This window comes from Paraburkholderia sp. BR10954, from assembly GCF_040965775.1.
In the GTDB taxonomy this organism is placed as follows: domain Bacteria; phylum Pseudomonadota; class Gammaproteobacteria; order Burkholderiales; family Burkholderiaceae; genus Paraburkholderia; species Paraburkholderia youngii.
Genome location: NZ_JBFRCK010000023.1, coordinates 55,555 through 144,555, shown reverse-complemented (window position 1 = coordinate 144,555; position 89,001 = coordinate 55,555). Strand labels below are relative to the sequence as shown.

At 63.0% G+C, this 89,001-nt stretch carries 71 protein-coding genes, 1 rRNA gene and 1 pseudogene (1 of these 73 only partly in view); 56 read left to right on the top strand and 17 right to left on the bottom strand.

Annotation, left to right across the window (positions count from 1 at the left end; all coding sequences use genetic code 11):
- Nucleotides 1–102: ribosomal RNA gene (rrf, locus tag AB4Y34_RS27530) — 5S ribosomal RNA — on the top strand; the annotation flags it as partial.
- 73 nt (nucleotides 103–175) lie between these two features.
- Here the strand turns inward: rrf and AB4Y34_RS27525 are convergent.
- From AB4Y34_RS27525 to AB4Y34_RS27515, 3 genes are read right to left on the bottom strand one after another with little or no spacing between them, the layout of a single operon-like run.
- On the bottom strand, nucleotides 176–1,372 hold the full coding sequence (locus tag AB4Y34_RS27525; protein ID WP_176381564.1) for a lipocalin-like domain-containing protein: 1,197 nt from the start codon (nucleotides 1,370–1,372) through the stop codon (nucleotides 176–178).
- Entirely contained in the window at nucleotides 1,372–3,951 is a 2,580-nt protein-coding gene (locus AB4Y34_RS27520; RefSeq protein ID WP_368717804.1) for an FtsX-like permease family protein, read from the bottom strand. The genes AB4Y34_RS27525 and AB4Y34_RS27520 overlap by 1 nt, the downstream gene beginning before the upstream one ends.
- Entirely contained in the window at nucleotides 3,941–4,675 is a 735-nt protein-coding gene (locus tag AB4Y34_RS27515) for an ABC transporter ATP-binding protein (protein ID WP_184228599.1), read from the bottom strand. Before AB4Y34_RS27515 ends, AB4Y34_RS27520 begins: the two co-directional genes overlap by 11 nt.
- Nucleotides 4,676–5,355: 680 nt before the next feature.
- Between AB4Y34_RS27515 and AB4Y34_RS27510 the strand changes: the two genes are divergently transcribed.
- The 8 genes from AB4Y34_RS27510 (at nucleotide 5,356) to AB4Y34_RS27475 (ending at nucleotide 18,274) form a co-directional block, all read left to right on the top strand.
- A complete protein-coding gene (locus tag AB4Y34_RS27510) occupies nucleotides 5,356–6,912 on the top strand; it encodes an NADH-quinone oxidoreductase subunit M (RefSeq protein WP_368717803.1) in 1,557 nt (518 codons plus the stop codon).
- 388 nt (nucleotides 6,913–7,300) lie between these two features.
- On the top strand, nucleotides 7,301–8,194 hold the full coding sequence (gene cyoA / locus AB4Y34_RS27505) for a ubiquinol oxidase subunit II (protein WP_176369838.1): 894 nt from the start codon (nucleotides 7,301–7,303) through the stop codon (nucleotides 8,192–8,194).
- Nucleotides 8,195–8,197: 3 nt separating this feature from the next.
- Nucleotides 8,198–10,219, top strand: a complete 2,022-nt coding sequence (gene cyoB / locus AB4Y34_RS27500; RefSeq protein ID WP_176381353.1) for a cytochrome o ubiquinol oxidase subunit I — start codon at nucleotides 8,198–8,200, stop codon at nucleotides 10,217–10,219.
- Nucleotides 10,219–10,824: a cytochrome o ubiquinol oxidase subunit III gene (cyoC, locus tag AB4Y34_RS27495; protein WP_176381355.1), complete on the top strand. Its 606-nt coding sequence runs from the start codon at nucleotides 10,219–10,221 to the stop codon at nucleotides 10,822–10,824. Before cyoB ends, cyoC begins: the two co-directional genes overlap by 1 nt.
- On the top strand, nucleotides 10,825–11,166 hold the full coding sequence (cyoD, locus tag AB4Y34_RS27490) for a cytochrome o ubiquinol oxidase subunit IV (RefSeq protein WP_368596298.1): 342 nt from the start codon (nucleotides 10,825–10,827) through the stop codon (nucleotides 11,164–11,166). It abuts the gene before it with no gap.
- A 663-nt stretch (nucleotides 11,167–11,829) separates the two neighbouring features.
- Entirely contained in the window at nucleotides 11,830–14,016 is a 2,187-nt protein-coding gene (locus AB4Y34_RS27485) for a rhamnan synthesis F family protein (protein WP_368717802.1), read from the top strand.
- Between the two features lie 4 nt (nucleotides 14,017–14,020).
- Nucleotides 14,021–15,682, top strand: coding sequence for a glycosyltransferase (locus tag AB4Y34_RS27480; RefSeq protein WP_176381361.1), 1,662 nt, complete (start codon nucleotides 14,021–14,023; stop codon nucleotides 15,680–15,682).
- Between the two features lie 339 nt (nucleotides 15,683–16,021).
- Nucleotides 16,022–18,274, top strand: coding sequence for a glycosyltransferase family 4 protein (locus AB4Y34_RS27475; RefSeq protein WP_255208907.1), 2,253 nt, complete (start codon nucleotides 16,022–16,024; stop codon nucleotides 18,272–18,274).
- Between the two features lie 48 nt (nucleotides 18,275–18,322).
- Here the strand turns inward: AB4Y34_RS27475 and AB4Y34_RS27470 are convergent, their stop codons facing one another.
- Nucleotides 18,323–19,540 carry a chondroitin 4-O-sulfotransferase gene (locus tag AB4Y34_RS27470; RefSeq protein ID WP_368717801.1) on the bottom strand — a complete coding sequence of 406 codons (1,218 nt, stop codon included), beginning with the start codon at nucleotides 19,538–19,540 and terminating at the stop codon, nucleotides 18,323–18,325.
- Nucleotides 19,541–19,884: 344 nt separating this feature from the next.
- Between AB4Y34_RS27470 and AB4Y34_RS27465 the strand changes: the two genes are divergently transcribed.
- The 6 genes from AB4Y34_RS27465 to AB4Y34_RS27440 all read left to right on the top strand — a co-directional run bounded on the left by AB4Y34_RS27465 (nucleotide 19,885) and on the right by AB4Y34_RS27440 (nucleotide 28,295).
- Nucleotides 19,885–21,315, top strand: a complete 1,431-nt coding sequence (locus AB4Y34_RS27465) for a mannose-1-phosphate guanylyltransferase/mannose-6-phosphate isomerase (protein WP_368717800.1) — start codon at nucleotides 19,885–19,887, stop codon at nucleotides 21,313–21,315.
- Between the two features lie 375 nt (nucleotides 21,316–21,690).
- A complete protein-coding gene (locus tag AB4Y34_RS27460; protein ID WP_368717799.1) occupies nucleotides 21,691–24,033 on the top strand; it encodes a type VI secretion system Vgr family protein in 2,343 nt (780 codons plus the stop codon).
- A 24-nt stretch (nucleotides 24,034–24,057) separates the two neighbouring features.
- Nucleotides 24,058–26,835 (top strand): pesticin C-terminus-like muramidase, encoded by a 2,778-nt coding sequence (locus AB4Y34_RS27455; RefSeq protein ID WP_176381372.1) that lies wholly within the window; start codon nucleotides 24,058–24,060, stop codon nucleotides 26,833–26,835.
- Between the two features lie 4 nt (nucleotides 26,836–26,839).
- A complete protein-coding gene (locus AB4Y34_RS27450) occupies nucleotides 26,840–27,415 on the top strand; it encodes a lysozyme inhibitor LprI family protein (RefSeq protein ID WP_176381374.1) in 576 nt (191 codons plus the stop codon).
- 17 nt (nucleotides 27,416–27,432) lie between these two features.
- Nucleotides 27,433–27,738 carry a PAAR domain-containing protein gene (locus tag AB4Y34_RS27445; protein ID WP_368717798.1) on the top strand — a complete coding sequence of 102 codons (306 nt, stop codon included), beginning with the start codon at nucleotides 27,433–27,435 and terminating at the stop codon, nucleotides 27,736–27,738.
- A gap of 164 nt (nucleotides 27,739–27,902) precedes the next feature.
- Nucleotides 27,903–28,295, top strand: a complete 393-nt coding sequence (locus tag AB4Y34_RS27440; RefSeq protein ID WP_368717797.1) for a carboxymuconolactone decarboxylase family protein — start codon at nucleotides 27,903–27,905, stop codon at nucleotides 28,293–28,295.
- A gap of 95 nt (nucleotides 28,296–28,390) precedes the next feature.
- On the opposite strand, the gene AB4Y34_RS27435 is transcribed toward AB4Y34_RS27440, so the two are convergent.
- Both AB4Y34_RS27435 and AB4Y34_RS27430 read right to left on the bottom strand, forming a co-directional pair.
- Entirely contained in the window at nucleotides 28,391–28,645 is a 255-nt protein-coding gene (locus AB4Y34_RS27435) for a hypothetical protein (RefSeq protein WP_176381378.1), read from the bottom strand.
- Between the two features lie 209 nt (nucleotides 28,646–28,854).
- Nucleotides 28,855–29,541: an HAD family phosphatase gene (locus tag AB4Y34_RS27430; protein ID WP_176125312.1), complete on the bottom strand. Its 687-nt coding sequence runs from the start codon at nucleotides 29,539–29,541 to the stop codon at nucleotides 28,855–28,857.
- A 209-nt stretch (nucleotides 29,542–29,750) separates the two neighbouring features.
- Here AB4Y34_RS27430 and AB4Y34_RS27425 point away from each other — a divergent pair, with 209 nt between their 5' ends.
- The 6 genes and pseudogenes from AB4Y34_RS27425 (at nucleotide 29,751) to AB4Y34_RS27400 (ending at nucleotide 34,580) form a co-directional block, all read left to right on the top strand.
- Complete coding sequence (locus tag AB4Y34_RS27425) at nucleotides 29,751–30,068, top strand: YXWGXW repeat-containing protein (protein ID WP_368717796.1); 318 nt, start codon at nucleotides 29,751–29,753, stop codon at nucleotides 30,066–30,068.
- Nucleotides 30,069–30,306: 238 nt separating this feature from the next.
- Nucleotides 30,307–30,903: pseudogene (locus tag AB4Y34_RS27420) on the top strand (RNA polymerase sigma factor); the annotation flags it as partial.
- A complete protein-coding gene (locus tag AB4Y34_RS27415) occupies nucleotides 30,900–31,316 on the top strand; it encodes a hypothetical protein (protein WP_368717795.1) in 417 nt (138 codons plus the stop codon). The pseudogene AB4Y34_RS27420 and the gene AB4Y34_RS27415, both read left to right, overlap by 4 nt.
- Nucleotides 31,313–31,822: a periplasmic heavy metal sensor gene (locus tag AB4Y34_RS27410; RefSeq protein WP_368717794.1), complete on the top strand. Its 510-nt coding sequence runs from the start codon at nucleotides 31,313–31,315 to the stop codon at nucleotides 31,820–31,822. The genes AB4Y34_RS27415 and AB4Y34_RS27410 overlap by 4 nt, the downstream gene beginning before the upstream one ends.
- Nucleotides 31,823–31,905: 83 nt before the next feature.
- Nucleotides 31,906–33,426: a DUF1800 family protein gene (locus AB4Y34_RS27405; RefSeq protein ID WP_368717793.1), complete on the top strand. Its 1,521-nt coding sequence runs from the start codon at nucleotides 31,906–31,908 to the stop codon at nucleotides 33,424–33,426.
- A gap of 5 nt (nucleotides 33,427–33,431) precedes the next feature.
- Nucleotides 33,432–34,580 (top strand): DUF1501 domain-containing protein, encoded by a 1,149-nt coding sequence (locus tag AB4Y34_RS27400; protein WP_368717792.1) that lies wholly within the window; start codon nucleotides 33,432–33,434, stop codon nucleotides 34,578–34,580.
- 117 nt (nucleotides 34,581–34,697) lie between these two features.
- Here the strand turns inward: AB4Y34_RS27400 and AB4Y34_RS27395 are convergent, their stop codons facing one another.
- Together AB4Y34_RS27395 and AB4Y34_RS27390 are read right to left on the bottom strand one after the other, a co-directional pair.
- Entirely contained in the window at nucleotides 34,698–35,243 is a 546-nt protein-coding gene (locus tag AB4Y34_RS27395) for a flavin reductase (RefSeq protein WP_368717791.1), read from the bottom strand.
- A 48-nt stretch (nucleotides 35,244–35,291) separates the two neighbouring features.
- Nucleotides 35,292–36,686: an LLM class flavin-dependent oxidoreductase gene (locus tag AB4Y34_RS27390; RefSeq protein WP_368717790.1), complete on the bottom strand. Its 1,395-nt coding sequence runs from the start codon at nucleotides 36,684–36,686 to the stop codon at nucleotides 35,292–35,294.
- Between the two features lie 185 nt (nucleotides 36,687–36,871).
- On the opposite strand from AB4Y34_RS27390, the gene AB4Y34_RS27385 reads away from it, so the two are divergent.
- Entirely contained in the window at nucleotides 36,872–37,441 is a 570-nt protein-coding gene (locus AB4Y34_RS27385; protein WP_176381399.1) for an XRE family transcriptional regulator, read from the top strand.
- Between the two features lie 123 nt (nucleotides 37,442–37,564).
- On the opposite strand, the gene AB4Y34_RS27380 is transcribed toward AB4Y34_RS27385, so the two are convergent.
- On the bottom strand, nucleotides 37,565–37,936 hold the full coding sequence (locus AB4Y34_RS27380) for a BON domain-containing protein (protein ID WP_176381402.1): 372 nt from the start codon (nucleotides 37,934–37,936) through the stop codon (nucleotides 37,565–37,567).
- A 408-nt stretch (nucleotides 37,937–38,344) separates the two neighbouring features.
- On the opposite strand from AB4Y34_RS27380, the gene AB4Y34_RS27375 reads away from it, so the two are divergent.
- Together AB4Y34_RS27375 and AB4Y34_RS27370 are read left to right on the top strand one after the other, a co-directional pair.
- A complete protein-coding gene (locus tag AB4Y34_RS27375) occupies nucleotides 38,345–38,656 on the top strand; it encodes a DUF4148 domain-containing protein (protein ID WP_176105883.1) in 312 nt (103 codons plus the stop codon).
- 101 nt (nucleotides 38,657–38,757) lie between these two features.
- Complete coding sequence (locus AB4Y34_RS27370; protein WP_368717789.1) at nucleotides 38,758–39,885, top strand: VIT1/CCC1 transporter family protein; 1,128 nt, start codon at nucleotides 38,758–38,760, stop codon at nucleotides 39,883–39,885.
- A 5-nt stretch (nucleotides 39,886–39,890) separates the two neighbouring features.
- Here the strand turns inward: AB4Y34_RS27370 and AB4Y34_RS27365 are convergent, their stop codons facing one another.
- A complete protein-coding gene (locus tag AB4Y34_RS27365) occupies nucleotides 39,891–40,046 on the bottom strand; it encodes a hypothetical protein (RefSeq protein WP_368717788.1) in 156 nt (51 codons plus the stop codon).
- A 100-nt stretch (nucleotides 40,047–40,146) separates the two neighbouring features.
- On the opposite strand from AB4Y34_RS27365, the gene AB4Y34_RS27360 reads away from it, so the two are divergent.
- The 3 genes from AB4Y34_RS27360 to AB4Y34_RS27350 are packed head-to-tail and all read left to right on the top strand — an operon-like array spanning nucleotide 40,147 to nucleotide 43,233.
- Entirely contained in the window at nucleotides 40,147–41,322 is a 1,176-nt protein-coding gene (locus tag AB4Y34_RS27360; RefSeq protein ID WP_176125326.1) for a glycine betaine/L-proline ABC transporter ATP-binding protein, read from the top strand.
- Nucleotides 41,315–42,217, top strand: coding sequence for a choline ABC transporter permease subunit (choW, locus tag AB4Y34_RS27355; RefSeq protein WP_176381408.1), 903 nt, complete (start codon nucleotides 41,315–41,317; stop codon nucleotides 42,215–42,217). The genes AB4Y34_RS27360 and choW overlap by 8 nt, the downstream gene beginning before the upstream one ends.
- Before the next feature lie 20 nt (nucleotides 42,218–42,237).
- On the top strand, nucleotides 42,238–43,233 hold the full coding sequence (locus AB4Y34_RS27350; RefSeq protein ID WP_368717787.1) for a GlxA family transcriptional regulator: 996 nt from the start codon (nucleotides 42,238–42,240) through the stop codon (nucleotides 43,231–43,233).
- Between the two features lie 16 nt (nucleotides 43,234–43,249).
- Here AB4Y34_RS27350 and AB4Y34_RS27345 read toward each other — a convergent pair whose 3' ends face one another.
- A complete protein-coding gene (locus AB4Y34_RS27345; RefSeq protein WP_368717786.1) occupies nucleotides 43,250–44,332 on the bottom strand; it encodes a GlxA family transcriptional regulator in 1,083 nt (360 codons plus the stop codon).
- A 326-nt stretch (nucleotides 44,333–44,658) separates the two neighbouring features.
- Here AB4Y34_RS27345 and AB4Y34_RS27340 point away from each other — a divergent pair, with 326 nt between their 5' ends.
- From AB4Y34_RS27340 to AB4Y34_RS27310, 7 genes are all read left to right on the top strand, one after another.
- Nucleotides 44,659–46,053 (top strand): L-serine ammonia-lyase, encoded by a 1,395-nt coding sequence (locus AB4Y34_RS27340; RefSeq protein ID WP_368717785.1) that lies wholly within the window; start codon nucleotides 44,659–44,661, stop codon nucleotides 46,051–46,053.
- A 44-nt stretch (nucleotides 46,054–46,097) separates the two neighbouring features.
- Nucleotides 46,098–47,342: a sarcosine oxidase subunit beta family protein gene (locus AB4Y34_RS27335; RefSeq protein WP_013091654.1), complete on the top strand. Its 1,245-nt coding sequence runs from the start codon at nucleotides 46,098–46,100 to the stop codon at nucleotides 47,340–47,342.
- A gap of 17 nt (nucleotides 47,343–47,359) precedes the next feature.
- The gene (locus tag AB4Y34_RS27330; protein WP_368717784.1) at nucleotides 47,360–47,689 is read left to right on the top strand and encodes a sarcosine oxidase subunit delta; all 330 of its coding nucleotides are present in this window, start codon (nucleotides 47,360–47,362) and stop codon (nucleotides 47,687–47,689) included.
- A complete protein-coding gene (locus tag AB4Y34_RS27325) occupies nucleotides 47,686–50,688 on the top strand; it encodes a sarcosine oxidase subunit alpha family protein (RefSeq protein WP_368717783.1) in 3,003 nt (1,000 codons plus the stop codon). The genes AB4Y34_RS27330 and AB4Y34_RS27325 overlap by 4 nt, the downstream gene beginning before the upstream one ends.
- A complete protein-coding gene (locus tag AB4Y34_RS27320; protein ID WP_368717782.1) occupies nucleotides 50,678–51,334 on the top strand; it encodes a sarcosine oxidase subunit gamma in 657 nt (218 codons plus the stop codon). The genes AB4Y34_RS27325 and AB4Y34_RS27320 overlap by 11 nt, the downstream gene beginning before the upstream one ends.
- Before the next feature lie 92 nt (nucleotides 51,335–51,426).
- A complete protein-coding gene (locus AB4Y34_RS27315) occupies nucleotides 51,427–51,690 on the top strand; it encodes a hypothetical protein (RefSeq protein WP_018438003.1) in 264 nt (87 codons plus the stop codon).
- 164 nt (nucleotides 51,691–51,854) lie between these two features.
- The gene (locus AB4Y34_RS27310; RefSeq protein ID WP_368717781.1) at nucleotides 51,855–53,273 is read left to right on the top strand and encodes an MFS transporter; all 1,419 of its coding nucleotides are present in this window, start codon (nucleotides 51,855–51,857) and stop codon (nucleotides 53,271–53,273) included.
- Nucleotides 53,274–53,332: 59 nt separating this feature from the next.
- On the opposite strand, the gene ampC is transcribed toward AB4Y34_RS27310, so the two are convergent.
- Nucleotides 53,333–54,514, bottom strand: a complete 1,182-nt coding sequence (gene ampC, locus AB4Y34_RS27305; RefSeq protein WP_368717780.1) for a class C beta-lactamase — start codon at nucleotides 54,512–54,514, stop codon at nucleotides 53,333–53,335.
- Nucleotides 54,515–54,792: 278 nt separating this feature from the next.
- Here ampC and fdhA point away from each other — a divergent pair, with 278 nt between their 5' ends.
- The gene (fdhA, locus tag AB4Y34_RS27300; RefSeq protein ID WP_176381424.1) at nucleotides 54,793–55,992 is read left to right on the top strand and encodes a formaldehyde dehydrogenase, glutathione-independent; all 1,200 of its coding nucleotides are present in this window, start codon (nucleotides 54,793–54,795) and stop codon (nucleotides 55,990–55,992) included.
- A gap of 113 nt (nucleotides 55,993–56,105) precedes the next feature.
- Here fdhA and AB4Y34_RS27295 read toward each other — a convergent pair whose 3' ends face one another.
- Complete coding sequence (locus tag AB4Y34_RS27295; RefSeq protein ID WP_368717779.1) at nucleotides 56,106–57,101, bottom strand: GlxA family transcriptional regulator; 996 nt, start codon at nucleotides 57,099–57,101, stop codon at nucleotides 56,106–56,108.
- Nucleotides 57,102–57,519: 418 nt separating this feature from the next.
- Between AB4Y34_RS27295 and AB4Y34_RS27290 the strand changes: the two genes are divergently transcribed.
- The 10 genes from AB4Y34_RS27290 to AB4Y34_RS27245 all read left to right on the top strand — a co-directional run bounded on the left by AB4Y34_RS27290 (nucleotide 57,520) and on the right by AB4Y34_RS27245 (nucleotide 69,975).
- Nucleotides 57,520–58,794, top strand: coding sequence for a serine hydroxymethyltransferase (locus AB4Y34_RS27290; protein ID WP_176381428.1), 1,275 nt, complete (start codon nucleotides 57,520–57,522; stop codon nucleotides 58,792–58,794).
- Between the two features lie 18 nt (nucleotides 58,795–58,812).
- The gene (locus tag AB4Y34_RS27285; RefSeq protein WP_368717778.1) at nucleotides 58,813–59,784 is read left to right on the top strand and encodes a dipeptidase; all 972 of its coding nucleotides are present in this window, start codon (nucleotides 58,813–58,815) and stop codon (nucleotides 59,782–59,784) included.
- Between the two features lie 34 nt (nucleotides 59,785–59,818).
- Nucleotides 59,819–60,358, top strand: coding sequence for a DUF5943 domain-containing protein (locus tag AB4Y34_RS27280; RefSeq protein ID WP_176381432.1), 540 nt, complete (start codon nucleotides 59,819–59,821; stop codon nucleotides 60,356–60,358).
- A 25-nt stretch (nucleotides 60,359–60,383) separates the two neighbouring features.
- Nucleotides 60,384–62,447 (top strand): NADH:flavin oxidoreductase, encoded by a 2,064-nt coding sequence (locus AB4Y34_RS27275; RefSeq protein ID WP_176381434.1) that lies wholly within the window; start codon nucleotides 60,384–60,386, stop codon nucleotides 62,445–62,447.
- A gap of 2 nt (nucleotides 62,448–62,449) precedes the next feature.
- The gene (locus AB4Y34_RS27270; protein WP_368717777.1) at nucleotides 62,450–64,375 is read left to right on the top strand and encodes a (Fe-S)-binding protein; all 1,926 of its coding nucleotides are present in this window, start codon (nucleotides 62,450–62,452) and stop codon (nucleotides 64,373–64,375) included.
- 7 nt (nucleotides 64,376–64,382) lie between these two features.
- Nucleotides 64,383–65,570, top strand: coding sequence for an electron transfer flavoprotein subunit alpha/FixB family protein (locus tag AB4Y34_RS27265; protein WP_368717808.1), 1,188 nt, complete (start codon nucleotides 64,383–64,385; stop codon nucleotides 65,568–65,570).
- Complete coding sequence (locus AB4Y34_RS27260) at nucleotides 65,567–66,346, top strand: electron transfer flavoprotein subunit beta/FixA family protein (protein ID WP_368717776.1); 780 nt, start codon at nucleotides 65,567–65,569, stop codon at nucleotides 66,344–66,346. The genes AB4Y34_RS27265 and AB4Y34_RS27260 overlap by 4 nt, the downstream gene beginning before the upstream one ends.
- A gap of 73 nt (nucleotides 66,347–66,419) precedes the next feature.
- The gene (locus AB4Y34_RS27255) at nucleotides 66,420–67,706 is read left to right on the top strand and encodes an SRPBCC family protein (protein ID WP_368717775.1); all 1,287 of its coding nucleotides are present in this window, start codon (nucleotides 66,420–66,422) and stop codon (nucleotides 67,704–67,706) included.
- 34 nt (nucleotides 67,707–67,740) lie between these two features.
- The gene (locus tag AB4Y34_RS27250) at nucleotides 67,741–68,934 is read left to right on the top strand and encodes a 2Fe-2S iron-sulfur cluster-binding protein (protein ID WP_368717774.1); all 1,194 of its coding nucleotides are present in this window, start codon (nucleotides 67,741–67,743) and stop codon (nucleotides 68,932–68,934) included.
- A 183-nt stretch (nucleotides 68,935–69,117) separates the two neighbouring features.
- Nucleotides 69,118–69,975 carry a glycine betaine ABC transporter substrate-binding protein gene (locus AB4Y34_RS27245; RefSeq protein ID WP_368717773.1) on the top strand — a complete coding sequence of 286 codons (858 nt, stop codon included), beginning with the start codon at nucleotides 69,118–69,120 and terminating at the stop codon, nucleotides 69,973–69,975.
- Between the two features lie 56 nt (nucleotides 69,976–70,031).
- Here AB4Y34_RS27245 and purU read toward each other — a convergent pair whose 3' ends face one another.
- Both purU and AB4Y34_RS27235 read right to left on the bottom strand, forming a co-directional pair.
- On the bottom strand, nucleotides 70,032–70,907 hold the full coding sequence (gene purU, locus AB4Y34_RS27240; RefSeq protein ID WP_368717772.1) for a formyltetrahydrofolate deformylase: 876 nt from the start codon (nucleotides 70,905–70,907) through the stop codon (nucleotides 70,032–70,034).
- A gap of 136 nt (nucleotides 70,908–71,043) precedes the next feature.
- Entirely contained in the window at nucleotides 71,044–71,958 is a 915-nt protein-coding gene (locus tag AB4Y34_RS27235; RefSeq protein ID WP_176381450.1) for a LysR family transcriptional regulator, read from the bottom strand.
- Nucleotides 71,959–72,067: 109 nt separating this feature from the next.
- Between AB4Y34_RS27235 and AB4Y34_RS27230 the strand changes: the two genes are divergently transcribed.
- Together AB4Y34_RS27230 and AB4Y34_RS27225 are read left to right on the top strand one after the other, a co-directional pair.
- Nucleotides 72,068–72,709 carry a glutathione S-transferase family protein gene (locus tag AB4Y34_RS27230; protein WP_368717771.1) on the top strand — a complete coding sequence of 214 codons (642 nt, stop codon included), beginning with the start codon at nucleotides 72,068–72,070 and terminating at the stop codon, nucleotides 72,707–72,709.
- Between the two features lie 43 nt (nucleotides 72,710–72,752).
- Nucleotides 72,753–73,736, top strand: coding sequence for a pyridoxamine 5'-phosphate oxidase family protein (locus AB4Y34_RS27225; RefSeq protein ID WP_368717770.1), 984 nt, complete (start codon nucleotides 72,753–72,755; stop codon nucleotides 73,734–73,736).
- 43 nt (nucleotides 73,737–73,779) lie between these two features.
- Here the strand turns inward: AB4Y34_RS27225 and AB4Y34_RS27220 are convergent, their stop codons facing one another.
- On the bottom strand, nucleotides 73,780–74,184 hold the full coding sequence (locus AB4Y34_RS27220; protein ID WP_176381456.1) for a helix-turn-helix domain-containing protein: 405 nt from the start codon (nucleotides 74,182–74,184) through the stop codon (nucleotides 73,780–73,782).
- 703 nt (nucleotides 74,185–74,887) lie between these two features.
- Here AB4Y34_RS27220 and AB4Y34_RS27215 point away from each other — a divergent pair.
- The 6 genes from AB4Y34_RS27215 to AB4Y34_RS27190 all read left to right on the top strand — a co-directional run bounded on the left by AB4Y34_RS27215 (nucleotide 74,888) and on the right by AB4Y34_RS27190 (nucleotide 84,688).
- Nucleotides 74,888–75,310: a hypothetical protein gene (locus AB4Y34_RS27215; protein WP_176381458.1), complete on the top strand. Its 423-nt coding sequence runs from the start codon at nucleotides 74,888–74,890 to the stop codon at nucleotides 75,308–75,310.
- A 717-nt stretch (nucleotides 75,311–76,027) separates the two neighbouring features.
- Nucleotides 76,028–76,687 (top strand): hypothetical protein, encoded by a 660-nt coding sequence (locus AB4Y34_RS27210; protein ID WP_255208910.1) that lies wholly within the window; start codon nucleotides 76,028–76,030, stop codon nucleotides 76,685–76,687.
- Nucleotides 76,688–76,947: 260 nt separating this feature from the next.
- Nucleotides 76,948–78,414: an amino acid permease gene (locus AB4Y34_RS27205; RefSeq protein WP_368717769.1), complete on the top strand. Its 1,467-nt coding sequence runs from the start codon at nucleotides 76,948–76,950 to the stop codon at nucleotides 78,412–78,414.
- Between the two features lie 343 nt (nucleotides 78,415–78,757).
- A complete protein-coding gene (locus AB4Y34_RS27200; protein WP_368717768.1) occupies nucleotides 78,758–79,981 on the top strand; it encodes an efflux RND transporter periplasmic adaptor subunit in 1,224 nt (407 codons plus the stop codon).
- Nucleotides 79,982–79,992: 11 nt separating this feature from the next.
- Nucleotides 79,993–83,190 carry a multidrug efflux RND transporter permease subunit gene (locus AB4Y34_RS27195; RefSeq protein WP_368717767.1) on the top strand — a complete coding sequence of 1,066 codons (3,198 nt, stop codon included), beginning with the start codon at nucleotides 79,993–79,995 and terminating at the stop codon, nucleotides 83,188–83,190.
- Nucleotides 83,183–84,688 carry an efflux transporter outer membrane subunit gene (locus AB4Y34_RS27190; protein ID WP_368717766.1) on the top strand — a complete coding sequence of 502 codons (1,506 nt, stop codon included), beginning with the start codon at nucleotides 83,183–83,185 and terminating at the stop codon, nucleotides 84,686–84,688. The genes AB4Y34_RS27195 and AB4Y34_RS27190 overlap by 8 nt, the downstream gene beginning before the upstream one ends.
- A gap of 63 nt (nucleotides 84,689–84,751) precedes the next feature.
- On the opposite strand, the gene AB4Y34_RS27185 is transcribed toward AB4Y34_RS27190, so the two are convergent.
- Nucleotides 84,752–86,170 carry a Do family serine endopeptidase gene (locus tag AB4Y34_RS27185; RefSeq protein WP_176381470.1) on the bottom strand — a complete coding sequence of 473 codons (1,419 nt, stop codon included), beginning with the start codon at nucleotides 86,168–86,170 and terminating at the stop codon, nucleotides 84,752–84,754.
- Between the two features lie 329 nt (nucleotides 86,171–86,499).
- On the opposite strand from AB4Y34_RS27185, the gene AB4Y34_RS27180 reads away from it, so the two are divergent.
- The 3 genes from AB4Y34_RS27180 to AB4Y34_RS27170 form a co-directional block, all read left to right on the top strand.
- The gene (locus AB4Y34_RS27180) at nucleotides 86,500–87,021 is read left to right on the top strand and encodes a 2,4'-dihydroxyacetophenone dioxygenase family protein (RefSeq protein WP_176381472.1); all 522 of its coding nucleotides are present in this window, start codon (nucleotides 86,500–86,502) and stop codon (nucleotides 87,019–87,021) included.
- A gap of 88 nt (nucleotides 87,022–87,109) precedes the next feature.
- Nucleotides 87,110–88,411: an MFS transporter gene (locus tag AB4Y34_RS27175; RefSeq protein WP_368717765.1), complete on the top strand. Its 1,302-nt coding sequence runs from the start codon at nucleotides 87,110–87,112 to the stop codon at nucleotides 88,409–88,411.
- 13 nt (nucleotides 88,412–88,424) lie between these two features.
- On the top strand, nucleotides 88,425–89,001 hold the 5' portion of the coding sequence (locus AB4Y34_RS27170; RefSeq protein WP_176381477.1) for an SDR family NAD(P)-dependent oxidoreductase. Its footprint extends 152 nt past the window's final position; the window shows 577 of its 729 coding nt (coding positions 1–577); it begins with the start codon at nucleotides 88,425–88,427; its stop codon lies off the right edge, out of view.

Sequence of the window (89,001 nt, the reverse complement as noted above, 5' to 3'; positions counted from 1 at the left end):
AGCGAGTCGGTCCCACCCCTTCCCATCCCGAACAGGACCGTGAAACGACTCCACGCCGATGATAGTGCGGATTGCCCGTGTGAAAGTAGGTAATCGTCAGGCTCCCCCAAAAGCCAGAAACCCCACCCGCAGCGGTGGGGTTTTTGCGTTTACGCGGTCAATTCCGCGCGCTTCACTACTTTCCGATCCGCAGCGCATCCGCATAACCCGTCAGTTCCAGATAGGCCCGTCCTACATCGGCATTCTGTTGGCTCACTCGCACCGCGCCTTCCCAATACACCGCGCCGGTCGACTGTCTCGAATCGAGTTCCTGATCGTCCACCAGCGGATCGAGTTGCCATGTCAGCGTTCCGGTTCTAACCGTCATCGAGACTGGGTACAAAGTATTTGTGTGCGGCGACCGCCACATGCGATGCGGGGTGAACGAAACTTCGCCGGGGCCGAAGTTGGCTACCTGTCCATCGCGTCTGCGAAGCGTCGCGTGGGCCCATGTTGCATGTCCATCGCGGCTACGGATCTTGAATGCCATGAGCGCCGACCCGTCCGTCAAATTGGCGCCGAGCCAATCCCATCCGACCGCATTGGCGTCGAGCAATGTGCTCGACCATTCGTGATCGAGCCATGCGGTGCCCGTCACGGCAGCATTGCGCGTCGAATCGTTTGCACCCGCGGCCGGGCGCACCACAGTGCCCGTCACGCTGAGTTGCGGTTCGCTGTAGTAATAGCTTGCCTGTTCGGGACGCGGTCCTTTGCGCGAGTAGCCGCGCTCGCCCTGAATCAGCGGTGGCTGCGTTGGCGTGAGTTGGAGGTGTAGCGAGAATCCGCTTGCGTCGGCGGTGACGTCGTAGTGACCGTCCGCGGCGCGAATCATTTTCCATGCGTCGAGTTTGACGTTGGTGTTGTCGGGCTTCGCGTAGGAAAGCCCGAGACCTTGCCGGGCGATGCGTTGATCGTGAACGAGGTGGCCGATGGCCGGATCGCTCAGCGCAGCGTGCGCAATGATCAGTTGCGAGGGGGCGAAGGCGCTGGGGTCGGTGGCATCGTGACCAGTCGCCGAACGGAAGAACGTGATCTGGAATCCGAGCGGTTGGTGGTCGGGTGTCGTGAGCCAGCCCGTCGCGTACCACCATTCGGTGCGGAATTCCGGATGGGCACCGGTGTCGCGCGGAAACGAGATCAGATGTTCTGGCGTGACTACCGCGAAGGCGGCCGGCGCGGATGCAGAGGAGTCGCTGCTAGCGGCAAAAGAGGGCGACGCAGCGGCTATGCCAACGCAAAGTAGGCTCCGAAAAGTTCGATGAGGGTATGGGAGTGAAGATTTGCTGGTGCTCCAAAGCAATCGCATCCCCCACGCACGCCGCACAACTCGCATCACCAGTCCTCCTTCACCGCGCGCACGGCATCCACCGAGACCGCAGCCCGTCCCGCTACCACCGCCGTCGTGCACGACAGCACTAGCATCACCAACGCGACCGTGCCCAGCACGAACCACGGCACATGCAGCGACATGCTCCAGTGAAACGACTGCGGATTGACGACGAACACGAGAATCAGGCTGATCGCGAAACCAAGCGCGAAACCCAGCGCAATTCCGGATGCGGTGAGCAGGCCGCCCTCCGATGCGAGGATCGCAAAAATCTGCGCGCGCGTCACGCCGACGTGGCGCAACATCCCGAACTCGCGGGCGCGCGCGAGCGTCTGCGCGGAAAACGTCGCGGCGACACCGAACAAGCCGATCACGATGGCCACCGCCTCGAGCAGATACGTGACCGCGAAACTGCGATCGAAGATGACCAGCGTGTGCGCACGGATCTCCCCCGGTTGCGACAAATCGAGCGAAGCGCCGAACGGCAACGCCTTCAAACTTGCGACGACGCGTTCGACACTCACGCCCGGCTGGACAGTCACCGCGACATCGGTTGCGGTGGAGTCGCCGGTGAGCCGCCGATAATCGTCAAGCCGTATCTGAATCGCGCCGCTCTGCCGCGCATAGTCGCGCCAGACGCCGGCGACGACGAACATCTGACCATGCTCGCCGAGCGGCAACCGCACGTGTTGACCTGACTGATACCCATACAGGTCGACCATTGCTTCCGAAACCCAAATAGGTATGTCTCCGGTGCGAAGCGCGGACGGCGACAGCACCGCGCCGGTCATCTGCAGGGTCGCACCCGGATCGGCCGCATCGATCTCGCGGGCGAGCAGCGCGACGTCCGGGCGGGCGGGATCGAGCGTCAGATGCGTGATGCGCGAAAACGCAGCGTGGCGGATGCCGGGGACCGTCGCGATGCGCGTCTGTTGGTCGGGCCGCAAGCCGCCACTGTCACCGCTATTGCCGCCGGAGGTTACGCGCACATAGAGATCCGCGGACAGCAGATGCGTGATCCAGTCGTCGACGGATACGCGGAAACTGGCCACCATGATCGCCATCGCGACGATCAGCGCGAAGCTCGACAGCACGCCGCTCATCGCGATCGAGGCCTGCCCCGGCGCATTCGCGAGACGCGCAATCGCGAGCGTAGTCGTCGCGCCCGCGCGGCGTCGCGCGCCGCGCACACGGCTCGCCGCACCAAAAATCAGCGCGGTCACGCGCGGCATTAGTGCGATGCCGCCGACGAGCAGCAACGCGACCGCCAGATAACCAGCAATCGGCGCATCGAACCACGGCGGCACGCGCGTCAGCGCGGCGGCCGCCAGCAAACAGCCGAACGCCGGCCACGGCGTCGCGAGCCGCACCAGCGCGGTTTCCTCGGCGCCGGCCTTGAGTGCCGCGGCAGGCCGTGCGCGTGCCGCGTCGATGGCGGGCGCGACGCTGCCCAACACCGACACCGCGACCCCGAGCGCGAGAAACACCGCGCTCGCGAGCGGCTCGAAACCGACTCGCGGTTGCACACCCGGAAAATAGCCGCCGCCAAGATCGCTGCCGAAAAAGCGCAGCGCACCGCTTGCCATCGCGTAGCCGAGCGCAAGTCCAAACAACGAACCGAGTAGCCCGAGCAGCGCGCCTTCGAGCAGAATCTGCCGCAATAGCTGAGCTCGCGTGAGGCCGAGCACGCGTAGCATTGCGAACTGCGAGCGGCGTCGCACGACACCGAGCGCCTGCGTCGAAAACACGAGGAACGCGCCTGTGAACAGCGCGACGAGCGCGAGCACGTTCATGTTGATCCGGTAAGCACGCGACAGACGATCGGTGCGGCTCTCAGTGTCGCGCGTCTCGGCGACTACCCACGCGCCGCCGAGCCGCTGTTGCAGATCGCGTTTGAAGCGTTGCCGATCGACGCCGCGCTCGAGTTGCACGTCGACGCGCGACAGCTTGCCCACCTTGCCGAACCGCCATTGCGCGGCGGCGATGTCCATCACTGCGAGCCGTTGACCCGGCCGCGTGCGCACGAGCCCGCCCGCGACGCGCAACTGCAGATCCGAGGTGCCGACCCGCAGCGTCACGTCGTCGCCGGTCTTGACGTTCAGCCATTGCTGCGCGGCCGTCGACAGAAATATCGCATCGGAGGCGAGCGTGTCGAACGGGCGCTCAGGCGAGGGTACGCCGATCAGATCGGGCGTGATCCGGCTCGCCTTGAAGACGTCGATGCCGAGAACGGGCAGTGCACCGTTGCGGCCGGGCACCGCGACGTCGAGCGCGAGCACGGGACTCGCTAGCGCCACGCCCGGCTCGTGGGCCAGCTGCGGATAAAGGGACTCGTCGACGAAAGGCTGCGCGCCGCGCACTTGCAGATCCGCTTCCCCGGACAGACTGCGCGCGGCCGCGGAGAATTCATTGAAGGCCGCGCTGTTGATCAATTGCACCGCGTAGCCGAGCGCGACGCCGAGCGCGATCGTCGCGATTGCGACGAGTGCGCGTCCGCGATGGCTGCGCCATTCCGCGGCCAGTAGCCAGCGTGCGAGAACGCGATAGCCGGGCGCGCGCGGCAGTGGCTGAAGGTCAGCTGCCATCGTCGGTCGAGCGGGCCGCGGCGTGCGCGACGTTCGCGGCTTTATCGCGCGCGGCATGCAAGCCGCCATCGCTCAGAATCAGTACGCGGTCGGCCACGGCTGCCGCGGCTTCCGAATGCGTGACCATGATCGTCGCCGCGCCGGTCGCCTTGCTTTGCGCGCGGAACAGGCCGAGCACGTCGTGCGCGGTGGCGGGATCGAGATTGCCGGTGGGTTCATCGGCGAGAAGCAGCGTTGGACGATGCACGAGCGCGCGTGCAATGGCTACGCGCTGCAATTCGCCACCGGAGAGATCGCGCGGAAAGTCGTCGCCGCGTCCGCCGAGGCCAACCGCCGCGAGCATGTCGAGCGCGGCGGCCGTCGGCAGATCGTTGAGCAGCAGTGGCAGCGCGACGTTCTGCGCGAGCGTCAGATGCGGCAGCACATGAAACGCCTGGAATACGAAGCCGAGCTTCTGGCGGCGCAGACGCGTCGCGGCGTTATCGTCGAGTTGCTCGACCGGGCGTCCGTCGATCAGCACACTGCCGCTATCGGCGCGGTCGAGTCCGGCGATCAGGTTGAGCAACGTCGACTTGCCAACGCCCGAGTCGCCCATGATCGCGACGAACTCTCCCGCAGCGAGCGTGAAGTCGAGCTGCGCGAGCACGATGCGGCCGGTGCCGTACCGCTTGCTGAGGCCGCGGCATTCGAGTGCGGGTACGACGTCGTCGTCACGAAGCGCCATGCGAGGAGGTCCGGGAAAGGGGCCGGGCGAGGGGCGCCGGCCAAGCGAAATGAGTGTGCCTCGCCGCGCGAATTTCCGCAGCAGCTACCAGGCGAAACGCTGTTTTTCGTAAGGCAAATGGAAGATTGGCGCGCCTCGGTGGCACAGTTTTAGCGCATCTTGCTCCGATGCGCTCGGCCTCGTTGCCCCTGTTCGCCGGTCGATTCAGACAGCCGGGACAAAAAAATTTTTTGTCGTCGACAACGCAAATCTTGTTCAAATGCGGGTGTCGCCGCCGGCCGAAAAGGACGGTCCAGCAGGATCCGTTCCAGCCGATCCGGCCACACAAACAGGCGATGCCTAAAAGCGGCCAACCTCCGGCTAATTGCCGACTTTTGCTGCCAAATTATCAAGAGTCTGCGGGGCCTTTGTAATAAAGTGAAAACGCACATTTTGATCCGTTTTGCAAGCGTCCAAGTCGCAACAATCTAATCCGAAGGGATTTATTCGCTGCTGCGATGCAAAATTATTCTTATCTTGGTAATCTCCCACCCTCGGTCGGTCGGCTGCGGGTAAACGTGTAGCGGGAAACCCCTCCACGCGTCAATTTCAGCGCACTCCAACTTTCATTTCAATTTCAATGCCTGCTGTTTTTGGCGGCATTGACGCAGCGTTTTGTACTTCAAGTTTTGACAGAGCACATGCCATTGCCTCTCCTAAGTCTTCTCATCTGGATCCCCATCGTCGCCGGCTTCGTGGTTCTGCGCGCCGGGTCCGACGCGGCGCGTAATCGTACGCGCTGGCTCGCGCTGATCGGCGCGGTGGCGGGCTTCTTGCCGGTGATTCCGGTCGTGGCGAATTTCCGCAACGACGTGACCTCGATGCAGTTCGTCGAGAACGTCCGCTGGTCGCCGACGTTCGATATCGCATGGCATGTGGGAATCGACGGGATTTCGCTGTGGCTCGTCGCGCTGACCGCGCTGACGACGATCATCATCGTGATCGCGTCGTGGGAGTCGATCACTCAGCGTACCGCGCAGTACTACGGCGCTTTCCTGATGCTGTCGGGTTTCATGCAGGGCGTGTTCGCGTCGCTCGACGGCATGATGTTCTTCATCGCATTCGAGGCGACGCTGATCCCCCTGTATCTGCTGATCGGCACGTACGGTCACAAGAACCGCACTTATGCGGCGGTGAAGTTCTTCTTCGTGTCGTTCCTCGGCTCGCTGATGATGCTGATGTCGCTGCTATATCTGTATAGCCAGACGCACAGCTTCGATCTCGCCGTGTGGCGCGAAGCGCATCTCGACATGGTGCCGCAGACGCTGATCTTCCTCGGCTTCCTCGCCGCGTTCGGCGTGAAGGTGCCGATGTGGCCGCTGCACACGTGGCTGCCCGACGTGCACCTCGACGGTCCCACCGGCGCCGCGGTGATGATCGGCATGCTGAAGATCGGCGGTTACGGTCTGCTGCGTTTTGCGCTGCCGATCGCGCCGCAAGCGAGCCACTTCTTTGCGCCGATGATGATCACGCTGTCGCTCGTCGCGGTGATCTATTCGAGCCTGCTCGCGCTCGTGCAAACCGACATGCGGCGCCTGCTCGCGTATTCGACGGTCGCGCATATGGGCCTCGTCACGCTCGGTCTGTTCGTCTTCAACCGCTTCGGCCAGGGCGGCGCAATCGTGCAGATGATCTCGTATGGCGTGGTGTCCGGCGCAATGCTGTTGTGCACTGGCATGCTCTACGACCGCACGAAAAGCGCATCGATCGCCGAATACGGTGGCGTCGCCAACACGATGCCGCGCTTTGCCGCTTTCGTGATGCTGTTCTCGATGGCCAACATCGGTCTGCCGGGCACGTCGGGCTTCGTCGGCGAATTCATGGTGCTGATGGGCGCGATCCGCTTCAACTTCTGGATCGGCACGATCGCCGCGACCACGCTGATCCTGAGCGCGGCCTACACGCTGTGGATGTATAAGCGCGTGATCTTCGGCGCGATCGCCAATGCGCGCGTCGCGAATCTGAAGGACCTCGGCAAGCGCGAGTTCGCGCTGCTCGGTGCGTTGGCGTTGCTGGTGCTCGCGATCGGTCTCAATCCGAAGCCGTTTACCGATGCGATCGATCCGTCGGTCGGCACGCTGCTAGCGCAATCCGAACGCTCGGCGCTTCCTTCTGACAACGTGCCGGCCGAAGCTGGCGAGCATCTGCAGGCGGCGGCGCCCGGACCGGCACCCGTCGCCACGCACAATCCGGGTTAAAAGAACAGAGCGCAAGAACCGTTGTCGCATCCGCGCGTCAGGATGCGGCGACGATTTTGCGCTTTTGCGCGTCGCTACGAATCCCTTTGTGAATGCATGCTCGACGAAGTACTGCGAAACCGCTGCGCGTCCGGCTTTTCCAGTGCTTATTTGAATGGGATCTTGCGATGCGTCAACTTTTCGATGCTTCGTTTCGAAGCGTCGCAAACGACGCTGGTGAATAGGGTGTGCGGGGAATGCGGCAACGTGTCGCACTGCGGCGCGATGCAATAGATCGTTGCAAATTCGAGTGTTTATTAGCATTCGATGCCCCCCTATTATGCGAGCGCTTATTACTGGAGAGCCGTCGAATGACGTTCGTTGAAGTCAAAAAAACGAGGCAGTGGATATGAAAGGACGGGCGCTGGGAAGGCCGGCAAGTTTCATTTCCGCCAGCCTCATGTTGCTGCTTTCGGGTTGCAGCAACCTCGATATTCTGAATCCGAAGGGGAGTGTGGGACTCGCGGAGCGTGATCTGATCGCGACTTCGGTGTGGGCCATGCTGATTGTCGTGGTGCCGGTCATTCTGATGACACTGTTTTTCGCGTGGCGTTATCGCGCGTCGAACAGAAACGCTGAATACAAACCGGGGTGGACGCATTCCACCGCGATCGAAGTCGTCGTCTGGACGATTCCGGCGCTGATCATTTTGTTCCTCGCCGTGTTGACGTGGAAGAGCACGCATGAGCTCGACCCGTATCGTCCGCTCGAGTCGCAGGTCAAGCCGATCAACGTCGAAGTCGTCGCGCTCGACTGGAAGTGGCTGTTCATCTATCCGGACCTCGGTATCGCATCGGTGAACCAGCTCGCGATCCCGGTCGGCACGCCGGTGAACTTCCGGATTACGTCGGACACGGTGATGAACTCATTCTTCATCCCGCAGTTGGGCGGCCAGATCTACGCGATGGCAGGCATGCAGACTCGCCTGCACCTGATCGCCGATCACACCGGTGACTACGCGGGCCTCGCGGCGAACTTCAGCGGCAAGGGCTTCTCGGACATGAAGTTCCGTACGCTCGCCTCGTCGCCTGAAGAATTCAACGCCTGGGTTGAGAAGGTGCGCGCTTCGTCGGACCGCCTCGACATGGACCGCTATCACGCGGTGTCGGAGCCGAGCGAAAAGGACCCTGTGCGGTACTTCTCGACCGTCGATCCGAAGCTCTTCAACAACATCATTGCCAAATACAACAACGGCAACGTCATCGACAACATGAAAGACGCCAACTGTGCGCCCAAGGGGTAACTCATGTTCGGAAAACTAACTCTCGATGCGATTCCGTATCACGAGCCCATCATCGTCACGGCGGGCGCCGGCATGGCCCTCGCCGCGCTGGCGGTGCTCGGCGGAATCACGTATTTCGGCAAATGGCGCTACCTGTGGAGCGAATGGCTGACGTCCGTCGACCATAAGAAGATCGGTGTCATGTACATCGTCGTTGCGTTCATCATGCTGTTGCGCGGCTTTGCCGACGCAATCATGATGCGTATGCAACTGGCGCTGTCGTACCTGAGCCCAGGCTATCTGCCGCCGCATCACTACGACCAGATCTTCACCGCGCACGGCGTCATCATGATCTTCTTCATGGCGATGACGTTCATGATCGGTTTGATGAACATCATCGTGCCGCTGCAGATCGGCGCGCGCGACGTCGCTTTCCCGTTCATCAACTCGCTGAGCTTCTGGCTGACGGCAGTCAGCGCGATCCTGATCAACATTTCGCTGGTGGTTGGTGAATTTGCACAGACGGGCTGGCTCGCTTATCCGCCGTTGTCGGAATTGCAGTTCAGTCCAGGTGTCGGCGTCGATTACTACCTGTGGAGTCTGCAGATCTCCGGTGTCGGCACGTTGCTGACTGGTGTGAACTTCTTCGTGACGATCGTGAAGATGCGCGCTCCGGGCATGTCGTGGATGAAGATGCCGGTGTTCACGTGGACCTCGTTGTGCGCGAACGTGCTGATCATGGCGTCGTTCCCGATCCTGACCGTCACGCTCGCGCTGCTCGGTCTCGACCGTTACCTCGGCATGCACTTCTTCACGAACGAAGCCGGCGGCAACGCGATGCTGTACCTGAACCTGATCTGGGCATGGGGTCACCCCGAGGTGTACATCCTGGTCCTGCCGGCGTTCGGTATTTTCTCGGAAGTCGTCGCGACCTTCGCGAAGAAGCCGCTGTTCGGCTACAAGACAATGGTCTGGGCGACCTGCGCGATCATGGTGCTGTCGTTTCTCGTGTGGCTGCATCACTTCTTCACGATGGGTTCGGGCGCGGACGTGAACGCGTTCTTCGGCATCGCGACGATGGTGATCTCGATTCCGACCGGCGTTAAGGTGTTCAACTGGCTGTTTACGATCTACAAGGGCCGTCTGCAATTCACGACACCGGTTCTGTGGACGATCGGCTTCATCATCACGTTCACGATCGGCGGTATGACCGGCGTGATGCTGGCGATCCCGGGCGCGGACTTCATGCTGCACAACAGCCTGTTCCTGATCGCTCACTTCCACAACGTGATTATCGGTGGCGTGCTGTTCGGCTATCTGGCCGGCTTCAACTACTGGTTCCCGAAGGCGTTCGGCTTCAAGCTGAATGAGAAGCTCGGCAAGGCCGCGTTCTGGTTCTGGCAGATTGGTTTTTGGGTCGCATTCACGCCGCTGTATGTGCTCGGCTTCATGGGCGCGACTCGTCGTCTGAACCACTACGACAACCCGGACTGGCATCCGTGGATGATCATCGCCGCGTTCGGCGCGGTGCTGATCGCAATCGGTATCGCTTGCCAGTTGCTGCAACTGGTCGTCAGCATCCGCGATCGCAACAAGATGGAAAACCGCGACCTCACGGGCGATCCGTGGGACGGTCATACGCTGGAATGGGCGACGAGCTCGCCGCCGCCGGTTTATAACTTCGCGCACATCCCGGACGTCCGCTCGCTCGACGCGTTCACCGAAATGAAGTCGCGCAAGGGCGGTGTCAAAGTGCCGGCGTATCGCGACATTCACATGCCGTCGAATACGTCCGCGGGTCTGCTGGTGGGGCTGTTCTCGCTGGTGCTCGGATTTGCAGCCGTGTGGCACATCTGGTGGCTTGCGATCGTTGGCTTGGTTGGCACGATCGTCACCGTGATCGTCTACAGCTTCATGGACAACGACGGCTATTACATACCGGCCGACACTGTCGCGCTGATTGAAGAGAAACGCAACGGCGGTGCTGGCGCCGTGGCCGGTGTCGGCGCAAGCGTCGGCAAGCAGGTCGCGCTGGAGGTGGACTGATGTTACAGAAGACTATTGCGGTTGAGCCGCATCTCGCGCCGGACCACGTGCCGTCGCACTCGGTGTTCGGCTTTTGGGTGTACCTGATGACCGACTGCATCATCTTCGCGGCCCTGTTCGCAGTGTTCGCGGTGATGAGCCAGCAGTTCGCGGGTGGTCCGAGCGGTAAGGACCTGTTCGAGATTCCCGGCGTCGCGCTCGAAACGACGATGCTGCTGCTCTCGAGTATCACCTACGGCTTTGCGATGCTCGGCGCGCACAAGAACCGCAAGGGCGCGCTGCTCGGCTGGCTCGGCGTGACTTTCCTGCTGGGTCTCTCGTTCCTCGTACTGGAATTGCGCGAGTTCTCGCACATGATCGCCGAAGGCGCGGGTCCGAGCCGCAGCGCGTTCCTGTCGTCGTTCTTCACGCTGGTCGGCACGCACGGTCTGCACGTGACGTTCGGCCTGATCTGGATGGTGGTGCTGGCGCTGCAGGTGATGCGTCATCGCGACCTGACCGAACGCGACATGATCCGTCTGACGTGCCTGAGCCTTTTCTGGCACTTCCTCGACGTCGTGTGGATCGGCGTTTTCACCTTTGTCTATCTTGCGAGCGTGATCTAAATGGACCATAGCCATAGCGCCCATGGCGCACACTCGGAAGGCGGTCACGGCAGCTTCGGCAGCTACATGACGGGCTTCGTGCTATCCGTGATTCTGACCGTCGCGGCATTCGCGATCGTAATGACCGGTACGTTGACCGGCCATAGTGCGTTGTTCGCGATCGCGGGCCTCGCGCTTGTGCAGATCCTCGTGCACTTGGTGTTCTTCCTGCATATGAACACGTCGTCGTCGCAGCGCTGGAACGTGACGGCGTTTGTGTTCACTGCGTTGACCGCGGTTATCGTGGTGGGCGGCACGTTGTGGGTGATGCATAACGTCAGTATGAACATGATGTCGCGCTAAGCGGATAACGCTTTAGCGTTAGCATCGGTAAAAAGGCCCCGCAAGATTGAAATCTTGCGGGGCTTTTGCTTTGTCTGGACGGTTTGCTTTTTGCTGTGCTCGTGGCGCGCGGAATACGAAAACGTCATCGATATGCAGGAGCGATGCGAATCGCCAAAGGCCGTCGCAATAGGGCAATCGCGGTCCACGTTCGCCCGTATCTACCCCGAGACGCTTGCTAATTCTCCAACGGACCACCAGGTTGAAGACACAAGTCGCAACATAACAACATGAATTCCGGACGTGTTCCAATCGCTATTTCCTAGGCGCATTTGGTCTTAGGATCGGCGCTATGGACATTAGATCCGAGATGATCTATTGGTCAATTCGAGCCTATTGATTTCATTGGGAAAACTTTAGAGTGGCGCTCTGGATTCCTTTGCTCACTACTAGTGCGCGGCGACCGTAAGGTTTGGAAGGAAGGACTTCTAGAGATTCCGTCTTGAGAGTCGGAAGAGGTTTGTTGCTGATTCGATCGGTAATTCCCATGTGAAAATCTGCGGCAGATCCTCAGGTACAATGCAGCCGGCCTAATTGAGTAGGCGGTCGTTGACTCCTGGGCGGCCGGTCTTGCGTCAAGCCACACAGTTTCGGTCTCGCATATTCCACAACTTTTGCTATCGCATGAATTCGATTACAACGGAACAGGATCCTGTGTTCTCCTCGCTTGAAGTAGCGACCGAGGAGCGCCCGGACGCGCCAAATACCGTGACAAATGCGCGACCCTTAGATACAGCCCAGCACTTCTGGCGCAAAGACGAGAACCGTCTAATGCTGCGCGACATGATTCTGGACGAGCGGAGCAGAATCAAAGCGATCGAAAGCCGATATCGCGCGATCGCGGATGCGGCAGCGGCCGAAGTGGCGACAATGCGCGAGACATCTGCGCAGTCCATCGCAGGGCCACGTCGTTCATGGACGCGATTCCTGCATCCTCTGACCAAGCACTTGAAGCGAGTCATGCCGTCGGTTCAGTTAGAAAGCGCTCCACTGCCGCCGGTGACGCCTCCCGAGGCTGGCCGTCCTATCGAAATTGACTATAGCGTCAAGGTTCCGTTTCAGTTTCCGACGTTGAAACAGTTGAAAACGGATCGCGTCGCCGCAGTCATCCATTTGTTTTATCCAGAACTCGCGCCAGAGTTCCGTGTGTATCTGAACAACATCCCGGTCGATGTCGATGTGTATATATCGACTTGTGATTCATTCTCGGCCGAATTGATCCAGAACGCTTTCAAGGGCTGGGCGAAAGGTACGGTCGAAGTTCGGGTTGTCCCAAATCGAGGTCGCGACATCGCGCCAAAATTGCTTGCATTCAAGCCCGTTTTTGAGCGGTACGACTTCATTCTATGTCTGCATGGGAAGCGATCGCATCATGCAAGTGCATTGGCTCAATGGCGTCATTTCCTTCTCGAAAGCCTTTGCGGTTCGGCCGAAGTCGTCAGCAGTGTTCTTTACGCATTCGAGCATGATCCCACCCTCGGCATGATTGCAGCGCAGCATTTTGAAACGATGCGGCATTGGACCAACTGGGGAGGCAACTTCGACGGCGCGCAGAAGCTTGCAAACCGTCTCGGTTTCGGTATAGACAAATCGACACCACTGGATTTCCCATCGGGTTCGATGTTTTGGACGCGGGCGGCAGCCCTGAAAAATCTGGTCGAATTGAATCTGAGCTTTGACGATTTTCCGGCTGAAGCTAATCAGACCGACGCCACGCTCGCACATTCCATCGAGCGGCTTTTCTTCTACGCTTGCGAGCATGCAGGTTTCCATTGGATGAAAATCGCGCGGCCAGAGCTGTATGACAAAACGCCAGCAATGATTGCCATCGCTTCTGCTCCCGATTTAAAAGCATTTGCCAATCATTACGTCTTTCGTCTTCTTGACCCAAAGGGTGTCAAGATCCGCGCTGTTCGGCCTACGCCGATCGCTGAGCCGCCTCGACGATTAGCTGACGTCATTCAGCAACGAGCTCTCGGTTTGCCTTTCAAAATTCCGCATGACACAAAAATCGCGATTGGCATCGTTACGTATAACAATGACCGGGCGGAACTTCAGCGTGCGATCGAAGCGGCTCGTATCTCTCTGTCAGAGGCGGGCTTGCCGGTGGAGAACAATCTCTACCTGCTCGATAACGGTAACTCGACCGAACATTACGATCTGGACCGCAGCTTCCTGACACGCTTGCAATCCGAGGGAAATGTCGGCTTTGGCGCCGGTCACAATAGGTTGATGCGGGCGGCTTTCAAAGACGATGCGGATATTTATATTTGCCTTAACCCTGATGGAATTTTGCATCCGGACGCGATTGGCAGCCTGGTTAAAGCTGTATTGGCAGCAGACGGAAGATCATTGGTCGAAGCACTTCAATTTCCATCCGAACACCCCAAGCCCTACGATCCCCTGACACTTGAAACTCCTTGGGTTTCGGGTGCATGCCTGGCAATTTCCCGGACGTGCTTCGAGGAATTGGGCGGATTCGATGACAGCTTCTTTATGTATTGCGAAGATGTCGACCTCTCGTGGCGTGCCAGAGCGCTTGGTTTCAGTCTGAAAACTTGTCCGCAAGCACTCTTCCTTCATCGTGTCACCAATCGCAAGATGAGCGTATCGACGGTGGAAATGATCTACACATCTGCTTGCTTGCTGGCCAGGAAGTGGCGTGGCGCGGAGTTTGAGCATTGGGTGCAGAGCGAAATGGCTGGCTTGGGGAAGCAGTTACCCCAGCATTACCCAGAGCCTGTTCCCGTTGAGTGGAGCAAGATCGCCGATTTCACCGCACATACAAGCTTCGCGAAACCGCGTTGGTAAAACCATGATTGAAAATCAAGTCGACTGTATCGTTAGGCTTCACGACGTCAAGCGCCTCAAAGAGCTGGAACGTTGCGTTTTCTCGCTGGTCGGGCAAACCTATCGTCCACTCAATATCATCGTCACGTTACAGAGGTTCTCGCCTTCTGATATTGCGCAGGTAGAGGCATCGCTCGCGCGCTTGCTGAAGATGCACGATGCCCCGTCGCTGAAAATAGTGAATTTCACTGCGGAAGAACCTAAAGATGCACGAACAGAACTGTTGAATCTGGGCCTATCCAACGCAACCGGTCAGTACGTCGCTTTTCTCGACTACGATGATGTCTTGTATCCGGAAGCTTACAGTCTTCTGGTCGGCCAGTTGAAGGCCAGCAACGCCGCGATCGCCTTCTCATCTGTCAGAGTGGTCCACGCCGATGTATCCCCGCAATTTATCGTGGCTGCACGCGCGGACTCCAAGGTTTTTCCTGGCGAAGGTCTCGAGGACCTTTTCGTGGCCAACTTCTGCCCGATTCACTCCTATCTGATCGATAGATCGATTGCTTTTGCAGAACTCTATTTCGATACCCTGCTGACTTGGGAGGAAGATTACGATCTTCTGCTGCGCGTTACGGCCGCGTATCCTTCAGATTTTAAATTGGTTGGGACCATCGTCGGTGACTATTACATCAAATCCGATCTGAGCAATTCGACGGGCGTTACCGGGGCGGAAGGCAAGCTCAGTGGGGACCGCTTGCGCGAATACGAACAGGTCGCCGCGTTGATCGAGGCCCGACGCAGAATTACCCGACTCAGTGAGACCGTTAAGAACAAGCTTGGTTTGCAAAACAAAGCTGGAAATCTGACAATCCGAAATGCCCTGAGAGAATTGGGAGTAGACGAGGTATTCGCTGAGTCTGTCGCCTCCGGCTCCGTCGACAAGCCGAAAGTCGAGATCGCAGGCGCGGCACCGATTCATCCCAACGACGACGTGTTCGAGGGTTCCTTAGCCCACTACGAGTCGGTCGGTTCGCAGATGGCGGAATTTGTGCAGCGGGCTGCCAACTTGTCCGGTGTCAAAGACCCGACAATCCTTGAGCTTCCCTGTGGTTACGGACGCGCCACCCGGCATCTCGTCAAGAAATATAAGGCGTCTGATGTCCATGTTGCCGATATCGTGGCGCCCGCTGTCGACTTTTGCAGTTCGACCTTCGGCGTACACGGTCATCACATCGTTCGCCCACTGTTTGAATTTGCGTCAATCGAAAACGCAAGGTTCGACGTCGCTGCACTGGAGTCTTTCATCACCCATCTTTCGCAGGCAGACGCCCGATCGGCAATGAAGCATTTCTTCAGCAAGATCAGGTCTGGCGGTATTGGTGTCGTAACCACACACGGCGCGCGGTCGAGGGAACGTCTAAGCGAAACGGATTGCTATTCGGTAGGCGAGGAAGCGCGAAAACGCTTGCTTTCGTCTTACGACGCCGGAGAATACGCCTTTGTTGACTCTCAAACTACGAAATCGTCAGCAGCGAAAGTCGCCAGGGATCTCGGGGAACGTTACGGTGTTTCAATGATTCCGGAACGCTGGCTTCGGACTTTCTGCGAAGAATTCAGACTGACGATCGTGGAACGTATCGTTGGTGGCTGGGACGACAACCAGGACGTTTATTTCATTCGCAAGTAACTGCTCGGCGTTGAATAATCGCGCCGCGCCGGCAAGCACGGCCGACTTCATGCGCCTAATGAACAGCGACGTCGAAGTCGTCATCGCCGACTGGCGAAGAGGAATGATTTTGGTGGTGCTGCTTGCGAGCTAGGTGCGGTGGACGTGAAGTTGACGACTTGACATTCGCATGGGCTTCAAGGATTGCAAAACTTGGTTAATCTGGAACAGAAAAGAAACAAGACAGGGTGGCTGTCAGAGTACTGGCACCCGTCGCCGGAAGAGCGGTTCTGCCTGCCGAGTGCGATTTACTTCCTGGTGAAATTTAGAGCCGACCTTGCGCCTTTCGATTCGGACCGTTTGGACGATCGCGTAACGCTGTACTTCTGGTGGGAAATGACGGCGCGTGAGACGTACCCGGATTTCGATTGGGCGCTTCGTCAGGAAGATCTTGAATATCTGTATCAACTGGACAACAAGACGCTAATCGATCAGCATCCGGACGCAGTTACATTCTGGCTGGTCGCGGCGGCGCCGAGCGTGCTCGACACGAAGCAACTTGTCGAAACCTTGCTGGAACCGATTTCCTGGCCCGAAATGCTGGGGCCGATCGACGCGCCCCAGTCCGGCAACATACCGTTGCCGCGCTTTCTCGCGCTCATTACGACCGGGCGCCCCGATCTGCGCAGCGCCTTCGACCTGACTACGCTGACCGGACGGCTCGGTTGCCTGAACTGGTGGGCAGAGCATGGCCACCTCGAGTACAAGCGGATCACGTGGACACCGCCGCCGATCGGCGGCGGGCTGCTCGAACCCGCGCAGCCTTCCATCAACGACGGGCCGCACGTGCCGCGCTTCCTGTCGCAGATCGTCGCGGAACGGCCGGACCTCCAGACCGCGTTCGGTTCGCTGCAGACCTTTATTGGTCGGCTCGATTGCCTGTCGTGGTGGCTTGAACATGGTCAATCCCAATATCGCACGATCAAGTGGGTACCGCCTGCTCTACCCGCGTCACTGTTCGAGATGGAATGGGGCGAGCATCCCGACAGTTTTCCGCTGCCTCGTTTCCTACGCCTGATCGTCGAGGAGCGTACGGATCTTCAAGGGTTCTGCTCGTTGGAGAGCTTCATTGGACGCATCAAGTGCCTATCGTGGTGGGACAGCGACGGACAGCATGAGTATCGCGCCATCAAATGGTCGGCTGTCCGTATAGCTGAACTGCTGGTCAACCTCGACGACGAGCAGCATGCCGATGCCTCGTTGTTACCGCGCTTTCTCATTCTGATCGCGAACGAGCGCGCCGACGTACGCAGCGCATTCGACATGAATACGGAAGCGGGCCGCTCTCAACTCGTAAGCTGGTGGAACGAGTGGGCCAGAGTCGAATTTCCGTTGCTGGAATCGCTCAAGGTACGGCGGGTCGGGAGCACCAAAGAGGACAGCGATGACGACGAGCGCGAGCCGGCCCGCTACCTCGCGCGCATCGAAGGGGACGGCTATGAGCATGGCGTGAACGTGATTGGCTTCCCGCAAGGCGTGCTCGGCCTGGGCGAAGATGCCCGCATGGCCGCGCGCGTGCTGCAAATGTCGTCCACGCCTGTCACGCTGATCAACGCGCCGATGCAGGGGCCGGCGAGGCTTGATCACTCGGTCGATCACCTCCTGAGCGATGAGCTCAAATATCGCATCAGCCTGATTTGCCTGCCGGCGCCCGAAATGGTGCGCCTTGCGCTGGAAGGCGGCCGTAAATTGATCGACGCGCCGACGCACAAGATCGGCGCGTGGCCGTGGGAACTGCCTCATTGGCCGAGCGCATTCGGCAAGGTGCATCAGATGGTCGACGAGATCTGGGCGCAGAGCCGGTTTGTCCAGAGCGTCTATAGCCGGCTCGGCGACACGCCGGTCTACCAGATGCCGATGGCGGTCGAAGTGCCCGCGCCGCTCGAGCCGAAGCGCGAACGCTTTGGCCTGCCGACCAACGAATTTCTGTTCTATCTGATGTTCGACGGCAACTCGTGGCTCAGCCGCAAGAACCCGCTTGCCGGCGTGCGGGCGTTCAAGCAGGCGTTTGGCAGCAGCTCGCCCGGCGTCGGGCTCGTCATCAAGGCGATGAACGTGCGCGACGACGATCCGGCGTGGCGCGCCGTGCTCGATCTGGCCGCGGGCGATAGCCGCATCCACATCGTGTCCGAGCGTCTGAGCCGCCAGGACTCGACCGACTTCATGGCCTGCTGCGACGCGTACATTTCGCTGCACCGTAGCGAAGGTTTTGGCCGTGTGATCGCCGAGGCGATGGCGTTGGGGCAGCCGGTCGTGGTCACGAATTTCTCGGGCAACGTCGATTTCTGCGAGCCCGACACCGCTTTCCTGGTGGATGGCGAACTCGTGCCGCTGCGCCCCGGCGACTACCTGTTCGCCGAAGGTCAGTACTGGTGCGATCCGGACGTATCGATCGCGGCGGAACAGCTCAAACGCATGATCGACGATGCGCCACTCCGTGAGCGCATCGCACTGTCGGGGAAGGCGCGCATCGAGCGCGACTACTCAGTTGAGGCAGTCGCACGCGCGTATGAGCGGCGGTTGAACGACATTGTGGAGGCGAAGAGGATTTGACGCGGAGGGCTCAAACGCGAGCGAGCACGACCGGACCCGGACGGCGTCTCACGCCATATGCCAACCCCGCTGCCAGGGCCCCGCAGATCGTATCGTTTGCGCAGATCCCGCAATCTTGACTCTAAATCCCTCCTGCGCCTCCTCCGGTAACCGAACAGCAAAGCCACAACGCTCCGACGCATAGCCGGCAGCAGCCACATCCGGCCGCGGGTTGCCAGTCAGCGTCGTCGCAACCAGCTTTTCCCGTACCCATATTTCAATCGGTACGCATTTGTCCGGTACGCTCAGATTCACCGCCCAGCCGTGCACCATGTCGTCGTTCACTGCGTCCACGAAACCATCGAACAGGTCGCCGCATTCGCGGCGACGCGATTGCGCCAGCTCAATATATGCATCGATTGGAGAGAGATCAGCCGAAGTAGCGACCTCGCGCACCATACGTAGATGATTTTCGTCGAATCCGAACATGTTCGACTTGCCGGTATAAATATAGGGATTATCGAGAGCATCGATCCGCCGCTGAATCTGGCGAACAGCTTCTATGGCCCGGGTATAGATAGCGCCGTACGACTCCCTTTCCCGTGCGATCTCATCGCACACATACTGGTACAACTCGTAGTCCAGATGATTGTCTTCGACAAATTTTTCACGGGCTCGCTCGGATAGCGGCGAGCGCTCTTTGGGCACGCCTTCCGTCACATTCGTACGGATGAAGAACGGTAAACGCATTCCGGTTCTACCGCAAAGACGAAGCAGAAAATCGCTCATGTCTTCACAGAGACCGACTGTCGGGATATGTTGCCGGACGTTCTCAATCGCGATTTCGAGGCTTTCACGGTTCACGCGGCCATGACCGCTCAGCATGTGCACGAACAGATTCTTGCCGCTGCACGATTCGCCCACCCAATCGTCCAGAGACAATTCACCGCCTTGCGCCAGCGCTTCAGCCTCGGAAACCGAAACTCCGCGTGCGACGCCCCCGTTTTTTCCATTACGCGCGAACCAGTAATGCGAGGTCTGCCGACTGAGCGGCTCGCGCAAAATACTGCAATATTCCAACGGCATCTTGAGGTCTCGATGAATGCCGATAGGATCATGACCGCCGCCGACTCCGCTTGCCAAAAATCGCTCTCGCGTTTTTTCCTGAGATACACCACCCCATACGAAATTGATGAACTTATCGCTATCGAGATTAAGGTCAAAAAAGGAAATAACAGTGGAACCGCCACATTTCGGCGGATGTATGAAGAACAGAGGTTTGCTCACGTAGGTTATTGCTATGTGTTGGGTAGCCTCAATTTTAAATCCAATGGCGGGCCCGAGGTGTAACAACCAGTTGTGATATAAAGCCGCGCAGCCCCCGAAAAGGCTCGATGTACTGGTGAGCAACAAGCCCGCATAGGCGCTGTACCGGCGTCTCGGCTTCGTCGAATTGCCGCGCAGGCACCGATCTCGGCGCGCCTGCCGCGCGAGCTCGAATCGGTGCGAATGGAGTGGGTGGGGAAAGAATAACGGGCGCCGTAACAAAGACGGCCTGCAAGATGCGACGCAATCACGAGGCAGATGCCCGATGCAGTCGATTCATAAGACATAAACGAGGACCTGAAAACATGCACATCCATCCCGTAGTTCTTTGCGGCGGCAGCGGCACACGACTGTGGCCGATGTCGCGCGGCGGCTATCCGAAGCAGTACCTCGCACTGACAGGCGAACACACGCTGGTCCAGCAAACCGCGTTGCGCTTGCGCGGCATCGATGGTGTCACCGCGCCGATCGTCGTCACGAACAACGAGCAGCGTTTTCTTGTCGCCGAACAACTGCGCCAGGTCGACGTGGGGTCCGCAAACATCGTGCTGGAACCGGCAAGCCGCAACACCGCGCCGGCCATCGCGGTGGCCGCGTTGCTCGCACTGCGCGACACGTCGGACGCTTTGCTGCTCGTGCTGCCGTCCGATCATGTGATCGCGGGCGAGGCCGCATTCGTCAAGGCGGTCGAAGCGGCCGCGCAGATCGCGAAGGATGGGCGTCTGGTCACGTTCGGCATCACGCCGACCGAGCCGCATACCGGCTACGGCTACATTCGCGCGGGTGCGCCGCTGATCGACGGCACGCAGACTTTCGCGGTCGACTCGTTCGTCGAGAAGCCCGATGCCGCGACCGCCCAGCGCTTCATCGATGAGGGCCGCTACTACTGGAATAGCGGTATGTTCATGCTGAAAGCGTCGACGTATATGGACGAGTTGCGCCGCTACGAGCCGGAGATCGCGCGTCAGGCCGAGTTGTCGCTGCAGAACGCGCAGCAGGATTACGATTTCGTGCGTCTCGATGCCGAGTCGTTTGCCGCCTGCCCGAACATTTCCGTCGATAACGCGGTCATGGAGAAGACCCAGCGCGCGGCCGTCGTCGCGGTCGCCGACCTCGGCTGGAACGACATCGGTTCGTGGACTGCGCTCGCCGACATCGCCGAGCGCGATGCGCAGAACAACGCATTGATCGGCGACGTGCTGACCGACGCGGTCAGCAACTCGTATATTCGCGCCGAGCATCGGCTCGTGGCCGCCATTGGGCTCGAGAACGTCGTGATCGTCGAGACCGCGGACGCGGTGCTGGTCGCTAATCGTGACCAGGCGCAGAACGTGAAGAAGATCGTCGCGCAGCTCAATGCGATGGGGCGGCACGAGTCGGTCACGCATCGTCGCGTGGTGCGGCCTTGGGGTTCGTATGAGGGCATCGATAGCGGCGAGCGCTTCCAGGTCAAGCGCATCGTCGTCAATCCGGGCGCGCAGCTGAGTCTGCAGATGCATCATCATCGCGCCGAGCACTGGATCGTCGTGAAGGGCACCGCGCTCGTGACGAACGGCGACAAGGAAATCATGCTGACCGAGAACCAGTCGACCTATATTCCGCTCGGCATCACGCACCGGCTGCTGAACCCCGGCAAGATTCCGCTCGAGTTGATCGAGGTGCAGTCGGGCGCGTATCTCGGTGAGGATGATATCGTGCGGTTCGAGGATACCTACGGGCGCGTGGCGAAGGGTTAAAACCCTCGGAGTTTAGCCCCGGCGTCGCGCCTCAAAGGCCATCGGTCGAAAGACCGGTGGCCTTTTTTTATTCATGCGAGCGGATCTGGACACTGACGGCGCGTGCGAAGGGTGAGCGTCGAGCAGCTGGTCGACGGGCCGTCGATATAAAGCGTGTGCGGACCACGGGCTCATCTGCTGCTGGACAACACATTTCTTTAATGAATGTCAGGTTTATTCGCATTGCATGACCTGTGAGCAATTTTTCAGAGTTGCGCCATTGTTTTTCCATGAGAGGAAGGGAACGATCGGAGGGCGGGCACCCGAAGTAGCCGCGCAATTCAGAAAGTGTTAATTGGGCGACTGATGTACGTCGTCAATCTCAGGAGTGAACACTTGAATTCACGTAATCCAGTTGTGCGTCCGGGTATCGACGTTCACCAGTATTACACCCTCGAAATCACTGCTACACCGAGTGCCGCTCTTGCCGATATCTACTCGTTCAAGGGGATGAGCGGTATGGGCGTGCCGACGAAGTACTCCATTGAGTTCACGCACCCACAGCGCGACCTGCCGCGTAGCGATTACATCAACAGGATGGCGACGTTCGTCATCCAGCCGCCGCGCGCGACCAGTTGGAGCGAACCCGAGGCAGCGCGACGTGTCTATGGCGTGATTACCGGCTTTGCACAGATTGCCAGCAACCACGACCAGACTATGTACGAGGTCACGCTGGAGTCGCGCCTTGCGTTGCTGCGGAACATGCCGCGGACCCGGTTCTTTCTTGACGAAAGCGAACCAGAGATCATCGAGAAGATTCTCAGCGAGAACGGGTTCAACCAGATTTTCGCTGACTACCAGTTTGACCTTTATCGCACATACCGCAAGCGACCGATCATTACCCAATGGTGTGAAGACGACCTCACGTTTATCACGCGCCTTTGCCGGCGCGTTGGCATCTGGTTTGCATGTGAGGCGGGCGAGCGCTGCGAGATCGTCCACTATGGGGATGACTTCACGAAATACCGGCGCGACCCGGAACGCTACAGGGTGCCGTATCTGGAGCCAAGCGGCTTGGACGCCAACGGCCGGGAATCGGTGCAGTCGCTCGCGATGCGCACGGCGATGGTGCCGGCGAAGTTCACGGTGCGCAGCTACAGCCCCGAGCAGCCGAATAACCTGTGCATAGATGGCACGGAAACGATCCATAGTGACCCGACAGTTTACGGCGAAACCTACACCTGGGGCCTCGATCTCAATGACGAACGGGACGCCGCGCGCGAAGCGGAACTGCGGCAGGAGGCGGCGCTTGCGGAGCAGGTTGTCTACACCGGGACATGCGACATGCTCGATATCGTTCCGTCCTGCGTGCTGGAACTGTCGAACCGCGAACTGCCCGAGGTGAAGTACGGCCTGTTGGTTACGCGCGTGACGTGCAGCGCTTCGCGCAAGCAGGGTTACAAAGCCGAGTTCACAGCCATACCCAGCGACCGGCAATACCGGATGCCCTTGATGGAGGAGACATGGCCCAGGATAGCGGGTGTCATCACCGGCACGATTGCGTCCACGAAAGATTACGTGGGTCCTTACCTGGACGACCAGGGGCGGTATATCGTCAATCTGCATGTGGACCGCGACCCGCGCACGCCGGGACTGGACAGTTGCCCGATGCGGCTTGCCAAGCCATTCGCGGGACCGGGGAACGTAGGCTTCCACTTTGGACTGGAACCGAAAACGGTCGTGGCCGTGGCCTTCCTCTGGAGCAATCCCGACAGGCCGTTCATATCCCACGTACTGCACACAGCCAGGCAGACAGACCCGATTCACGCGGAGCATCCGTGGGCGCAGCGCAATACCATCCACACCCGCAGCAACAATACGCTGCAGATGGACGACCGGCAGGGCCAGGAGCATATCAAGCTAGCCACCGAGCATGGCAAGTCGCAACTCAATCTCGGCCACGCGGTCAATCGGAAAAACGAACAGAGAAGCAACGGGGTTGAGCTGCGGACGGACAATCAGGCCGCTATTCGCGGTGGCGGCGGTCTGCTGTTATCGGCAGATAACCAGCCGCAGGCGCAGGGGCACCAGACGGACACGCAATCTGCCAGCGCCCAGTTCAGTCTCACGCAGACGCAGGCGCAGGAACTGACACAGGCAGCCAGGACAGCCAAGGCGGAAGTTGCTGACGTAAAGGCGGAAAACGAGTGGCTCAAGAATGAACTTGCAAGCCTGAAGGAGGCCGTCATCGCGCTATCTGCCCCGCGCGGTATTGGCATGGCGACGCCGGAGCGGATGATGGTATCCACGGGGAAGGACAGCAGTTTCGCCACCTCCGCAAGCTTCAACGTCAATGCCTTTCGAAAGATCGTGATGGCGGCGAAAGAAGTCATTTCGATGTTTGCCCAAACCGGTATCAGCCTGATCGCAGCGCGCGGCAAGATTCAGATACATGCGATTACTGACGGGCTGGACGTCACATCGCAGAAGGACGCCTACATCCGCAGCGTCGGCGGCAAGGTCATCATCGAGGCAAAGGAAGAACTGCTGCTCAGGTGCGGCGGCTCCTACATCAGCCTCAGGCCACACCACCTCATCAACGCGACACCGGGCGATTACATCGAACGCGCCGCTTCATGGAACAAGGCAGACCCGGACGGCACGATGACAAAAGCCGCGGTGCCGTACATCAACGACATTGCGGACCTGTCCCGCCACGGTTCGAAGTTCTCAGGCTGATTACTGATTCATTCCAGATATTTAATGATGACAAAACCGAACAGTCCGCCTCAGCCCGCGCATGAACAGCGGCCAGAGCCGCCGAAGGTCTGGCGCTATCCGTTTCTCGCGCGGGGCGGCAAGGAAATCACCGATCCGCAGATCCTTTACTGGGCGCTTGGCCGGATGGAGGACGGGTTCTTTCCGCTTGGCGTGAATGGTTTTCCGCATGGTGGCGTGCATTTCGGCGCAGCCTCGGCGCGTGACCTCGACCAGAACGCCGGCGTGCGCGTGATCGCCAACGGTGAGATCGTCGCGTTCAAACTTGACGACGCCTATTCGCATATCCAGTTCACGCAGGACCATCGCTGGGGCATGTATTCGACAGGATTCGTCCTGGTGCGTCACAAGATGACCATGCCGCCCGCGCCGGGTAGTACGGCAGCCCAGCCCGCCGACGAGACGCTGACGTTCTACAGTCTCTACATGCATATGGCCGACTGGGCGACCTATCTGGCGAATGGCGATCTCGTGCGGCCTGGCTGGTGGCCCGGCGTGGATGCATTCCGTATCGGCAACAAGCAGCGTCAGATCGGCAGTACCGACGCAGAGGGGGTGGCGGGTGCGTTCGTCTATCAGGAACCGAAGGCAGACAAGAAAGGTTGTTTCACACCAGGCGCGAGCGTCGGCTTTCTGCCTGAAGACAGCGAAGTCATCGTTAGTGAAAAGCGCGGCTCGTGGGCGCACATCAAGTCCATTTCGTCGGGCGCAATGATCGCTGCGAGTAGCGGTGGCTACTTCGGGCAGGGGGACGGCAGTAACGTGCCCTGGCTGCGCCCAGATGGTGATGAGCATGGCTCCGCGCCACTTACACCAGAGGGTGACTGGGGCTGGATTAACTATCATGACCAGCGCGCAATGAAAGAGCCACACGACGTGGGCAAGGTGGTAGTCCCGCCGCACCCGATCCAGATAACTGCGGGAACGCTACTGGGCCAGCTTGGCGAGTATCACGACTATGAGCGTTCGACACCTCTGCCACCCGTGCCGGCGCGTCAGCTTCTGCATCTTGAAGTATTCGCGGGCGACGAACTGAAGCCATTTATCGAAAAGAGCCGTGCGCGTGCGGCCGAACTGCCACCTGGTGAACAAACCATTCTGCTTGTGCATGCAGGCGCGAAGCTCGTACCGAAGCCGATTGACCCTGACATGACGTTGGGACAGTCGCGACCGCTTCTAAAGCTTGTACCGACCGAGAACAGTCCAAAGACAGGTCGGTGGGTTCTTGTGCAGCCGTGGCGTCACGATCAGTTCACGACATTGAACGTGTTGGATGGGAGTCCAGTGTGGGTCGCACGCGATGACCAGGGCAAGTTCACGTCACCGAACGGGATGCGGGCGTGGAGTCGCTTTCCGCTGCAATCGAGTGCGGCAGGCGATCCGGCAAACGGAACGGCACTGGCTATATCGCATGCGCAACTTGACAGTCTGGACAAGGACAACGTAGCTGCCGATGAGAGCGGCGTCAGGTGGTGGCGTATCGAGTTCGGCACCGCAGACGGCAAGCAGAGTTCTGGCTGGGTGCGTGGCAAGAACCAGTCTGGCACAAGCTATCCCGGTACGACCTGGGAGAGTCCGTGGGCGTGGCCTGGTTTCGAATTCGTGGACGCTACGGGAATCAGCCTTGCCGATGCATTCAGGCGCAATCTGGTTGTATGCGGCAATGCCGACTGGAAGGAGCAGAGCGAGTTCGAGCCATCCTTGGCGGCAGTCAATGACAATTCCCTGCTTCAGCGCCTCGAACAGACAGTCGCACGCCTGCCGCTCGGATACAACGAAAAGCGTGAGAAGGGCAAGAACGGCGAGGAAGTTGTTACGGCAAAAAAACTGCAGCGCGCGATGTACACGTACTCACTCGCCAGCGAACTCGCACATGTGATCCTGCGTTATGAAAGTGAGTGGGGCGGTGGCATGGCCCGATGGGACGCGATTACCCCGCTCATGCGCAACGCGCGCGAGAATTGGCAGTGCGAGCTTACGCGGATCCGGAAGCTGCAATGGTGGGATGACGTGAAGGGTAGGGTTACGGGGTTTCCGTCGAGTCCGGTTGTCAACCATATCCATCCGGTGGCAATGATTGCAAATTTTGTGGGGGTATGTCCGGATGAATGCACAACGAAGACTTATGAGTTTCACACGACTGAAGGTTTACTCCGGGTTTCAAAAAAGGCGTTTGATTTTCTCCTCTCGAAGGAAGGCTATAAGGCTCATCCCTACGTGCCAGATGGAGATCAGTCAAGTGGCGTTACGGTTGGATATGGATATGATTTAGGGCAACAAACGAAAGCGACAATTTCCGCTGACCTTGATGGAATTTTCCAGTCCGATCACGTTGCGCGCCTTCAAGAAGCCTCCGGCGTTCATGGTAATGCAGCTAGACATCTAGCTCCTTCTTTTGCCGATATTTTCGTGACGCAAGACATGGCGTTACGTCTGGTCATGGTGATGAAGCGGCGATTTGCTCAGCAGACGGTTGACGCTTTTCCTGGCGTCACAAAAATTCATCCCCACTGCCAGGGGACGCTCTTGAGTTTGGTCATCAATCGGGGGCCAGGGATGGAAGATAAGCCACATCAGAAATCCAGGGCTCAAATGCGCGCAATTAGGGCTGATATAGCAGGCAACAATTTGCATGACGTGCCAGTACAACTACGAAAGATGAAGGAGCTATGGCAGGGCAGCGGGCAAGGCGGTCTTTTGAGCCGTCGCGATGACGAAGCAGCCTTGTTTGAAGGTGGGATGAATTGTAATTGCTGGAGATAATTTCATGAAGCGAAATCTTCTTGTTGTGGCTTTGGTAGTTTTTATGCCTGAAATCTCTATGGCATATACGGCATGCACGGGCGGCGTGACTTTTGATTTGGAGGCATGCGCAAAAATCAACTTCGAAGAATCGGATAAGTATTTGAACTCCAATTATAAGAGCCTCTTTGCTACGCTCTCGGAGGGCGATAGGGACGTTCTTGTTAAAGCGCAGAGGAAATGGGTTTCATATAAAGAATCAACCTGCCAAGGTGCGTATGACGCCACGTTTCCGGGAGAAGAGGCTGGTATCGACAAGTGGTCCTGCCTGGATCAAATTACAAGAGCGAGAAAGCGGGAACTGGAGTACCTAAAGTCAGGCATAGGAGGCGACGAATTCTTTCGTGCAGCGGATATCGTTTCGAAATTCTACGAACATGGTAAACGCGAAAATTTCATTTCTAAGTTGGTCAATGAATTTTCGAAAGATTCTGACTCCAAGTGGCGCGAGTACGTTAGCAACAATTGTGCGCTGGCCATTTCGCGAGTCCATGATCAGAAGGATCAATGCGTGGCGCGTCAAGAGTTCTATAAGTATTAGCCCGTTTTCTGGATTTAATGTCAGTGTCCGATTCAGCTGCTTCGGGCTTTGAAGGTAAGCATGACGGAAAGATAGTTCATTTTTTGTTGAAGGATGCAGAGCCGGCTTCAAACGACACGTTTCGGGGCCGATCGGTCGCTTATGAATACGACCCCGTATGGTGTCCAAAGTGCAATACGACCGGCAAGATTGTATGTGTCAGACCTCGGCACGATACTGGCCCGAATGGAAAGCAGTGTGCGTTGAGCGGTGACTGGTGCCTCTGTAAGTGCGATCCGCACCCGTTGCTGATTGCGAGGCAACAGGATTCGTCCACGTCATGAACGCGGAGAACGTGGATCCTTAAATTGGAATGCCCGCATCGACGCAGGAGGACCGAGATTGAAATGACGGCGCCCTCCAGCGGCGCGAGATCATTCACCGCACGCATTCGCCACAGCAAGCGCACAATACCCCGACGCCCACCAGCACCCCTCAAGGAGCCCCCATGCCCCAACCCAAACCCATCGAATACGCCGACGCATCACCGAAGGTCAAAGCCGTCTACGACGACATCAAAGCGACCCGCCAGGTCGACGACGTGAACAACTTTTGGAAATACATCGCGCAACATCCGCCGACCCTCGCGCGCACATGGGACAGCCTGAAAGAAGTGATGGCGCCCGGCGCGCTCGATCCGCTCGTCAAGGAGTTGTTGTACGTCGCTGTCAGCGTGACGAACAACTGCGGCTATTGCGTCGCGAGCCACACGGCGGCGGCGCGTCGCGCCGGCATGACCGACGAGATGTTCGGCGAGTTGCAGGCGATCGTCGGAATGGCTAACGAAACGAACCGGCTCGCGGTCGGCTACCGCGTGCCGATCGATCCGGCCTTCGAATAAGAGCATGAAGCGCATGATGCGGCCCGATCGTACCGACCCGGGCCGCAACACATGCCTGCTTGCGCCGTTGCACGCAGCGGCGCGAGGCCTCGTGCTTACAACGGCACGACCTTGATCGGCTCCGGATGGCAGACCGGGGTGTAGACCGGCTCGCAGCCGTAGTGCACCGGATGGCAGGGATTGTAGGAGGGCGGGTTGTAGTAGAACGGGCCACGAACCGGCGGTTTTTCGCCGTAACACGAAGGCGGGTATTCGGGCGAGTGGCACGAGTGGCCGCCGCGCACGGACTGCGCAGCTGCGTGGTCGAGGTCGTCGCAGCGCGACAGGTCGGCAAGGGTCAAGTTGGACATGATGAATCTCCGGCAACGTTGGATGGGTATCGAGCGCGCAAATGCCTTGCGCTCGGGCGTTCCAGTTGCACGCAACATGCCATGCGGCGGGATTCAACGTCGGTACTGGCGCAAGCGCTGATCGACCGCACCTGCGCAGCCGAAAACTGGTCGCGGTTGGCCAACTCGCGTCAGGCCGGTGTCGTTCAACTGCCAACACGTCGGCCGAATCAGCGCGTACTCCATCCCGCGAGTAACGCCGGTAGCTCGGCCATGTCCCTGAACACGTGCACCGCGCCCGCGCCATGCAACGCGGTCGCGCTGCTATGGCCGAGGTGCGTCGGGCAATAGCCGAATACCGTCGCACCCGCTGCAACGCCCGCGGTCGCTCCCGTCACCGTATCCTCGATCACCGCGCAGCGCGCCGGCTCGACGCCGAGTGCCGCGGCCGCGGCGAGGTAGACGTCGGGAAACGGCTTGCTGCGCGGCGTTTCGTGTCCGCTGAAGATGCGCCCGTCGAAGCAGTCGAGGAGGCCGGCCTTCACGAGCTGCAATTCGATCTTGATGCGATCCGCGCCCGACGCCACCGCAATGCGTCCGTTCAACGTTTGGTGCAGTGCGCGCACCGCGAAAGACGCGCCGTCGATCGCGCGCAACTCCTTGTCGAGCGCCACGTTGCGACGCGCGCGGAACTGCGCCAGCCACTCGGCCGTGATGGCAAAGCCGGTGTGCGCCTCGATCAGTTCCGCTTCGTCCTTGACCATCTTGCCGACGAAAATGCGCATCGTCTCTTCGACGCTCATATGCCACCCGAGCTCGCCGAGCATCTCGGTGAGCACGCGGTTCGTGATGGGTTCGGAATCGACGAGCACGCCGTCGCAGTCGAAGAGCACGGCGTCGAAAGGAAAATCGGCCATCGGGGAGGGTACGGATGAGGTTCGCTAAAGCGGCAAGGATACCCCACCGGCTCGCGGGTCGCAGCGCGATGGCCGCCCGACAGTGAAGCGCTTCCTTCCCGCCGCACTTTTTTGCAGACAGAGCGACGGATTTCGCCCCGCTGACCCGTTGAAGCAGAAATGGGGCCACTCTGGCTCCGGCTCTTTTCGGTCCTATGGGAGAAAACGACATGATCTCGAACCGCATGAGTCGCCTGCTCGGTTCCACGCTCAGCGCCGCGCTGTGCTGCGCGGCCACGCTGACGGCCGCACCCGCCTTCGCAAAAGTGGTGATCGCGCCGATGGCGCCGCCGCCGCCGCGCGTCGAACTCGTGCCCGCGCCTCGGGACAGCTATGTGTGGGATCAGGGCCGCTGGCGCTGGGAGCACGGCCGCTATGTGTGGGCGCCGGGCCACTGGCAGCCGGTGCGGGTCGGCTATCACTGGGTGCCCGGGCATTGGGCGCAACGTGGGCCGCACTGGCGCTGGATCGAACGACATTGGGCTTGAGCGAGGCTTGCGATGAAAACACTCGTGATGATTCTGCTGGCGGCCTCGCTCGCCGGCTGTGTGGTCTATCCGGCACGTCCGGCCTATTACCGGCCGGCGGTCGTCGTATATTGACCGCATTCGTGATACCCGGCCGACTAGCGCCGTAGCGCACGAAAACCATAACAACACGATAGTCGAAGGAGCGGCGGCAAGTGAACGACGTTGATCCCGTGATGCGGCCCGCACGCGAACGCGCGCGCGTGATGTCGCGACGGAGCCGCACGCCTTGAGCGACGCGCCGCCCGATCCGGACGCCGAGCTGATCGCGCGGGTGGGCCGCGAGGAGCCCGGCGCGGTCCGCTCGCTGGTCGCGCGCAAACTGCCGCGGCTGCTCGCGCTTGCCACGCGCATGCTCGGCGATCGCATGGAAGCGGAGGACGTCGCGCAGGAGGTCTTCGTGCGAATCTGGAAACAGGCGGCTCGCTGGCGTGAAGGCGAAGCGAAGTTCGACACGTGGATGCATCGGGTCGCGCTCAATCTTTGCTATGACCGTTTGCGCGGTCAGCGCGAAGACCCGAGCGACGAACTGCCCGAAGCGGCCGATCCCGCCGCGCTACCCGACGCGCGGCTCGAAGCACGTGCGGACCACGCGCGCGTGCGCGCGGCGCTCGCCGCGCTGCCGGTGCGACAGCGCGAAGCGCTCGTGCTGAGCTATTACCAGGAGATGTCGAACCTCGACGCTGCCGCCTTGATGGGCATCAGCGTCGATGCGCTGGAAAGTCTGCTGAGCCGCGCGCGCCGCGGTTTGCGCGTTCAACTGGCCGGCAGCGGCCTTAGCAAGGACAAGTCATGACGCCCGAAAGATTCCATCAGATCGTCGCAGCGTACGGCGCCGACGCGCGTCGCTGGCCGGAGCGCGAACGCGAGGCCGCGCAGGAGTGGGCGCGCGCGCATCGCGACGAAGCCGACGTGGTGTTGAGCGATTCGGCCGGCCTCGACGCATGGCTGGCCGCGGACCGGATCGAGCCGCCGAGCCTCGAACTGCAACGCCGCATCATCGATGGCGCGCCGTCGCGACGCCCGGCCGCGCGCTGGCGTTTGTGGTGGTCGGGCGCGGCGGTGGCAGGCGTCGGGCTGCTCGGTGGCGTGGCTGGCGCGCTCGCGGTGTCGTTCTTCGTGCTGACCGAGAACGCGCCGCTCTTGCACGAATCCTCGTATCTGACTTCGAGCTTCGGCGGCAGCTCCGCCGATTGGAGCGGCGAATGAATGGGTGCTCGTGGAAATTTGCGCTGCTGGGCTCCGCAGTGCTCAACGTGTTCCTGCTCGGCGCGATCGCCGGCGGCGCGTATCAGTGGTTCACCGCGCACGGCGCGAATCAGCCGGTGACGCAGGACCAGCGCGCGTTGCGGTTCGCCGCCGAGCCGCTGTCGGCGCAACAGCGGCAGGCGTTTATCGACGGCCTGAAAAACGCGCGGCGCGACGGGCGCCAGTATGCGCGTGACGCTCGCGAAGGGCGTCGCGAGGTATTGCGTTTGCTGGCCGCGCCGCAGTTTGATCGCGCCGCGCTCGATGCCGCGCTCGCGCGCACCCGTGCGGCCGACAGCAGCCTGCGCGCGATGGTCGAAGCGAGCGTCGCCGATTTCGCGGCGACGCTGACGCCCGAGGAGCGTGTCAAATTCGCCGAGAGCCTGAAGCTGCGCGGGCAATGGCGCGAAGCGCAGCCGGCGCCGAACGCAAGGAAACCGGCGGCGAATGCCGCCTCGGGCGAATAAAAAAATGCGTGCGGTGGCGACGGATTCCGGCGCGTCGGCCGTTTAACGAACATGCAGGCGTCTCACCTGCCGACGAGGATCGTATGGCCCACTCACCGAACCTGAATGCCGCGGCGATCGCACTGAACCGCTTCGGCCTCGGCGCGCGCGCCGACGATACATCGCCAGCCGATCCGAAGGGATGGCTGCTCGCCCAGTTCGAGCAGTACCAGCCGAGGCCGGACGCGTGGGCGAATCAGCCCGATTCGATCGCGTTGTCGACGCAGCTCGTGCAGCAGCGCATGCAGATCGAGCAGCAGGCGAAACAGAAGGCGGGCGAGCAATCCAACTCGAACCGGAACGCGAACAACATCGCAACCAACATCGCCAGCAACGCCGCAGCAGCCAGCCAGACCGACGCGCAAGCCTCGAAGCTATCCGAACGAAAGGCGTTTCGCGTCGAAATCCTCGACATGTACCGCTCGTCGGTCAATGCGCGCGTCGCAAGTGCGCTGAGCACGCAGACGCCATTTGTCGAACGCCTCGTGCATTTCTGGGCGAACCACTTCGCGGTGTCGGCCGAAAAACCCGGCGTCGCGGCGCTTGCCGGCTCGTTCGAAGCGGAAGCGATTCGCCCACACGTGCTCGGCCGTTTCGAGGACATGCTGGTGGCCGTCGAGCGTCATCCGGCCATGCAACTGTTCCTCGACCAGACCCGCTCGGTCGGTCCCGACAGCATGGCGGCGCTGCGCGCCGCGCCGCGCAATCCGGACAACAGGCGCGGACTCAACGAGAACCTCGCGCGCGAGATCATGGAGCTGCACACGCTCGGCGTGCGCAGCGGTTATAGCCAGGACGACGTGACCGAGTTCGCGCGTGCGCTGACCGGCTGGAGTCTCGTCGGCAATCCGGGGAACGGCGGCGCCAATGCAAACCGGCGCACGATGGAGCCAAGCGGCGAACCCGGCAGCTTCGTGTTTCGCCAGGAGCTGCACGAACCGGGCTCGCGCACGATCATGGGACGCCGCTACGACGAAGCCGGCGAACAGCAGGCGCTCGCGATCCTGCACGACCTCGCGCACGCGCCGGCCACCGCGCAGCATATCGGCGCGAAGCTCGCGCGCCATTTCGTCGCCGACAATCCGCCGGCTGGCGTGTGCGTTCGTCTGGCCGATGCGTTCACCCGCAGCGACGGCGATCTGCCGACCGTCTATCGCGCGTTGATCGATATGCCGCAAGCGTGGTCGCCTGGCGCGGTGAAGTTCAAGACGCCGTGGGAGTGGACCATTTCGTCGATGCGCGGACTCGGCTGGCACGACCTCGGTAATCTGCAGAGCGCGCCGATCCTGACGCAGCTAGGCCAGCCGGTGTGGCGACCCGGTTCGCCCGCCGGCTACGACGATATCGCCGCAAGCTGGGCCGCACCGGATGCGCTCGTGCGCCGCGTCGAAGTCGCGCAACGCTTCGCTTCGCGCGTGGGCGACCGGCTCGATGCGCGCTCGCTCGGCCAGACCTTGCTGGCTGGCTCGCTCAGCGAGCCGACGGCCACCGCGGTGTCGCGCGCGGAAAGCGCGGCGACGGCGATCGCGCTGCTGCTCGTATCGCCCGATTTTCAACGGAGGTGAACGCCATGCTGTCACGCCGCCAGTTTCTGAGCGTCGCCGCCGCCGGTGCCGGCGCACTGCTCGTGTCGCCGCGAATTGCGTTCGCGCATGTCGCGACCGACCGCCGCTTCGTGTTCGTGATCCAGCGCGGCGCGGCCGATGGCTTGAACATCGTCGTGCCTTACGCGGACCCCGCGTATGCGAGTTTGCGCGGACCACTCGCGATCGATGCGTTGAACGCGCCGCATCTGGACGGCACGTTCGCGCTGCATCCGGCGCTCGCGCAAATGGCGAAGCTGTACGCGCAGCGCGAGGCGCTATTCGTGCACGCGGTCGCTTCGCCGTACCGCGACCGCTCGCATTTCGACGGACAGAACGTGCTGGAAACGGGTGGCACATCGCCGTATCGGACGAAGGATGGTTGGCTCAACCGGCTCGCCGCGCAATTGCCCGCGACCCGCGAGAACGCGATCGCGTTCGCGCCAACCGTGCCGATGGCGCTGCGCGGTCCCGCTTCGGTGACGTCGTATGCGCCGTCGGGGTTGCCGCAGGCGTCCGACGATCTGCTCGCGCGCGTGTCGCAACTGTACGAGCAGGACGCGCAGTTGCGTCCGCTGTGGGAATCGGCGATGGCGGCGCGCAGCGTCGCCGGCGATGCCGGCGCACGTCAGGACCCGGCGAGCCTCGGCAAGCTCGCGGCGAGTTTCCTGGCGCGCGACGACGGTCCGCGCATCGCGATGATCGAGACCGGCGGGTGGGACACGCACAGCGCGCAGAACGCGCGGCTCGCGAATCAGCTGAAGGCGCTCGACACGATGCTCGCGGCGTTGCGCGACGGCATGGGACCATCGTGGAGCAAGACCACGGTGCTGGTCGCGACGGAGTTCGGCCGGACCGCGGCCGCGAACGGCACGGGCGGCACCGATCACGGCACCGGCTCGGTCGCGATGGTGCTGGGCGGCTCGGTGCAGGGCGGTCGCGTGATAGCGGATTGGCCGGGGCTCGCGCCGCATCAGCTGTATCAGTCGCGCGACCTGAAGCCGACCGCCTCGCTCGATGCGTTGATCGCAGGCGCTGCGAGTGAAAGTCTCGGGCTTGACCCGGAACGGACGGCAGCAGCGCTGTTTGGCCGGACCGTGGTGGGCGGACCGATGACGGGCGTCGTACGGGCGTGACGCGTCGATGGTCGGCGCGGCGAGCGAAAGTATTGCGCTCGATCCGGTCCGCGCCGCAGCCGCGCTATTCGGCCGGACCATCGCGGCGTTCCGCCGATCTCAACGAGCCGTGCGAACTCAACGCGCACAGGCGGACGCTTCGCATTGATTCGCCGCGGCCTGATGCGTCGCGTGCACCGAGCGCTCGCCGACGCGATGGTAGCGGCGTCCGTAGTAGATCAGCGCATCGCCCGCGCCCTGCGTCCGCGTGGCCTTCACCGCGCAGAAGAACACCGTGTGCGTGCCGACTTCAGTCACCGACCCGATCTCGCAATCGAGCGACGCGAGCGCGTCCTGCAACACCGGCGCGCCGGTCTCGAGCTTGCCCCATCGCGCGGCCGCGAAGCGCTCTTCGATCGCGAGCGCGCTCGTGGCGAAGTGCGCGGCAAGCGCCTGCTGCTCGGCGCTCAGCACGTTCACGCAGAGCTTGCCGTTGCTGCGAAACGCGGCGTTATTGCGGCTGCCGCGATTGATGCAGACGAGCAGCGTCGGCGGCTCGTCGGTGACGCCGCAGACCGCCGACGCGGTGCAGCCCGCAAGGCCGGCTTCGCCGTCGCTGGTGATGATGTTGACGGCCGCGCCAAGACCGGCCATCGCGTCGCGGAACGTGCTCTTGTCAAGCATGAAGGCCTCTGCTGGAAGTCGGGGTTCGTTAAGACAACGGTGATCGCGTCAGCCGCGAGCGTCGTCGGCCGGTGCTGCCGCGCAAGCCGGCGATCGGAAGCGCGCCGCGGTGTGAGTCTCGGGCAGCCGCGCATGGCCGAACAGCTTTTCGCGCAACGTGCCGTCGCGATACTCACGCTTGTACGCGCCACGTTCCTGCAGCAGCGGCACGACCAGTTCGATGAAATCGTCGAAGCACTCGGGCACGACGGTGCGCGACAGATTGAAGCCATCGACGCCGGTTTCCTCGGTCCATGCGATCAGCTCGCTGGCGATTTTCTCGGCCGAGCCGACGAGCGGCTGCTGGCGGCTGCCGAGCACCATCTGTTCGAGCAGCTTGCGCCTCGTCCAGTGCGGACCGGCCGCGCGCGTCATCGCTTCGACGTTCGACACGATCGCCTGGCTCTTGCCGGTTTCGATCGGCTCGTCGAGGTCGTAACGCGCGAAGTCGATCCCAAGCGATGCGGCCGCGTGCACCAGCGCCGCCTCCGAGCTCACATAGCGGCGGTACTCGTCGAATTTCTCCTGCGCTTCCTGATCGGTGCGGCCCGTGATGACGGTCTGGCCGAGCAGCACCTTGATGTCGTCGGCGCGGCGGCCGCCGGCGACCGCTTGCGCGCGAATGTCGTCGACGATCGACTTGACCGCCGGCTTCGCCTGGCCGTTGACGAACACACACTCCGCGTGTGCCGCCGCGAAATGTTTGCCGCGCGCGGACGAGCCGGCCTGATACAGCACGGGGGTGCGCTGCGGCGACGGCTCGGCGAGATGCATCGCATCGACGCGGTATTGCTTGCCGTGGTGGTGGATCACGTGGACCTTCGACGGGTCCGCGTAGACGCCGTGCGCCTTGTCGCGCAGCATCGCGTCGTCCTCCCAGCTGCATTCCCACAGCTTGTAGACGAGCTCCATGTACTCGTCGGCGAGATCATAGCGGTCGTCGTGCGCCATCTGACCGGTCAAGCCGATCGCGCGCGACGCGCTGTCCAGATAGCCGGTCACGATGTTCCAGCCGACCCGGCCGCGCGTCAGATGATCGAGCGTGGACATGCGGCGCGCGAACAGAAACGGCTGCTCGACCGACAGATTCGACGTGACGCCGAACGACAGATGCCGCGTGACCGCGGCCATCGCTGGAATCAGCAGCGTCGGATCGTTGACTGGCACCTGCACGGCGCCGCGGATCGCGGCATCGGGTTTGCCGCCGTAGACATCGTAGACGCCGACCACGTCCGCGAAAAAGATGCCGTCGAACAGGCCCGCTTCGAGCTTCTGCGCATAGTCGGTCCAGTACTGCAGGTCCGTGTAGCGCGTGGACTGGTCGCGCGGATGGGTCCACAGCCCTTGCTGGATGTGACCTACGCAGTTCATGTCGAACGCGTTGAGAACGATTTGCTTCGGCATGGTGTGTTCCGGCTGGTGAGCGGTTCGGACGATGGAGTTTTGTTTAATATAGTGGACAAAAAATCACTATGCAAGACATTGTTCGGCGGCTCGGGAGGGTGCGCGTTGAACGCCGTTTGCGCGCCCGCGGCGGCATCGCATCGATATAATTTCGCGGTACTCACCTCCGCACCGACGCCCCCGCCATGTCCGAAACTTCCGCAATCGATCTGACCCAGGCGATCTCCGCGCGCGTAAAGACCGAGCGCGAAGCGCGCAACTGGTCGCTCGCCGAACTGGCCGAGCGCTCGGGTGTGTCGAAGGCGATGATCAGCAAGATCGAGCGTGGCGAGGCGAGTCCGACCGCGACGGTGCTCGGGCGGCTGTCGGGCGCGTTCGGGCTCACCCTATCGACATTGCTCGCGCTCGCCGAGCAGACCGGCGAGCGGCTCGTGCGTCATGCGGACCAGTCGCTGTGGGAAGACCCCGAAACCGGCTATACGCGGCGGCGTATTTCACCGCCGACCGGTGGCGTGCTGGAGCTGCTCGAAATCGAATTGCCGATCGGAGTGAGGGTGCCTTATCCGTCGGATGCGTTCGCGTTTCAGCATCAGCAGATCTGGGTCACGCAAGGGGTGCTGACGTTTCGCGAGGGCTCGCTGACGTACCGGCTCGAAGCGGGGGACTGCCTGCAACTCGGTGCGCCGGTCGACTGCGAGTTCTTCAATGCTGGCACTCAGGTGTGCAGATATGTGGTGGGCTTGGTGCGGCGCTGAGCTGTGCCGGATCGTGCCCAGCAGTCCAGATAGCAGGACGACGACCGGGGATTAGCGGGAGACACCGCATGCATCGCAGGTTCGCGGCGCTCCCGTTTGCGAGTCGAATGCCGACGCTCAGCGTCAACCACCGCCGCGGGACGGGAAATTCAGCGTGAGCTTGTTGGTCACCGAGGTCACGCCTGGCACGCCTTTCGTCACGTCGGCAGCCTGCTGGATCATGCCGCTCTCAGGCACCGAGCCGGTCAACGTCACTGCGCCGCCGCGCGCCCGCACGAACACATTCGACACGTTGAAGCCCTGCGCTCTCGAGAGCGCGCGCCGCACGTCGCGGCCGAGCTTGCGATCCGCCGCACGCGTCGATTGGGTGGTCGTGGCCGGCGCGGCTGCCGTGGCGGCAGGCGCCTGCGCGTCGCTTGCCTGCGCGTAGGCGCTGGATGCGGTTGCCACGCACAATGCAATTCCGAGCACCTTCAAAAGATTGAGTGTTTTCACGGTTTCACCATCCTCGATAAGTTGATGTCGCTTCGTTGCATGTTAGAAACGTCGCGCTTTTGTCGAGCTGGTCCGGACTCTAGGAAGTGCCTGTCTTGTAGAGGAGTGGTGGTTTCGGCGCTTCCGGCGCGGTTAAACGATACTCCTGGCGGGGCGGTCTTGCCAAAAGACCGCATCACGAATGGATGTCTGATCGCCCAATCCCGGAGATCACTGTGATGGATCGGGTAGCAGAGCGGTTCGTGACGAAGCGATGAACGCGCCCGCCGACCGTTACGACGCGCATCCGGCCATTTGCCTGTAAGCTTCCCTGACGGGTTCGCGTCCAGGCTGCGCGACCCGCTGTGGTGCTCCACGATTCGCAGACGGACTCGTACGTTATTACCAATCAACAAAGGGATCTCAGTTATGAAGAGCTTCGCCATCAAACGAATCATGCTTGGGGTTTCGGCCGTCGCACTAATGGCCGGCACCATTCCGCTCGCGCTCGCTCAGGGCTCGACGGATGCCGCGGCCCAGGAAGGCGCGACGACGACCACCCCGAAGCCAACGAAGGCCGAGCGCAAGGCAGCGCGCAAACAGGCCCGCGCGAAAAAGAACGCCGAGCTGAAGAAACTCGAAGACGCGGGCTACCAGCCGGCGCAGAACGATCCGAACTATCCGGACAAGCTGCAGGCGGCGCAGAAAAAGGCCGGCGTCGGTGCGCCGGCCAGCCAGTAACGGACAAGCCCACGCCCGGCGCGGTATTCAGCGCCGACGAGACGCCGGGCGGCTTCGGTTAGGCTTTGCCGTCAGCAACGCGATCCGCGGGGAACGTGATCATGGCAACGAAGCATGAAGTGAAACGCTACAAGGCGAACCTCTCCGACGAACTGCACAGCGCCGCCCTGTATGAGACGCTCGCGCGAGTCGAGAAAGACGAGACCCGCAGGCAGGTCTATCAGGATCTCGCGCAATCCGAACACAGTCACGCGCAAGTGTGGGCCGACAAGCTCCGGGCCAACGGCATCGAACCGAAAGGCGGCGGTCATGCGATCAAGACTCGTCTGATGAAGGCGCTCGTGCGCGTGTGCGGCGCGGACTTCGTGCTGCCTACTCTTGCCGCCGCCGAATACGCGGACCGCAACAAATATCGAGGCCAACGCGACGCAGGCCACATGTCGGCCGATGAGCATCATCACGCGGCGGTCGTGCAGACGCTCGCCAGCACCAGCAATACCGACCTGTCGCCCGGCGCGCGCATCGCCGCGGCCGAGTCGTGGCACAAGGGCGCCGCGTCGGGCAACGATCTGCGCGCGGCCGTGCTCGGCGCGAACGATGGCCTCGTGTCGAACTTCTGCCTGATCATGGGCGTCGCCGGCGCGGGCACCGGCAACCAGGCGATCCTGTTGACCGGCCTCGCCGGGCTGATCGCCGGTGCCTGTTCGATGGCGCTCGGCGAATGGCTGTCGGTCACCAATGCGCGCGAACTCGCGAGCACGCAGATCGCCAAGGAAGCCGAGGAGATCGAAGAGCAGCCCGAAGCGGAGGAGCACGAGCTCGCGCTGATCTACCGCGCGAAAGGGCTCGACGCGAACGAGGCGAAACGCGTGGCCGCGCAGATGATGCGCGACAAGGACAAGGCGCTCGACACCCTCACGCGCGAGGAACTCGGTCTCGATCCGGCGGAACTGGGCGGCAACCCGTGGTCGGCGGCGGGCGTGTCGTTCTGTCTGTTCTCGCTGGGCGCGATTTTTCCGGTGATGCCTTTTCTGTGGTCGCACGGCGTCAGCGCGATCGTGCAGTGTGTCGTGCTGAGCATGCTGGCGCTCGCGTCGATCGGCGTGTTCACGTCGCTGTTCAACGGCCGCAGCGCGGGATTTTCGGCGATGCGCCAGATCATCATCGGGCTGGTCGCGGCGGGATTTACGTTCGGCGTCGGACGTTTGCTGGGCGTGTCGATCTCCTGAGCGGTTCACCCCGCGGGCACCGTGTCGCGCTCGCTGCCGTCCAGGAGCACCGCTTGCTCTGTCGCGACATCCTCCGCGCGCCGGCCGACCTGCGCCAATCCCTTCTGCCACAAGGCTTTCGTCGCCGCGTCGAGCGCTTGCGGCGCGGCCGGGTGTCGCATTTCCTCATGTGCTTGTCGGAAATAGTCGGCTAGCCGCACTTTTTTCTAGCAACTATGTAGGCACAGCGCGGGCGACGTCCGCAAGCGAGGAGAGCATTCGATGAATTCCCCCAAGGTCGTGGTCGAAGGGCTGTGCAAGGTGTTCGGCACCAACCCGAAACAGGCGCTCGCAATGCTGGCCAGCGGCGCCACCAAAGAGGAGGTGTTTGCCCGCACCGGTCAGATCGTCGGCGTGCACAACGCGTCGTTCGAGGTTCGCGAGGGCGAAATCTTCGTGCTGATGGGGCTGTCAGGCTCCGGCAAGTCGACGCTGATTCGCCTGATCAATCGGCTCGTCGAGCCCAGCGCCGGCAAGGTGCTGATCGACGGCCGCGATGTCGCGAGCGTGCCGCGCGCCGAGCTGACGGCGCTGCGCCGCAAGGACATGAGCATGGTGTTCCAGTCATTCGCGCTGATGCCGCAGCGCACCGTGCTGGCCAACGCGGCGTTCGGCCTCGAGGTCGCGGGCGTCGGCCGCAAGCAGCGTGAGGCGCGGGCGCTGGCGGTGCTCGAACAGGTCGGCCTCGCGCCGTTCGCGCAGAAGCTGCCCGCCGAGCTGTCGGGCGGGATGCAGCAGCGGGTCGGGCTCGCGCGCGCGCTCACGGTCAACCCGTCGCTGATGATCATGGACGAGGCGTTCTCCGCGCTCGATCCGCTCAAGCGCAAGGAAATGCAGAACGTGCTGCTCGATCTGCAGCGCGAGCAGCAGCGCACGATCCTGTTCGTATCGCACGATCTGGAGGAGGCGATGCGCATCGGCACGCGCATCGCGATCATGGAAGGCGGGCGCGTCGTGCAGATCGGCACGCCGCAGGAAATCATCAAGAACCCGGCCGACGACTACGTGCGCGCATTCTTCGAAGGCATCGACACGAGCCGCTATCTGACGGCCGGCGATCTGATGCAAACCGACGACGTGCCGCTGATGCACGCGCCGCAGATCGACGCGTCGAGCGTCGCCGCGACGCTGAACGGCAGCGCCGACTACGCGTTCGTGCTCGACAGCGAGCGCAGGATACGCGGCTTCGTATGCCGCGACGCGACGGGCAGCGTGTCGCCGCAGCTCAACCAGATCGAATGCATCCATCGCAGCACGCCGCTCAACGACGTGGTCGAGCGCGTGGTGGCGAGCCGCGCGCCGCTGCCGGTCGTCGAAGCGGACGGCTCCTACTGCGGCTCGGTCAACAAGACGAACGTGCTGAGCGTTCTCACGCATCATCGAGGTTCCCATGTCTGAAATGATTCCGCTTGGCGCCTGGGTGGATCACGGCGTTCACTACCTGCTCGATCATGATGCGAAGACCTTCGACACGATCGGCAAGGTCATCGAGAGTTTCGCCGCAGCCGTCGAGCACGGTTTGCAGGCCGTGCCGATGTGGGCGCTGATGGCGTTCTTCGTCGGCATCGGCTTGTGGCGCGTCGGCTGGCGCTTCGCGTTGTTCACGCTGGCCGCGCTGCTGTTGATCTACGGCACCGGCTTCTGGGATCAGATGGTGATCACGCTCGGCCTCACACTGTCGTCGACGGTGATCAGTCTCGTGCTCGGCGTACCGCTCGGCATCTGGATGGCGAAGAGCCGCACCGTCGAAATGATCGTGCGCCCCGTCCTCGATCTGATGCAGACGATGCCCGCGTTCGTCTACCTGATTCCGGCTGCGATGCTGTTCGGCCTCGGCCGCGTGCCCGGCATCCTGTCGACGGTGATCTTCGCGATGCCGCCCGCGGTGCGTCTGACCGCGCTCGGCATCAAGCACGTCAATCATGAAATCGTCGAAGCGGGGCAGGCGTTCGGCTGCACGCCGTGGCAGCTGCTCTACAAGGTGCAGTTTCCGAACGCGCTGCCGTCGATCATGACCGGCGTGAACCAGACCATCATGATGGCGCTGTCGATGGTCATCATCGCGTCGATGGTCGGCGCGGGCGGTCTCGGCAACGACGTGCTCGCGAGCATCCAGCGGCTCGATATCGGGCTCGGCTTCGAAAGCGGCATGTCGGTCGTAATGCTGGCGATCATTCTGGACCGCATCACCGAGAGCTTCGGCCGGGCGCCGGGCAAGGCACGCGCACCGCTGTTCGCCGGATTGCGCCAGGCGATGAAAGTGCGCCGCGAGCCGGCCGCGCAACACGGCTGATGGCCTGATCCGATACGTCCATGAAGCGCGACGCAATCGCCACCGCCGAACAAGCCGACGCGCGGCTGTCAGCCGTCGCGCACGTCGGCTTCCTGACGCTGCCGAACTTCTCGATGATCGCGTTCACCAGCGCGGTCGAGGTGCTGCGCATGGCGAACTACGTGGGCCGCGCGCAGCACTACCGGTGGTCGGTAGTCACACCGGATGGCGAGCCGGCGCGCGCGAGCAACGGCATCACGGTGAAGCCGACCACCACGCTCGCCGAGGCCGGCATGCCGGACCTGCTGTTCGTATGCGCGGGCTGGCACGTGCGCGAGTATGTGAACGACGCGGTGATCGCACTGTTGCGCGAGGCGGCCGCGCACCGCTTGCCGCTCGGCGGCATCTGCACGGGCCCGTATGCGCTGCTCGCGGCGGGGCTGCTCGACGGCTATCGGGCGACCGTGCATTGGGAGGACATGTCGCCGTTGCACCAGCGCTATCCGCACGTGCACTTCGACGACGAGCTGTTCGTGATCGACCGCGACCGGCTGACCTGCACCGGCGGCACCGCGCCGCTCGATCTGATGCTGCATCTGGTGGGCATGCGGCTCGGGCCCGCGGTGGCCGCGCAGGTGTCCGAGCAGTTCGTCGTCGAGCGGATTCGCGGTTCGACCGATCACCAGCACATTCCGGTCGATGCGCGGGTCGGCCTGTCGCGCGCCGAACTGATCGAAGTGGTGCGGCTGATGGAAGCGAACATCGAGGAGCCGCTATCGCTCGATGAACTCGCGCGGCTCGTGAACCTGTCGCAGCGCCATTTGCAGCGGATGTTCAAGCTGTTCCTGAACGTATCGCCGACGCATTACTACCTGAGCCTGCGGCTGCGCCGCGCGCGCGATCTGCTGCGCAATACCGATGCATCGATCGCGCGGGTGACCACGGTGTGCGGTTTTCATTCGCCGTGTCATTTCAGCAAGGCGTATCGCGCGCAGTTCGGACACGCGCCGAGCGTCGAGCGGCGCATGCCGGAGTAGCGCACGCCGCGTCGAATCAGATCGCCTGCGCGCGGCCCGGAAAGGTTTCGTCGTAGCACGAGCCGTCGTCGACTTGCTCAGCCGTGCCGCGCTGCTCGCGATACATCATCGGCGGCACGCCGAACTGTTTGCGAAATTCCCGCCCCAGGTGCGACGCGTCCGAAAAGCCGCAGCTCGACGCGATATCGGCGACAGTCTTGTCCGAACTCGTCAGCAGCCACGCTGCGGTGCGCAGACGCACCTGCTTCGCGTAGGCCTGCGGCGCCTTGCCGGTCTGCGCCTTGAACAGCCGTTCCAATTGACGCGGCGACAGATCGAGCTTGCCCGCCAGTTCGTCGAGCGACAGCGCGCGGCCCACGTGCTGCTCCATCAGCAGGATCGCGCGCTTGACCTTCGGATGCGAGGCCGGCGCAAGTCCGGGCGGATGCGGCTGCGGCGCGTTGCCTTTCTGCAGGTCGTCGACGAGCAGGATGCGCAGCGCCTTCTGCACCGTCGCGGTTTCGAAGTGCCGCAGCAGGATCGCGGCGGCGACGTCGATCGACGCGCGCCCGCCCGAACACGTGATGCGCCGCCGGTCGATCACGAACAGGCGGTCGGCGACCAGCATCTGTTCGTCGACCGACGGAAAGCGCTCGATGAAATCCCAGTAGTGAAACCAGCTCACGCAGATCCGGTGGCCGTCGAGCACGCCCGCTCGCATCAGCGAGAACACGCCGGTGCACATGCCGACCAGCGTCGCGTCGCGCGCGGCGGTGCGGCGGATGAACGCGAGCGTCGCCTCGCTCGCGGCGGGCCCCGAGTGCAGCAGTCCGCCGACCACCACGACATAGTCGAACTTTTCGGCGGTCTCGAAGGTTTCCCACGGCGTGATCTGGATGCCGCAACTCGCGCGCACCGGAGCAAGGGTTTCCCCGATCACGCTCCACGAGCAGCGCACCGGCTTGCTGAAGTCGCCTTCGTCGGCGGACAGGCGCAGCAGGTCGACGAAACCCGAGAACGCGGTCAGCGTGAAGTTCGGCAGCAGGATGATGCCGAAGCGGATGCGCTGCTTCGCGGCGGTGTCGAGTGAGGAAGGGGCAAGCGTTTCAGCGGAATTCATGCGCGCGGCGGGTCGGTGATCAGAGCTGCGAAAGAGGAACGAACGTTGACCGAAAAGGCTGTGGGCAAGCATAGCACCACGGACCTTCAGCATTGCCTGCCGGCGTCGGGTCGCCTTTAGCGAATGCGTCGCAAGTCATCGCAAATCCGCCGGGAGGCCCGCGTGGCGGGTCATTTGACGACGCCATCCCATTGCGATGCCGTTTTTATTCTATCGATCGGGCCTGCCGTGCGGTGCAATAGACGCACTTTCCATCCGGGCGCATCAGTCGAGTCGAAGCGCTTCCGGCCATCGCAACTCGCAAGACACAACGCACAAGGCAAGCCATGAACGTCAGCGTCTTCGATCTGTTCAAGATCGGCATCGGTCCATCGAGCTCACACACGGTCGGGCCGATGATCGCCGCATGCCGCTTCGCATCGCATGTCGAGGACGCGAATCTGCTCGGCTTCGTGCGGCGCGTCAGAGCCGAGCTGTTCGGCTCGCTCGGCGCGACCGGCAAGGGCCACGGCACCGATAAGGCGGTGCTGCTCGGCCTCGAAGGCAATCTGCCCGACCAGCTCGATCCCGACCTGATCGAGCCGAGGCTGCGGACGATCCGCGAGACCAAACAGCTCGTGCTGCTCGGCAAGCATCCGGTCGCGTTCGACGAGCGCGAGCATGTCGGCTTCTACCGCAAGCTGATGCCGGGCGCACCGGGCTCGGGTGTCGTGCATCCGAACGGCATGCGCTTTCAGGCCTTCGACGAGACTGGTCAGTTGCTGGTCGAGAAAGAGTATTTCTCGATTGGCGGCGGCTTCGTCGTCAATCGCGACGGCGATCGCGTGAATGGACGGCGCGCGACCGCGGAGGTGCCGTATCCGTTTCGCACCGGCGCCGATCTGATGCGCGTGTGCCGCGAAAGCGGCCTGTCGATCGCCGAAGTGACGTTGCGCAACGAATGCGCGACCCGGCCCGAGCACGAAGTGCGCGAGGGCCTGCTGGCAATCTGGCGCACGATGGCCGCGTGTGTCGAACGCGGCTGCAAGGTGCGCGGCGAACTGCCCGGCCCGATGCACGTGAAGCGCCGCGCGGCCGAACTGTGCGAGCGCTTGCGCGCACGCTCGGAGGAATCGCTGCGCGACCCGCTGTCGATGCTCGACTGGGTCAACCTGTACGCGATGGCCGTCAACGAGGAAAACGCCGCGGGCGGCCGGGTCGTCACCGCGCCGACCAACGGCGCGGCCGGCGTGATCCCGGCGGTGCTGCACTACTACGTGAAGTTCATGCATGCGGCGAACGACGCGGGCATCGTCGACTTCCTGCTGACCGCCGCTGCGATCGGCATCATCTACAAGGAAACCGCGTCGATCTCCGGCGCCGAAGTGGGCTGCCAGGGTGAAGTGGGCGTGGCCTGCTCGATGGCCGCCGCGGCGCTCGCGGCCGTGATGGGCGGCACGCCCGCGCAGGTCGAGAACGCCGCCGAAATCGGCATGGAACACAACCTCGGCATGACCTGCGACCCGGTCGGCGGGCTCGTGCAGATTCCGTGCATCGAGCGCAACGCGATGGGCGCGATCAAGGCGATCAACGCGGCGCGCCTCGCGATGAAGGGCGACGGCAAGCACGTGGTGTCGCTCGACAGCGTGATCCGCACGATGCGCGAAACCGGCGCCGACATGAAGACGAAATACAAGGAGACGTCGCGCGGCGGGCTGGCCGTGAACGTCATCGAGTGTTGAACCGCTACCGCTACACCGTACTGCAAAACCGCAAAGGACCCACGATGAGCCGCTATTCGATATTCAGCCTGCTGCGCAACGGGATGTCGTATCACGAGAACTGGGAGCGGCAATGGCGCAGCCCCGAGCCTAAACGTGAGTACGACGTCGTGATCGTCGGCGGTGGCGGGCATGGTCTCGCGACCGCGTACTACCTCGCGAAGGAACACGGCGTGCGCAACGTCGCGGTGCTCGAGAAGGGCTGGATCGGCGGCGGCAATACCGCGCGCAATACGACGATCGTGCGCTCGAACTATCTGTGGGACGAATCCGCCGGGCTCTACGAGAAGGCGATGAAGCTGTGGGAAGGACTCTCGCAGGATCTGAACTACAACGTGATGTTCAGCCAGCGCGGCGTGATGAATCTCGCGCATACGCTGCAGGACGTGCGCGACACCGAACGCCGCGTCAACGCGAACCGGCTGAATGGTGTGGACGCCGAATTTCTCACGCCCGCGCAGATCAAGGAACTCGAACCGACCATCAATCTGAACAGCCGCTATCCGGTGCTCGGCGCATCGATCCAGCGGCGCGGCGGCGTGGCCCGGCACGATGCGGTGGCCTGGGGCTTCGCGCGCGGCGCGGATCAGGCCGGCGTCGATATCGTGCAGAACTGCCAGGTGGTCGGCATTCGCCGCAACGGCAGCCAGGTGACGGGCGTCGATACGACCAAGGGCTTCATCAAGGCGAAGAAGGTCGCGGTGGTCACGGCCGGCAACACGTCGACGCTCGCGGACATGGCCGGCGTGCGCTTGCCGCTCGAAAGCCATCCGTTGCAGGCGCTGGTGTCGGAGCCGATCAAGCCGGTGGTCAACACGGTCGTGATGTCGAACGCGGTCCACGCGTACATCAGCCAGTCCGACAAGGGCGATCTGGTGATCGGCGCGGGCGTCGATCAGTACACCGGGTTTGGGCAGCGCGGCAGCTTCCACATCATCGAGGGCACGCTCGAGGCGATCGTCGAAATGTTCCCGGTGTTTTCTCGCGTGCGGATGAACCGGCAGTGGGGCGGCATCGTCGATGTGTCGCCGGACGCGTGCCCGATCATCAGCAAGACCGATGTGAAGGGGCTGTACTTCAACTGCGGCTGGGGGACGGGCGGCTTCAAGGCGACGCCCGGTTCGGGATGGGTCTTTGCGCACACGATCGCGAAGGACGAACCGCATCCGTTGAACGCGCCGTTTTCGCTGGACCGGTTCTATACCGGTCATCTGATCGATGAGCACGGCGCTGCCGCCGTGGCCCACTAGTCGACGAGGAGACACAGATGTTGCTGATCGAATGCCCGTGGTGCGGTCCCCGCGCCGAAACCGAATTCTCCTGCGGCGGCGAGGCGGACATCGCCCGCCCGCTCGACACCGAATCGCTGACCGACAAGGAATGGGGCGATTACCTGTTCATGCGCAAGAACCCGCGCGGCGTGCATCGCGAGCAATGGTTCCACACGCAGGGCTGCCGCCGCTGGTTCAAGGCGCAGCGCGACACCGTCAGCTATGCGTTCCAGGGTTATCAGACATTCGAGCGTCCGTTGCTGGCGTTAGACAGTAGCGATCCACAGGCAGCCAACGCAAAGGCACAAGAGGGCAAAGCATCATGAGCCAGAAAGACCGACTCCCAACCGGCGGCCGCATCAACCGCGCGATCGCGCTGAGCTTCACGTTCAACGGCGTCGAATACCAGGGCTATCAGGGCGATACGCTCGCGTCCGCATTGCTCGCGAACGGCATGCACTTCGTCGCGCGCAGCTGGAAATATCATCGGCCGCGCGGCATCGTGACCGCGGGTGTCGAGGAGCCGAACGCGGTCGTGCAACTGGAGACCGGCGCCTACACGGTGCCGAACGCGCGAGCCACCGAAGTCGAGTTGTACCAGGGGCTCGTCGCGAGCAGCGTGAACGCGAAGCCGAGCATCGAGAAGGACCGCATGGCGATCAACCAGAAGATCGCGCGCTTCATTCCAGCGGGCTTCTACTACAAGACCTTCATGTGGCCGCGCAAACTGTGGCCGAAGTACGAGGAAGCGATCCGCGACGCGGCCGGCCTCGGCACCGCGCCAAAACAGCGCGACGCGGACCGCTACGACAAGTGCTTCGCGCATTGCGACGTGCTGGTGGTCGGCGGCGGCCCGACCGGGCTCGCGGCCGCGCACGCGGCGGCGTTGTCCGGCGCGCGGGTGACGCTCGTCGACGATCAGCCCGAACTCGGCGGCTCGCTGCTGTCGTGTGCCGCGGAGATCGACGGCAAGCCCGCGCTGCAGTGGGTGCAGAAAATCGAAGACGAATTGCGGCAAATGCCCGACGTGAAGATCCTGAGCCGCAGCACCGCGTTCGGCTATCAGGACCACAATCTCGTTACGGTCACGCAGCGCCTGACCGATCATCTGCCCGTGTCGCAACGCAAGGGCACGCGCGAACTGCTGTGGAAGATCCGCGCGAAACGCGTGATTCTGGCGACCGGCGCGCATGAACGGCCGATCGTGTTCGGCAACAACGATCTGCCCGGCGTGATGCTCGCGTCGGCGGTGTCGACCTATCTGCATCGCTATGCGGTGCTGCCGGGTCGCAACGCGGTCGTGTTCACCAACAACGACGACGGCTATCAATGCGCGCTCGACCTGAAAGCGGCCGGCGCACAGGTAACCGTCATCGATCCGCGTGCGGGTGAATCGAAGGGCACGCTGCCCGCGCTCGCGCGCCGCCACGGCATCAAGGTGTTGAACGGCACGGTCGTCACGGCGGCGCATGGCAAGCTGCGGGTCGCGTCGGTGTCGCTCGCGTCGTATGCGAAAGGGCAGATCACCGCTCAGCAGGGCGAACTGCCGTGCGACCTGCTCGCGATGTCGGGCGGCTGGAGCCCGGTGCTGCATCTGTTCGCGCAGTCGGGCGGCAAGGCCCACTGGCATGACGACAAGGCCTGCTTCGTGCCGGGCAAGGCGGTCCAGCCGGAGACCAGCGTCGGCTCCTGCGCGGGCGACTTCACGCTCGGCCAGGGCATCCGTTTCGCGGTCGATGCCGGCGTCGAAGCGGCGCGCGCTGCCGGGCACATCGTCGCGCGGCCCAAGCCGGTGCAGGTCGCCGAGCTGAGCGAAACGAAGCTGGAGCCGCTGTGGCTCGTCGGCGGACGCGAGCTGGCCACACGCGGGCCCAAGCAGTTCGTCGATTTCCAGAACGACGTCTCGGCCGCCGATATCTTCCTCGCCGCGCGCGAAGGCTTCGAATCGGTCGAACACGTGAAGCGCTACACCGCGATGGGCTTCGGCACCGACCAGGGCAAGCTCGGCAACATCAACGGCATGGCGATTCTCGCGCAGGCGCTCGGCAAGACCATTCCCGAGACCGGCACCACGACGTTCCGGCCGAACTACACGCCGGTCACGTTCGGCACGTTCGCCGGCCGCGAACTGGGCGAATTGCTCGACCCGGTGCGCAAGACCGCGATCCATGAATGGCACGTCGAACATGGCGCGGCGTTCGAAGACGTCGGCAACTGGAAGCGGCCGTGGTTCTACCCGAAGAAGGGCGAGGACCTGCACGCGGCGGTTGCGCGGGAGTCGCTCGCGGTGCGCACGAGCGTCGGCATTCTCGATGCGTCGACGCTCGGCAAGATCGACATTCAGGGCCCGGACTCCGCAAAGCTGCTGAACTGGGTGTACACGAACCCGTGGACCAAGCTCGAAGTCGGCAAGTGCCGCTACGGCCTGATGCTCGACGAGAACGGCATGATCTTCGACGACGGCGTGACCGTGCGCCTCGCCGATCAGCACTACATGATGACGACCACCACCGGCGGCGCGGCGCGTGTGCTCACGTGGCTCGAACGCTGGCTGCAAACCGAATGGCCCGACCTGCGCGTGCGGCTCGCGTCGGTCACCGATCACTGGGCGACCTTCGCGGTGGTCGGACCGCAGAGCCGCAAGGTGCTGCAAAAGGTTTGCGACGACATCGACTTCGCGAACGCGGCGTTCCCGTTCATGACATATCGTGAAGGCACGGTCGCCGGTGCGGCGGCGCGCGTGATGCGCATCAGCTTCTCGGGCGAACTCGCTTATGAAGTCAACGTGCCGGCCAACGTCGGACGCGCGGTATGGGAAGCGTTGATGGCCGCGGGCGAGGAGTTCAACATCACGCCGTACGGCACCGAGACGATGCACGTGCTGCGCGCGGAGAAGGGCTACATCATCGTCGGCCAGGATACCGACGGTTCGATGACGCCGCACGACCTCGGCATGGGCGGGCTCGTCGCGAAGTCGAAAGACTTTCTCGGCAAGCGCTCGCTCTCCCGCTCGGACACCGCGAAGGCGGGGCGCAAGCAACTGGTCGGGCTGCTATCGGAAGACGCATCGTTCGTGATCCCCGAGGGCTCGCAAATCGTCGCCGGTCCGTTCCAGGGCGATACCGCGCCGATGCTGGGGCATGTCACGTCGAGCTATTACAGCCCGATTCTGCAGCGCTCGATCGCGATGGCGGTCGTCAAGGGCGGCCTCGACAAGATCGGCACGACGGTCACGATTCCGCTCGCGAGCGGCAAACAGATCGCGGCGAAAATCGCGAGTCCGGTGTTCTACGACAGCGAAGGAGCACGTCAACATGTGGAATGAAACAGGCGGAACGGTATCGATCGTGGACCGTACGGTCGGGCGGCAGAACGGCGCGTGGCAGGAGTCGCCGCTGGTCGGTGTGGATGGCCTGCTGAAACAGCATCAGGCCAACGCGACTGCCGCGTTCCGGCTCGGCGAGCGGCCGTTTCTCGAACTCGTCAACGTGCGCGGCGATACGCGCGACGCGGCGTTCATCCGTGCGGTGGAACAGGTGGTCGGCTGCAAGCCGCCGGAGAAGGCAAACACCGTCGCGCGCGGCAACGGCTACGACATGCTGTGGCTCGGCCCGGACGAATGGCTCGTGCGTTCGGAGGCCGCGCATGATGCGACGCGCGCGGCGCCGTTGCTGGCGTTGCTCGGCGCGTCGTTCGCGGGCGTGTTCGCCTCGGCGGTCGATGTCGGCAGCGGCTATACGGTGCTCGAAATCAAGGGCACCCTGACGCGCGACGTGCTCGCGCGCGGCTGCCCGCTCGATCTGCATCCGAAACTATTCGGCGTGGGGCAGTGCGCGCAGAGCCATTATTTCAAGGCGTCGATCACGTTGCTGCCCACGGGCGCCGACAGTTTCGACATCGTCGTGCGCCGCAGCTTCGCGGATTACTTCGCCAGGATCATGCTCGACGCCGCGGAGCCGTTGATGTCCTGAGCGGGACACGATGGGCTTTGCCAATCGATTGCGGCCGGTGTGTGCGCGCCCCGGCCGCCGTTTTTTCCGTCTCTTCTTCCCCGTCTTCCGCCATGACGTCGACCCGGGTCGCCACCGCGCGTCTCACCGCGCGCGCGTGCGATGAGCACGATGCCAGTGCCGCGCTCGCGCTGCTCGATCAAAGCATCGCGCTGCGCCACCGCCGCATCGCGCTGATCCGTTATCTGCTCGCACGGCAACTCGGTGCGCCGCTCGAAGCGCGGCATCACGCGTACGTCGAAAAAGTCGCGGCCCGTCTGAGCGCAGAGGCGCTTGCGCGGATCGCCAGCGCCGCGCATGCGCGGTTGCGCACGTAGCGCCGAAACCTGGCGGCATGGCGGACGCGTCACGACGCCTCTGTTCCATCCCGACGACGCATTTCTTCTATGTGGCCGATTTATGTCGGCATCTACTGAGGACACAGTTTGCCCCATCCACGCGGAAGTCACCGCGTCAACCGCCGTATCCACGAGGGGATCACATGTCCACTGCTTTCCCGCTTCGCGCCAGCGCAGCCGCCCGGCTCGAACGCTTGCCGTTCTCCCGCTATCACCGAACCCTCTTCATCATCGTCGCGATCGCGTTCTTCTTCGATTCGGTCGACCTCGCCACGATGACCTTCGTGCTCGGTTCGATCAAGAACGAGTTCCATCTGTCGACCGCGACGACGGGGCTCGTCGCCAGTGCGAGTTTCTTCGGCATGGTGCTCGGCGCGGCCGTGGCGGGTCTGCTGGCGGATCGCTTCGGACGCCGGCCCGTGTTTCAATGGAGCATGGTGCTGTGGGGGCTGGCGTCGTATCTGTGTTCGACCGCGCAGAGCGTCGATGTGCTGATCCTGTATCGCGTGCTGCTCGGCGTCGGCATGGGGATGGAGTTTCCGATCGCGCAGACCTTGCTGTCGGAGTTCGTGCCCGCCGCATCGCGCGGCCGCCTGATTGCGCTGATGGATGGTTTCTGGCCGCTCGGCTTCATCACGTCGGGCGTGGTGTCGTATTTCGTGCTGCCGAACTTTGGCTGGCGCAGCGAGTTCGCGCTGCTCGCGATTCCGGCGGTGTTCGTGCTGATCGTCCGCCGTGTGGTGCCCGAGTCGCCGCGCTGGCTCGAACATCGTGCCCGTCATGAGGAAGCCGATCGTATTCTCGCCGGCATCGAGGCCAAGGTGATGCGCTCGGCGAACGTGAGCCAGTTGCCAGCACCGGTGATGCTGGCGGAACCCGCGGCGGCGAAGGGCACTGGCGCGTTACGCGAAATCTGGAGCCTGGCGTACCGGCGTCGCACGATCATGGTCTGGACGCTGTGGTTCTTCGCATTGCTCGGCTTTTATGGGCTGACGTCGTGGCTCGGCGCGTTGATGCAGCAGGCTGGCTTCGCGGTGACGAAGTCCGTGCTGTACACGGTGCTGATTTCCCTAGGCGGCGTGCCCGGCTTCATCTGCGCGGCGTGGCTCGTAGAGCGCTGGGGCCGCAAGCCGACCTGTATCGCGTCGCTCGCGGGCAGCGCGGTGATGGCGTACGTCTACGGGCAAACGGCGCTCCATGTGCAGACGCCGGGGCTGCTGATCTGTGCCGGACTCGCGATGCAGTTCTTCATGTTCTCGATGTGGGCGGTGCTGTACACGTACACCCCCGAGCTTTACGGCACCGGCGCGCGGGCGACCGGATCGGGCTTCGCGTCCGCGGTCGGCCGGGTCGGCTCGCTCATCGGTCCTTATGTCGTGGGCGTCGTGCTGCCGGTCTTCGGACAGGGCGGTGTGTTCTCGCTGGGCGCGATGTGCTTCGTGGTCGCCGCGGCGGCGGTGTGGATACTCGGGATCGAAACGCGTGGCATGGCGCTGGAAACACTCATGTCCGAAGCGGTCGAAGCCGATGCGCGCAGCGCGTTGACCGCTGTGCGGGAATGAAAGTCACGGGACGGAGCGCGCCGCACGCGACCGTACCCCGTCCCGTCGTACTCAATCCATCAATGCTCGCCGCCATCCAGCGCCGTGAGGATCTGATGCGCGGCGCTCACGCGCGCCTCGTTCGGGAAATTGCGGTTGGCGAGCAGCACGATGCCGATGCGCTTTTGCGGCACGAAGGCGACATACGCGCCGAAGCCATTGGTCGAACCGGTCTTGTTGATCCAGACATTCTGCTGCGGCTGCAGCGGTGGTTTGATTTCGGTCGCCGGCTTGCCGTCGAGGACCATTTCCGCCGAATTGCCGGCCAGCAAGGTCGGCAGCGCGACTGGATACGGGTACTGCTCCCAGATCAGATCCTGAGTCAGCACACCGGCCTGGAAGTAGCCGGTATGCGTATCCGTGATCGCACGCTGGAACTGACCGTCGAGCGGAATCAGATTCATGTTCGCCTGCACGAAACGCAGCATATCGGCGGCGGTCGACTTCACTCCATACGCCTCAGCGGAAAGCACACCGCCCGTCAGACGGACCGGCGCACCGTCTTTCGCATAGCCCTGCGCGTAGTCCGGCATTTTCGCCGCTGGGACGTCGATGTAAGTGCTCTTCATGCCGAGCGCCGGAAACACGCGTTGCTGCATTAGCACTGTGAAGTCCTGCCCCATGCTTTTCGCGGTGATCAGGCCCAGCGTGCCGATGCCGGGATTCGAGTAGGTGCGGAACGTGCCGGGCGGATGAGCGGGCTGCCAGTCGTGCAAGTACTGCAGCAATTGCGCGTCGTTGTGGATGTCGTCCGGAACCTGGAGCGGCAGACCGCCGGGCGTGTGCGTGCCGAGGTTCAGCAGGCTCACTTTGCCGAACGGCCGGCCGCGCAGCGTCGGCAGATAGCGCTCCGTGCCGTCCGCCAACGACAGCTTGCCGTCGAGCTGCGCATACGACGCGAGCGTCGCCGTGAAGGTCTTGCTGACCGAGCCGAGTTCGAACAGCGTATCGCGTGTGACCGGCTTGCCGCTTTGGGTCGATGCGACGCCGTAGTTGTACACGTAGGGCTTGCCGTCGTCGATCACGCCAACCGCCATGCCGGCGATATGGTACTTCGCCATCAGCGGCCGGATCGCCGCATCGACGGTGGCTTGGCGTTGCGCGGCGGCTGGCTCGGCCGCGTGACCGGCGGGTGAGATCGCGGACAGCGTGAACAGCGCGAACGTCGCGGTTGTTATCAGTTTGAGCGCTCGGGTCTTCATTGCAAACGGGTCCTCGGTCGGGGAGTGTGAGTCGGCGGATCGGCGATTCGGCTGAGGCAGCACTATCGGGCTTTTGCGAAACGCTGGCAAACGAGGATATGTTGCGCCGGGGTAAAGAAAAAGTTGTGGGCCGCAGCGCGAGCTATGCCGGCGTTGTCGGTTGTGGCCAAACGCGTGTCGGGTTCGGCACAGGTGCCGCTGCGAGCGGCCGCTACGCTGGTGGAACGGCGCGCCATGCAGCGTGCGGGCGCGCCGCTCACGAACATGGAGACGAGACAATGAGCAGCAATCGCGGCGTCGTGTATCTGGGGCAGGGCAAGGTCGAAGTGCAGTCGATCGACTATCCGAAGATGGTCGATCCACGTGGCCGCTCGATCGGCCATGGCGTAATCCTGAAGGTGGTGAGCACGAATATCTGCGGCTCCGATCAGCACATGGTGCGTGGCCGCACGACCGCCGAGGTCGGCCTCGTGCTCGGGCACGAGATTACCGGCGAAGTGATCGAGGTAGGGCGCGACGTCGAAACGCTGAGCGTCGGCGATCTGGTGTCGGTGCCGTTCAACGTGGCCTGCGGACGCTGCCCGACCTGCAAGGCACAGCATACCGGCGTGTGCCTGAACGTCAATCCGTCGCGCGCGGGCGGCGCGTATGGCTATGTCGACATGGGCGGATGGATTGGCGGCCAGGCCGAATACGTACTCGTGCCGTATGCGGACTTCAATCTGCTGAAATTCCCGGACCCGGCGCAGGCGATGGCGAAGATCCGCGACCTGACCTGCCTGTCCGACATTCTGCCGACCGGCTATCACGGCGCGGTGATGGCCGGCGTGAAGCCCGGCGCGACAGCCTATATCGCGGGCGCGGGACCGGTCGGCATGGCGGCGGCCGCGTCGGCGCGCCTGCTGGGTGCAGCGTGCACGATCGTCGGCGACATGAACGAGGCGCGCCTCGCGCACGCGCGCAAGATGGGCTTCCAGACCATCGATCTGTCGAAGGACGCGACGCTCGGCGAACAGATCGAGCAGATCCTCGGCAAGCCCGAAGTGGATTGCGCGGTGGACTGCGTCGGCTTCGAAGCGCACGGTCACGGCAGCAGCGGCTCACACGAGGAAGCCCCGGCCACGGTGCTCAATTCGCTGATGGAGATCACCCGCGCGGCCGGCGCGATCGGCATTCCCGGCCTCTACGTGACCGACGATCCCGGCTCGGCCGACGCCGCCGCACGCAAGGGCAGTCTCAGTTTGCGTTTCGGCCTGGGCTGGGCCAAGTCGCATTCGTTCCACACCGGGCAGACGCCGGTCATGAAGTACAACCGCAATCTGATGCAGGCGATCCTGTGGGATCGTTTGCCGATCGCCGATATCGTCAACGTGACGGTGGTATCGCTCGACGATGCGCCCGAGGGCTATCGGCAATTCGACGGCGGCGCGCCGAAGAAGTTTGTGATCGACCCGCATGGGCTTTTGAAGGCGGCTTGAGGTCGCCAGCCGCCAGAGTGCCGCCGAAGCGCTGGGTGGGCTGCCGGTCCACGCAGCGCGTTGTCTTACGCACGCGCTGAACGGGTACGCCGTTCAGCGCGTATCTTAATTGATCAAGCCGCCAGCACTGGCGCATTAGACAGCGAAGGCGCCTGGCTGCGGCGCTCGCGGGTGGGCGCGGTGCCGAACGCATCGCGATAGCTCTTCGAGAAGTGGCAGGCCGACTGGAAGCCGCACGCCATCGTGATGTGCATGATCGACATGTCGGTCTGCAATAGCAGTTCGCGTGCGCGCCGCAGGCGCAGCGTCAGGTAGTAATGCGTCGGCGTCATGCCCAGGTGCTCGCGGAACAGCCGCTGCAACTGCCGTTGCGACATGCCGGCGAGCCGCGCCAGTTCCTCGCGCGACAGCGGCTCCTCGATGTTGTTCTCCATCAGCGAGATCACTTCGAACAGCGACTTGTTGGCCGAGCCGAGCCGCGCGACCAGCGGCATCTTCTGCTGCGCGCTGGTGTCGCGCACGTGTTCGACGATGAACTGCTCGGCGATCTGCGTGACGCGCGCGGTACCGACGCGTGGCGAAATCAGGTTCAGCATCATGTCGAGCGGCGCGACGCCGCCAGTGCAGGTCACCCGATCCCGATCGATCACGAACAGCTCTTTCAGAAAGCGCGTGTCGGGAAACTCCTCCTTCAGCGCCGACATGTTTTCCCAATGAATCGCGCACGCATAACCGGCCAGCAGACCGGCGCGCGCGAGCGCATAGGTGCCCGTGCACAGACTGCCCAGCACGGAGCCCATGCGCGCGAAACGGCGCAGCGCGGACAGATGCTCGGCGGTAGTTGAGCGCTGCACGTCGATGCCGCCGACCACGAACACGATATCGGGTTGCCCGACGCATTCGACCGGACCCGTATCGACGGAAAGCCCGTTGCTCGCCATGACCGGGCCGCCGGCGGGACTCACGATCGACCAGCGGTAAAGCGTCTGGCCCGTCAGGTAGTTCGCCATGCGTAGCACTTCGATCGCGTTGGTGAACGCGATCATCGTGAAGTTGGGAACCGGCATGAATGCGAAATGCGACAACGATGCCGTGCGATCGGTGGACATGGGAACGGGGAATCCTGATTTGAATGTCGCGTCGCCGTGGGGCAGGCGACTATCTCAATTCTGAATATCAGGGCAACTACCGTGCCATCAGGCTAAACCCTTGGATGCTGCGCACAAAGCGTGGAATGGCTAAGCAATTGACTGATTAAATCGCTTCCCCGCGGCACCAGAACGGCGCCGCGACGGCGGTACGGCGCACCCGAACGGCGCAGTAAGACTGTCTTGTAGTGCAGCCCCGCGCAGGCGGACCGCGCCGACTTGTCGAAAAAGGACGCGCATGGCGGAAAAGGCAAAGAACGCGTCTGAATTCGTAAATCGACGCGCGGGCCGACCGTCAAGAATAGATCCAAGGCAAAGCGGCGGCGCGATCCGCCGGCAACCCGCAACAGCCTCCCGTCAACGTTCTTACGGACCTTCCATGTCGAACCCGAATCCCTTCTTCGAAGACTCGCTGCCGGCGCGCGATCCGGCGGTGCGCGGCGCCATTCTGAAAGAGCTCGAGCGTCAGCAGTCGCAAGTCGAGCTGATCGCGTCGGAAAACATCGTGTCGCGCGCCGTACTCGACGCGCAGGGCTCGGTGCTGACCAACAAATACGCGGAAGGGTATCCGGGCAAGCGCTACTACGGCGGTTGCGAATACGTCGACGAGATCGAGACGCTCGCGCTCGATCGTATCAAGCGACTGTTCGACGCGAAGTTCGCCAACGTGCAGCCGCATTCCGGCGCGCAGGCGAACGGCGCGGTGATGCTCGCACTGACGAAGCCGGGCGATACGGTGCTCGGCATGTCGCTCGACGCGGGCGGGCATCTCACGCACGGCGCGAAGCCCGCGTTGTCGGGCAAGTGGTTCAACGCGGTGCAGTACGGCGTGCGGCGCGACACGATGCTGATCGACTACGAGCAGATCGAGGAACTGGCGCAACAGCACAAACCGACACTGCTGATCGCGGGCTTCTCCGCCTATCCGCGCGCGCTCGACTTCGCACGGCTGCGCGCAATCGCCGACGGCGTCGGTGCGAAGCTGATGGTGGACATGGCGCATATCGCCGGTGTGATCGCGGCCGGCCGTCACGACAATCCGGTCCCGCATGCGCACGTGGTCACGTCGACCACCCACAAGACCTTGCGCGGTCCGCGCGGCGGTTTCGTGCTGACCAACGACGAAGAGATCGCGAAGAAGATCAACTCCGCCGTGTTCCCCGGCTTGCAGGGCGGCCCGCTGATGCACGTGATCGCCGGCAAGGCGGTCGCGTTCGGCGAGGCGCTGCAGCCGGGCTTCAACACCTATATCGACAGCGTACTCGCGAACGCGCGGGCGCTCGGCGACGTGCTGAAAGCGGGCGGCGTCGATCTGGTGACGGGCGGCACCGACAACCATCTGCTGCTGGTCGATTTGCGGCCGAAGGGGCTCAAGGGCAATCAGGTCGAACAGGCGCTGGAGCGCGCGGGAATCACCTGCAACAAGAACGGCATTCCGTTCGATACGGAGAAGCCGACGGTCACGTCCGGCATTCGTCTCGGCACGCCGGCGGGCACGACGCGCGGCTTCGGCGTCAGCGAGTTTCGCGAGGTCGGGCGTCTGATCGTCGAGGTGCTCGATGCGCTGCGCGCGTCCCCCGAAGGCGACGCCGCCACCGAACAACGTGTGCGCCGCGAGATTTTCGCGCTATGCGAGCGCTTCCCCATTTACTGAGTACGCGTGGAGCAAACGATGAGTCAACTGCACGAGAACAGCATCATCATCGACGGGCTGAACATTTCGAAGTTCGAGCGCTCGGTGTTCGAGGACATGCGCAAGGGCGGCGTCACCGCCGTGAACTGCACGGTGTCGGTCTGGGAAAGCTTTCAGAAGACCGTCGACAACATCGCCGAGATGAAGCAGCAGATCCGCCAATACAGCGAGATCCTCACGCTGGTGCGCACCACCGAAGACATTTACCGCGCGAAGAAAGAGAACAAGACCGGCATCATCTTCGGCTTCCAGAACGCGCATGCGTTCGAGGACAACCTCGGCTATATCGAGGCGTTCAAGGATCTCGGCGTCAACGTGGTGCAGCTTTGCTACAACACGCAGAACCTCGTCGGCACCGGCTGCTACGAGCGCGACGGCGGTCTCTCGGGTTACGGGCGCGAAGTGATTCAGGAGATGAACCGCGTCGGCATCATGGTCGATCTGTCGCATGTGGGCGGCAAGACCTCGTCGGAGGCGATCGCGGCGTCGAACAAACCGGTCTGCTATTCGCATTGCTGCCCGTCGGGGCTCAAGGAGCATCCGCGCAACAAGACCGACGAGCAGCTGAAGGAGATCGCCGATGCTGGCGGCTTCGTCGGCGTGACGATGTTCGCGCCGTTCCTGAAGCGCGGCCCCGATGCGACCGTCGAAGATTACCTCGAGGCGATCGAGTACGTGGTGAACGTGATCGGCGAGGACCAGGTGGGAATCGGCACCGATTTCACACAGGGCTACAGCACCGAGTTCTTCGACTGGATCACGCACGACAAGGGCCGTTATCGCCAGTTGACGAACTTCGGCAAGGTCGTGAATCCGGAAGGCATTCGCACGATCGGCGAGTTTCCGAACCTCACCGCCGCGATGGAACGCGCCGGCTGGAGCGAGACGCGCATCCGCAAGATCATGGGCGAGAACTGGGTACGGGTGTTCGGCGAAGTCTGGAAGGTGTGAGCCTTCTTACAGTGGATAAAAACGGAGTTCCCACATGCAACCTCAACTGCCCATCGATGTGAATCCGGACACCGGCGTCTGGACCACCGACGCGCTGCCGATGCTCTACGTGCCGCGTCATTTCTTCACCAACAACCACGTCGCCGTCGAGGAAGCGCTCGGCCGCGACACGTACGCCGAGATTCTCTACAAGGCCGGCTACAAGTCCGCCTATTTCTGGTGCGAGAAGGAAGCGAAACAGCATGGCCTCACCGGCATGGCGGTATTCGAGCACTACCTGAACCGTCTGTCGCAGCGCGGCTGGGGCCTGTTCAGGATCATCGAGGCCGAGCCGGCGAGCTCGCATGCGCGGATCGAACTACGGCACTCGTCGTTCGTGCTCGCGCAACCGGGCAAGACCGGCAAGCTTTGCTACATGTTCGCCGGCTGGTTCGCGGGCGCGATGGACTGGGTCAACGACACCGCGCCCGACGGCGCGCGCAAGGGCCCGCCGTCGCAATCGAAAGAAGCAAGCTGCGCGGCGGAGGGACACGAGTACTGCGTATTCGAAGTGTCGCCGCTGGCGTCAATCTAATCCGAGCATTCCGAGGTCGATCGCGATGCGTTACCCGAACCTTTTCAAGCCGCTCACGTTGAACAAGCTGACGCTGCGCAACCGCATCGTCAGTACCGCGCACGCGGAGGTCTACGCGGAACCGGGTGGCCTGCCCGGCGACCGTTATATCCGCTACTACGAGGAAAAGGCCAAGGGCGGCGTCGGACTCGCCGTGTGCGGCGGGTCGAGCCCGGTGTCGATCGACAGCCCGCAAGGCTGGTGGAAGTCGGTGAATCTCGCCACCGACAAGATCGTCGATCCGCTCGCGCGGCTCGCCGAAGCGATGCACGCGCATGGCGCGAAGATCATGATTCAGGCCACTCACATGGGACGCCGCTCGGCGTTTCACGGCGAGCACTGGCCGCATCTGATGTCGCCGTCGGGAGTGCGCGAACCGGTGCATCGCGGCAACGCGAAGATCATCGAGGTCGAGGAGATTCGCCGCATCATCGGCGACTTCGCGGCGGCCGCGAAGCGCGTGAAGGATGCGGGCATGGACGGCATCGAAATCTCGGCCGCGCACCAGCATCTGATCGATCAGTTCTGGAGCCCGCGTACCAACTTCCGTACCGACGAATGGGGCGGCTCGCTCGAAAACCGCCTGCGTTTCGGCGTCGAAGTGTTGCAGGCGGTGCGCGCGGCGGTGGGCGCCGACTTTTGCGTCGGCCTGCGCATGTGCGGCGACGAATTTCATGAAGACGGGCTCGATCACGAACAGCTGAAGGAAATCGCCCAGGCGATGAGCGAGAGCGGTCTGATCGATTATCTCGGCGTGATCGGTTCCGGCGCGGACACCCACAACACGCTCGCCAACTGCATGCCGCCGATGGCGCTGCCGCCCGAGCCGTTCGTGCATCTGGCGGCCGGCATCAAGCAGGTCGTCAAGGTGCCGGTGATGCACGCGCAAAGCATTCGCGACGCGGGCCAGGCCGAGCGGCTGCTCGCGAGCGGCATGGTCGATCTGGTCGGCATGACGCGCGCACAGATCGCCGATCCGCATATGGTCATCAAGATCCGCGATGGCCGCGAGGACGAAATCAAGCAGTGCGTTGGCGCGAACTACTGCATCGACCGTCAGTACAACGGGCTCGACGTGCTGTGCGTGCAGAACGCCGCGACCTCACGCGAAGCGACGATGCCGCACGTGATCGCGAAGTCGCGCGGACCGAAGCGCAAAGTCGTCGTGGTCGGCGCGGGGCCGGCGGGGCTCGAAGCGGCGCGCGTCGCGAAGTCGCGCGGTCACGACGTGGTGCTGTTCGAGAAGAACGATCACGTCGGCGGCCAGATCATGCTGGCGGCGAAAGCGCCACAGCGCGAGCAGATGGCGGGCATCGTGCGCTGGTTCGACATGGAGACGAAGCGCCTCGGCGTGGACCGCCGCCTCGGTGTCGCCGCCGACGAGCGGACCATCATGGCCGAGAAGCCCGATATCGTCGTGCTCGCCACCGGCGGTTCGGCGTTCACGTCGCAGGTCGCGGCGTGGGGTGTCGACGCGGGGCTCGCGGTCAGTTCGTGGGACGTGCTGGCCGGCAAGGTCGAGCCGGGCAAGAACGTGCTCGTGTACGACGGCGTCAGCACGCATGCGGGCGCGGGCGTCGCGGATTTCATCGCGAGCCGTGGCGGCAACGTGGAGATCGTCACGCCTGACGTGAAGGTTGCCGACGACGTCGGCGGCACCACATTCCCGATCTTCTATCGCCGTCTGTACGCGCAAGGCGTGATCCATACGCCGAACTACTGGCTCGACAAGGTGTACGAGGAGGACGGCAAGAAGATCGCCGTGATCCGCAACGAGTACACCGAGGAGCAGGAAGAACGCGCGGTCGATCAGGTCGTGATCGAAAACGGCAGTACGCCGAACGATCAGCTTTACTGGAAGCTGAAGCCTGAATCGGTCAATCGCGGGCAGGTGGACGTGCACAAGCTGTTCGCGTCCGAACCGCAGCCGTGTCTGGACGAGCAACTCGGCAATGGCCGCTTCCTGCTGTTCCGGGTCGGCGACTGCATCTCGATGCACAACATTCACGGCGCGATCTACGACGCGCTGCGCCTTTGCAAGGATTTCTGACGATGAGCCCCGTGTTTGTCATCACCGTCCTGCTGTGGGTGTCGGTGGCCGGTCTCGCGTTCGCGCTGGCACGCCGCGCCGCCTACTGGCGCGAAGGCCGCGCGACCGTCGCGGGCGCCTACGGCTGGGCCAATCTGCTCGCGATCCCGAAGCGCTACTTCGTCGACCTGCATCATGTGGTTGCGCGCGACCCGTACATCGCACGCACGCACGTTGCGACGGCGGGCGGAGCGATCCTCGCGATGGCGCTCGTGTTCGTCAACTACGGCTTCGCGATCTACTCGCCGTGGCTCGACAAGCTGATCTTCGTTGCCGCGCTGGCGATGCTGATCGGCACGGTGTTCGTCTGGCGCCGCCGGCATGGCGCGAAGACGGTGCCGGCGCGGCTCTCGCGTGGGCCGTGGGATCAGTTGCCGCTGCTGCTGGGTTCGTTCGCGCTCGGTCTTGCATTGTTCATCGCATTGCCTGCGACGGCGATGTCCGGTGCGCTCGCGGTGATCGTCGCGCTGCTGATCGCGGCGGGCGCGTTCACGATGACGTTCGGCGCGGCGCGCGGCGGTCCGATGAAACATGCGTTGGCGGGGCTGCTGCACCTTGCGTTTCATCCGCGTCAGGAGCGCTTTGCCGATGCCGCCGCGGCGCGTAACGCTCCCGACGCAGTGCCGCCCACGGCATTGAAAATGCCGCTGCTCGACGCGAAGGAATACGGCGTCGGCAAGCCGGTCGAATTCCGCTGGAACCAGTTGCTGAGCTTCGATGCCTGCGTGCAATGCGGCAAATGCGAAGCGGCGTGCCCCGCGTTCGCGGCGGGACAGCCGTTGAACCCGAAGAAGCTGATTCAGGATCTGGTGACGGGCATGGTGGGCGGCACCGACGCGCAATACGCGGGCAGCCCGACGCCGGGCATTCCGATCGGCAAGCATGGGGGCGCGCCGGGCAAGCCGCTCATTTCGACGCTGATCGAAGCGGACACGCTGTGGTCGTGCACGACCTGCCGCGCCTGCGTGCAGGAGTGCCCGATGCTGATCGAGCATGTCGATGCGATCGTGGACATGCGCCGCAATCAGACGCTCGTCGAAGGCAGCGTGCCGGGCAAGGGGCCGGCGACGCTCGCGAATCTGCGCGAGACCGGCAGCAGCAACGGCTACGACATCGGCGCGCGTTACGACTGGGCCGTCGATTTGCAGGTGCAGGTGGCGCAACCCGGTCGTCATGTGGACGTACTGCTGATCGCCGGCGAAGGTGCTTTCGACATGCGCTATCAGCGCACGCTGCGCGCGCTCGTCAAGGTGCTGAACCGCGCGGGTGTCGATTACGCGGTGCTGGGTGGCGTCGAAACCGATACCGGCGACACCGCGCGGCGTCTCGGCGACGAAGCCACGTTCCAGCAACTGGCTCGTACGCTGATCGGCACGCTCGCGCAGTACTCGTTCGCACGCCTCGTCACCGCCGATCCGCATGTGCTGCATAGCCTGCGCAACGAGTATCGCGCGCTCGGCGGCTTCTATCAGGTGCAGCACCACACGGCGCTGATCGACGAACTGATCGCGAGCGGCAAGCTGTCGCCGCGCGTGGCCGCCGCCGTGGCGGAACGCAACATCACGTATCACGACCCGTGCTATCTGGGCCGTTACAACGGTGAGACGGAAGCGCCGCGCCGTGTGCTGAAGAGCATCGGCATCAAGGTGGTCGAGATGGAGCGACACGGGATGCGCGGGCGCTGCTGCGGCGGTGGCGGCGGCGCACCGTTGACCGATATCCCCGGCAAACGGCGGATTCCCGACATCCGTATCGATGACGCGCGCGCAAGCGGCGCAGAGATCGTCGCGGTCGGCTGCCCGAATTGCACGGCGATGCTCGAAGGGGTAGTGGGGCCGCGCCCGGAAGTACTCGACGTGGCCGAACTGGTCGCCGCGGCGCTGGAGTAACGCGATGATGAATACGCTCAAACGAATCGATCCGCGCCGGCCGTTCACGGTGACGGCGCAGGGACTCCGGCGCATCACGCTCGGCGCCGTTGGCGTGGCGGATGCCGGCGGCAGTGCGTCGCTAGCTGAAGCGCGTCACGCCGCGCATCACGAACAGCCGAAGCCGCGCCGCACGACGGCCACGCCGCACCATGTGCTGCTGGTTGCGGCGCACGCGGATCGGGGCGCGCTCGATGAATACGCGCGCCAAACGCTTGCGGCCGCCGCGCTGATCGCGGACTTGCAAGCCGAAGTCGTGCTGCTCGTGTTCGGCGAATTCACCGGCGATGCCGCCGCGCTCGGCGCCGACAAGCTGATCGAATTGCCGATGTTCGATCGCCGCACCTACGCGCCGGACGATGAGCTGAATGCGCTGGCGGCCTGCGTCGCAGCCTACGCGCCCGCCCACGTTTTTCTGCCCGACAACGCGACCGGCGACGGCGACCTGGGCCGCCGTTATGCGTCGGTGGCCGATGCAAGCGTCGCGACGCACGTCGTCGAGATCGACGCAGCGCACGTGTCCACCTATATCCGCGCGAATACGGCGCTCGCCAGCCGCGCGCTGCCCGAAGTCGTGCTGCTCGCACCGAATGCGGTCGATCCGAAGCTGCCGTTCGTCGGCGCGGGCGAACGGGTCGCGTGGCGCTTCGAGCGGGAGGCGGATAGCCCGGTCGCGCAACGCGCAATCCGCGATCTCGGCATCGACGAAATCGATGCGGCGCAAGTCGCGCTGGAAGAGGCGGACTTCATCGTATCGGCGGGCAACGGCGTGAGCGACGTACCCGCGTTCGAGCGGCTCGCGACGACCCTCGGCGCGGCGATCGGCGCGAGCCGGGTCGCCGTCGACGACGGCAAGTTCACGCGCGACAAGCAGATCGGCGCGACCGGTAAGACCGTCGAGGCGAGCGTGTATATCGCGTTCGGCATCTCCGGCGCTGTTCAGCATCTGCAGGGCATCAAGGATTGCCGCCATGTGATCGCGGTCAATCTCGACGCGAGCGCGCCGATCGCGAAGCGCGCGAATCTGACCGTGATCGCGGACGCGCAGGAAACCATCGCGGCGCTCAACGAAGCCGCGGCCGCGGCGCGCGGCGCGCGCGCCACCTCGGCCGCACTGCTGCAGCCGGGCAAGCTTGCTGAAGGAGTGCTCGCATGAAGATCGCCGTGCTGGTTTCAATCGGACGTCATCCGGTCAGCGGCGTCGCGCGCTACAGCCGCAATGATGCGGCGGCGTTGACGCTGGCGCTGTCGCTCGCGAGAACGCATGGCGCGACGCTCGACGTGCTTCATGCGGGCGATCCGTCGAATGCCGCATTGAACGAGTATCTGGCGCTCGGCGCGCATTCGGTCGAAGTGCTCGAGATGCCACCCGACGCCGATCCGGCGCCACAACTCGCCGCGCGTTTGCGTGGCTACGAACTGGTGCTGACCGGCACGCGCGCCGAAGGCGGCTTCGATAGCGGCATGTTGCCGTATCGCGTCGCGCATGCGCTGGCGGTACCGCTCGTCGGCGCCGCTGTGGATCTGGCCATGCGCGACGGTTGCGCGCAGGTCCGGCAGTTCATGCCGAAAGGCCTGCGACGGCGCGTCGAAGTGCGGCTGCCCGCGTTGATCGCCGTGCATCCGCTCGCGAACGCCGCGACGTCGTACGCATATGCGCGGCTGCGCGAGGGCAAGATCGAGCGCACCGCCGCGCCGGGCGCCGCCGTGCCGCACGGCACCACTCCCGAACAGTCCGCATGGACCATCGGCCCCGCCACCGCGAAACCGGTGCGGCTCGCCGCCGCCGAAAAGCGCTCGGGCCACGCACGCATGCTGTCGGCGACGACGACCGAGAGCCGCGGCGGCAGCGTCGTAATTGAAGGGAGTTCCGTCGAAAAAGCACAAGTGATCCTCGCGTATTTGCGCGAGCATCAACTGGTGGATTACTGAATTCCGGCTCGGGCCAGCATGCGACCAGGAGGGCCTGGCGCGGCGCCAGACGTGACACGCAACGGAGCACACAATGAAAGTTTCCGCAGACGTTCGCGCAATGATCGAACGCCGCAAGCAGAATTACACGCTGGAAGCGCCGTTCTATACGAGCGAGGAAATATTCGCGCTCGATATCGACGCGATTTTCCGCCAGCACTGGATTCAGGTCGCGGTCGAGCCCGACGTGCCCGAGCCGGGCGATTACGTGACGGTCGAGTTCGGCAACGACTCGATCCTGATCGTGCGCGACGACGATATGCAGGTGCGCGCGTTTCATAACGTCTGCCGCCATCGCGGCGCGCGTTTGTGCAATACCGGCAAGGGCTCGCTTGGCAACATCGTCTGTCCGTATCACAGCTGGACGTATAGCCTGACCGGTGACCTGATGTTCGCCGAACACATGGGCGAACAGTTCGACCGCTGCAAACATAGCCTCAAAGCCGTGCATGTCGAGAATCTCGCCGGGCTGATTTTCATCTGCCTCGCCGAGCAGCCGCCCGCCGATTTTTCGGTGATGCGCGCCGCAATGGAACCGTATCTGTTGCCGCACGATCTGGCCGGCTGCAAGATCGCCGCGTCGATCGACATCATCGAGGAGGGCAACTGGAAGCTGACGATGGAGAACAATCGCGAGTGCTATCACTGCGTCGCGAACCATCCGGAGCTGACCGTCTCGCTGTACGAATACGGCTTCGGTTATCAGCGCACGCCGGCGAACGAGGAGGGCATGGCCGCGTTCGAGGCGACGGTCGCGCGCCGCACCGCGCAGTGGGAGGCGATGCAGTTGCCATCGGCGGAAATCGAGCGGCTCGCCGATCTGGTCACCGGGTTTCGCACGCAACGTCTGCCGCTCGATCGCGACGGCGAATCGCAGACGCTCGACGCGAAGGTCGCCTCGAAGAAACTGCTCGGCGGTTTCAAGGAGGCCGATCTCGGCGGCTTGTCGTTCTGGACCCAGCCGAATTCGTGGCATCACTTCATGAGCGACCATATCGTCAGTTTCTCGGTGATTCCGCTGTCGGCCGGCAAGACGCTGGTGCGCACTAAATGGCTCGTGCACAAGGACGCGCGCGAAGGCATCGATTACGACGTCGACAATCTGACCGCCGTGTGGCGCGCGACCAACGACCAGGATCGCGCGCTCGTTGAATATTCGCAGCGCGGCGCGACGAGCAGCGCGTATGAGCCGGGTCCGTATTCGCCGTTCACCGAAGGACTCGTCGAAAAGTTCTGCGAATGGTATATCGGCCGTCTCGCGGATTACGACGCGGACCCGCGAGCAGCGCACGACGAGAAAGTCGTGTCGTTCGCGCGCTGAGTGCAACACCGCAATGACGAGCGGGGGGACAACCATGATGCGCGACCAGGCCATGTTTCAACCGGACATCGAGCAGACTTCTGAGAATCCAGCTGGCGCGCCGAGCCGCGTCACCCAGCCGCGCTTCTGGGATGCGCTGCCGGCGCGCTGGAGCAGTGATTCCGACGACACGCTGGAGTGCTGCCAGGTTCGCAGCGAAACGCACGACGTGAAGAGTTTCTTCTTCCGCGCGCCATCCGGCCGGGCGTTCGTGTTCGAGCCGGGGCAGTTCATTACGCTGGAGCTGGAGATCGACGGCGAGCGGGTCAATCGCTGCTATACGATCTCGTCGCCGCCCACGCGGCCCCATACGATTTCGATCACCGTGAAGCGCGTGCCGGGCGGCCCGGTGTCCAACTGGCTGCACGACAATCTGCATGCGGGCATGCAGGTGCGCGTGCTGGGGCCTGCCGGTGAGTTCACCTGCGCGCGGCATCCGGCGCGCAAGTTCCTGTTTTTGTCGGCGGGCTCGGGCATCACGCCGCTGATGTCGATGAGCCGCACGCATCATGAACTCGGCGAGGACAGCGATATCGTCTTCGTGCATAGCGCGCGCACGCCGGACGACATCATCTTCGCGCGCGAGCTCGATCTGATCGCCGCGAATCAGGCGCATTTCCGCACAGCGTTCGTTTGTGAGCGCGTGGGCGCGCGCACCAATTGGCCCGGCATCACCGGCTTTCTGACGCTGCCGCTGCTGAAGCTGATTGCACCGGATTTTTTGGAGCGGGAAATTTTCACCTGCGGCCCCGCGCCGTATATGCAAGCGGTGCGCAAACTGCTCGACGAGGGCGGCTTCGACCGCCAGCACTATCACGAGGAAAGCTTCTCGTTCGAGACCGTCAGCGAGGTGGCCGCGCAATTGACCGAAGCGCATGTCGCGGACGCGCTGCGCGAAGCGCCGGCGGCGCCGGTCGAAACCGGAACGCGCTACAAGGTGAGCTTTACGCGCAGTCATCGCGAGATCGAGTGCGGCGCCGGCCAGCATGTGCTCGAAGCGGCGAAGCAGGCGGGCGTGCGGCTGCCGGCGTCGTGCACCCAAGGCATGTGCGGCACCTGCAAGGTGAAGCTCGTGTCGGGCGAAGTGGCGATGAAGCACGCGGGCGGTATCCGTCAGCGCGAGATTGATCAGGGCATGGTGCTGCTGTGCTGTAGCAAGCCGCTGAGCGATCTCGTCGTCGACAAGTAATACGACTGACAACACCACAAGAACACGGCAAATACTGCGCGGATTTGCGTGGAAGTCGCATGCGGACAACTGCATGTCGCAAAACAACGCTACCCGGCAATTCTGGTTGGCGATTCTAAATGCGCGATCTGCAGTTCGATGGCAAACGCGTCAATGGGCAAATGTATCAACGGGAGAACGTCGATGAGACTGATCGGAAAGATAGTGGTGGCAAGCGCGTTGGGGGTGATGCTGGCGGCGGTCAGTGCGGGCGTGTCGGCCGATTCGAAGCCGACCATCAAGATCGGTTACGTGGAGGGCTGGGACGATAGCGTTGCGACGTCGAACGTGGCCGCCGATGTGATCGAAAAACGCCTCGGTTATCAGGTGCAGCTGGTGCCGGTCGCGGCCGGCGTGATGTGGCAGGGTGTGGCGCGCGGCGATCTCGACGCGACGCTGTCCGCGTGGCTGCCGGTCACGCACGGCGCGTACTGGAACAACTTCAAGGACAAGGTGGTCGACCTCGGGCCGAACTTCAACGACGCGAAGATCGGACTGATCGTGCCGGACAACGTGGACGTGAAGAGCGTCAGCGATCTGCAGGCGAAGAAGACGGAATTCGGCGCGCGCATCGTCGGCATCGACGCTGGGGCTGGCGTGATGCAGAAAACCAGCGAGGCGATCAAGGCCTATGGGCTCGACTATCAGCTGATGCCGAGTTCCGGCAGCGCGATGACCGCCGAACTGGCGCGCTCGGAGGCGGCCAGCAAGCCGATCATCGTGACCGGCTGGAAGCCGCACTGGATGTTCGCGAAGTACAAGCTGAAATTCCTCGACGATCCGAAGAAGGTGTTCGGTGAAGCGGAGCACGTGGATACCGTGATCAATCCCGAGCTCGAGAAAAAAGCACCGACCGTGGTCGCGTTCCTGAAGAAGTTCCAATGGAAGCCGGGCGAAATCGACACGGTGATGCTGGCCACGCAGAACGGCGAAAAGCCGGCCGCGGCCGCCGACGCCTGGGTCAGCGCGCACTCGGATCGGGTGGATAGCTGGGTGAAGTAAGCCGGCAAGCGTTGGCGCAGCCTGATGAAACGCCGCTTTTCAGCGGCGTTTTCTGTTTACCTCAGCACGACGGTGCGCTCGCCGTTGATGAACACGCGCCGCTCGACGAACGCCTTCACCGCGCGCGCGAGCGTAATGCATTCGACGTCGCGTCCGGTCGTCAGCAGCCGTTCGGGGCTGTACGAGTGATCGACGGGTTCGACTCCCTGCTCGATGATCGGACCTTCGTCGAGATCGTCGGTAACGAAATGCGCGGTGGCGCCGATCACCTTGACGCCGCGCGCATGGGCCTGGTGATACGGTTTCGCCCCCTTGAACCCGGGCAGGAACGAATGATGGATATTGATCGCGCGCCCGGCGAGCGCGCGGCTCGTTTCGGCGGACAGGATCTGCATGTAGCGCGCGAGAATCAGCAGCTCGGCGCCGGACGATTCGAACAGTTCGAGAAGTTGCGCTTCCTGTTGCGGCTTCGTGTCGGCGGTAATCGGCAGATGATGGAACGGCAGGCCGTGCTGACGTGCGAGCGGTTCGAGATCGCGATGATTCGAGCCGATGCCGACGATGTCTATCTTCAGCTCGCCCATGCGCCAGCGAAACAGCAGATCGGCGAGGCAGTGTTCGAGTTTGGACACCATAATGAGGACCTTCGGCCGCACCGACAGATCGTGGATCGCCCACGTCATCCGGAAGCGTTCGGCGATCGGCGCGAATTCCTGCTTGAGCGTGGCGATCTGCAGCGCGTCGTCGCGATCGACGTGGTGAAACACGCAGCGCACGAAAAAGCGCTCGCTGAGTTCGTCGTCGAATACGGTCAGTTCGTCGACATAGCAACGATGCCGTTCGAGAAAGCCGGCGACGGCGGCAACCTGGCCCGCCGCGCTCGGACACGCGACGGTGAGGACCCCTTGAGCAGGACGGGAAATGGCGGACATGAGCTCTCCACATTGACGATCAGGCGAGGCCGCGGGGCGCGGCGCGCATCGTCGCAGTAGAGCAAATCGGGCGATCGCGGGGATAGAAGCTAACCGCCGTTGCGCTGGAATGGGAACGCCAGGAGGATCTGCCGCACTAGTCCGCAGGGTCCTGCCCGAGCCTTCGCTTCAGCGTATCGATCAGCGCGCGGACTTTCGCCGGCGGATGACTCGTCGGCGGAAACACGGCCTGGATGCTTGCCGGCGCGGTTGCCCATTCGGGCAGCAGCCGGATCAGCCGTCCCGCCGCGACGTCGTCCGCGATCGAAAAATCCGTCAGCAGACCGATGCCGCCGCCCGCGAGCGTCGCCGCCCGGCAGGCATCGGCCGTGTTGACACGCAGCGCGGACGCGCAGCGCACGCTCGCGGTTTTACCGTCGACGTGCCGCAGATCGAGCGTCAACGGATGCGGCAGCACCGACAACGCGCAATAGGGCAGCGTCTCCAGCGCGGCCGGCGTGTTCGGCACGCCCCACGTGCGCAGGAACTCGGGACTCGCGACGAGCCACTTGACGAAGCTGCCGAGCTTCACCGCGCGATAGTTCGAATCCGCGAGACGACCAAGCCGGATCGCGACGTCGATGCCGTCGGCAATCAGATCGACGTAGCGGTCACTGCTCAGCAGCTCGACGTCGAGCTGCGCGTGCGTGCGGCGCAATTCGACCAGAGCGGGCGTGACGACGAGCGCGCCGTAGTCGTTCGGCGCGCTGACGCGCAGCGTGCCGCGCACCGGCGAGGTTTCTCCGCCGAGCGCGTTCAGCGCGTCCTCGGTGGCGCGCAGAATCTTCACGCTCGCCTCGTAGAAGGTGCGGCCCGCCTCGGTGACGCCGAGCCGCCGCGTGGTGCGCACCAGCAGGCTCGCGCCGACCTCCGCCTCGAGCCGCTGCATGTGCGTGCTGACCATCGTCTTCGCGAGTCCGAGCCGAGTCGCGGCGGCGCTCAGCGAGCCCGCGTCGATGACCGCGACGAAGATCGCGAGGCGGTTCAGGTTCACGTTGCGCACATCGGCCATGATCGATTGTCCATTCTCGCTTGACTGTGTTTCCCGGATTATCGGGCTTCCGCGCGACAGTGCCTACGCCCTATGCTGGGCGTGTCATTCAACCTGTCCGGAGACCTCCATGTCCGCCACCCGACCCGCCCAGCCTATCAAGCTCTATACGACACGGCTGTCAGGCCACGGTCATCGCGTGAAGCTGTTTCTGACGCTGCTCGATCTGCCGTTCGAGTTGATCGAGCTGGACATGAAGGCGGGCGAGAACCGCAAGCCCGAGTACCTCGCGCTGAACCCGTTCGGTCAGGTGCCGACGATTCAAGACGGCGAACTGACGCTGTTCGATTCGAACGCGATTCTCGTCTATCTGGCGAAGCGCTATGGCGATGCGTCGTGGCTGCCGGACGATCCGCTCGGCGCCGCGGCGGTGCAGCGCTGGCTGTCGCTCGCGGCGGGCCAGATCGCCTACGGGCCGTGCGCGGCGCGGCTCGTTACCGTATTCGGCGCACCGCTCGACCACGAGCGTGCAAAGCAGATCGCCGTCAAGCTGTTCGACGTGATCGACGCGGAGCTTGCCGGCAAGCCGTTCGTGGCCGGCGCGCACGCGACGATCGCCGATATCGCCGCGCACACGTATATCGCTCACGCACCCGAGGGCGGTGTGTCGTTGCAGCCGTATCCGAACATTCGTGCGTGGCTGGATCGAGTGGAAGCATTGCCGCGTTTCATCGCGATGCCGTCGACGAAGGCGGGTTTGCTGGCGGCGTGATATGCAGTTGGAGCCGCTTCAGATCTTGCAAGGGAGTCAGATCATGTCCGAGTCCGTTCTGTTGAATAACTGGGGAACCGACGTGTCGCCGTTTCATGCCGGCGAGCAGGACGCGCAACAGCGCGCGGGTGTGCGTGACGTGGCGGAATCGATGGGGCGTCGGGGCATTCGCCGTTTCATGCCGGAGCAGCATCGCGAGTTCTTTGCCGCGCAGCCGTTCCTCGTGATCGGCGGCGTCGATGCGAGCGGTCAGCCGTGGGCGACGCTACGCGCGAGTTCGCCGGGCTTCGTCACGTCACCGGATGCGCGCACGCTGCGCATCGAAGGCGGCGCATTGGCGGGCGACCCACTCGCCGCGGCGTGGCGCGAAGGCGCGCAGCTCGGTGCGCTGGGCATCGAGCCGCGCACGCGGCGCCGCAATCGGGTGAATGGTGTCGTACGGTCGGTGCAAGGCGACACGTTGCAGTTCGAAGTGATGCAGAGTTTCGGCAATTGCCCGAAGTACATCCAGAGCCGTACGCCGTCTTTCATCGAGCGGGACCCGGCCGCGACGCGCGCGCAGCCCGAGATCGCCGAGCGTCTGGGCAGTGCCGACCGCGAATTGCTCGCGAGCGCGGACACGTTCTTTATCGCCAGTGCGAATCTGAGCGAGGAAGCGGGGGTGGGGAAGGGCGTCGACGTTTCGCATCGCGGCGGCGCACCGGGCTTCGTGCGCGTGGACGACGCAACGACGCTGACCACGCCCGACTACAGCGGCAACCGCTTCTTCAACACGATCGGCAACCTCGTGCACGATCCGCGCGCGGGCCTGCTGGTCATCGACTTCGCAACCGGCGATCTGCTTTTTCTGGCGGTGCGAGCGGAGATCATCTGGGACGGCGACGAACTCGCTGCATTTGCGGGCGCGCAGCGGCTCGTGCGGTTCCATGTGGACGAAGTGCGCCGCAGCCGCGGCGCGTTGCCGTTCCAATGGTCGCAGGCCGAACTCGCGCCGCAGTTTCTGCCAAAGGTCCGGGAAAGCGCCTGAGCCGATGCGCACGCGCGTGGGTTAGCTGGGTGCGGCCGCCGTTTTAGTGTGCATTTCGGCCGAGCCGGTAAGACACCCCAAGTCTGGTGGCCAGTTGCCATACATAGACCCGCGAGTAAGAAATGCCGAACTGACGGCTTATCAACTCGCGCATGCGCGCATTGCTCCAGCCATCGGAGTCGAAGCCATAGTCCCGCGGCGAGGCCCTCAGCGCGTCGGCCAACCAGTCCAGATCCGCCACCGCGAGCGCGGAATGGCGGCCGCCGACACTCATGTTTCTGAGCGCGTCGAGCCCACCTTGCTCCAATAGCTTGCGATATCGTTCGACGGTGGTTTTTGCCATTCCCATCTGTTTCGCGACCTCGGCCGCGGCGATGCCGTCGAGCAGTTTCTTGCCCGCCGTGAGACGCCGTGCGACGGTCGGTAAATCGTCATTCGGTCGATGCATTGGAGAACTCCGCCGTTGGGTCGCTGACCGGACTGCAACCGGTTGCTGGTGTAGACAGAGAAGAGGGCACGCCACTTACAGATAATCGAAAAGTCGCCCGCTGTGTCTAAAAGAATAAAAAATCAATCGCGTCTTTCCTCTGATAGAAAACGGCGTAATCGTCGGCTAAGACGTTCGCACTGTGTTTTCTTTCTTCCCGTAAAGATCTTGCTTGCGATTGAATTTCACGTTTGCTAACCTGATTGAAATGATTTAATCAAAAGATCAATCTGGCCTGCCTCGCGCCGCTAGCGCCGATACCTCCAAGCCGCATAGAGCTTGACGTTTGGCGCTTGTCAGTGCGCGCGGCATGCCGGAAGACTGAAGCGTTTGAATGCGTGGATTTCTGTTTTGCGAATGCAATTTGAATGCATTTTTCGATGCAGGGTGGTGTTCGCTGGAAATCTGCGAAAAATGGGTTCCGAAGATTGAAAACCGTTTTGCGGCGCTTTTCCAGGCGGATTATAGGGAAACGGGACATTCGCGCAGAGTGTTGCTCTGAATCTCGACTCCAGTAACCATCTGCTTAATTTGACTGCGTCGCTCAATACCCGGAAATACTTTTTCGTCGGGCACTTTATGACTCAATACGCATAAATCGATCAAGGGACAGCGTTTTCATCGGTGCTATTGAGCATCTGCCACAGGCGGTAAGGAGAATGACATGAACACGGATAGGACCCGCGATATCGCCGCGATGCTATTGCGTGCCGCCAGGCGCAAGAGACTCGTGTCTTATCAGGAACTGCACGCGCTTTTCGGTCGCGACGAACCGTTGCAAAGCCGTTATCGCGCGTTGGCGGACGCGGCGCGCTCGCTGAGCGATTGCGCGTCGCTCGACTACGGCTGCCTGATGAGCCTCGACAACGGCCTGCCGGGTGATGACTTCTTTAATCGTTTCAGGCACGACAGGCCGCATGAATACGAAAAGGTGATGGGTTTCGGATCGGCGGGACGCTCGACGACCAAGAAACGACTGATCGCGGATGCCGAGCGTCTGCGGGTGTTCGAACATGCATCGCAGACCGAGGCAAATGGGAACGCGGCGACCGCGTTGTGTCCGTACGCCGCGTCGAAATGCACGTAGCGCATGCGCAGTCTCCGAACGCGACGAGACGCTCGCGGGTCGAGAGAATATGCGAAACGTCTCTAAGCCACGATGCAATAGACAACGATTAAAAATCCGCTTGAGCGGCGACAGCGGTATTCGCGTTAGCTTGAAAGCTATTCTCGTGGTGGACCAAGAAGGATTTAACGATTGTCTAATTGCGGTATATGGCGCGCATGGGAGGATGGTAAGTCGTGAAGGGAATCTCCCGGTCCGCGTCCAGCATCCGGGTGTCGATTGCGGTATGAAGGAGACGCGCGCTTTGGATGCCTCGCCATCGTGAGTGAGCATCGTCGGTGTCCGAGTGGTGGCGGTCTCCGACGGATACGGTATTTGACATAAGATAAATTATCAACGGATTCAATGTAGTCCCAAATAGAAATGTCGTGTTCTGGCTATTTACAGATGTCGGGTTTCTGAACACCGGGCGCGCATCGCCGCAGTCGCAGCCATTTCCAAATTCTCGTAATGTGATTTAGAAAAGCGGTCCGAGAAATCCGACTTCAGATTTAATGATCGGAATCAATCACCCGAGGGCTTTATGTACGCTGCCGCACATCGTGCGCGGCTAGTAGGGAATATTTTTCATTTCGGTTGTAGAGCAAAAAACGAATGGAAATCTGGGCTATGGACACCCTGACAGACGTGCGTGGGCACACTGAGACTAACCGGATTCGAATCGACCAAAGCGTCGCCTTGAAATCTTTTGATGACGTGATTCCCCAGGAAACGATCGCCGAAATCAACCAGTTCATCGACCATCTGTTTGACACCACCGCACCGCGCTCGCAATCCGGCGCGAAAATCGCTGAGATACTGCGTCGCGCTCAGGCCTTTCGCGAACTCGAGCAATCGATCTGCGCGAATGCGCGCGCGATGGCCGCCAAAATCGGGCAAACAAACTTACCGACCGAGCCGTTCCACGTACTGCGCTGCGCGAGCAAGACTTCGCTGGCGGAAAGCCACTGCCGCCATTACGACTCGCACCTGCTGACGCTGCTGGTTCCGCTTCAGCTCGCACCCGACGGCGTTCACAACGGCGATCTCGTGATGTATTGCAAGCCGCGCCTGTCGGTCACGACGCTGACCAACCTGATCTGCAAGATGCGTCATGGCTTCCTGCATAGCCTGCCGCTCAGTTGGCGCAGCTGGCATACGCTCCATGACCTGCGTGTCGGCAACTGCAAGCGCATTCCGGTCAAACCCGGCAGCGTCTACGAATTCAATGGCTTCGCGCTTCAGCATGCGAACCTCGACGTACAGAACGGGCAGCGGCGCACGCTCCTGATTCACTACTACGACCCCGGTCACACGCTCGGCCTGAGCGGCGTGCTGCGGCGCGGGCGGATCGGCTGAGATTGCACATCGGCCCGCAGCACGCCCGCTGCTGCGCGCGCCAGCCATGACACTGCCCTGTCGCCCCTACGAAGCAAGCCGATTTCACTTTGCTTTTAATCCGGCATAGACTGAATTCAGACTTTTTCCGTTAGACGCTTTCTTCGCACTTGCCGTGACCGTTGCCGTGCGCGGCGACGGATGTTTTTGTCGTGCTCCGCGAGCCGATGACAGTCTGACCGGTTCGTGCCTAATCAACACTGAAAAAGGGACGACTCATCATGGCCGATACCGGTTACATGGCACGCAAAACCATCGCTGAGATCGTCGCCAGCGCCGACGTCGAAGAAGGCCGCCATCTGTCGAAAACGCTGGGCGCGACGAGTATCACCGCGATGGGCATCGGCGCGATCATCGGCGCCGGCATCTTCGTGCTGACGGGGACCGCCGCCGCGCAGTTCGCGGGCCCGGCCATCACGCTGTCGTTCATCCTGGGCGGCATCGCGTGCGCGTTCGTCGGCCTGTGCTATTCGGAGCTCGCGGCGATGCTGCCCGTGTGCGGCAGCAGCTACACGTACACGTATGCAACGCTCGGCGAAATCTTCGCGTGGATCATCGGCTGGGACCTGATCCTCGAGTACGCGATGGGCGCCGCGACCGTCGCAGTCGGCTGGTCCGGCTATATCGTGAGCCTGTTGCGCAATGTCGGTATCGACATTCCACCTACCCTCGCCGCCGCCCCCGGCACCGTCGTCAAACTGGCCGATGGCTCGACGGTCACCGGCGTGATCAACCTGCCGGCGGTGGTGATCATCGCGATCCTGACCACGTTGCTCGTGTTGGGGACCAAGGAATCGGCGCGCCTGAACAACGTGATGGTCGCGGTCAAGCTGACCGTGGTGGTCGCATTTATCGCGATCGGCCTGTTTTTCATCAAGCCGGAACACTGGCATCCGTTCATTCCTGCCAATACCGGGCAGTTCGGCAGTTTCGGCATGAGCGGCATTCTGCGCGGCTCGGCCGTGGTGTTCTTCGCGTTCATCGGCTTCGATGCGGTGTCCACCGCCGCGCAGGAGGCGCGACAGCCGCAGCGCGACATGCCGATCGGCATTCTCGGCTCGCTGATCATTTGCACGGTGCTGTACATCCTCGTCGCCGCCGTGCTGACCGGCCTCGTTCCCTACACCGAGCTGAACGTTCCCGATCCGATCGCCAAGGGCGTCGACACGATCGGGCTCACGTGGTTCGCGATCCTGATCAAAATCGGCGCGTTGACGGGGCTGACCACCGTGATACTCGTGCTGCTCTATGGACAAAGCCGCATCTTCTTCACGATGTCGCAAGACGGTCTGTTGCCGCACTTTTTCGCGAAGGTGCATCTGCGTCTGCATACACCTTATCTGAGCCAGATCCTGATCGGCACGGTCGTCGCGATCGTCTCTGCGCTGACGCCGATCGGCGTGCTCGGCGAGATGGTCAGCATCGGCACGCTGTTCGCGTTCGTGCTCGTGTGCGGCGCGGTGATCTATCTGCGGCGCAGCGACTCGGAGGCGGCGCGTCCATTCCGGGCGCCCGGCGTACCGGTCGTGCCGGTGCTCGGCATCCTGTTCTGCGTGCTGCTGATGGTCGGCCTGCCGCTCGTCACGTGGCTGCGGCTCGTCGTGTGGCTCGTGATCGGCATGACGATTTATCTGTCATACGGCCGCAATCATTCGGTGTTGCGCCATCCGGAGCGCAAGCGTACGTGACTGTTATTGGGTGACAATTGCATGCCTTTAAATAGCGGCGATTGCTGGATGGTAATTGACACGTAATTGACGATTGCCATTCAACCTGGCGGTCTCTTTGGGCATGCGCGCTGCGTCTCTGTTCGGCGACCCACGCGCTGTCTCGCTTGCGAGCGGCAAGCCCTCCCACTCGCGACACCAAGAATAAATTGACAAGCCACCCAGACGCGGTAGGATCAACGGAAATATTTTCCCGCGCATTAACGCGTCAACACTCGTTACGAATAGTTAATTCGACCGCAAACCGGAAAAGCGTCACCGATCTCACGCGCAAAAAAGACTGCCTTGATCAAAGGAGTTTCTCTTGCCTTGCTCCGCATTCCGCCTGCGTAGTCGTGCCGTATCGCTGCTGATCACCGGTTTGCCGCTCCTGCTTGCCGCCTGCAACGACCGGTCGCAGACTCCCACCGCCGCGTCGATGCCGCCGCCGGTTCCCGTTCTGGTCGAAACGGTTTCCACCACCCCTGTCGCCGATGTCGTCGAGTTGCCGGGCCGCATCGAGGCCGTGCGCACCGCCGAGATTCGCGCGCGCGTCGATGGCATCGTCGAGCGCACGCTGTATCAGGAAGGCACGGACCTGCCGGCCAACGCCCCGCTCTTCCAGATCGACGCGAGCGACTATCGCGCGCAGTTGCAGCAGGCGCAGGCCGCGCTCACGCGCGCGACCGCCGTGCGAGACAACGCGGCGTCGGTCGTGGAGCGGTTCAAGCCGCTCGTCGGCCGTCATGCGGTCAGCGCGCAGGAATACGACGCCGCGCTCGCGACGATGCAGCAGGCCCAGGCCAATGTCTCCGATGCGCAAGCCGCGGTTGCGCTTGCGCAACTGCGGCTGGATCGCTGCATCATACGCACGCCGATCGCCGGGCGCGCGGGCCGCGCGCTCGTCACCGAAGGCGCGCTCGTCAGCGCGGGCGCGGCCACGCTGCTCACGCAGGTCAATCAGCTGACGCCGATCAACGCGGTGTTCACGCAGTCGAATACCGTGATGCTCGATGTCGAGCAGCAGATCCAGTCGGGCGCGCGCAAGCCGACCAGCATGAAGCACGTCGAAGTGCAACTGATCCTCGCCAACGGCCAGGTCTACAACGAGCGCGGTTTTCTCGACTTCGCCGATCTCGTCATCGATCCATCGACCGGCACGCAGACGGTGCGCGCGCGCTTCGCGAATCCGGACCGCACGCTGTTGCCGGGGCAGTTCGTGCGCGGGCGCATCATCGCGGCGGGCACTCTGCAGGGCATCCGTATTCCCGAGCGGGCGGTGCAACTCGACAACGGCGTTGCGAGCGTCGCGCTGGTCGCCGACGACGGCACCGTGGTTCGCCGCAACATCGATCTCGGCGAACAGGGCGAAGGACGCTGGACCGTGCGCGGTGGTCTGAAGCCCGGCGAGCGCCTGATCGTCGACGGCTGGCAGAAGGTGCAACCGGGTCAGCATGTCGACGCGCGGCCCGCGCCCGATGCTTCGCCAGCGGCGCAGCCGGCCGCGCAGTTGGCCAAGCCCGCCGCCCCCGCTTCCGCCGCGCACTGACGGGCGGCCCGATGAATCGATTCTTCGTCGCCCGGCCGGTTTTCGCGTGGGTCATCGCGCTGTTCATCGTGCTGTTCGGCGCGATCGCGCTCGCGCTGTTGCCGGTCGAGCAGTACCCCGACGTCGCCCCGCCGTCGCTCAGCATCACCGCGGTGTACAGCGGCGCCGACGCGAACACGCTCGAGCGCACCGTCACGTCGATCGTCGAAGACGAGATGAACGGCATCGACAATTTCCTGTACATGTCGTCGGTGAGCCGCTCGAACGGCACGATGCAGATCACCGTGGTGCTGAAGCCCGGCACCGACCTCGACGTCGCGCGCAGCCAGGTGCAGGACCGTCTGAGCCGCGTCGAGCCGCGCCTGCCGCTCGAAGTCCGGCAGGTCGGCGTGCGCGTGACGAAGGCGTCGTCGGGCTTTCTGATGCTGCTTGCGCTGCAGGCGACCGACAGCTCCACCAGCGCCGTCGCGATGGGCAACTTCGCGTCGAACAACATCGTCAACGAGTTGCGCCGGATCGACGGCGTCGGCGACGTGCAGCTATTCGGCTCGTCGTACGCGATGCGGATCTGGATCGATCCGCGCAAGCTCGCGGGCTTCGGGCTGTCGGCGAGCGAGGTGCTGCAGGCGATCCAGGAGCAGAACAGCCAGACCGCCGGCGGCGGCCTTGGCGATCAGCCGATCGCGCCTGGCTCCGAATTCACCGCGCAGATCGTCACGCAAAGCCGCTTCACGACGCCTGAGCAGTTCCGCGAAATCATCGTGCGCGCGAATCCGGATGGCTCGACCGTGCGGGTGGGCGACGTCGCGCGCGTCGAACTCGGCAACGACAGCTACGGCAACCGGCTCACCGTCAACGGCAAGGCGTCGGCCGGTATCGCGATCCAGCTCGCCAGCGGCGCGAACGCGCTCGCGGTCGCCAACGCGGTGCGCCAGCGCATGCGCGAATTGCAGCCGATCTTCCCGCGCGGCGTCACGTGGACCGTGCCGTTCGACACCACGCCATTCATCACGACCTCGGTGCAGGGCGTGATCCGCACGATGGTCGAGGCGCTGCTGCTCGTGACGGTCGTGGTGTTCCTGTTCCTGCAGGACTGGCGCGCGACGGTGATCCCGACCATCGTCGTGCCGATCGCGCTGATCGGCACGTGCGCGGGGCTCTATCTGTTCGGGCTGTCGATCAACATTCTGTCGCTGTTCGGCATGGTGGTCGCGATCGGTATCCTCAACGACGACGCGATCGTCGTCGTCGAAAACGTCGCGCGCATCATGCGCGAGGAAGGGCTCGGCGCGCCGCGCGCAACGGTGAAAGCGATCGGGCAGATTTCGGGCGCGGCGATCGCGAGTACGCTGGTGCTCGTCGCGGTGTTCATTCCGATGGCGTTCTTTCCGGGCTCGACGGGCGGCATCTACCGGCAGTTTTCGGTCACGCTCGCGGTGTCGATCCTGCTGTCGACGGTGCTGGCGCTGACACTCGGCGCAGCGTTGTGCGCGGCGATGTTGCGCGGCGAGGCGGCGTCAAAGGAACGGCCGAAGAACCCGGCCTCACGTCTGCTGCACGGCGTGTTCGGCGGCTTCAATCGCGGGCTCGACGCGGGCACCACGCGCTATATCGGCGGCGTCGATGCGATGTTGCGCTCGCCGCTGCGCTGGCTGCTGGTGTTCGTCGCGGCCTGCGCGATCACCGCGTTTTTCTTCACGCGGCTGCCGACCGGCTTTCTGCCGACCGAGGACCAGGGATACGTCTTCGTCACCTACACCGGTCCGCCGGGCTCGACCGACCAGCGCACGCAGCGCGCGATCGACCAGGTCGAGGCGTTTCTGCGAACGCAGCCGCAGGTGCGCAACGTCGCGTCCGTGACGGGCTTCAGCTTCTTCGGCCAGGGGCAATCGGCGGCGCTGTCGTTCGTCGATCTGAAGCCGTGGGACGAGCGCTCGGGCGAGGAGAATTCGGCGAGCGCGCTGGTGCGTCGCGCGAACGCCGCGTTCCGGCAGATTCCCGAGGCGATCATTTTTGCGCTCGATCCGCCGCCGATTCCGTCGCTCGGCACCGCGACCGGCTTCACGATGAAGATCCAGGATCGCAGCGGCGTCGGCGGCGAAGCGCTGCAACAGGCCGCGCGGCGCATGATGATCGAGGCGTCGCAAAGCCCTCTTCTCGCCGGCGTGCGCGCCGAGGGCATGCCGGAGGCGCCGCAACTGTATGTCGAGATCGACCGCGTGAAGGCGCGCGCGCTCGGTCTGCAGATCGGCCAGGTGAACCAGGCGCTTGCGCTGACGTTCGGTTCGAACTACGTGAACGACTTCGTGTTCGAGGGCAACGTGCTGCGCGTGCTGTTGCAGGCGGACGCCGAACAACGCATGCGCGCCGAGGACGTGAGCGCGCTGCGCCTGCGCAACAACCGCGGCGAGATGGTGCCGTTCTCGGCGTTCTCGCACGTGCGCTGGATTTCCGGGCCGCAGCAGCTCGAACGCTATAACGGCTTTCCGTCCGCGACGCTGTCGGGGCAGGCCGCGCCCGGCCGTTCGAGCGGCGCGGCGATCGCCGAGATGGAACGCATCGCGTCGCGCGTGTTGACCGGCAGCATGAGCTACGAATGGACCGGCACCGCGTTCGAGGAAAAACAGGCGAGCGGCCAGATCGGCATGCTGCTGGGGTTGTCGCTCGTGGTCGTGTTCCTGCTGCTCGCGGCGCTGTACGAGAGCTGGGCGATTCCGGTCGCGGTGTTGCTGATCATCCCGTTCGGCGTGATCGGCGCGGTAGTGCTGACGATGCTGCGTGGACTGTCCGCGGACATGTACTTCAACATCGGCCTCGTGACGATCATCGGCCTTGCCGCGAAGAACGCGATTCTGATCGTCGAGTTCGCGATCAAGGAGGAAGCCGCAGGAAAGGACGCGCTGGCCGCCGCGAAGAACGGCGCGCAGCAGCGTCTGCGCCCTATTCTGATGACTAGCGTCACGTTCGTGCTGGGCATGCTGCCGCTCGTGCTCGCGACCGGCGCGGGCGCTGCGAGCCGGCGCGCGGTCGGCACCGGCGTGATGGGCAGCATGCTGACCGCGACGATGTTCGGCATCTTCTTTACGCCGTTGTTCTATGTCGCCGCGCGTCGCTGGCTGAGCCGCAAGAAGCGCAGCATCGATCTGGACGATGACGATCGGCCAACGGCCACGCCGGGCGAATTGGGTGGAGGGCAGCGCGATGCGTAAGAGCCTTCATCAGAGCCTTCATCGGTGCCTTCATAAGCGCCTGCTGCTGCCCCTCTTCTGCTGCGCGCTCGCCGCCTGCAACTTTGCGCCGAAGTATCAGCAGCCCTCACTGCCGATCGCCGATCATTTCGACACGACGGAGATCGCCAATCCGGCCACCGCGCATCTGGCAAGCGAAGTCGACTGGCAGACCTTCTTCGCCGATCCGCGACTGAAGCTGCTGATCGAGGCCGCGCTCGAGCACAACCGCGATCTCGCCGCGTCGGTCGCGCGCATCGAGCAGGCGCGCGCGTTCTATCGCATCCAGAACGCCGCGCGTTTGCCGCAGGTCAATGCGAACGCGGCTGCGACCCGCACGAAGGCGCCGCTCGGTTCGATCGATCCCGAGTTCGACAACACGGACATCTCGGTCCAGTTCAACCAGTACAACGTGCAGGCCGCGGTGACGTCGTTCGAACTCGACTTCTGGGGGCGCGTGCGCAATACCAGCGAAGCGGCGCGGCGCCGGTATCTGGCCACCGTCGACGCGCAGCACGCGTTCCGTTTGTCGCTGATCGGCAATGTCGCGTCGAACTACTACGCGATCCGTTCGGGGGAAGAAGGCATCGCGCTCGCGCAACAGACGCTCGACAGCCGGCGCTACGCGCTGGAAGTCGCCAAGATGCGGCTCGACGCGGGCGTCACGTCGATGGTCGATTACGACCAGGCCGCCATTCTCGTCACGCAGGCGCAAACGCAGCTCGCGGAACTGCAACGAACCACGGCACAGCAGCGCAATCTGCTCGAGGTGCTGATCGGCGGGCCGCTGAACGAGGCGCTACCGCAAGCGCCGCCTATCGCCGACGCCGCGCAGTTCCGCGAACTCGATGCGGGCCTGCCCTCCGCGTTGCTGATCGACCGGCCGGACATCCAGCAGGCCGAGCAGCAGCTGCGCGCGGCCAACGCCGACATCGGCGCCGCTCGCGCGGACTTTTTCCCGCGCATCGCGCTGACGGGCAGCTTCGGTTATGTGTCGCCCGAACTCGGCGATCTGTTCGTGCCCGCCAAGCAGGCGTGGTCGTTCGGCGCGCTGGTCGGCATGCCGATCTTCGATGCGGGACAGCGCCAGGCGCAACTCGCGCAGGCGCGCGCGCGGCGCGACGAGCTGGTCGCCGACTATCAGCGCACGGTGCAGAACGCGTTTCGCGAGGTCTCCGATGCATTGGTCGCACGACAACGCTACAAGGAGCAGATCGCGGCGCAGGAACAGGCGGTGCAGGCGCAGCGGCAGCTCGCCGAAACGGCGCAGTTGCGCTACGAAAACGGGATCTCGATCTATCTCGAGGTAGTGGATGCGCGACGCAATCAGTTTGCCGCCGAGCAGCAATTGATCCAGCTTCGGGCGACGGCCTTGCAGAATGGCGTGTCGCTTTACGTCGCGTTGGGGGGTGGACCCGACGAGCCGCCGAACGTATCGCAAAGCACGTCTCACGCGGATGGGGTCCAGCCGTCCAACTGAGGCACGCGCGCTGCATCAGCGCGTCGTGCCCGCCGCCGGCATTGCACCGGCGGGTTCTACTCATCAGCCAAGCGTCACGTCGACCGACGCCTGTTCACCATCGCGCACCACGGTGACGGACACGCTGTCGTCCGCCTGCGCGATCATGCGGCGCAGCTGCTCGACGCCGCGAATCACCTTGCCGTCGACGGCAACGATGATGTCGCCCGCCTGAATGCCTGCCTCGGCGGCCGGACCGGTGGCCTGCTGCACCACCACGCCGCCCGGCAGCTGCGCTTGCTGCAATTCGTCACGGCTCAGCGGGCGCACGGCGACGCCCAGACGCGGACGGTTTTGCTGCTGCGGTTGGGGCTGCTGTTCTTCGCGCGGCTCGGCCGACGCCAGGTCCGACGCTTGCTGCGCGCCCACCGTCACCGACAGCTTGTTTTCGCTGCCGTTGCGCCACACGCTGATCGTCGCTTTGCTGCCCGGCGACAGTTGCGCAACCTGACCCACCAATTCCCTGGTGTTATCGATATGCTTGCCGTTCACGCCGACGATCACGTCGCCCTGGCGCAGACCGGCTGCGTGCGCGGGACCATTCGGATCGACCGAGCCGACCAGTGCGCCGCCCGCGGAGTCGAGGCCGAGCGCCTTCGCCTTGTCGGCGCTGAGCGGTTGCACGGCCACGCCGATGCGGCCGCGAGTCACGTGACCAGTGCTCACGAGCTGGTCTTTCACATGCATCGCCGCATCGATCGGAATCGCGAACGACAGACCCTGGAAGCCGCCAGTGCGCGAGTAGATCATCGAGTTGATGCCGATCACTTCGCCATTCAGATTGAACAGCGGACCGCCCGAGTTGCCCGGATTGACCGGCACGTCGGTCTGGATGAACGGGATCGGGCTATCGTCGGACATCGAGCGCGATTTCGCGCTGATGATGCCCGAAGTCACCGTGCTGTCGAAGCCGTAGGGCGAGCCAATCGCTACGACCCATTCGCCGACCTTGCTGCTGTCCGGGTTGCCGATCTTCACGGTCGGCAGATTGTTCGCGTCGATCTTGACGACGGCGACGTCGGTGGTCTTGTCCTTGCCGATCACGCGGGCGCGGAATTCACGGCCGTCGGTGAGCTTCACGCTCACGCTGGTCGCGCCGTCGACGACGTGATTGTTGGTCAGAATGTACCCGTCCTGGCTGATGATGAAGCCCGAGCCGAGCGCTTCGCCGCCGCTCTTGCGTTGACCGTTCTCGTCGATCGACGCGGCTTCCTTGACGCCGATATGCACGACCGCCGGACCATAGCGCGTGACGATGCTGGAGAAGTCGGGCGCCGACGAGCGCGAGCCGACGATGTCGGACACCGCGTGCAGCGACGACGTCGAGCCCTGCGTGCTGCTCACGGATGCATCGGCACTGCGATGGCTCAGTGCATACGCGCCGCCAAAGGCGAGTACTACGCAAATCGCAGCGCTACCGCTCCAGTATTTTTTCGTGGTCATAGTCAAGGGAATATTGCCGAAAATTTCAAGTTGGATGCGTAATGTAGTGGTCTCCTCTTAAACAAGGCTTAAAGATGGTGCTCGATCAAAACAGGCGAAGAAGCCTTGATTTATGGGTTATTTGCGCGTCGTGCGCGCTTGTGGCCACCGTTGCGCGTGCATCTGTCGCGCGATGTGAGGATTGATTCACGAGTGGCTTATCGTGCCCGACCGGTGATTTCCCCAGGATTGACCTCGCCGAAATCGGTTCCGATAATAACCATATCGTGGACTTTATATCCACCATGTGGACATGAAGTTCTTTCAGCCACTTCGCGAGGAATTTCCCCATGCCAGAGGCCAATCAATCCGATTTGACGCCGTACCAGCTGCCGTTCCCGAAGGAAGCGCAAAAGGAAATCGTCGTGCCCTTCGCGATTCCGGCCGACGAACGCGTGTGGGTCCCGCAGGCCGAAAACGTGTCGTTCCGTCCGCTGTGTCTGAACGCGTCGCAGGGATACTGGATGAATCTGCTGCGCGTGCGCCGCTCGGGTGTGCTGAGCCGGCATCGTCATCCGCAGGCCGTGCATGGCATGGTGCTCAAGGGCCACTGGCGCTATCTCGAACATGATTGGGTCGCAACCGAAGGCAGCTACGTGTACGAGCCGCCGGGCGAAACGCATACCTTGTATGTGCCCGAGGACGTCGAGGAAATGATCACGTACTTCCAGGTCAACGGCGTGATGTTCTATTGCGATCCGTACGGCAACCACACCGGCTACGAAGACGTGTTCACGAAGATCGACATGTGCCGCAAGCACTACACGGCGGTCGGACTCGGCGAAGACTACGTCGATCAGTTCATCCGGTAAACAACGCAACGCGCTCAACGACTCTGCAATACCAGGCGTCGCAGCAACACCATCCCACCCAGCAGGACACATTGCGCAGGAGACAAGCATGCTTCAGAAGTCGCAACGTCTGAAACGTATCCAGGTAGTCGCCGTCGTCTTCCTGACGGTTGCGGGCATCGTCAATTATCTCGACCGCAGCACGCTGTCGATCGCGAATCACCTGGTCAGCGAGGAGTTGCATCTGTCCGCTTCGCAGATGGGGCTGCTGCTGTCCGCGTTCTCGTTGTCGTACGCGTTCGCTCAGTTGCCGGTCGGCGCACTGCTCGACCGTTTCGGCTCGCGCGTGATGCTCGGCCTCGGCATGCTCGTATGGTCGATCGCCCAGGTCGCGGGCGGCTTCATCCAGACGCTCAATCACTTCCTGAGCGCGCGGGTCGTGCTCGGCATCGCCGAGGCACCGCTCTTTCCGGCCGGCGCGAAAGTCGTCAGCGAATGGTTCTCGTTACGCGAGCGCGGCACGCCGATCGGCACCTTCATCTCGTCGTCCACCATCGCGCCGATGATCGCGCCGCCGCTGCTTACGGTGCTGATGCTGGCCTTCGGATGGCGAACGATGTTCGTCATCATGGGCGTGGTCGGCATAATCGTCGCGCTCGCGTGGTACGTCGTCTATCGTAATCGCAGCGAAATCGCGCTGACCGAAGCCGAAACCGCGCATTTGAACGAAGGCGCAACCGCCCAGGAAAACCCGCAGGGCCTCAGCTGGTCCGAATGGGGCGCGCTGTTCAAGCTGCGCAATACGTGGGGCATGATCTTCGGCTTCATGGGCGTGATCTACATGGTGTGGCTCTATCTGACCTGGCTGCCCGGCTATCTGGAGCGCGAGCGTCATTTGAGCATCGCGCACACCGGATGGCTTGTCGCGATTCCCTATGTGTTCGGCACGATCGGCATGGCGAGCAGCGGCGTGATCGCCGACTATCTGTTGAAGCGCGGCATGGCGCCGATCCGCAGCCGCAAGTGGCCGCTGTGCATCGGCCTCGTCGGCGCGGCCGCGTTCACGGTGCCGGCCGCCTACACGCCGAGCACGACGCTCGCGATCGTCTACGTGTCGCTCGCGATGCTGTTCGTGAACCTGTCGAGCGGCAGCGCATGGGCGCTCGTCAGCGTCGCCGCGCCGCGCCATCTGGTGGCGTCGCTCGGCAGCATGCAGAACTTCGGCGGCTATCTGGGCGGCTCGTTCGCGCCGGTGATCACCGGCATCGTCGTCGATCAGACGCATTCGTTCGTCAACGCGCTCCTGATCAGCGCGGCGGTTGCGTTCGCGGCGGCGCTCGTCTATCTGTTCGTCGTCAAGGAAGTCGCGCCCGCGCCGCTCGCGAGCTCAATCGAGACCCAACCCACCTGACGCGGCTTCTCACATGACATTCCAGAATCAGCTACTCGAAGGCAAGACCGCGCTCGTGACCGGCGGCTTGTCCGGCATCGGCGCGGCAATCGCCAACGCGCTCGCGCAACTCGGGGCGCACACGGTGGCCGCCGGTTTGCCGCTGCCCGAACGCGCACCCGATACGCTCGATCGCGAGATTCCGCGCGTCACGCTGGACGTGCGCTCGGCCGAGGCGGTAAGCGCAGCGGTTAACGCGTTCGAGCGTCTCGACATCGTGGTCAACTGCGCGGGCGTGATCAGCCGCGTCGAAGAACATCGGCTCGACGTGTTCGAACGCGTGATGGATATCAATCTGAATGGCACGATGCGGGTGTGCGCGGCCGCGCGCGACTTGCTGAAGGCATCGGCGGGCTGCATCGTGAACACGGCGTCGATGCTGAGTTTTTTCGGCGGCGGTCTCGTGCCCGCCTATAGCGCGAGCAAGGGCGCGGTGGCGCAGCTAACGAAGTCGCTCGCGATCGCGTATGCGGCCGACGGCATTCGCGTCAATGCGGTTGCGCCGGGCTGGATCGCAACGCCGCTCACGCAGGCGTTGCAGGACGACGCTG

Excerpts from the sequence above, each read along its gene's own strand:
- AB4Y34_RS27525 (WP_176381564.1), bottom strand. The coding sequence starts at position 1,372 with ATGCGAGTTGTGCGGCGTGCGTGGGGGATGCGATTGCTTTGGAGCACC.
- AB4Y34_RS27520 (WP_368717804.1), bottom strand. The coding sequence starts at position 3,951 with ATGGCAGCTGACCTTCAGCCACTGCCGCGCGCGCCCGGCTATCGCGTT.
- AB4Y34_RS27515 (WP_184228599.1), bottom strand. The coding sequence starts at position 4,675 with ATGGCGCTTCGTGACGACGACGTCGTACCCGCACTCGAATGCCGCGGC.
- AB4Y34_RS27510 (WP_368717803.1), top strand. The coding sequence starts at position 5,356 with ATGCCATTGCCTCTCCTAAGTCTTCTCATCTGGATCCCCATCGTCGCC.
- cyoA (WP_176369838.1), top strand. The coding sequence starts at position 7,301 with ATGAAAGGACGGGCGCTGGGAAGGCCGGCAAGTTTCATTTCCGCCAGC.
- cyoB (WP_176381353.1), top strand. The coding sequence starts at position 8,198 with ATGTTCGGAAAACTAACTCTCGATGCGATTCCGTATCACGAGCCCATC.
- cyoC (WP_176381355.1), top strand. The coding sequence starts at position 10,219 with ATGTTACAGAAGACTATTGCGGTTGAGCCGCATCTCGCGCCGGACCAC.
- cyoD (WP_368596298.1), top strand. The coding sequence starts at position 10,825 with ATGGACCATAGCCATAGCGCCCATGGCGCACACTCGGAAGGCGGTCAC.
- AB4Y34_RS27485 (WP_368717802.1), top strand. The coding sequence starts at position 11,830 with ATGAATTCGATTACAACGGAACAGGATCCTGTGTTCTCCTCGCTTGAA.
- AB4Y34_RS27480 (WP_176381361.1), top strand. The coding sequence starts at position 14,021 with ATGATTGAAAATCAAGTCGACTGTATCGTTAGGCTTCACGACGTCAAG.
- AB4Y34_RS27465 (WP_368717800.1), top strand. The coding sequence starts at position 19,885 with ATGCACATCCATCCCGTAGTTCTTTGCGGCGGCAGCGGCACACGACTG.
- AB4Y34_RS27455 (WP_176381372.1), top strand. The coding sequence starts at position 24,058 with ATGATGACAAAACCGAACAGTCCGCCTCAGCCCGCGCATGAACAGCGG.
- AB4Y34_RS27450 (WP_176381374.1), top strand. The coding sequence starts at position 26,840 with ATGAAGCGAAATCTTCTTGTTGTGGCTTTGGTAGTTTTTATGCCTGAA.
- AB4Y34_RS27445 (WP_368717798.1), top strand. The coding sequence starts at position 27,433 with ATGTCAGTGTCCGATTCAGCTGCTTCGGGCTTTGAAGGTAAGCATGAC.
- AB4Y34_RS27440 (WP_368717797.1), top strand. The coding sequence starts at position 27,903 with ATGCCCCAACCCAAACCCATCGAATACGCCGACGCATCACCGAAGGTC.
- AB4Y34_RS27435 (WP_176381378.1), bottom strand. The coding sequence starts at position 28,645 with ATGTCCAACTTGACCCTTGCCGACCTGTCGCGCTGCGACGACCTCGAC.
- AB4Y34_RS27430 (WP_176125312.1), bottom strand. The coding sequence starts at position 29,541 with ATGGCCGATTTTCCTTTCGACGCCGTGCTCTTCGACTGCGACGGCGTG.
- AB4Y34_RS27425 (WP_368717796.1), top strand. The coding sequence starts at position 29,751 with ATGATCTCGAACCGCATGAGTCGCCTGCTCGGTTCCACGCTCAGCGCC.
- AB4Y34_RS27415 (WP_368717795.1), top strand. The coding sequence starts at position 30,900 with ATGACGCCCGAAAGATTCCATCAGATCGTCGCAGCGTACGGCGCCGAC.
- AB4Y34_RS27410 (WP_368717794.1), top strand. The coding sequence starts at position 31,313 with ATGAATGGGTGCTCGTGGAAATTTGCGCTGCTGGGCTCCGCAGTGCTC.
- AB4Y34_RS27405 (WP_368717793.1), top strand. The coding sequence starts at position 31,906 with ATGGCCCACTCACCGAACCTGAATGCCGCGGCGATCGCACTGAACCGC.
- AB4Y34_RS27400 (WP_368717792.1), top strand. The coding sequence starts at position 33,432 with ATGCTGTCACGCCGCCAGTTTCTGAGCGTCGCCGCCGCCGGTGCCGGC.
- AB4Y34_RS27395 (WP_368717791.1), bottom strand. The coding sequence starts at position 35,243 with ATGCTTGACAAGAGCACGTTCCGCGACGCGATGGCCGGTCTTGGCGCG.
- AB4Y34_RS27390 (WP_368717790.1), bottom strand. The coding sequence starts at position 36,686 with ATGCCGAAGCAAATCGTTCTCAACGCGTTCGACATGAACTGCGTAGGT.
- AB4Y34_RS27385 (WP_176381399.1), top strand. The coding sequence starts at position 36,872 with ATGTCCGAAACTTCCGCAATCGATCTGACCCAGGCGATCTCCGCGCGC.
- AB4Y34_RS27375 (WP_176105883.1), top strand. The coding sequence starts at position 38,345 with ATGAAGAGCTTCGCCATCAAACGAATCATGCTTGGGGTTTCGGCCGTC.
- AB4Y34_RS27370 (WP_368717789.1), top strand. The coding sequence starts at position 38,758 with ATGGCAACGAAGCATGAAGTGAAACGCTACAAGGCGAACCTCTCCGAC.
- AB4Y34_RS27365 (WP_368717788.1), bottom strand. The coding sequence starts at position 40,046 with ATGCGACACCCGGCCGCGCCGCAAGCGCTCGACGCGGCGACGAAAGCC.
- AB4Y34_RS27360 (WP_176125326.1), top strand. The coding sequence starts at position 40,147 with ATGAATTCCCCCAAGGTCGTGGTCGAAGGGCTGTGCAAGGTGTTCGGC.
- choW (WP_176381408.1), top strand. The coding sequence starts at position 41,315 with ATGTCTGAAATGATTCCGCTTGGCGCCTGGGTGGATCACGGCGTTCAC.
- AB4Y34_RS27350 (WP_368717787.1), top strand. The coding sequence starts at position 42,238 with ATGAAGCGCGACGCAATCGCCACCGCCGAACAAGCCGACGCGCGGCTG.
- AB4Y34_RS27345 (WP_368717786.1), bottom strand. The coding sequence starts at position 44,332 with ATGAATTCCGCTGAAACGCTTGCCCCTTCCTCACTCGACACCGCCGCG.
- AB4Y34_RS27340 (WP_368717785.1), top strand. The coding sequence starts at position 44,659 with ATGAACGTCAGCGTCTTCGATCTGTTCAAGATCGGCATCGGTCCATCG.
- AB4Y34_RS27335 (WP_013091654.1), top strand. The coding sequence starts at position 46,098 with ATGAGCCGCTATTCGATATTCAGCCTGCTGCGCAACGGGATGTCGTAT.
- AB4Y34_RS27330 (WP_368717784.1), top strand. The coding sequence starts at position 47,360 with ATGTTGCTGATCGAATGCCCGTGGTGCGGTCCCCGCGCCGAAACCGAA.
- AB4Y34_RS27325 (WP_368717783.1), top strand. The coding sequence starts at position 47,686 with ATGAGCCAGAAAGACCGACTCCCAACCGGCGGCCGCATCAACCGCGCG.
- AB4Y34_RS27320 (WP_368717782.1), top strand. The coding sequence starts at position 50,678 with ATGTGGAATGAAACAGGCGGAACGGTATCGATCGTGGACCGTACGGTC.
- AB4Y34_RS27315 (WP_018438003.1), top strand. The coding sequence starts at position 51,427 with ATGACGTCGACCCGGGTCGCCACCGCGCGTCTCACCGCGCGCGCGTGC.
- AB4Y34_RS27310 (WP_368717781.1), top strand. The coding sequence starts at position 51,855 with ATGTCCACTGCTTTCCCGCTTCGCGCCAGCGCAGCCGCCCGGCTCGAA.
- ampC (WP_368717780.1), bottom strand. The coding sequence starts at position 54,514 with ATGAAGACCCGAGCGCTCAAACTGATAACAACCGCGACGTTCGCGCTG.
- fdhA (WP_176381424.1), top strand. The coding sequence starts at position 54,793 with ATGAGCAGCAATCGCGGCGTCGTGTATCTGGGGCAGGGCAAGGTCGAA.
- AB4Y34_RS27295 (WP_368717779.1), bottom strand. The coding sequence starts at position 57,101 with ATGTCCACCGATCGCACGGCATCGTTGTCGCATTTCGCATTCATGCCG.
- AB4Y34_RS27290 (WP_176381428.1), top strand. The coding sequence starts at position 57,520 with ATGTCGAACCCGAATCCCTTCTTCGAAGACTCGCTGCCGGCGCGCGAT.
- AB4Y34_RS27285 (WP_368717778.1), top strand. The coding sequence starts at position 58,813 with ATGAGTCAACTGCACGAGAACAGCATCATCATCGACGGGCTGAACATT.
- AB4Y34_RS27280 (WP_176381432.1), top strand. The coding sequence starts at position 59,819 with ATGCAACCTCAACTGCCCATCGATGTGAATCCGGACACCGGCGTCTGG.
- AB4Y34_RS27275 (WP_176381434.1), top strand. The coding sequence starts at position 60,384 with ATGCGTTACCCGAACCTTTTCAAGCCGCTCACGTTGAACAAGCTGACG.
- AB4Y34_RS27270 (WP_368717777.1), top strand. The coding sequence starts at position 62,450 with ATGAGCCCCGTGTTTGTCATCACCGTCCTGCTGTGGGTGTCGGTGGCC.
- AB4Y34_RS27265 (WP_368717808.1), top strand. The coding sequence starts at position 64,383 with ATGAATACGCTCAAACGAATCGATCCGCGCCGGCCGTTCACGGTGACG.
- AB4Y34_RS27260 (WP_368717776.1), top strand. The coding sequence starts at position 65,567 with ATGAAGATCGCCGTGCTGGTTTCAATCGGACGTCATCCGGTCAGCGGC.
- AB4Y34_RS27255 (WP_368717775.1), top strand. The coding sequence starts at position 66,420 with ATGAAAGTTTCCGCAGACGTTCGCGCAATGATCGAACGCCGCAAGCAG.
- AB4Y34_RS27250 (WP_368717774.1), top strand. The coding sequence starts at position 67,741 with ATGATGCGCGACCAGGCCATGTTTCAACCGGACATCGAGCAGACTTCT.
- AB4Y34_RS27245 (WP_368717773.1), top strand. The coding sequence starts at position 69,118 with ATGAGACTGATCGGAAAGATAGTGGTGGCAAGCGCGTTGGGGGTGATG.
- purU (WP_368717772.1), bottom strand. The coding sequence starts at position 70,907 with ATGTCCGCCATTTCCCGTCCTGCTCAAGGGGTCCTCACCGTCGCGTGT.
- AB4Y34_RS27235 (WP_176381450.1), bottom strand. The coding sequence starts at position 71,958 with ATGGCCGATGTGCGCAACGTGAACCTGAACCGCCTCGCGATCTTCGTC.
- AB4Y34_RS27230 (WP_368717771.1), top strand. The coding sequence starts at position 72,068 with ATGTCCGCCACCCGACCCGCCCAGCCTATCAAGCTCTATACGACACGG.
- AB4Y34_RS27225 (WP_368717770.1), top strand. The coding sequence starts at position 72,753 with ATGTCCGAGTCCGTTCTGTTGAATAACTGGGGAACCGACGTGTCGCCG.
- AB4Y34_RS27220 (WP_176381456.1), bottom strand. The coding sequence starts at position 74,184 with ATGCATCGACCGAATGACGATTTACCGACCGTCGCACGGCGTCTCACG.
- AB4Y34_RS27215 (WP_176381458.1), top strand. The coding sequence starts at position 74,888 with ATGAACACGGATAGGACCCGCGATATCGCCGCGATGCTATTGCGTGCC.
- AB4Y34_RS27205 (WP_368717769.1), top strand. The coding sequence starts at position 76,948 with ATGGCCGATACCGGTTACATGGCACGCAAAACCATCGCTGAGATCGTC.
- AB4Y34_RS27195 (WP_368717767.1), top strand. The coding sequence starts at position 79,993 with ATGAATCGATTCTTCGTCGCCCGGCCGGTTTTCGCGTGGGTCATCGCG.
- AB4Y34_RS27190 (WP_368717766.1), top strand. The coding sequence starts at position 83,183 with ATGCGTAAGAGCCTTCATCAGAGCCTTCATCGGTGCCTTCATAAGCGC.
- AB4Y34_RS27185 (WP_176381470.1), bottom strand. The coding sequence starts at position 86,170 with ATGACCACGAAAAAATACTGGAGCGGTAGCGCTGCGATTTGCGTAGTA.
- AB4Y34_RS27180 (WP_176381472.1), top strand. The coding sequence starts at position 86,500 with ATGCCAGAGGCCAATCAATCCGATTTGACGCCGTACCAGCTGCCGTTC.
- AB4Y34_RS27175 (WP_368717765.1), top strand. The coding sequence starts at position 87,110 with ATGCTTCAGAAGTCGCAACGTCTGAAACGTATCCAGGTAGTCGCCGTC.